Raw genomic sequence first — 115,343 nt, 5'->3', positions numbered from 1 at the left:
CTTCTTCGCGTTCATCGGCTGGCCGTGGTCGAACCAGCAAAGCAAGCTCATCAAGGCGCGTTTCCAGCAGCGCGACGAAGTGTCACTGCTCGCGCCCGGCCAGTTTCGCGAATCGCCGTCGAGCCACCGCGTGTTCTTCATCGAGAAGATGTCGCCGGATCAGGGGCACGTGGAAAACGTGTTCGTCACGAGCACGGAAGGCGGCAAGGTCAACGTGATCGTGTCGAAGAACGGCCACACGGAAACGCGCGCGGACGGCGACCGCTTCATCGTGCTGGAAGACGGGCGGCGCTACGACGGCACGCCCGGCCAGCCGAACTTCCGCATCATGGAATTCGCGCGATATGGCGTGAAGATCATGAGCCATCAGGTGGTCAATACGCCCACCACGACCGGCATCTCCACGCCCGATCTGCTCGCCAATCCGACCAGGGAAAACCTCGCGGAATTTGCCTGGCGCATGGGCCTGCCGCTCATCGCCATCAACCTGATGCTGCTTGCCATTCCGCTGTCTTATCAGAACCCGCGCCGCAGCCGGACCATCAATCTCGTAATGGCGGTGCTGATCTATCTCACGTATTCGAACCTGCTGAACGTGGTGCAGTCGTGGATCGAACAGGGCAAGCTCTCGTTCGGCGTCGGCATTGTCGGACTGCATGTGCTGGTGCTCGCCCTCGTCGCGTTCATCTTCTGGCTGCGCGTGCGCAACCGGCCGCTCTTCACGCGAGCGAGCTTCACGCGCTCGAAGGGAGCCTGAGCCCATGCGCATCTACGAACGATATTTCGCGCGCCAGATTTATCTCGCGTTCATCTTCATTCTGTTTGCGTTCTCGGGCCTGTTCTTCTTCTTCGACCTGATCAACGAACTGAACACGGTCGGGCACGGCAACTACAAGTTCACGCTCGCGGTGTTGCGCGTGGCCTTGCAGACGCCCTCGCGCTTCTACGAAATCATTCCGGTCGCCGCGCTCATTTCCGCCATTTATGTGTTCGCGCAGATGGCGGCGGCCTCCGAGTTCACCATCTTTCGCGTGTCGGGGCTTTCGACCGGCGCGGCGCTGCGCTCGCTCCTCAAGATCGGCGTGCCGCTCGTGCTCGTGACGTACATCATCGGCGAAGTGGTCGGGCCTTATGCCGATCAGTTGTCCGAGCGCGTGCGCCTGGAGGCGCTGGGCTCGTCGGTGTCGTCGAATTTCGAGTCGGGCGTGTGGGTGAAGGACACGCTCTCCGCGAAGGAAAACGGCGAACAGGTCACGCGCTTCGTCAATGTCGGCACGCTGAACCCGGATACGACAGTGGCGAACGTGCGCATCTACGAATTCGATTCGAAGTTCCGGCTTTCGAGCGTACGCATTGCGCAAAGCGGTGTTTACGAGCCGCCGGGTCACTGGAAGCTGACGGGCGTGACCGAAACGCAGCTGGTCGATGCGCAACCGCAGACGGCGAACTCCGGCGATGCGCTCGATCCCGTGTATCGCGCGAAAGAGACGACGCTGCCGCAGTTCTCGCTGCGCTCGGAGCTGACGCCGCAGATTCTTTCGGTGCTGCTGGTGTCGCCGGATCGCATGTCGATGTTCAATCTCTTCCGCTATATCCAGCACTTGACGGAGAATCATCAGGACACGCAGCGGTATCAGATCGCGTTCTGGCGCAAGATTCTGTATCCGTTCGCCGTATTCGTGATGCTGGTGCTGTCGCTGCCGTTCGCGTATCTGCATACGCGGGCGGGCGTGGTGGGCGTGAAGGTGTTCGGCGGCATCATGATCGGCATGAGCTTCCAGCTGTTCAATACGCTGTTCTCGCATATCGGCACGCTGAACACATGGCCCGCGCCGATCACGGCGGCGGCGCCCGCGCTGGCTTACCTGGCAATCGGCTTGCTGGGTCTCAAATGGGTCGAGCGGCACTGACGGCCGCTTAGCGGAGGACAACGCGATGAGCAGGCACAGCATCATCCTCTTCGGACACGGCGCACGCGATCCGCGCTGGGCCGAGCCGTTCGAACGCCTCGCGGCGAAGCTGCGCGTATTGCGGGGCGATCCGGTGTCTCTCGCGTTTCTCGAATTAATGACGCCGGATTTGCCCGCAGCGGTCGCCGCGCAAGCTGCGGACGGCTGTGACGCGATCACCGTCGTTCCGGTGTTCTTCGGGCAAGGCGGACATGTGCGGCGGGATCTGCCCGAAGTCGTCGCGAAATGCCGCGCGGCGCATCCGGATGTGGTCATACACTGCGCAACGGCGGTGGGCGAGGACGATGCGGTGCTGGATGCGGTGGCCGCGTACTGCGTGCGGCAAACGGACGCTTAGCGCGCACAAACAAAAAGCGCATCGTCTCCGATGCGCTTTTGTCTTTCACGAAGCTGAGAATCAAGCCGCCGCCTGCATCCCTTTAAGATGCACCTTCGGCTTTCCCGCCGACGCCCTCTCCTTGAACGCCTCGCCGATCATCAGAAGACTAGGCTGCGACGGATCAAGCCACGCCTGCGCCTCGCCGAGCGCCATGCGCGCGAGCGTCAGCGTGAGCGTGCGTTCGCGCGGCGTGCTGCACGCCTCCACGATCGCCACCGGCGTCGAACCCGGCCGCCCCGCGTCGATCAACTGCTGCGCGATATCCGCCGCGCTGTCGCGGCCCATGTAGAAGACGAGCGAATCAGCCTTCGCCTGCTCGCGGATGCCCTCGCTGCCCGCGGCGCGACTGTGCGTCGCGAGCGCGACACTGCGCGATACACCGCGCAACGTGAGCGACCGCCGCAGCGTCGCCGCGCTCGCGAGCGCCGCCGTAATGCCCGGCACGACTTCGTACTCGATACCCGCCGCTTCCAGCGCGCGCATCTCCTCGTCAGCGCGGCCGAACAGCATCGGATCGCCGCCCTTCAGCCGCACGACGACGCCATGCTCGCGCGCCGCATCGACGATCTGCTTGTTGATGAAATGCTGGGCGGTCGACCGCTGTCCGCAGCGCTTGCCGACTGCGATCCGCTTCGCATTCGGCGCGAAGTCGAGCATGGCCGGCTCGATCAGCGCGTCGTGCAGCACGACATCCGCCTGTTCGAGCAAACGCATGCCGCGCACGGTGATGAGATCCGCCGCGCCCGGTCCCGCTCCGATCAGATAGACCTTACCCATGTGCATTTCGTCCGTCATCAAGCATCAAGCCGCGATTTCGCGAATCATACCGGCCGCGACCGTGTGATGCGTCGCCTCGTCGATCAGCACGAACGCGCCGGTGCCCTGATGCGTATCGTACTCGTCCGCGACGATCGGCTTTTGCAGCGTGAGCGCCACGCGGCCGATGTCGTTCATCGCGAGCGTCGTGCGGTCCACCGAATGCGACAGCGTGTGCACGTCCAGCACCTCTTTCACCGCGCCGATGCGCGCGAAGACGGTGTTGGTCGTCTGCTTCAGCAGATACTTGCGCTGCGGCGAAAGCGGCTCTTCGTCGAACCAGCACAGGTCGGCTTCCAGCTTCTTGGCCGGAGTCACGGCAGCCGTCGCCGGGACGAACGTATCGCCGCGCGACACGTCCACGTCTTCGGTCAGGCGAATCGTGACCGTCTGGCCCGCGAACGCGCGATTCACCGACGCGACGCCGCCCGGCACCGGCGCGATGATTTCCGCGACCGTCGCCTGGCGATTCGCCGGCAGCACGTTGATCGCATCGCCCACGCGCACTTCGCCCGCTTCGACGCGGCCCATGTAGCCGCGGAAGTCGTCGGCCTGCGAGCCGTCCTGACGCGCGACCCACTGCACCGGGAAACGCAGCGCCTGCTCGTTCGGCTGCGCCACCGGCAGCGATTCGAGCAGATCGAGCAGCGGCTCGCCCGCGTACCACGGCATGCGTTCGCTCGCGCTCACGATGTTGTCGCCCTTTAGCGCCGAGACCGGCACGAAGCGCACATGCTCCAGACCGAGTTGACGCGCGAGCGCGACATACGCATCGCGAATCTCGTTGAAGCGCGTCTCGCTGTACTCGGCCAGATCCATCTTGTTGATCGCGACGATCACGTGCTGCAAGCCGAGCAGCTTCACGATGGCGCTGTGGCGCTTGGTCTGCGGCAGCAGTTGCGCTTCGCCGTTCTCGAACGTGACGCGCGTCGCGTCGACGAGAATGATCGCGGCGTGCGCCGTCGATGCGCCCGTCACCATGTTGCGCGTGTACTGCTCGTGGCCCGGCGTGTCAGCGATGATGAACTTGCGCTTGGCGGTCGCGAAGTAGCGATACGCGACGTCGATGGTGATGCCCTGCTCGCGCTCGGCTTCGAGACCGTCCGTGAGCAGTGACAGGTCGATTTCGTCGCCGACGGTGCGCTTGTTCTTCGCGCGCGAGATGGCCGACAACTGGTCGGACAGAACCGCCTTGCTGTCGTACAGCAGGCGGCCGATCAGCGTGCTCTTGCCGTCGTCGACGCTGCCCGCCGTGATGAAGCGCAACACGCCCAGGTCTTCCGCTTGATAAATGCTCATGATTCGTTGGTTCCTCGGAGCGTGATGCTTAGAAATAGCCTTGCTTCTTGCGCTGTTCCATCGCGGCTTCGGACGCTTGGTCGTCCATGCGCGTGGCGCCACGCTCGGTAATCTCGGTCACGGCCGTTTCCGCGATGATCTTCTCGACGTCGTCCGCGTCGCTCGCCACCGGGCAGGTGCAGCTGATATCGCCGACGGTACGGAAACGCACCTGCGCGATCTCCGGCGTCTCGCCTTCGCGCACGGGGGTCAGCGGCGTCACCGGCACGAGCAGGCCGTTGCGGCGCACGATCTCGCGGTCGTGCGCGTAGTAGATGGACGGCAGTTCCAGCTTCTCGCGCGCGATGTACTGCCACACGTCGAGCTCAGTCCAGTTCGAGATCGGGAACACGCGCAGATGCTCGCCTGCATGCAGGCGCGCGTTGTAGATGCTCCACAGTTCAGGGCGCTGCGCCTTCGGGTCCCACTGGCCGAATTCGTCGCGGAACGAGAAGATGCGCTCTTTCGCGCGCGCCTTCTCTTCGTCGCGGCGCGCGCCGCCGATCATCGCGGTGTAGCCGTATTGCTCGATGGTTTCGAGCAGCGTGACCGCTTGCGCGGCGTTGCGGGAATCCGTCTCGCGGCGCAGGCGCACGGTGCCCTTCTTGATCGAATCCTCGACGTGTCCGACGACCAGTTCCGCGCCGAATTCGGCCGCGCGACGGTCGCGGAAGTCGATCACTTCCTGGAAGTTGTGGCCCGTGTCGATATGCACGAGCGGGAACGGCAGCACCGTCTTGCGGTTGCCGCCGAGGCCGAACGCCTTCAGAGCAAGCGCCAGCACGACGACCGAATCCTTGCCGCCCGAGAACAGCAGCGCGGGCTTGCTGCACTCCGCGACGAGTTCGCGCAGGATGTGGATCGACTCGGCTTCGAGCCAGTCGAGGTGGTCCATCCGCGTCGCCTGATTGACGATCGGGGCCGTGACGTTGGGGTCGAGCGTGGTGCTCATGTTCGTCGATCCTTTTTTGTGCGGCGTGGTTCTCCAGGCCGCGTTCAGTAACAGGGTTCAGCCGGCGTCTGTGCGCCTTGTCAGATCGCGGAGCTTGGCGCTTCTTCGACGATCTTGATGCTGCTGATGTTGGTCATGTGCAGGCCGCATTCCTTCGTATCGCGCGATTCCCACCACCAGCGGCCCGCGCGGCTGTCCTCGCCGGGACGCACGGCGCGCGTGCACGGCTCGCAGCCGATGCTCGGATAGCCGCGCGCATGCAGCGGGTTCACCGGCACGTCGAACGCTTTCAGGTAGTCCCACACGTCCGCTTCGGTCCAGTCCGCGAGCGGATTGAACTTGGCGATGCCGCGCGGCGCGTCGTGCTCTTCTTCGTGCAGTTCGGCGCGCGTCACCGACTGCTCGCGCCGCTGACCCGTGACCCACGCGGAGACATCGGCGAGCGCGCGGTTGAGCGGCTCGACCTTGCGGATATGGCAGCAGTTCTTGCGCAGGTCGATGCTTTCGTAGAACGCATTCAGGCCGTGATCGCGCACGTATTCATCGACAGCGGCTTGCTGCGGATGAAGCTGCTCGATGTCGTACCCGTAGCGTTCCTTCACGCGGTCGATCATGCCGAGCGTTTCCGCGTGCAGGCGTCCCGTGTTCAGCGAGAAGATGCCGATGCCGACCTTGCGCGAAAGAATGGCGTGCGTGAGCACCATGTCTTCGGCGGCAAGGCTGCTGGCTAGCTTGACGCGCTCGTGGCGCGCTGCGATCGAATCGAGCAGCGCGTCGAGGCGTTCAACCTTGGCTTGCAGTTCTGGCGTCATGCCTCAGGCTCCGAGCGTGGCGAGCACCGCGGCGCGGCGGCGGAAGAGCGGTTCCGGGTTGTCGGTCGCGCCCTGATACAGCTCGCTGAATTCGTTGAACGCGTTGAGCGCGTCGTTGATGTCCTTGTCCGCGCGCACGGCGAAGGCGTCGAAGCCGCAGCGGTAGTGGAAGAACACCTGATCGCGCAGCACGTCGCCGATGGCGCGCAACTCGCCCGTCCAGTTGTAGCGCTCGCGCAACAGGCGGCCGATGGAAAAGCCGCGGCCATCGCGAAACACCGGGAAATCGACTGCGATCACCGCGATCTTGTCGAAATCCGGCGCGAGGTCGGCGGGTTCGTCGTCAGGCGCGAGCCACACGCCGAGCGATTCCTTCGCGCGGGATGCCAAGAGCGCGTCCTTCGCGTCCTTCCACAGCGCGAAGGGCACGATCACCTTGCCTGCGGGAAGCGCATCGACGGCCGGGAGCACGCCGTCTTCGCCCGCGCGCACGACGGTGAACTCGTCTTCGACGACCGCGCGGTTTTTGATAATCAACGTCATCTGCAGATCCTTAAGCGTGGGCTTGGCGCGATGCGTACACGCGCTCCTTGAACGGCGCGATGCCGATGCGGCCGAACGTCTCGATGAAGCGCTCGCCTTCCATACGGTTCTCGACGAAGGTGTCGATCACGCTCGAGACGACGTCCGGCATTTCATGCGCCGAGAACGACGGCCCGATGACCTTGCCGAGATGCGCGCCCGTCGCGCCCGAGCTCTGCTCGCCGCCGAGCGTCACCTGATACCACTCCGAGCCGTCCTTATCGACGCCCAGCACGCCGATGTTGCCGACGTGGTGATGGCCGCACGCGTTCATGCAGCCCGAAATGTTGATCGACAGGTCGCCCAGGTCGTAGACATAGTCGGCGTTGTCGAAGCGTTCCTGGATGGCTTGCGCGATCGGAATCGACTTCGCATTCGCGAGCGAGCAGAAATCGCCGCCCGGGCACGAGATGATGTCCGTCAGCAGGCCGATGTTCGCCGCCGCGAGACCGATCGCCCTCGCGCGCTCCCAGACGGCGTACAGATCGCGCTTCTTCACGTTCGCGAGAATCAGGTTCTGCTCGTGCGAGACGCGGACTTCGCCGAAGGAGAATTCGTCGGCCAGATTGGCGACTTCGTCCATCTGCTTGTCGGTCGCGTCGCCCGGCGCGACACCCGTCGGCTTCAGCGACAGCGTGACCGCCGCGTAGCCGGCAATCTTGTGCGGACGCACGTTGCGCTCGACCCAGCGCGCGAACGGCTTGCTTTCGATCAGATGCTTCTCGTACGAGGCGTCCGTGTCCGGCAGCTTTTCGTACACGGGCGGCGCGAAGAACTTCGACACGCGGTCCACTTCGCCCTGCGTGAGCGTCGAGGGACCATCTTTCAGATGCGCCCACTCTTCTTCGACCTGCTTCGCGAACTTCTCGGGCGACAGCGCCTTCACGAGGATCTTGATGCGTGCCTTGTACATGTTGTCGCGGCGGCCGTAGCGGTTATACACGCGCAGCACGGCTTCGCAGTACGTGAGCAGATGCTGCCACGGCAGGTCTTCCTTGATGACCGCGCCGATGATCGGCGTGCGGCCAAGCCCGCCGCCCGCGAGAATGCTCGCGACGACTTCACCCTCTGCGTTCTTCTTCAGATAGACGCCGAGATCGTGAATCTGCACGGCCGCGCGGTCTTCCGCGGAGCCGCACACCGCAATCTTGAACTTGCGCGGCAGCCACGCGAACTCCGGGTGGAACGTGGACCACTGGCGCATGATTTCGGCCCACGGACGCGGGTCGACGGTTTCGTCCGGCGCCACGCCCGCGAACTGGTCCGCCGTGATGTTGCGAATGCAGTTGCCCGACGTCTGGATCGCGTGCATTTGCACCGACGCGAGCTTGCGCAGGATTTCCGGCGTTTCTTCCAGCTCGATCCAGTTGAACTGGATGTTGGTGCGCGTGGAGAAGTGGCCGTAGCCGCGGTCGTGCTCCCGCGCGATGGTGGCGAGCATGCGCAACTGGTCGCTGCGAAGGTTGCCGTACGGAATCGCGATGCGGTGCATGTACGCGTGGCGCTGCATGTACAGGCCGTTTTGCAGCCGCAGCGGACGGAATTCTTCCTCGCTCAACTCGCCCGACAGACGCCGGCGAACCTGATCGGCGTACTGCGCGACTCGTTCGTCAACGATTCGCTGGTCGATCTGATCGTATTGGTACATTCGGGGGCCCCAAGTTTTTGTTTAGCCGCCGGCGCCCTAGGTTGCGCCGCGCGTCAGATATCCATTGATTCGCCGATGCGCGCGCCGTTCAGACGGAACACTCATTTGCTAATGACAAAAACAGCTATGGATATTGGAAAAATTGGACTGATAGTAATAAACCTGCTATATATTGCAAACGACTGAAAAATTACTTTGATATGCGCGTGGGTTATAAATGAATCTGCATCAGTTCCGCTTCGTGCGGGAGGCCGTGCGGCAGAACTTCAACCTGACCGAAGCCGCGAAGGCGCTGTATACCTCACAGCCGGGCGTGTCGAAGGCGATCATCGAGCTGGAAGACGAGCTGGGCGTCGAAATCTTCACGCGGCACGGCAAGCGCGTCCGGTCGCTGACCGAGCCGGGGCGCATCATTCTCGCGTCGGTCGAGAAAATCCTGCAGGAAGTGGAAAGCCTGAAGCGCGTCGGCAAAGACTACGCGGCGCAGGATCAGGGCAATCTCGTGATCGCGGCGACCCACACGCAGGCGCGCTACTCGCTGCCGGCCGCCATCGCGGAATTCAAGAAACGCTTTCCGAAAGTGCATCTGTCCATCCTGCAAGGCAGCCCGACGCAGGTTGCCGAGATGGTCATTCACGATCAGGCGGACATCGCCATCGCCACCGAAGCCGTCGCGAACTATAAGGAGCTGGTGTCGCTGCCCTGCTTCCAGTGGCAGCATCTGGCGGTCATGCTGCCCGAGCATCCACTCCTGGAACGCAAGCTTCTCACGCTCGACGATCTCGTGCAGTACCCGCTCATCACTTACGAAGCGGCGTTCGCCGGGCGCACGAAGATCAACCATGCGTTCCAGTTGCGCAATCTGACGCCGGATATCGTGCTGGAAGCCATCGACGCGGACGTCATCAAGACTTACGTCGAACTGGGGCTCGGCGTCGGGATCATGGCGGATATCGCGTTCAATCCGGAGCGCGACCGCCATCTGCGCGCGATGCCGGTCGGGCATTTATTCGGCACGAACGTCACGCGGCTCGCGCTCAAGCAAGGCGCCTATTTGCGCAGCTATGTGTATACGCTCGTCGAGCTGCTTTCGCCTTCGATGAACCGGAAGCTGATCGAGCAGGCGCTCTCCGGCGAGCACGAAAGCTACGAACTCTGACTCTGAAGGCGACGGCGCAATGCCGATCACAAAAACACGAACTTCCCTGGAGAGCTTTCCGATGACGTTGTCGAAATTCTTGCGCCGGCTCGCCGCCGGCGCCGCGCTGGCTGTGCTGTCCGTGTTGCCCGCCGCCGCTCACGCGCAGATCAAGGTGGGCGTGGACTTGTCGAGCACGGGGCCTGCCGCCGCCATCGGCATTACGAGCAAGAATGCGATGCTGATGTGGCCGAAGACCATCGCGGGACAGGACGCGCAGTACATCATTCTCGACGACGGCTCGGACCCCGGCGCGGCCGTGCGCAATATCCGCAAGCTGATCACCGAGGACAAGGTCGACGTGATCGTCGGCCCCAACATCACGCCGGCCGCACTCGCGGCGCTCGATCCGGTCGCCGAATACCAGACGCCGATGATTACGCTGATCGGCTCGGCGTCGGTGGTCGAACCGCAGGAAGGCAAGAAGGTCTGGGCGTTCAAGATGGCGCAGACCGACCGCGCGATGGCCGACGTGATGACGCGCTATATGGCCAATCACGGCGTGAAGACGGTCGGCTTCATCGGTTTCGCGGACAGCTACGGCGATAGCTGGCTGTCCGAGTTTACGAAGTTCGCGGATCTTCGCCATATCAGGATTGTCGGCACCGAACGCTTCAACCGCACGGACGCGAGCGTCACCGGTCAGATTCTGAAGCTGATGGCCGTCAAACCCGACGCCGTGCTGATCGCGGGCGCGGGCACGCCGACGGTGCTGCCGCAGCGCACGCTCGTCGAGCGCGGCTACAAGGGCGCGATCTACCAGACGCACGGCATCGCGACGCCGGAATTCATCAAGCTGGGCGGCAAGGACGTGGAAGGCACGCTCTTTCCGACGCAGCCGGTGGTCGTCGCGCGCACGCTGCCGGCCGATCATCCGTCGAAGAAGGCGGCGCTCGCGTTCGTCGATGCTTACGAGACCAAGTACGGCAAGGGCACGGTGACGCAGTTCGCCGGCGACGCGGCGGGCGTTTATCCGCGCTTGCAGGACGCGGCGACGCGCGCGCTGAAGGCTGGCAAGCCGGGAACGAAGGAATTCCGCGTGGCGCTGCGCTCGGAACTGGAGCACGCGCATGAACTGGTGGTGCCGAACGGCGTCGTCAATACGAGCGCCAGCGACCACGTCGGCCTCGATCAGCGCGCGAGCGTCATGGGCATCGTCCGCAACGGGGCGTTCACGTATCTGAGTCAGTAATTCGACAACCGGCGCTGCTTGCCGAGCGCGAGGTTTTGGGTCATAATCGCCGACTCAGCGTGCCCAGGTGGTGAAATTGGTAGACGCAGGGGACTCAAAATCCCCCGCCGCAAGGCGTGCCGGTTCGATTCCGGCCCTGGGCACCACGAATTTTCGAAGAAGCCGCTCATCGAGCGGCTTTTTTGCGTTTGGGCGGCGCGGTGTGAGTTTCTCGTGTTGCTTGCCGTTCGCTCGTGTGACGACGCGAGGACGGCGCGTCCGCTTTTGCCGCTTGTAACCGTCGTGGCATGGCGGACACTCGGCGCACGGCTGAGACCGTCGACCCTCACGTACTTCGCGTCACCAATCGCGTTGCGTTGCGCATTGCTTCGCGGTCCTGACGGACCTGAACGCACTCCATGCTCCGGCTCGCCGGTCCGGCACCCATCAACGGCGTTGCCGCGCCTATCGCCCCTATTAGCGGACGCTTTGCGCGCGAAGCCATCCGACAAAGCACAGGCGTACTCATCGTTCCGCCCGCTCCCGAACGAACGACAGAACGTGCGTTCGTCCTGAGATGCCGATCGCACGCACCCCGCGTTTTCCCTGACGCGATGATGACGCGAATGTGCGCAATCGCTTAGACGCGTTGCGGCCCGCGTCGCAAGAATGGGCTCTGCATCGGCGTACGCGGCATCCCGGCGCGGGGCGTGTCACGAGGACACGCGCCTGTGGGCAATCGGCTTTTTGTTGCCATGGATAGACCGCTGCCGTGATCTCGCTTCGCGCGTTGCGCGAGCCATAACTCGAACGAGCGCGCCATGACGCAATCCGAATCTTCGCTGACGCTGGACGCCGTCATCTGCGGCCGCTGCCACGCCATTTCGCCTACCGGCGAGGCGACCTGCCCGTACTGCGGCGCCGATCGCCACGGTGCCGTCTTTACGAGCGTCGCCGACGCGGCGGCCGTGGCGCCCATCGAGGAGCGATACGACTTCGTCGATCTGCGCAACACCGGCTGGCTCACGCGGCTCGCGCGTCGAAAGATGGTGACGTCTTATCCGAGCCTCGTCGAGCCGGGCGACGAGCCCGCCGCCCCGGCGCGACGGCCGGCGCGCAAGATGCTGGCGGTGCTGGTGAGCGGCGTCGTCGCGGGCGCGGCGGCGGGCGCATATTTCTATGCGCAGCAGGACGCAGGCGTCGCGCCGACGAAGTCCGCCAGCGCGGCAGGATCGGTCGGCGAACGCGCTTCGGACGCGCACAGTCATGCGGACGCGACGCGTCCGGCGCTGGAGCGTCGAGGGAGCGATGCATCGAGCGACGACGCGCGCGACGACACGCAGGCGCACGCGGGGGCCGCGACGGCGAACGCATCGCGGAGCGAATCGGCGGCGGATTCTCTCGAGCAAGGCCAGGCGTCGTTGAAGGGCGACACTGCGGCCGGACCCGTCGTTTCGCAGCGACGGTCGGCGGATGTGTCGTCCGCGGCAGCTTCCCATGCGCGCACGTTCGCGTCTGCAAGCGAGACGGCTCAATCTGCGGTCGCGCCATCGACGGATAAAACGGCCGTGACGTCGGGACCGTCGACTTCGGCGCAGGCACGCGCTTCCGCGACGGTCCCGTCCACAGTCGCGCGATCGACGGACAGCGCCGCGGCGACGTCAGCGTCGGCGACTTCGGCGACTTCGGCGCAAGCGCGCGCCTCCGCGTCTGCAAGCGCGGCCGCGACGGTCCCGCCCACAGTCGCACTATCGACGGACAACGCCGCCGCGACGTCAACGTCGGCAGCTTCGGCGCAAGGGCGCGCCTCCGCGTCAGCACGCGCGGCCGCGACGGTCCCGCCCACCATCGCGCGATCGACGGACAACGCCACGGCAACCCCAACGTCGGCGACTTCGACGCAAGCGCGCGCCTCCGCGCCTGCAAGCGCGGTCGGGTTAGCGGGCGCGGCGGTCCCGCCAGCAGCGTCGGCGACTGCTGCGCACGCCCGCACGTCTGCGCCTGCCAACGCGGTCGCGGCGGTCGGGCCTACGCTCACGCCGTCGACGGACAAGGCCGCGACGAAGAACGCTACTGCGCCGCGCTCGTCGACGCCAACGGCGGTAGCCGATGCCACGGCTGCGACCGGTGCTGGCGTCACCGCACCGTCAGCCGTGCCGCTCACTCGCGCCGCGCCGACGGCCTCGGCCAGATCCGTGTCGCCTGCGTCCGCTCTCGCAGCCAACGCTCCTATCGGTCCGGCTGCGGGCGAGCGCGCGCAGGCTAAGGCCGATGCGACGCCGGGCGGTTCCCATGCGCCGGTGGCTTCCTTGTCGATGACTCCGCCAGCGCCCCACGCCGACCCGCAGGCCCAAGCGACGGCGACGCATCCGGCACAAGCCCCGTCGATGGCTGCCTTGCCGGCGAACCGCCCGGCGCCCAACCTCGCTCCGCAGCCGCAAGCGACGACGACGCATCCGGCACAGGCCTCGTCGATGGCATCGCTGTCGGCGAGCCGTCCAGCGTCTGGCCTCGCGCCGCAATCGCTAGAGCCGGCCGCGCGCCCGGCGCAGGCCTCCCCGATGGCATCGCTGCCGGCGAACCGTCCGAGTCTCGCGCCGCAGCCGCAGCCGCAGCCGCAGCCGCAGACAGCAACGCCAACTGCCGCCAACGCAAGCACAACCGCTCGCCCGCAGGACAACGCGGCGCAAAAAGCATCGCCCGCGGTTGCGCGCAGCGTCGTCGCGGTGAAGCAGGCTCTGGCCGCTCACGACCTCTCCGCTGCGCGCCGCCACATGCGCGGCCTGTACGCGAATCAGGCGTTGAGCCCGGAGATTCAACAACTGGCCGCCGATGTTACGCGCGAGGAGCGCGCACGCGACAGCGCCATGGCCAACGCCCGCTCATGCACGGTGAAGCAGGAACCCGCCTGCGCCGTGCGCAACGCCCGCCGCGCGGTGGCGCTCGATCCGCGCAACCCGCAAGCGCAGACGCTGCTGCGCCAGGCGACCGCGGCCCAGGCCGAAGCCAACACCGCGTATTTCCGTCAGGCGAGCGCGCTGCCTGCGCCTGTGCCGGCAGCCATGACGTTCGACGGACGCTGGAGCGCCGCAGGCAGGCATGGCGCCACGAGCCAGCAGGACCGCTCGCCCTCGACCTTTACGATCTTCGGCTTGGGCGTGCCGACGGTGGCGAAGGGCCGCGGCGACGCCCATTGAGGGAGCCGCGATTCGCGACTGTTCGACACGGGTAACCGGCCGCCGCGCGGCTTAGCCGACAGCTTCCAACGCGCGTGCCATGCGGCGATCGGCCGTCCGCGCGCCTGTTGGACGCGGGCAACGCGCAGCCGCGCGCCTTCGCCGACAGCGCATGCCCGGACGGACCTCGCGCGTTCACGACTGCCCGCTTGCTAAAATGCGCCCTCCGTCCTCACTCGTCCGATGGACCTCGAATCACTCCTCTTCTCGCAAGGCTTCGGCTCGCGCCGTCAATGTCGCGGCATCATCGCGGAGGGCCGCGTGCGCATCGGCGGCGACGTTTGCAGCGATCCGAGCGCCGGTGTCGCGGTCGCTGAATCGCCGGACTTCGAAGTCGACGGCACCGTCTGGACGTATCGCGAGAAGGCGTATATCGCCATGAACAAGCCCGCGGGCTACGAATGCTCGCGCGATCCGCAACATCACCTGAGCGTGTTTCACCTGTTGCCGCCGCAGCTGATCGAGCGCGGCGTGCAGCCGGTCGGCCGGCTCGATCAGGATACGACGGGCCTCCTCCTCTTCTCCGACGACGGCGCGTTCGTCCACGCCTTCACCTCGCCCAAGCGCAAGGTGCCGAAGGTGTATCTCGCGACGCTGCGCCACCCGCTCGACGACGCTCAACTCGCGAGCCTGCGCGACGGCGTGCTGCTGCACGGCGAAACGAAGCCCAGCGCCGCCCTCGCCGCGCACCGCCGCGACGAACGGCTGCTCGAACTCACCGTGCTCGAAGGCAAATACCATCAAGTCAAGCGGATGGTCGCGGCAGCGGGAAATCGCGTGGAGAAGCTGCATCGGGAGCGCGTGGGCGGCTTTGCGCTGCCGGCGTCGCTCGCGGAAGGCGAATGGCAATGGCTTGGTGACGACGATCTCGCTGCATTGCGCGCCCAAGGCTGACGCGCCGCGCTCCGCCCGGCTGCAACAAAAGCTGCGTCCGGGAGCGCGTGGGCTGCTTTGCGCTGCCGGCGTCTCTCGGGGAAGGCGAATGGCGCTGGCTCGGGTGACGACGACCTCGCTGCACCGCGCGCAGGGCTAAGGCAATGCCCGCCGCCCACAGCAATAGAACCTGCATCGGGAGCGCGTGGGCGTTTATGCGCTGCCGGCGTCGCTCGCGCAAGGCAATGGCGCTGGCGCGATAGCGACGATCTCGCTGCACCGCGCCCAGGGCTGCCGCGCCCCGCCCCGCAGCGATCAATGTTCACGCCAATCGGTACAAGCCCCGATGCGTCGCCGCTGCGCCGCAGCATGCCTTCTGCGCCCGGCGCTCATATACTCGTCTTACGGAATCAAAATCACTAGAAGAAAGCAGGAGGGCATCATGGCTTCCCACATGAGCGTCGCGCTGATCGCGTTCGTGGCGTTGAGCGCGGTCGTGATCGGGGTATTGGGTGTCGTCATGCACGTGCGTCACCGGTATTCGCCGAACCTCATCGGCGCATTGATCGGCGCGCTGATGTGCTTCGTCCTGCTCGAAACGATTCCCGCGCTGATCTAGCGCCGCGTCGTGCCGGCGCGTGAGCGCAAGAAGTCCTCCACGGTCGGATGGCGCAGCGCGTAGCCTAGCTCGCGCTTCATCCGTGCGTTGCACAGACGGCGCGACTCGCGCATGAACGAAAGCGTAACCGGTTCCAGAAGCGCTTGCGCCTCCTCGCGCGTGATGCGTGGCACGCGCGGCAAACCGTACGCGTCGGCGACGCGATCGAAATAGTCGGCCATGCGCAAATCCGTGTCGTCCGATGCGTTCACGACGCGCTGCGGCCGCCCGCGCCCGAGCGCGCGCACGAGAATCGCGGCAAGATCGTCCGCGTGAATGTGATTCGTATAAACGTCGTCGCGTTCGATGAGCGCGGGCATCGCCCGTTCGATGCGCGCAAGCGGCAGGCGATTCTCCGCGTAAATGCCGGGAATCCGCACGATGGAAACGCGCCAGCCGCTTCCCGCGCCCACGCGGCGCAACTGCTGCTCCGCTGACACCCGCCGCCGTGCGCGCTCGTTGTCCGGCCGCGCGGGCCGCGTCTCGTCGATCAACGCGCCGCCACAGTCGCCGTACACGCCCGTCGTGCTCGCATAGACAAAGCGCAGAGGCGCGCCGCGCGACACGGCTCCGGATGTGGCTCTAAAAGGGGCGTCGGGTACAATGAAAGTCGATGCGCGCCACGCTCGATGCCGGGCAACGGCGGCCTGAGCGCCACGCGCGACTGAACGGCGCGGCGCACGCAATGCCGCGAGCAACGCACGCGTGCGGCGGTCGGTGTCGCCTTCGCGCTGAGGCGGCGCGAGATGCAACACATGCGGCGCGATGCCTGCGAGCCTGCGAAGGCTGCGCTTTGCATCGAGGTCGCCGGCGATCGGCACGGCGCCCGCTGCGCGAAGTTCGGCGGCGCGTTCCGGATGATGCGTGAGCGCGATCACGCGAGGCGACGCGGCGCGTGAACGCAGGAGCGGCAACACGCGCAGCCCGACATCGCCGCATCCGACGATCAGCACGCGCGGGCGGCGCAAGGTTCGAGTGGCGATCATGCCGAGCATTGTATCCGCCGCTTGCCTGGCGCGTTCCTGCGTCATCGTAAGACACATTCACACATCGCAAGAAATCGATCTATGGCATTCAACGTAACGCTCCGGCAAAGCGGCCGGCAGTTTCAGGTGGAACCCGACGAGCCGGTGCTGACCGCGGCGCTGCGCCAGGGCATCGGCTTGCCTTACGGCTGCAAGAACGGCGCGTGCGGTTCCTGCAAGGGCGCGGTCGTCGAAGGCGAAGTCGAGCAGGCGCCGCATTCGTCGTCGGCGCTCTCTAACGACGAAAAAACGCGCGGCATGGCGCTCTTCTGCTGCGCAACGGCGCAGAGCGATCTCACGATCGACGTGCGCGAAGTCGCGGGCGTCGGCGACGTGCAGGTCAAGAAGCTGCCGTGCCGCGTGAACGCGCTTCAGCGCAAGGCTGACGACGTCATCGAAATGAAGCTGCAACTGCCCGCCAACGAGCGCCTGCAATATCTCGCGGGGCAGTACATCGAATTCATTCTGAAGGACGGCAAGCGCCGCAGTTATTCGATGGCGAGCCCGCCGCACCACGAAGGCCCGCTCGAATTGCATATTCGTCACATGCCGGGCGGGACGTTCACGGACCACGTGTTCGGCGCGATGAAAGAGCGCGACATCCTGCGCTTCGAAGGCCCGCTCGGGACGTTCTTCCTGCGCGACGAATCGGACAAGCCCATCGTGCTGCTCGCATCGGGCACGGGCTTCGCGCCGATCAAGGCGATCATCGAACATGCGGTCTTCAAGAACCTGAACCGGCCGATGACACTTTACTGGGGCGGCCGCCGCAAGAAAGATCTGTACATGATGGACCTCGCCGAGCAATGGGCGAAGGAAGTGCCGAACTTCAAGTTCGTGCCGGTGCTGTCCGAACCCGAACCGCACGACGGCTGGACCGGCCGCACGGGCTTCGTTCATCGCGCTGTCATCGAAGATCTGCCAGACTTGAGCGCGTATCAGGTCTATGCGTGCGGCGCGCCCGTGATGGTGGAATCGGCGCAGCGCGACTTCACGCAGCACCACCGCTTGCCGGAGGACGAGTTCTACGCGGATTCGTTCACGAGCGCAGCGGACCTCGCGCATCCGGTCTGACGGCCCGCGCGGTCCACGCATGCCGCCGGCGCGCAACAAATCGACGCCGGCGGTTTACATGCACGAACGTCATCACGTATCCTTCGCGAATGAACCGAATCGCCTACATCGTCCGACGCCGCCGCTCGCCGCTTCCCTAGGGATGCCGCTGGCTCGTCATGCATTCGCGCTCGTCATGTTCGGTTAGTCTGAAGCGCAAAGAATGAAGCCACGGAAACACCGTGGCTTTTGTTTTTTGCGCGCCGTTTTTTACCTGAGTCAACGCCCGGAGCCCGCTGTCATGAATTTCAATGAGTACCCCGTCGATTCGCTGATGTACATCACGAACCGCCCCGAGATCGTGTTCACGCGCGGCAAGGGCTCCTGGCTTTACGACAACACCGGCAAACGCTATCTCGACTTCATTCAGGGCTGGGCCGTGAATTCGCTCGGCCACTGCAACGACGGCGTGATCGAGGCGCTCGAGAAGCAGGCGCGCACGCTGATCAATCCATCGCCCGCGTTCTACAACGAGCCGATGGCGAAGCTCGCCGCGCTGCTCACCGAGCACAGTTGCTTCGACAAGGTGTTCTTCGCCAATAGCGGCGCGGAAGCGAACGAAGGCGCCATCAAGCTCTCGCGCAAGTGGGGCCGCAAGTTCCGCAACGGCGCGTACGAGATCATCACGTTCGATCACAGCTTTCACGGCCGCACGCTCGCGACCATGTCGGCAAGCGGCAAGGCGGGCTGGGACACGATCTACGCGCCGCAGGTGCCGGGCTTTCCGAAGGCGGACCTGAACGACATCGCATCGGTCGAGAAGCTCATCAACGAAAAGACCGTGGCCGTGATGCTGGAGCCGATTCAGGGCGAAGGCGGCGTGATTCCCGCGACGCGCGAGTTCATGCGGGAGCTGCGCGCGCTGACGAAGCGGCACAACATCCTCTTGATCGTCGATGAAGTGCAAAGCGGCTGCGGTCGCGCGGGCACGTTGTTCGCGTACGAGCTGTCGGGCATCGAGCCGGACATCATGACGCTCGGCAAGGGCATCGGCGGCGGCGTGCCGCTCGCGGCGCTGCTTTCCACGGCGGATGTGGCGTGCTTCGAAGCGGGCGATCAGGGCGGCACGTACAACGGCAATCCGCTGATGACGGCGGCGGGCTTCTCAGTGATTTCGCAACTGACGGCACCGGGCTTTCTCGAAGGCGTGCGCGAGCGCGGCGAGTATTTGCGTTCGGAATTGCTGAAGCTATCGGACGAACGCGGCTTCAACGGCGAGCGCGGCGAAGGTCTGTTGCGCGCGTTGCTGCTGGATGGCGATCAGGGGCCGCAGATTGTCGAGAAGGCTCGGCTGATGCAGCCTGACGGACTCTTGCTGAACGCGGCGCGGCCCAATCTGCTGCGCTTCATGCCCGCGCTCAATGTGACCAAGGACGAGATCGATCAAATGATGTCGATGCTGCGCTCGGTCCTCGATTCGCTGTGATCATCCGCACGTTCGATGCGAGCGATCGCGATGCCGTGATCGCTCTGTGGCGCGATGTGTTCCCGGAGTACGCGGATGCATCGCGGCCGCAGCGCGATCCGGCTTTGTCGATCGCCAACAAGATGAGGACGCAGCCGGAGTTGTTCTTTGTCGGAGTGCTCGAGGGGGATGTCGTCGGGACTGTGATGTGCGGATACGACGGGCATCGCGGGTGGATTTATTCGCTCGCCGTTGCGGCTTCCCTGCGGGGGCGCGGGTATGGGCGCGCTTTAATGCTTCATGCGGAAGCGGCGCTTGTCCGTGCTGGATGCCCTAAGGTTAATTTGCAGATTCTTTCTGCTCGGCGGGATCTTTTGCCGTTTTATGAGCGGCTTGGGTATCGCGTTGATGAGGTCGTTAGTCTTGGGAAGCGGCTTTAGGTTTGTTGCTTCGTTCTTTTGTGTCGGTCTATTTGTGTTGCCCCTCTCCGGAGCGGGGGTGCCCGCTGCTTTGTTCGTGGAACTTGTTTTCGCGTCGGTTTATGGGGGTGCCCGCTGCTTTCTTCGTGGAACTTGTTTTCGCGTCGGTCTATTAGTGTTGCCCCTTCCCGGGGCGGGGGTCACTTTCTTTGCTGCTGCAAAGAAAGTAACCAAAGAAAGCAGCTTTTTTCGGAACCGCACGAAGCAAGTAGAGTGTAGTCACTCCGCAGAAGAGCGGTGGTACTCAGTTGGATTGCAGCCTTGAATCACCTTCCACGCCCACTGAGCACCACGTCCTCCGAGCCCCTTGGCTCGTTAACACCGATGTTTGCGTAGGTACGCGCGCTTGTCCGCGCAAATGCGCATTCGCATAACATTAGCATTCCGGACAATGTTGGGCGGTGTGCCAAGCCTCGACCGCAGGCGGAGCATAAAGCGAAGTGTGGTGTTAACGAGCCAAAGGGCTCGGAGGACGTGGCGCTCAGCGGGCGTGGAAGGTGATTCAGGGTTGCCGATTAGCTGAGTGCCACGGTTCTTCTGCGGAGTGACCACGCTGTTAGTGCTGCGGGCCAAGAAAGCTGCTTTCTTTGGTTACTTTCTTTGCAGCAGCAAAGAAAGTGACCCCCGCCCCGGGGAGGGGCAACGCCAATAGACCGACGCGAATACAAGTTCAACGAGTAAACCAAGAAACGAACCGAGCGGGAAGCAAACAACACCCCCGCCCCGCGAGGAAAGAAAAAAAACCTCACTCGCCCAAATAGGCAGCCCGAACCTTAGGATCATCGAGCATGACCTTAGCATCGCCGGACATGGTGACGGTACCCGAATCCATCACATACCCGCGATTAGCGGCCTGAAGAGCAAGCCGCGCATTCTGCTCGACGAGCAGCACCGTCAGCCCTTCCGACGAAATCTCGCGAACGACTTCGAAGATCTTCTCGACCATGATCGGCGAAAGTCCCATCGAAGGCTCGTCGAGCAACAGCAGTTTCGGACGCGACAACAAGGCGCGCGCCATTGCCAGCATTTGCTGCTCGCCGCCCGAAAGCGTGCCCGCATACTGCGACGCCCGCTCCTTCAGGCGCGGGAAGAAGCCGAACATCCGTTCGGTGTCCTTCTGAATGCCATCCGAATCGTTGCGCAGATACGCGCCCATCTGCATATTCTCGAGAATCGACATGCGCGCGAAGATGCCGCGCCCCTCCGGCACCATCGCGAGTCCGCGCTTCAAAAGCTCGTGCGTGGGCACGCCCTTGATCGACTGGCCCATGTACTCGATGTCGCCGCCCGAGAACGGCTTCAGGCCCGTGATGGCCTTCATCGTCGTGGTCTTGCCCGCGCCGTTCGCGCCGATCAGCGTAACGAGTTCGCCCTGCCCGACTTCCAGGTCGACACCCTTCACCGCCTGGATGCCGCCGTAGTTCACCTGCAGACCCTTGACCTTCAACATTGCGCTTGTGGTCGCCATTTAGTGCACCCCCGCACCCAGATATGCCTCGATCACCTTCGGGTCCTTCTGCACGTCCTGCGGCAGACCTTCGGCGATCACCTTGCCGTAATCGAGCACCGTCATGCGGTTGCACAATCCCATCACGAGTTTCACGTCGTGTTCGATCAACAGAATCGTCTTGCCGTCCGCGCGAATCTTGTCGAGCAGGCGCGTCAGTTCGACTTTCTCCGTCGCGTTCATGCCGGCTGCCGGCTCGTCGAGCGCGAGCAGCTTCGGATCGGTGGCGAGCGCACGCGCGATCTCCAGACGACGCTGATGGCCATACGACAGATTGCGCGACGTGTAGTCCGCGTATTGCAACACGCCGACATACTCCAGCAGTTCCAGCGCGCGCTCCTTGATTTCCTTCTCTTCACGACGTTCGGCGGGCGTCTGGAACACCGCGCCGATGAGGCCGTGCTTCGTGCGCACATGGCGGCCGACCATCACGTTCTCCAGCGCGGTCATGCCGCCGAAGAGGCGAATGTTCTGGAACGTGCGTGCGATGCCCGCCTTCGCCACCTGATACACGGCGGTCGGCGTGTAGGCTTCGCCGTCGAGCTTGAATTCGCCGGAATCCGGCGTGTAGAGGCCCGTGATGACGTTGAAGAACGTCGTCTTGCCCGCGCCGTTCGGGCCGATCAGGCCGTAGATTTCGCCTTCCTTGATTTCGAGGCCCACTTCCGACAGCGCCTGCAAGCCGCCGAACCGCTTGTTCACGCCCTTCACGGACAATCGAGTACGTTTGTCGCTCATTTTTTGATTCCCCCGCTTAGGCGCGCACCGGCTTCTTGCCGTTGCGCTTCGCGATCTTCGCGATCTTGTCTTCGTGTTTCGCGGCGGGCCACAGGCCTTCCGAGCGATACAGCATGATCAGCACCATCGCCAGACCGTACAGCAACTGGCGGATGACTTCGGTATCCACGATCTGATGGCCGAAGACGGCGTTTTGCAGCGGACCCATCGTCGAGCGCAGGAATTCGGGGAACACGGCAAGCAGCACCGCGCCGAGAATCACGCCCGGAATGTGTCCCATGCCGCCGAGCACCACGCACGCCAGCACGACGATCGATTCCCAGAACGTGAACGATTCCGGCGAGACGAAGCCCTGGAACGCGCCGAACATCGCGCCCGACAGGCCGCCGAACGACGCGCCCATCGCGAACGCGAGCAGCTTCACGTTACGCGTGTTGATGCCCATCGCCTTCGCGGCGATTTCGTCTTCGCGGATCGCGGCCCACGCACGGCCGATGCGCGAATGTTGCAGGCGCGTACAGACCCAGATCACGATGAGCGCGCCGAGCACGAACAGGTAGTAATACATGTACACCGACGGGAACTTCATGCCGAAAAGCTCGTGCGTCTGCGACAGGTTGAAGCCCGCCACCGTGACCGGATCGATGCCCGTGATGCCTTTCGGGCCGTTCGTGATGTTGATCGGACGGTCGAGGTTGTTCATGAAAATCCGCACGATTTCACCGAAGCCGAGCGTCACGATAGCGAGGTAGTCGCCGCGCAGACGCAGCGTCGGCGCGCCGAGCAGCACGCCGAACGTGGCGGCGAGCGCCATCGCGACCGGCACGATCAGAAGGAACGGCACGTGCAGCCCGCCCGGCGCGAGATGCGCGATCCATTCGAACTGCGAGGTCAGCTGCGGCGACGACAGGAGCGCCGCCACGTACGCGCCGACCGCATAGAACGCGATGTAGCCCAGGTCCAGCAGGCCGGCGAAGCCGACCACGACGTTGAGGCCGAGCGCGAGCATCACGTAAAGCATCGCGAAGTCGAGCACGCGGACCCAGTAGTTGCCGCCGGCTGCGCCGATGACCATCGGCGCGGCGATCACGAACGCGGCGACGATGATGCCGACGACGAGCGTCTTGCCCGTGTTCTTCTCGGGGATGAGCGTCGTGGACGGCTCAATCGGTTGAATCGAAGTCATTTTGTAGAGCTCCTCACACGGTCTTTAAGCGCGGTCCGCGACACGTTCGCCGAGCAGACCCGACGGACGGAACACGAGCACGATGATCAGCACGATGAAGGCGAACACGTCCTGGTAGTTGGAACCGAAGACGCCGCCCGTCAGATTGCCGATGTAACCGGCGCCCAACTGTTCGATCAAACCGAGGAGCACGCCGCCGACCATCGCGCCGCCCAGGTTGCCGATGCCGCCCAGCACCGCCGCGGTGAACGCCTTCAGGCCGGGAATGAAGCCCATGTAGAAGTGAGCGTTGCCGTATTCGGACGCGATCATCACGCCGGCGAGCGCAGCAAGCGCCGAGCCGATCATGAAGGTCGCCGAGATCACGAAGTTCGGGTTCACGCCCATCAGCGAAGCGACGCCGGGGTTCTCCGCGATCGCGCGCATCGCGCGGCCGAGCTTGGTCTTGTGCACGAGCAGCAGAAGGCCGCCCATCACGAGGAACGCCACCACGATGATCACGATTTCCGTCATCGAGATGACCGCGCCGGGACGGGTTTCAGTCGCGGTGATGACGTTGATCGGATCGGTCGGCAGAAGCTGCGGGAACGCGAGCGGGTTGCGGCCCCAGATCATCATGGCGACCGTTTGCAGCAGGATCGACACGCCGATTGCGGTGATGAGCGGCGCGAGACGCGGCGCCTTGCGCAGCGGCCGGTACGCGACGCGTTCGATGGTATAGCCGACGATCGCGCAGACGATCGCCGCGACGACGAGCGCGATGGTCAGCATGATCGGGCCGGGCATCGAGGGAAAGTGGTTCTGCATGACGCCGATGGCTGAAAGCGCCACCATCGCGCCCACCATCAGCACGTCGCCGTGCGCGAAGTTGATGATGCCGAGAATGCCGTACACCATCGTGTAACCCAACGCGATGATGGCGTAGACGCTGCCAAGCACCAGACCGTTGAGGATCTGCTGGATGAAAATATCCATATAAAGCTCCTTAGCCCCGTGCGACCGGATGACGCCTTTATCACCGGCCGATAAACCGGTGTGAAGCGAAATCTGGAGCAGCACTGCGCGTACTTTTAAAAAAACCGGTAAGGGTTAATCGCCTGCCGTTGCGCCCGCCGCCGGATAGGTGCGAGCGCCCGCCAGACGGATGCGAAACGGCGCTTGTCGGATAGGCGCCGCAAGACTGCAAACGCCTGCTGCTACTGCTTCACGACGTCGAGCACGTCCTTCTTGTTGTCCTTGAAGTCGTAAAGCGTGATGGTGCTCGTCTTCAGATCGCCTTTGTCGTCGAAAGCGATATGCCCCGTCAGACCGTTGAAATCCGTCGTGGCCATCGCCGCGAGCACCTTGCTCGCCTCGATGGAATTGGCGCGCTTCATTGCGTCGACGATCACGTACACCGCGTCGTACGTGAACGGCGCGTAAATCTGCACTGGCGTGTGAAACCGTGCCTCGTACTTCTGCGCGAAGTCCGCGCCCTTGTCCATCTTCGCGAGCGCGGGTCCCGCTTCGGAACACACGACGTTCTGCACCGCGTCGCCTGCCAGTTCCGGCAGTTGCTGCGTGCAAACGCCGTCGCCCGCCAGAATCTTCGCCTTCACGCCGAGCGCCGCCGCTTCTTTCGCGAACGGGCCGCCCGTTGCGTCCATGCCGCCGTACATCACGGCGTCCGGCTGCATGCGCTTGATTTTCAAGAGGATCGCCTTGAAGTTGCGCGCCTTCTCCGATGTCGTCTCGCGCGCGGCGACCTTCAGCCCGCCCGCCTGCGCCGTCTTCGCGAACTCGTCGGCGAGGCCGCGGCCGTAAGCGGTCGCGTCGTCCACGATCACCACTTTCTTCGCGTGCAGCGTCTTGATCGCGTAGCCGGCCAGCACGGGGCCTTGCAGCGCATCGGTTGCGACCACGCGGAAGGTCGTCTTGTAACCCTGCTTCGTGTATTGCGGGTTCGTCGTCGACGGGGAAATCTCCGCGATGCCCGCATCGCTATAAATCTTGGACGCCGGAATCGATACGCCCGAATTCAAATGGCCGATCACCGCGACCACATGGTCGTCCACCAGGCGCTGCGCGGCTTCTTCGCCGGTGCGCGGGTCGGCTGCGTCGTCCTGGCTGTCGAGCACGAGGCGAATGGAGCGGCCGTCGATGGTGAGACCTTGCGCGCTGATTTCCTCCAGCGCGAGCCGCGCGCCGTTTTCGTTGTCTTTCCCTAGATGCGCCTGCGTGCCGGACAACGGCGCGGCATGGCCGATCTTCACCACGGTTGCTTCGCTCGCCGGTGCCGGCGCAGCCGTTGCCGCCGTCGGGGCGCTTGCCGCCGGTGCTGCTCCGCTCGCTCCGCCTTCGTCCCTCTTGCCGCATGCAGTTGCCATTGCAACCGCAGCCGCGATGGACACGGCGTAAGCAAACTTGAATCGCATCAAATCAGATCTCCTGCGCCTTTCAGAACCGTTGCCAGAGGCCCTTCCGGACTCAGGACGCGCGAATTGTAACGCTAAATATGAGACGAGCAATATTCTTGCGTGGCGGGGTTTTCCAGCATTGCAACCCGCATTTTTCGACGATTTTCGCGCGAAAGCGCAACCGGGTTGCGATCCTCTTTTGTGCAGCAGTTGCACCATTCCGGGAACGGGGTTTAATCGCCTCGGCGGCGAGTACGTTTGCGCGATGCGATACTTAAGCTGACGCCCTCGAATGGTGCATGCGTTTTTCGCGTTGGCAATGCACGCAGGCGAAAAAAAAGCGCCCGCAGGCGCTTTTCGAAGCTTTCATCTAACTATTGCGGCAACGACAAGCCGCGCGGTAGCGGAAAGGAGATAGTCTCTTCGATCCCTTCGAGCGAGCGCACGCTGCGCACGCCGAGTTCGCGCAGTCGCGCGATCACGGCCTGTGCGAGCACTTCCGGTGCCGACGCGCCCGCCGTCACGCCGATGCGCTTTTTGCCTTCGACCCAGTTCGGATCGATCTGCGTCGGCGAATCCACCATATAGGCCGGAATGCCGCTGCGTTCGGCCACTTCGCGCAGCCGGCTCGAATTCGAGCTGTTCGGGCTGCCGACCACGATCACGACATCGCACTGCGGCGCGAGGAACTTCACCGCGTCCTGGCGATTCTGCGTCGCGTAGCAGATGTCCTGCTTCTTCGGCTCCTTGATCGCGGGATACTTGTTCTTGAGCGCGTCGATGATCGCGGAGGCGTCGTCGACCGAAAGCGTCGTCTGCGTCACGTACGCGATGCGGTCCGGGTCGGGCAAATCGAGCTTTAGCACGTCCTCGATATCTTCGACCAGATGCATGCCCTCGCCCGACTGGCCCATCGTGCCTTCGACTTCCGGGTGCCCCTTGTGACCGATCATCACGATATCGAAGCCTTCCTGCCGCATCTTCGCGACTTCCATGTGCACCTTGGTCACGAGCGGGCACGTGGCGTCGAACACGCGCAGCCCGCGTGTTTCCGCTTCGACGCGCACGGCTTTCGAGACGCCGTGCGCGCTGAAAATCAGCGTGCTGCCCTCGGGCACGTCCGACAGTTCCTCGATGAAGATCGCGCCCTTCTTGCGCAGATCGGCGACGACGTACGCGTTATGCACGATCTCGTGACGCACGTAGATCGGCGCGCCGAACAGCTTGATCGCGCGCTCGACGATCTCGATTGCGCGGTCCACGCCCGCGCAGAAGCCGCGCGGCTGCGCGAGCAGGATTTCGACGTCGGTTTCGATATCGGTGAGGCTTTCGGTCAGGCTCATGGCTACAGAATTCCGATGATTTTCACTTCGAACGCCAGCGTCTGGCCGGCAAGCGGGTGATTGAAGTCGAAAAGCGCCGACGTCTCGCCCACTTCCTTGAGCACGCCCGCGTAGCGCCCGCCGTTGGGCGCGTTGAATTCGACGAGATCCCCGGGCGAAAAATCCTCGCCGACCATGCTGTTTTCGCGCAGCGTCGCGAGCGACACGCGCTGCAGCAATTCGGGATTGCGCGGCCCGAACGCCTGCTCCGGCGTTAGCCGAAAGGTCGAATGGTGGCCGACCTTGAGCCCGAGGAGAATTTCTTCTAGCGGCGGGGCCAACTGGCCCGCGCCAAGCAGGAGCGTGGCGGGCTTGTCGGTGAAGGTGTTGACGATGTCGGCGCCGTCGGCCAGTGCCAGCCGGTAATGCAGCGTGACATGGGAGCCGGGCTTGACCTCGGAGATATCGATGATGCTCATGAGTATTGGTTGTGGCGGTTCAGTCGAAAGCGCGGCGTGGGCCGGGCGAGCGGCGGCTCGTCGGCGCGAAGCTGCGAACCGCGTGGCGCAGGGTCGAAACGGGCGCCGAAACCGCTATTGTAAGACAGAGTGGTCCGGCAACGCGTCAGGCGCGTGCGGCATTGGTGCGGCGGCGCGCGCAACGCGGCCCGTGGGGAGGGGGCAATGACGGGCGCTGCGGAGCCGGTGGCCTGCGCGAATGCCACGTCAGGTGCCGGGCCGGTTGGTGCGCCGGTTGGTGGGCCGGTTCCCGCGTTGGTTGACGAGCGGGTTGCGGCGTCAGGGGCCGCGTCAGGCGCCGATCCGGTTGACCGGCGAGTTGCTAGGCCGATCGCCGCGTCAGTTTCCCAACCGGTTGAGCGGCCGGTCGACGGGCCGGTCGACGGGCCGATCGCCGCGTCAGTTGACGAGCCGGTTGCTCCACCCTTTCCGACCTCGCCAGCGGAGGCCGCGACGACGGTCCGGCTCGGCACACTCGCCATCTCGCATTGGGACAAAGCAGACCGGCCGCGCGAGCGCCTGCTCAGATCCGGTGCCGAGACACTTTCCGACGCCGAACTTCTCGCATTGTTCCTGCGCACCGGCGTGCCCGGCCTCACGGCGGTCGATGTCGCGCGTGGACTGCTGCGGCGCTTCGGCTCGCTGCGGTCAATGCTAGGCGCTTCCGCTGCCGAACTCAGCGCCGAACGCGGCATCGGCGAGGCGCGCGCCGCGACGCTCATCGCGGTATCTGAATTGTGCCGACGCGCGTTGGCGGAGCGGGCGAGGGAACGCTTGCTTCTGAACTCGCCGGGAGCGGTCGAAGACTTTCTGCGCCTGAAAATCGGCACGCGGCCGAACGAAGTGTTCATTGGCATCTATCTCGACGCCCGGCATCAGCTGCTGGACATCTGCGAGGAAGCGCGGGGCTCGCTCACGCGCGTAGCCGTGTATCCGCGCGAAATCGTCAAGCGCGCGCTCTCGCTGAATGCGGCCGGGCTGATCGTCGCGCATAATCATCCTTCCGGCGGCATCCAGCCGAGCGCGGGCGACCGCAAGCTCACGCGCACGCTTCAGGACGCGCTCTCGCTCATCGACGTCAAGCTGCTGGATCACATGGTCATCGCGTCGAATGACATTTTTTCGTTCGCGCGGGAAGGCTGGCTGTGAAGTGGATTTCGCAGCCAGGAAAAAAGCCGAAACGTCTTGATAACGCACGGCTTTTCCTGCTAGAATCCGCGTTTGCTTTTCTCAACCCACCTGTTCTGAGCTTACGCGGTCCTCATTGGCATAACCGTGCTGCCAAGTTCCCGGTAAAGGCAACCAGGGAAAAAGAGGTCGGCCCGCAGCATCCGCTGCGCCGAGCGTATGAATCAGACTGTATTAGGAGTGCTCGCATGGCACGCGTATGCCAAGTAACTGGGAAAGGGCCGATGTCCGGCAACAACGTTTCCCACGCCAACAACAAGACCAAGCGTCGTTTCCTGCCGAACCTGCAGAACCGCCGTTTCTTCGTTGAAAGCGAAAATCGCTGGGTCCGTCTGCGCGTTTCGAACGCCGGTCTGCGCCTGATCGACAAGAACGGTATCGACGCCGTGCTCGCAGATCTGCGCGCACGCGGTGAAATCTAAGGAGCACGCACATGGCCAAGGGCGCACGCGACAAGATCAAGTTGGAATCGACTGCAGGCACGGGTCACTTCTACACGACGACCAAGAACAAGCGCAACATGCCGGAAAAGATGCTGATCAAGAAATTTGATCCCGTCGTCCGCAAGCACGTTGAGTACAAGGAAACCAAGATCAAGTAAAGCGGCGTTGCTCCGCTCACGCGGAAGACGGACCGCACTTGAGATTGAGTGCCTGACGAAGACAGCAAAAAGCCCCGCTCGCGCGGGGCTTTTTGTTTTTGCGACGCGCTTTTCATACGCGTTTCACATGGTCGCGCATGGGTTTTCGCGGTTTCTCTGCGCTTGCGCGTTATGCTTGCCGGCTATCGACAACGACAGCGACGGAGACACGGCGGCATGAACTTCGATGTAGCGATCGTGGGGAGCGGACTCGCGGGCCTGAGCGTCGCGCTGAATCTGGCCGAGACGCGGCGCGTGGCGATCATCGCGAAGCGCGCGGTGAGCGAAGGCGCGAGCGACTGGGCGCAAGGCGGCATCGCGGCGGTGCTGGATTCGGCGGACAGCGTGGACGACCACGTAGCCGACACGCTCATCGCGGGCGGCGGCCTGTGCGACGAGGCGGCGACGCGCTACATCGTCGAGAATGGGCGCGCCGCGATTCAATGGCTCATCGACGAAGGCGTGCCCTTCACGCGCGACGTCTCGGCCGAACTCGGCTTCCATCTGACGCGCGAAGGCGGGCATAGCCATCGCCGCATCATTCACGCCGCGGACGCCACCGGCCACGCGGTCGTCACGACGCTCGGCGAGCGCGTGCGCAATCATCCGAACATCACCGTTTTCGAAGACCACTACGCGATCGACCTGATCACGTCCGACCGGCTCGGACTGCCAGGCCATCGCTGCCACGGTCTGTACGCGCTCGACCTGAAAAGCGGCCGCACCGTCACGATCGAGGCGCCGCACACGGTGCTCGCGACGGGCGGCGCAGGCAAGGTCTATCTCTATACGACGAATCCCGACACCGCGACCGGCGACGGCATCGCGATGGCGTGGCGCGCGAGCTGCCGGGTCGCGAACATGGAGTTCATCCAGTTCCATCCGACGTGCCTTTTTCATCCGTACGCGAAGTCGTTCCTGATCTCGGAAGCCGTGCGCGGCGAAGGCGGCGTGCTGCGCCTGCCGGACGGCACGCGCTTCATGCCCGCGCACGACGAACGCGCCGAGCTCGCGCCGCGCGATATCGTCGCCCGGGCGATCGACTTCGAGATCAAGAAGCGCGGCATCGACTGCGTGTATCTCGATATCAGCCACCAGCCGCGCGCGTTCCTCGAAGAACACTTCCCGACGATCCTCGCCCGCTGCCGCGAGTTCGGCATCGATATCGCGAAGGAGCCGATTCCGGTGGTGCCGGCCGCGCACTATACGTGCGGCGGCGTCGTGACCGATCTCGCCGGGCGCACCGACCGTCCCGGGCTGTACGCGGTCGGGGAAACGTCGTGGACGGGGCTGCACGGGGCGAACCGGCTGGCGAGCAATTCGTTGCTGGAATGCATCGTGGTCGGCCGGGCGGCGGCGGCGGCCATCGAAGCGGACGGTTTCTCGGCCGGATGCCACGCGCCCCTGCCCGACTGGGACGAAAGCCGCGTCTCCGATCCGGACGAGGAAGTCGTCGTCGCGCATAACTGGGACGAGCTGCGGCTTCTGATGTGGAACTATGTCGGCATCGTGCGTACGGACAAGCGGCTCGCGCGCGCCCGGCATCGCATCGCGCTTTTGCGCGACGAAATCCACGAGTACTACGCGAATTTCAAGGTGAGCCGCGACTTGCTGGAACTGCGCAATCTGGTGGATGTGGCGTCGCTGATCGTCGAGAGCGCGTGTTCCCGGCGCGAAAGCCGCGGTCTGCACTATAGCCGCGACTGGCCCGAAACCTTGCCGAAGGCGCTGCCGACCGTGCTGACGCCGCCGGCGGCGCGACGGCGCGCGGTCTGACGGCTAGATGAGGCGCATTGAATAATCGGTCGCGCGCACGTCCTTCGTGAGCGCGCCGATCGAAATGCGGTCGACGCCGGTTTCCGCAATCGCTCGCACGGTTTCGAAATTCACGCCGCCCGACACTTCCAGCAATGCGCGGCCCGCCGTCACGCGCACGGCGTCGCGCATGGCGTCGAGCGTGAAGTTGTCGAGCAGAATGGACTCCGCGCGGTGCGCGAGCGCCGTCTCGAGCTGCGCGAGCGTCTCGACCTCGATCTGAACCGGCACGCCCGCGTTCAGCGCGAGGGCCGCGTCCATGGCCGCGCCGACGCCGCCCGCCGCCGCGATGTGGTTTTCCTTGATCAAAATGCCGTCGTAGAGCGCGAGCCGCTGGTTCGCCCCGCCGCCCACCCGCACTGCGTACTTCTGCGCGAGCCGCAGGCCAGGCAGCGTCTTGCGCGTATCGAGAATGCGCGAGCGCGTGCCTCCGATCGCGTCGACGTAACGGCGCGTCGCGCTTGCGACGCCCGAAAGCAGCTGCAGAAAGTTGAGGCCATTTCGCTCGGCCGTAAGCAGCGAGCGCGCGGGGCCGTGCAGCAGCACGACGGGCGTATCGGCGGCCATGCGCTGCCCTTCGCGATACTGCCATTCCACTTCGATGGAAGCATCGACGCGCCGCATCACTTCGTCGAACCACGGCGCGCCGCACAGCACGGCTTCTTCGCGCACGATGATCCGCGCTGTGCGCCGCGCGTCCGCGGGAACGAGGCGGCCGGTGACGTCGCCGGCGCCGATGTCTTCGGCGAGCGCATCGGCGACATTACGCGCGAGCGCGGCGTCGAATGCTTCGCCGTATTGCGAACGGACTTCTTCGAAAATCGGTGAGTAGCGCATCACGCGGCTCCCACGTTCGAAAACAGCGCAGTGTCCTTGGCCAGGTCGCCACTCGCCTGCACGCGCTTCTTGTGGCGCGCGGCGAAATCGAGCATGCGGTCGATCGGCACGCGCGCGCGCTGCCCGATAACGGCGTCGACGTGAATCTCGTTATGTCCGCGTTCGAGCACGTCGGCGAGATTGGCGAGACCGTTCATCGCCATCCACGGACAATGCGCGCAGCTCTTGCACGTGGCGCTGTTGCCGGCCGTCGGCGCTTCGATGAACGTCTTTCCCGGCGCGGCAAGCCGCATCTTGTGCAGAATGCCGAGATCGGTGGCGACGATGAAGCGACTCGCGTCGAGGCGCACCGCGGCGTCGATCAGCTGCGTGGTCGAGCCGACAACATCGGCCAGCTTTACCACGGCTTCCGGCGACTCGGGATGCACGAGAATCTTCGCGTCCGGATACTCGGCGCGCAGCAGGTCGAGTTCGATGCCCTTGAACTCGTCGTGAACGAGACAGGAGCCCTGCCACAAAAGCATGTCCGCGCCCGTCTTCTTCTGGATGTAGCCGCCGAGGTGACGATCGGGCGCCCAGAGAATCTTCTCGCCGCGCGCGTGCAAATCCGCGACGATCTCCAGCCCAATGGACGACGTGACCATCCAGTCGGCGCGCGCTTTCACGGCGGCGCTCGTGTTCGCGTACACGACGACCGTGCGGTCCGGATGCGCGTCGCAGAACGCGGCGAATTCGTCGGCGGGGCAGCCGAGATCGAGCGAGCACGTGGCGTCGAGGTCCGGCATCAACACGCGCTTGTCCGGGCTCAGAATCTTCGCGGTTTCGCCCATGAAGCGCACGCCCGCGACAACCAGTGTCTTTGCCGCATGATCGCGGCCGAAGCGCGCCATTTCGAGCGAATCGGCGACGCAGCCGCCAGTTTCGTCAGCGAGTTTCTGTAGCTCGGCATCGACGTAATAGTGCGCGACCAAGACGGCCTGTTCCTGCCGCAACAGCGCGCGAATGCGCTCCTTCAACGCGCGCCTTTCTTCCGGCGACGGCGCTTGCGGCACGCGCGCCCACGCCTCGCCTACTCCACACGTCAGCCCTTGCGGCCGGTCGTACTCGACGCTTCTGATCGCCTGCATGTCCCCTGTCTCCTGCCGAATCCAGCGAAAATCCGTCGCCCTAAAACAAAAACCCCGCCAGAGCGGGGTCTTGTGACGTCTTCGAATTTTAGCGGATAACGCTTACAGGGCGTAGCGGCGCAGACGCAACGCAAAGTCCTGCAACGCCTTGATGCCGCTTTGTTCGGCGCGATGACACCAGTCCTGCAGCTGCGCCAGCAGTTGCTCGCGCGATGCGTTCGAGCGGTCCCACATTGCCGCCAGATCCTTGCGCAGTTCGATGTACGTGCGCAGTTTCTGGTTGTCCGAGAACAGCTCGGGGAGTTGCTTGCGCTGCGGCTCGTTCAGGCCGTCCTCGTCCTTGTGGAACCACTTGCGCGCGCCGCGCATCAGCTGATACTTCTCGCGCGCGCCGGCTTCCTTCAGCTTCACGAGTTCCTGCTTGTACGCTCGCTTGAGCGCCTTGCCGTAACGCGCCATGACTTCGTAACGGTTCGCGAGCACGGCTTGCAGGGTGTCGTGATCCGGCACCGACTTCGATTCCGACAGGCGCGGCGTGGGCGCCAGCTTCTTCACCTTCGCGAGGCCAATTGCCGACAGAATGCGGATGTACAGCCAGCCGATATCGAACTCGTACCACTTGCTCGACAGCTTGGCCGACGTCGCGTACGTGTGGTGATTGTTGTGCAGCTCTTCGCCGCCGATCAGGATGCCGAGCGGGAAAATGTTGGTGCTCGCATCAGCCGAATTGAAGTTGCGATAACCCCAGAAGTGCGCGAGACCGTTGACGACGCCCGCCGCCCAGAACGGAATCCAGATCATCTGCACGGCCCACACCGACAGCCCGACGATGCCGAACAGCGCCACGTCGATGACCATCATGATGCTGATGCCTAAGATCGGATAACGCGTGTACAGGTTGCGCTCGATCCAGTCGTTCGGCGTGCCGTGGCTGAAGCGGCGCAGCGTTTCTTCGTTCTTCGCTTCCGCGCGATACAGTTCCGCGCCTTCCAGCAGCACCTTCCAGATGCCGCGCGTTTGCGGGCTGTGCGGATCTTCTTCGGTCTCGCACTTCGCGTGGTGCTTGCGGTGGATGGCCGCCCACTGGCCGGTCAGCATGCCGGTGGTCATCCACAGCCACAGGCGGAAGAAGTGGCTCGCGATGGGGTGCAGGTCCAGCGCGCGATGCGCCTGGCAGCGGTGCAAATAAATGGTGACGCCCGCGATGGTGACGTGCGTCATCGCCAGCGTGAACAACAGAATCTGCCACCAGGAAAAATCCAGCAATCCATTGGCGAGAAATTCGAGGGAGGAATTCAGCAAGGCAATTTACCTATCTAGCTGTGAAATTCGGAAAAAATGGCCGACGAAAACGGTCAAAAAACGACTTTATCGCCGCATGTCGGGCGCGTGAAAGGTCAGCGCCGAAGTTCGATCGCATTCTACTGCATGCGTTCCAAGTCGTTGTCGTAAAGGTGAATTTTTTTGAATCTTGGTCATAAGAGGAAAATCTCACGCCCCTACGACCAGCGTCATCCTTGCAAAAACAGAAGGAATGGCGCACTGCTGTTGCTTCAGGCGGTGCTTTAAGCCGTTGACGAAGGCGCATCGCCGTGAAAACCGGCATTTCCTACCGATTGGTTCGCCGCACCGCCGACAATCCGCACTTCGCGCTGCGCGTACGGGATCTCGATGCCATGCTCGCAGAATAACCGCCACACGCTGCGATTGACTTGCGACTTAACGCCGCCCGTGCCCTTCGCCGCGTCCTCGATCCAGAAGCTCAGTTCGAGATCGATGCCGTCCGCGCCGAAACTCGCGAGCAGCGCTGCGGGCGCCGGGTCCTGCAGCACGCGCTCGACGCCCTGTGTTGCTTCGATGAGGAGTCGCATCGCGCGTTCCACGTCCGAGCGATAACTCACCTGCACCGCGATTTTCGCGTTGCCGCGCGTCAGATACGACGAGTGATTCTGTACGACATCGGTAATGAGCTTTTCGTTCGGAATCAGCGTTTCGATGCCGTCCAGCCCGCGAACGACCGTGTATCGCGTGCGAATCTGCGTGACCGTGCCCTGAAAGCCGCTGACATTGATCATGTCACCGAGCCTGAGCGACCGGTCGAGCAGAATGATGAAGCCCGACACGTAATTGCTCGCGATCTTTTGCAAGCCGAAGCCGAGTCCGACGCCGAGCGCGCCGCCGAACACGCCGAGCACCGTAATGTCGATGCCGACGATCGACAGGCTCACGAGAATCGCCGCGAGAATCATCAGCGCCCGCGCGACGCGGCCGAGCACCACTTTCAGATTCGCGTCGAGCGAGCGCGAACGCATGAGGCGGTCGTCGAGCAGCGCGCCGGCCCACATCGCCACGATCAGCGTCACGCATACCCACAGCACGCCCGAGGCGAGCGAGAGCAGCGTCATGTGCGCGTTGGCGAAATTGAAGCGCACGCTCGCCATCCAGCGCACGACGTCGTCCTGAATGCCCATTACCGTGAGCAGCATCGCGACCCAGACGAGCACCGTGACGACCTTTTCGAAGAGAAACAGCAGCGCGCCGGCCTCGTCGTCCGCGCCGCCCGTGGCGCGCTTGCTGAAGACGCGCCGCACCACGTAAAACATCATGTAGATCACGGTGATGCCGCACAGCGGCACCAGCGCGAGCCGCAAGAGCGCCGTGTGCATGACGGGCGCGAGCGCGAGTTGCGCGACCGAGACGAAGACGGTCCCGAGCAGCGGAAACAGGGCCTTGTTGAGACTTTCCGCGCCGAACCGGACGGCTTCGAAGCGCGACTGCCGCCGCGCGTCGAGCTGTTTGCGCAAGAGACCCGCGCTCCACCACGCGATGGCGACGAGCGCGATCAGCGCGCCGACTTGCCACAGCACTTCCGGCTCGCCGAAGTCGCGTACGAGCCGTTCCGACAGGTGGCCGAGGAAGCGGTTCTGCATCGCGCGCTTATGCGCTCTCTTCCCCGGCGCTCTCGTCCGCCGCTTGCGCCTTCGTGCCGGGCACGCGCTCCAGCACCGCCGCGAAAAAGCCGTCCGTGCCGTGCTTGTGCGGCCACAGCGACAGATACTCGCCCGTGTCGAGTTCGATGCGCTGCTCGGCGAGCACGTCGCGCGCGGGCACCACGCGGAAGTTCGGATGCGTTTCCAGGAACTGCGCGACGACGCCTTCGTTCTCCGCTTCGAGCATGCTGCACGTCGCGTAGACGAGACGGCCGCCCGTCTTCACGAGCCGCGCGGCGCTCGTGAGAATGGAAAGCTGCTTCGGCGTCAGTTCCGCGACGGTCGCGGGCGACTGCCGCCACTTGAGGTCGGGATTGCGGCGCAGCGTGCCCAAGCCGGAGCACGGCGCATCGACGAGCACGCGGTCGATCTTGCCCGCGAGGCGCTTGATCTTCGCGTCGTGTTCGCTGTCGATCAGCACCGGATTCACGTTCGACAGACCGCTGCGCGCAAGACGCGGCTTCAGCTTCGCGAGCCGCCGGTCGGAGACGTCGAAGGCATACAAACGGCCGGTGGAGCGCATCATCGCGCCGAGCGCAAGCGTCTTGCCGCCCGCGCCCGCGCAGAAATCGACGATCATCTCGCCCCGGCGCGGGGCCACCAGCGAGCAGAGCAACTGGCTGCCCTCGTCCTGCACTTCGATCCAGCCTTCCTGAAACGGCTGCAAGCGCGTGAGCGCGGGCTTGCCTTCCACGCGGATGCCGAACGGCGCGAACGGCATGTCGAACGCGTCGATGCCCGCGTCGATGAGCGCCTTGCGCACGACGTCGCGGCTCGCCTTGATCGGATTCGCGCGCAAGTCGAGCGGCGCGGGATAGTTCAGCGCGGCGGCAAGCTGTGCGAGCTCGTCCGGCTCGAAGCGCTTGGCCATCGCGTCGTAGATCCACTGCGGCAGGTTCGTGCGCACGCGCACCGGCAGGCTCGCGGGATCGATCTTCGACACTTGCGCGAGCCACTGATGCTCGTCCGCCGAAACGAAGGGCTTGAGCGCGGTGAGGCCCGCGGTCTGCATCAGCCCGAGCAGCGCGAGACGCCGCGCCTGATTGCCGGTGCCGCTTTCGGCGAGATGCGAGAACTCCATCTTCCGCCGCAGCACGGCGAAGACCGCCTCCGCGATCACGCCGCGCTCGCCGTGACCGAGCTTCGGATGCGCGCGGAAGAAACGGCTCGTCGCCGCATCGGCGGGACCGGAAAAGCGGAGCACGTCCGCCAGCAACGTTTCGGTTTGACCAATCAGAAATCCATGCAGCCTCATGCGCCCTCCCCGGCAATGTCGGCAAAGAGCCACTGCGGCTCAGACGGCGTGAGGGCGACTCGTTCGCCCTCGATAGAAAGACGCCCTTCCACGAACCAGCGCACCGCGCGCGGGTAAATGATGTGTTCGACGGCGAGCACGCGCGCCGCGAGCGCGGCGGCGTCGTCGCCCGCGATGACCGGCACCGCGCCCTGCGCGACGATCGGCCCGTGATCCAGCTTCGACGTCACGAAATGCACGCTCGCGCCGTGCACGCGCACGCCGGCGTCGAGCGCCTGCTGGTGCGTGCGCAGGCCGGCAAAGCACGGCAAGAGCGACGGATGCACGTTCAGCATGCGCCCGGCGTAGCGTTCGACGAACGCGTCGGTGAGCACGCGCATGAAGCCGGCCAGCACGACGAGATCCGGCTCGAAGCGGTCGATTTCACGCGCCAGCGCCGCATCGAACGCTTCGCGGCCGTCGAATTCGCGGTGATCGACGACGACCGTTTCGATGCCGTTCGCGGCCGCGAAGCCGAGCCCGGCGGCATCCGGCCGGTTTGAAATGACCGCACAGACGCGCGCCGGCCAGCCCTCGCGCGCGCAAGCACGCACGACGGCCTCCATGTTGCTCCCGCGTCCGGAGATCAGAATGACGATTTTTTTCATCCGCGGATTTTATCATTTCGGGGACGGCGAAAATCGTGCCAGTAACACGACCGCGACGCGCCGGGCGCTCCGGCGGCGCCGCCCGGCACGCGCGCCCCTGCATCCGTGCGAGCGTTTATAATCGAACGCTTTGCAGCATCAGCCCCCCCACCGACCAACGCCTATCGTGAGAGTCTTTCGCGGCCTCCCCAATGCCGAAAGCCGGGCGCCCTGCGCACTGACCATCGGCAACTTCGACGGTGTCCATCGCGGGCACCAGGCGCTGCTTGCGCGCGTGCGGGCGGCTGCGGACGCGCGCGGGCTGCCGGTCTGCGTGATGACTTTCGAGCCGCATCCGCGCGAGTTCTTCAATCCGGCGGGCGCGCCGCCGCGTATCGCCATGCTGCGCGACAAGCTCGAAGCGCTGCGCACCAACGGCGTCGACCGCGTGGTGGTCGAGCATTTCAATCACACATTCGCGAGCCAGCCGCCGGACACGTTCGTCAAGAACGTCATCGTCGACGGCCTGCACGCGCGCTGGGTCATGGTCGGCGACGACTTCTGCTACGGCGCGAAACGCGCGGGCAATTTCGATTCCCTCAAGGCTGCGGGCGACACGTACGGCTTCGAAGTCGAGCAGATGGCCACCGTCGCGCATCCGAACGGCGCGCGCATTTCGTCGTCGTCGGTGCGGGCGTCGCTCGTCGCGGGCGACCTCGACGCCGCGAACGTCGCGCTCGGGCGTCCGTACATCATCAGCGGCCACGTCGTGCATGGCGCGAAGCTCGGCCGCGATCTCGGCTTTCCCACGCTCAACCTTCCGATTGCCCACAAGCGCCCGGCGCTCGCGGGCATTTTCGTCGTGCGCGTGCACGGCCTGGCGGACGAACCGCTGCCCGCCGTCGCGAGCCTCGGCCTGCGTCCGACCGTGGACGATTCCGGCCGCGTGCTGCTCGAAGTCTTCGTGCTCGACTGGCACGGCGATGCGTACGGCAAGCTCGTGCGCGTCGAGTTCCTGAAGAAGCTGCGCGACGAGGAAAGATACGTCGACCTCGAAACGCTGTCCGCCGCCATCGCGAGGGACGTCGACAACGCGCGCGCCTACTTCGGCCTGCCGCCCGCGAGCAACGCCGGCAGCCGCGCGACGGGCTTCGCCATTTCCGCCACCGACCGAATTAGGTGAGCGCGCGGTGGCGCTTTCAACAAGCGCATCGCCCGCTGCCTCGCCTTCGACACACCGCGCGCGCCAACGCGCCGTCTCACCGAATTCACTGAGTCACCCATGAGCGACAAGAAAGAGAAAGCCTCCTCGAAATATCCCGTCAACCTGCTCGACACGCCATTTCCGATGCGCGGCGATCTGCCCAAGCGCGAACCGGCGTGGGTCAAGGAATGGCAGGAGAACAAGGTCTACGAAAAAATTCGCGCGGCGAGCCGTGGCCGCAAGAAGTTCATCCTGCACGACGGCCCGCCGTATGCGAATGGCGACATTCACCTGGGCCACGCGGTCAACAAGATCCTGAAGGACATGATCGTCAAGGCGCGCAATCTCGCGGGCTTCGACGCCGTGTACGTGCCGGGCTGGGACTGCCACGGCATGCCGATCGAAATCCAGATCGAAAAGCAGTTCGGCAAGTCGCTGCCCGCCGCCGAAGTCATGCAGAAGGCGCGCGCTTACGCTAGCGAGCAGATCGAGAAGCAGAAGGTCGGCTTCCGGCGTCTGGGCGTGCTCGGCGACTGGGACAATCCGTACAAGACGATGAACTTCGTCAACGAAGCGGGCGAAATCCGCGCGCTGGCGAAGATCATGGAAAAGGGCTTCGTGTTCCGTGGCCTGAAGCCCGTGAACTGGTGTTTCGACTGCGGCTCGGCGCTGGCCGAAGCGGAAGTCGAGTACAAGGACAAGACCGATCCGACCATCGACGTGCTGTTCCCGTTCGCGGAAGCGGAAAAGACCGCGCAGGCGTTCGGACTGCCGTCGCTGCCGAAGACGGAAGGCGGCATCGTCATCTGGACGACGACGCCGTGGACCATCCCCGCGAACCAGGCGCTGAACGTGCATCCGGAGATCGTGTACGCGCTCGTCGATACGCCGCGCGGTTTGCTGATTCTCGCGCAGGAGCGCGTCGAAGCGTGCCTGCAGAACTACGGATTGCCCGGTGAAGTGATCGCCACGACGACCGGCGCGAAGCTCGCCAACGTGCGCTTCCATCATCCGCTCGCGGCGGCGCATCCGGGCTACAAGCGCACGTCGCCCGTCTATCTCGGCGAGTACGTCACGACCGAAAGCGGCACGGGCGTCGTGCATTCGTCGCCGGCCTATGGCGTGGAAGACTTCGTGTCGTGCAAGGCGCACGGCATGGCGGATTCGGACATCATCAACCCCGTAATGGGCGATGGCCGCTATATCGAATCGCTGCCGCTCTTCGGCGGCTTGTCGATCTGGAAAGCGAATCCGGAGATCGTGGAAGCGCTGAACAGCGCCGGTTCGCTGCTCAAGACCGAGAAGTACACGCACAGTTACATGCACTGCTGGCGTCACAAGACGCCGATCATCTATCGCGCGACTTCGCAATGGTTCGCGGGCATGGACGTGACGCCGAAAGACGGCGGCAAGACGCTGCGCGAAACGGCGCTCGAAGGCGTCGAGAACACGGCGTTCTATCCGTCGTGGGGCAAGCAGCGCCTCTTCAGCATGATCGCGAATCGCCCGGACTGGACGCTTTCGCGTCAGCGTCAATGGGGCGTGCCGATGGCGTTCTTCGTGCACAAGGAAACGGGCGAACTGCATCCGCGCACCATCGAATTGCTGGAGGAAGTGGCGAAGCGCGTGGAGCAAGGCGGCATCGAGACGTGGCAGACGCTCGACGCGCGCGAGCTGATCGGCGACGACGCGAACATGTACGAAAAGAACCGCGACACGCTCGATGTCTGGTTCGACTCCGGCACGACGCACTGGCACGTGCTGCGCGGCTCGCACAAGGAAGAGCTGCAATTCCCCGCTGATCTGTATCTCGAAGGCTCGGACCAGCATCGCGGCTGGTTCCATTCGTCGCTGCTCACGGCTTCCATGCTCGACGGCCGCCCGCCCTACGACGCGCTGCTCACGCACGGCTTCACCGTCGATGGCGAAGGCCGCAAGATGTCGAAGTCGCTCGGCAACGGCGTCGATCCGCACGAAGTGGCGAATCGCCTCGGCGCGGAAATCATCCGCTTGTGGATCGCGTCGACGGACTATTCCGGCGAGCTCGCCATCTCCGAAGAGATTCTCAAGCGCGTGACGGAGACGTATCGCCGCATCCGCAACACGCTGCGCTTCCTGCTCGCGAATCTCTCGGACTTCGACTTCGAGGAGAACGCGGTGCCGGTCGCGGAGTGGCTGGAAATCGACCGCTACGCCGTGGCGCTCACGCGCAACCTGCAGGACGACGCGCTCTCGCACTACGAGAAGTACGAGTTCCATCCGGTCGTCGCGAAGATCGCGACGTTCTGCTCGGAAGACCTCGGCGGCTTCTATCTCGACGTGCTGAAGGACCGTCTCTACACGACGAAGCCCGATTCGCGCGAGCGCCGCAGCGCGCAGACCGCGCTCTTTCACATCGCGCATGGCTTGCTGCGCCTCGTGGCGCCGTATCTCTCGTTCACGGCGGAAGAAGCGTACAAGGTGCTGAAGCCCGGTCAGGACACGATCTTCACCGAGGTCTACGCGACGTACCCGGATATTCCGAACGGCGGCGAGCTGCTGGACAAATGGTCGCTGATCCGCTCGGCGCGCGGCGACGTGACGAAGGCGCTGGAAGAAGCGCGTACCGCGAATCTGATCGGCTCGTCGTTGCAGGCGGAAGTCGTCGTTCGCGCGAGCGGCGCGCGTTACGACGCGCTCGCGAGCCTCGGCGATGCGCTGCACTTCGTGCTCATCACGTCGCAGGCGTCGGTCGAGCGCGTGGCGAGCGAAGCCGAAGAAGGCGTCGATGTGGCCGCCTCCCGCTACCTGAAGTGCGAACGCTGCTGGCACTACTGCGCCGACGTCGGCTCGCATCCTGAGCATCCGGGTCTGTGCGGCCGCTGCTTGTCCAACCTCTTCGGCGCTGGCGAAACGCGAGGCGCAGCATAATGGCAAGGACTATGGCGAAACAAAGTACTTCGAGCGGTTCGCTCGCGCCGTGGATCGGCGTCGCGCTCATCGTGATTCTGTTCGACCAGTTGACGAAGATCGCGGTCCAGAAGGTGTTCGCATACGGCGAGCCGCATGCGCTGGCGCCTTTCTTCAATCTGCTGCTCGTCTATAACCGCGGCGCGGCGTTCAGCTTTCTCGCGGCGGCGGGCGGCTGGCAGCGCTGGGCGTTCACCGCGCTCGGCGTCGTGGCGGCGGCCGTCATCTGCTATCTGCTCAAGAAGCATGCGGCGCAGCGGCTCTTCTGCACGGCACTCGCGCTCATCATGGGCGGCGCGATCGGCAACGTGATCGACCGTCTCGCCTACGGTCACGTGATCGACTTTCTGGACTTCCACGTGAAGACGTGGCATTGGCCGGCGTTCAATCTGGCCGATAGCGCGATCACGGTCGGCGCGGTGCTGCTGATTTTCGACGAACTGCGGCGCGTACGCGGCTCGAAGTGATGTGATGAGGCGCGGCTCCTTTCCGGAGCCGCGTTTTTTTGCGACGGAGGCAAGTTGGAACTCGCAGGCAAACATCTCGTGCTGGGACTGACCGGCGGCATCGCGTGTTACAAGATCGCGGAGTTGACGCGGCTCCTCGTGAAGGCAGGCGCGACCGTGCAGGTCGTAATGACGGAAGCGGCCACGCAGTTCATCACGCCCGTCACCATGCAGGCGCTCTCGGGGCGTCCCGTGTATGTGTCGCAATGGGATGCGCGCATGCCGAACAACATGCCGCATATCGACCTCTCACGCGAGGCGCATGCCATCGTCATCGCGCCCGCCTCGACCGACTTTATCGCGAAGCTCGCGCACGGCATGTGCGACGACCTGCTCTCTACGCTCTGCGTCGCACGGGATTGTCCGCTGCTCGTAGTGCCCGCGATGAACCGCCAGATGTGGCAGAACCCGGCGACCCAGCGCAACGTCGCGCAGATCCGCGCGGACGGCGTGGAAGTGCTCGGCCCGGATTCGGGTTCGCAGGCATGCGGCGAAGTCGGCGACGGCCGCATGATCGAGCCGGAAGCCGCGTTCGAAGCCATTTGCGCGTCGTTTCAGCCCAAGATTCTGCGCGGCCGCCGCGTGCTGATTACCGCCGGCCCGACGTTCGAGCCGCTCGATCCGGTGCGCGGCCTCACGAATCGCTCGTCGGGAAAGATGGGCTTCGCGCTCGCGCGCGCGGCGGCGCAGGCGGGCGCGGACGTGCATCTCGTCGCCGGGCCGGTTTCGCTGCCTACGCCCTGGGGCGTCTATCGCGAAGACGTGCAGACCGCGCAGCAAATGCACGACGCCGTCATGCAGGCCACGCCCGATGCCGAGATTTTCATCGCAGTGGCAGCGGTGGCGGACTGGCGCGTCGATCACGCGAGGGAGCACAAGATAAAGAAGTCCAGCGATGCCTTGCCGGCGTTCAACTTCATCGAGAATCCGGACATTCTCGCTTCGGTGGCGAATCTGCCGAATCCGCCGTATTGCGTCGGCTTCGCGGCCGAAAGCGGCGATCTCGACTTGCACGGCGAGGAAAAGCGCAGGCGCAAGAACGTTCCGCTCTTGATCGGCAATCTCGGGCCGCTCACCTTCGGCCGCGACGACAACGAAGTGGTGCTCTTCGAAGCATCGGGCCGCACGCCGTTGCCGCGCGCCGACAAGCAGTCGCTCGCGCGCACGCTGATCGCGGAAATCGCCAAGCGCGCGCCGAGCGGTGGCTCGCTTCTCTCGTAGGCTCGACATGACGAAGCTATCGGTTCTGGACCAGACGCCGGTCATCCACGGCCACACGACGGCGGACGCCATCGCCGCGACGCTGGATCTCGCCCAACTCGCCGACGATCTCGGCTACACGCGCTACTGGTGCGCGGAACATCACGGCCTGTACGGCGTGTCGAACCCGTGCCCGGAAGTGATGCTCGCGCATATCGGCAGTCTGACGAAGCGCATCCGCATCGGCTCGGGCGGCGTCATGCTGCCGTACTACAACCCGTTCAAGGTCGCCGAACAGTTCCTGATGCTGGAGGCGCTGTTCCCGAATCGCGTCGATCTGGGCGTCGGGCGCGCGCCCGGCGGCGACATGCGCACCGCGCAGGCAGTGGCCGCCGGTTCGTACAATCGCGGCGATATCTTCCCGCAGCAAGTGGCGGAACTCATCGCGCTCTTCGACGGCAAGGTTCCCGACGATTCGCTCGCCAAAGGCGTGCTGCTGCAACCGCAGATCGACACGCGCCCCGAACTGTGGATGCTCGGATCGAGCGATTTCGGCGGCTTGCTCGCCGCGCAGCTCGGCATTCGCTTCGCGTTCGCGCATTTCATCAACGCGCACATGGGGCATCACGTGGCCGAGGCGTATCGCGAGCGGTTCGTCGCGGGTCACGAAGAGAAGCCGTATCTCGCGGCGGCGGTCTTCGCCATCTGCGCCGATACCGAAGACGAAGCCGAAGCGCTGGAAAAGGCCGTCGATCTGCGTCGCGTGCAGATGGCGTATGGTCTCAACCAGCCGATTCCGTCGATCGCGCAGGGCGTCGCGCAGCAATACGGCGAGCGCGAGCGCGCGGTGATCGCGCATGAGAAGGCGCGCAGCATCATCGGCACGCCGGAGCGCGTTACCGAAAAGCTCCACGCGCTGCAAGAACAATTCGACGCCGACGAACTGATCGTTCTGACGGTCGCCGGCAGCTACGCCGCACGCTCGCGGTCCTATCAACTACTCGCCGACGCGTTCGCGCTCGGCCGTTCAGCCTGACCATGAAACTCGACGTCAAGATTCTCGACGCGCGCATGCGCGATGTCCTGCCCGCTTATGCTACGCCCGGCAGCGCCGGCCTCGACCTGCGCGCGTGTCTGGATGCGCCGCTCATCATCGAGCCGCAAAAGACGGTGCTCGTGCCCACCGGCCTCGCCATCCACCTCGCCGATCCCGGCTATGCGGCGCTCATTCTGCCGCGCTCCGGCCTCGGCCATAAGCACGGCATCGTGCTGGGCAATCTCGTCGGCCTGATCGATTCGGATTATCAAGGGCAACTGATGGTTTCAACCTGGAATCGCGGCAACACCGCGTTCACGCTCAATCCGATGGAACGGCTCGCGCAACTGGTCATCGTGCCGGTGGTGCAGGCGCAGTTCAACATCGTCGACGACTTCGAGGCGAGCGAACGCGGCGCGGGCGGGTTCGGCAGCACGGGCAAGCACTGAGCTTTCCGAAGCCAAAAAAAAACGGCGCGTTCTCGAAAGAACGCGCCGTTTCTACTTGAAGCTGACTGCGGGTCAATCCACTTCGATCGCTTCCGGATTCGGATTACGCGGCGGCGCCGAGTTCTCGTCGAACGTCAGCTGCACCTTGTCTTCCGCATCCACGTCCACGGTCACGCGGCCGCCGTTGAGCAGCTTGCCAAAGAGCAGCTCGTCGGCGAGCGCGCGGCGAATCGTGTCCTGAATCAGACGCTGCATCGGACGCGCGCCCATCAGCGGATCGAAACCGTGCTTCGCCAAGTGCTTGCGCAGCGCATCCGTGAACACTGCATCGACCTTCTTCTCGTGCAGCTGATCTTCCAGTTGCATGAGGAACTTGTCGACCACGCGCAGGATGATTTCCTCGTCCAGCGAGCGGAAGCTGATGATCGCGTCCAGACGGTTGCGGAACTCCGGCGTGAACATGCGCTTGATGTCGGCCATTTCGTCGCCCGACTCGCGGCGCGACGTGAAGCCGATCACCGCCTTGCCCATCGCCTCGGCGCCCGCGTTCGTCGTCATGATGATGATGACGTTGCGGAAATCTGCCTTGCGCCCGTTGTTGTCCGTCAGCGTGCCGTGGTCCATCACCTGCAAGAGCACGTTGTAGATGTCCGGGTGCGCCTTTTCGATTTCATCCAGCAGCAGCACGCAATGCGGCTTCTTCGTGACGGCTTCGGTCAGCAAACCGCCCTGATCGAACCCGACATAGCCCGGCGGCGCGCCGATCAGCCGGCTCACCGCATGGCGCTCCATGTACTCCGACATGTCGAAGCGCAGCAGTTCGATGCCGAGCGTGAACGCGAGCTGCTTCGCCACTTCCGTCTTGCCGACGCCCGTGGGGCCGGAGAAGAGGAAAGCGCCGATCGGCTTGTCCGTCTTGCCAAGACCCGCGCGCGCCATCTTGATCGACGCGGACAGCGCGTCGATGGCCGGATCCTGACCGAAAACAACCGCCTTCAAGTCGCGGTCCAGCGTCTGCAGCTTGCTGCGGTCATCTTGCGACACGCTTTGCGCCGGCACGCGCGCGATCTTCGAGATGATCTCTTCGATCTCGCTCTTGCCGATGGTCTTCTTCTGCTTCGACTTCGGCAGAATGCGTTGCGCCGCGCCCGCTTCGTCGATCACGTCGATCGCCTTGTCCGGCAGATGACGGTCCGTGATGAAGCGCGCCGACAACTCAGCCGCCGCCGACAGCGCGCCCGACGAATACTTCACGCCGTGATGCTCCTCGAAGCGCGACTTGAGACCGCGCAGAATGGCGACCGTCTGCTCGACGGAAGGCTCGGTGACATCCACCTTCTGGAAGCGCCGCGAGAGCGCCGCGTCCTTTTCGAAGATGCCGCGATATTCCGTGAACGTCGTGGCGCCGATGCACTTCAGCTGCCCCGACGACAACGCCGGCTTCAGCAGGTTCGAAGCGTCGAGCGTGCCGCCCGATGCCGCGCCCGCGCCGATCAGCGTGTGAATTTCATCGATGAACAGAATGGCGTGCGGACGCTCCTTCAGTTCCTTCAACACCGTCTTCAGACGCTGCTCGAAATCGCCGCGATACTTCGTGCCCGCGAGCAACGCGCCCATGTCGAGCGAGTAGACCTGCGCATCCGCTAGGATGTCCGGCACTTCGCCGCGCGTGATGCGCCAGGCGAGACCTTCGGCGATGGCCGTCTTGCCGACGCCCGCTTCGCCCACGAGCAGCGGATTGTTCTTGCGGCGGCGGCACAGCACCTGCACCACGCGCTCGACTTCCAGCTCGCGGCCGATCAAAGGATCGATCTTGCCGTCCTTCGCCTGCTGGTTCAGGTTCTGCGTGAACTGCGCGAGCGGCGTTTCCTTCTGGGCGGCGGCGTCTTCCGATTCCGGATTCGCTTCGCTGTTCGCCTTCGCGGCGTCGCCGCTGTTCGTCTTCGCGATGCCGTGCGAAATGAAATTCACGACATCGAGACGCGTCACGCCCTGCTGCTGCAGGTAGTAGACCGCGTGCGAGTCCTTCTCGCCGAAGATCGCGACGAGCACGTTCGCGCCCGTCACTTCCTTCTTGCCGTTCGAAGTCGATTGCACATGCATGATCGCGCGCTGAATCACGCGCTGGAAACCAAGCGTCGGCTGGGTATCGACGTCGTCCGTGCCGGGCACGGTCGGCGTGTTGTCATGAATGAAATTGCGCAGGTTCTGACGCAAATCCTCGATATTTGCTGCGCAGGCGCGCAGCACTTCAGCCGCGGTCGGATTGTCCAACAAGGCCAGTAAAAGATGCTCGACCGTTATGAACTCGTGCCGCGCCTGACGTGCTTCCATAAACGCCATGTGCAGACTGACTTCCAGTTCCTGGGCAATCATGCTTCCTCCATCACACACTGCAGCGGATGCCCCGCTTGCCGTGCATGGCTAACGACTTGCTCAACTTTGGTCGACGCAATGTCCCGCGTGTAGACCCCACAAACTCCCCTGCCCTCGCGATGAACCTTCAGCATGATCTGCGTCGCAGTCTCACGATCTTTATTGAAGTATTCCTGCACGACCATCACGACGAATTCCATCGGCGTGAAGTCGTCATTCAGCAGCACCACCTTGTACATCGCCGGCTTTTTGAGCTTCTGCTCCTGCCGCTCGAGTACCGTGCCATCCTGCTTGTTGGGATTTATCGCCATACACCCATTCTAAACAACACGGACGCCTTCGCAATTGCCGCTCCAGCACTGGCCGCACGGCCCTATGGTATGGCTGGAGAACGCGCGTCGCGCAGCGACCGTCCATCGAATCCTGCCGGCGCCCAACCTTCGGCGCGGCCCGCTTGCACCTCGTCGAATCCAGTATCGCACAGCTTCAAAAAAAACAAACCGCACGACGGTGGCGCGCTGCCGGGCGTATCACACAAGTGAGACGATTATGCGACTTTTCAAGATGCCTTGCTTGGACGGCGGCGCACACGGGAAAGCAGGAATTACCCTACGAATGTGGACTTTGCAACGAGCTTAACGGCCATCCCAAAAATTCCTTGACACTCGATTTAAGAGCTTTAACAATCAAACTGGCACTTTTTTCCGGGGGCATCGGGCAAAAAAGGCCGAGGGGAGCAGTGAGGAGGGGGCGGTTCGCTGTGGGGTGGGCCGTCGAGCTTTTCGAGCGTGCTCTGGTTGCGACGAGAGTTAGAGGGGAAGTACGAATGTCTACTGGTACGGTCAAGTGGTTCAACGACGCGAAAGGCTACGGATTCATCACGCCCGACGAAGGCGGCGAGGATCTGTTCGCACATTTCTCGGCGATTCAGATGAACGGTTTCAAGACGCTCAAGGAAGGCCAAAAGGTCACTTTCGAGATCGTCCAGGGACCGAAGGGCAAGCAGGCATCGAACATCCAGGACGCAGCCTGACCGTTCGGGTGCCATGAGCCCGTGAAACCCGGCCTCGCGCCGGGTTTTTTTATGCTTGCCCGACCGTCGAATGTGCGCCGCAAAGGCGGCGTCACATGTTCTCGATCATCACCTCGCCGAATCCCGAGCACGACACCTGGGTCGCGCCTTCCATCAGCCGCGCGAAGTCGTACGTGACGCGCTTCGAGAGAATCGACTGCTCCATCGACGCGATGATGCGATCCGCCGCCTCGGTCCAGCCGAGATGGCGCAGCATCATTTCGGCGGACAAAATTTCCGAGCCCGGATTCACGTAATCCTTACCGGCGTACTTGGGCGCGGTGCCGTGCGTGGCCTCGAACATTGCAACGGAGTCCGACATGTTCGCGCCCGGCGCAATGCCGATGCCGCCGACCTGCGCCGCGAGCGCATCGGAGATGTAATCGCCGTTCAGGTTGAGCGTGGCGATCACGTCGTATTCCGCCGGACGCAGCAGGATCTGCTGAAGGAACGCATCGGCGATCACGTCTTTCACGACGACATCCGCGCCCGTCTTCGGGTTCTTCACCTTCATCCACGGGCCGCCGTCGATCAGTTCGGCGTTGAACTCCTTCTGCGCGAGCGCGTAACCGTAGTCGCGGAACGCGCCTTCGGTGAACTTCATGATGTTGCCCTTGTGCACGAGCGTGACCGAGCGCCGGTTGTTGTCGATCGCATACTGAATCGCCTTGCGCACCAGCCGCTCCGTGCCCTCGCGCGACACCGGCTTGATGCCGAGCCCCGACGACTCCGGGAAGCGGATCTTCTTCACGCCCATTTCATCGCGCAGGAAGGCGATCACCTTCTTGGCTTCCGCCGATTCGGCCGGCCATTCGATGCCCGCGTAGATATCTTCCGAGTTCTCGCGGAAGATCACCATGTCGACCTTGTCCGGCTCGCGCAGCGGCGACGGCACGCCCTTGAAGTAGCGCACCGGGCGCAGGCAGACATACAGGTCGAGTTGCTGCCGAAGCGCAACATTCAGCGAACGGATGCCGCCGCCCACGGGCGTCGTGAGCGGCCCCTTGATCGAAACGACGTATTCCTTCACGACATCGAGCGTTTCGTCCGGCAGCCAGACGTCCGGACCGTAGACGCGCGTGGCTTTTTCGCCGGCGAATATCTCCATCCATTGAATCTTGCGCTTCCCGCCGTAGGTCTTCTCGACTGCCGCATCCACCACCTTGAGCATGACCGGCGTGACGTCGACGCCCGTGCCGTCGCCCTCGATATACGGAATGATCGGCTGATCCGGGACGTTGAGCGAGAAATCCGCGTTGACGGTGATTTTTTCACCGCCCGCCGGAACCTGGATGTGCTGATACGACATGGTCGACTCCAATGATGGCCGGACTTGATGACTGGTTGGCGCGGACAGTCGCTGCTGCTGCGCCAGCGCTTTCGTTCTATCCACGGCAGGCGGACGGCAGGCCCCTCGCCCGACGCGGCAATGAGAGAAACGGATCGCGATCCATTATGCATTAAGATGCCGCATTCACGCCCCGGCGCCCTGCCGCGCGGCGCGCACGCCTGCCACCTGTTCCGCTTGTCTGCCGATGCCGCTCATCGCCCTGAATAAACCGTTCGGCACGATCTGCCAGTTTTCCGCCCACGAAACGCGCGCGTCGCTCGGCGACTTCGTGACGGTGCCGGGCGTGTATCCGGCGGGCCGGCTGGATGCGGACAGCGAGGGCCTTCTTCTGCTCACCGACGACGGCGCGTTGCAGGCGCGCATCGCGGAGCCGCGCCACAAGCTCGTCAAGCGATATTGGGCGCAGGTCGAAGGCGCGCCCGGCGACGATACGCTCGCGCGTCTCGCGAAAGGCGTCGATCTCGGCGATTACGTGACGCGGCCATGCAAGGCGGCCTTCGTCGCGGAGCACGACGCCGAAAGGCTGTGGCCGCGCAATCCGCCGATCCGCTATCGCGCCGCCATCCCGACGACGTGGATCGAGCTCGCCATCACCGAAGGGAAAAACCGCCAGGTCCGGCGCATGACGGCGGCGGTCGGCTTTCCGACGCTGCGGCTCGTGCGGGTGTCTATCGGCGCGCTCGACGTGTTCTCGCTCCGACTCGCGCCCGGCGAAAGCGTCCAGGTGCCGGCGCAATCGCCGTGGAAAACCGGGCGCTGAATCGCGTGCGACTAGCGCGCCAGGCGTTTCTCTGAATACACGCGATTTGCCGCGCACCGTAGCTTCGAAGATTTTTTGCATCCGTCTAGCCAAACACTGCGAAATCGCGTCAACCGACTCTTTCGCCGAGGCGTTAAGGGCCACAGATGCCGCACAAAGCTATCCGGCATGAACGAAACACCCTTTCGATTAACCTGTGTGCTCCAGGCTTTTTGAAAGGAAACAAGCGTTCACAGCCGTATCGAGTTTTTGCCGATACGACTGTCAACCGAAAGGTGGATGGCTCGTTTACCGACATGACTCAATGACCGGGTCGTTTGGTTAATTAACTCAAGCTGAGGATTCACAAATGAACAAACTGATCGCTGCTCTCGTCGCTGGCCTGTTCGCAACGGCTGCATTCGCACAAGCTTCGGCTCCGGAAGCGGCTGCTCCGGCTGCTGCGTCGGCTGCTTCGGCACCGGCTCACAAGGCTGCCAAGAAGCACTCGCACAAGAAGTCGCACAAGAAGTCGCACAAGGCTGCCGCTTCGGCACCGGAAGCTGCTTCCGCAGCTCAGTAAGTTCGTTGTAAGACGCGGTATAGCGAAGCTAAAAACGAGCATTACCGCCGTCTTCACGGCGTTAAAGGGCAGATCGCCGAATGGCAGTCTGCCCTTTTGTTTTTGCATCGGGCGTTTTAGTCGTTCAGTTTTGCGCCGCGAGCTACAGTCGCCGCTTTCGCTCGCGCTTTTACATTCGCGTCGTGCTTCAAGTAACATGCGCGGGGCTGCTGTTTCTTTGTTAGCGCGGACGACCGATTTTCAAGGAGCATCGTGTGAATTCGCTGTTGCTTTCCCTGCGCGCGTTGCGCGTGCCGTTCCCTTTCGCTGAATCGATTCGCCGCGCGACTGTCATTCGACGACTTCGCGCGCTCGTCATCGCGATTCTGCTGCCGTTCGCCGCGCTTTCGCTCGCGCACGCCCAGACGATGCCGCCCGGCGCGAAGCAGCCGTCGGAGTTTCCGCGCGCGAAGCTCACCGCCGGCATGTTCGTGATCGACGCCGCCGTGGCCGCCAACGATGCCGATCGCGAGCAGGGCCTCATGTATCGCACGCAACTCGCCGCGAACGAAGGCATGCTTTTCGTCTTCGAAGAGAACGCCGTGCATTGCTTCTGGATGAAGAACACGCTGATCCCGCTGTCGATCGCGTTCATTCGCGCGGACGGCACGGTTACCGACATCGACGAAATGGATGCCGAAACCACGAATAACCACTGCCCGCGCAACAACGGCGTCTACGCGCTGGAAATGAGCAAGGGCTGGTTCACGGCGAAGGGCATCAAGCCGGGCATGAAAATCAAGGGATTGCCGGGCGCGCAGTAGGCCCAATTCGGGATGAACGATAAAAACGGCGTGTCGCCTGACGCGCCGTTTTTTTTCGCTCTGGCCGGGCACGGCAGGACAGTCCGAAACCGTTTGTCGCAACGTTCGGCAGGGCTGGCAAGATTCCTGCAAGAAGCTTGTCTACGCGCTATCCTAAAAAGATCGCATGGGACCGCAGTAACGGCTGAAGCCGTGAGGGCGGTCGCCAGCTTTGCATGAGACCGCAGTAAGGGCTGAAGCCCTAACTGCGGTCGCAATTTCCCACAGGAGGTTCACGTGCCCCGCAAGACTCCCATCGAGCGCTATCGCAATATCGGTATTAGCGCCCACATCGATGCCGGCAAAACAACCACTACCGAACGCATCCTTTTCTACACCGGCGTGACGCACAAGATCGGCGAAGTGCACGACGGCGCGGCGACGATGGACTGGATGGAGCAGGAGCAGGAACGCGGCATCACGATCACGTCCGCCGCGACGACCGCCTTCTGGAAAGGCATGGCCGGCAATTACCCGGAACATCGCATCAACATCATCGACACGCCGGGACACGTCGATTTCACCATCGAAGTCGAGCGTTCCATGCGCGTGCTCGACGGCGCCTGCATGGTCTACGACTCGGTCGGCGGCGTGCAGCCGCAGTCCGAAACCGTGTGGCGTCAGGCGAACAAGTACAAAGTGCCGCGCATCGCGTTCGTTAACAAGATGGATCGCGTCGGCGCGGACTTTTTTCGCGTGCAGCGGCAGATCGGCGAGCGTCTGAAGGGCGTCGCGGTGCCGATCCAGATTCCGATCGGCGCGGAAGAGCACTTTCAGGGCGTGGTCGACCTCGTCAAGATGAAGGCCATCGTCTGGGACGACGACAGCCAGGGCATCAAGTTCACCTACGAAGAGATCCCCGACAATCTCAAGGATGTCGCGCACGAATGGCGCGAGAAGATGGTCGAGGCTGCGGCCGAATCGAGCGAAGAACTGCTCGAAAAGTATCTCGAAGACCATGAAAGCCTGACCGAGGACGAGATCAAGACGGCATTGCGCAAGCGCACCATCGCGAACGAGATCGTGCCGATGCTCTGCGGCAGCGCGTTCAAGAACAAGGGCGTGCAGGCGATGCTCGACGCGGTGATCGACTATCTGCCCTCGCCGGTGGATGTGCCCGCGATTCTCGGCCACACCGAAGACGACGAGGAAGCGGAGCGTCATCCGAGCGACGACGAGCCGTTCTCCGCGCTCGCGTTCAAGATCATGACGGACCCGTTCGTGGGCCAGCTGATCTTCTTCCGCGTGTATTCGGGCGTCGTGAATTCCGGCGATACGGTCTACAACCCGGTGAAGGAAAAGAAAGAGCGGCTCGGGCGCATCCTTCAGATGCACGCGAACGAGCGCAAGGAAATCAAGGAAGTGCGCGCGGGCGACATCGCGGCGGCGGTCGGCCTGAAGGAAGCGACGACGGGCGACACGCTGTGCGATCCGGGCAACATCATCATCCTCGAACGGATGATCTTCCCGGAGCCGGTGATCTCGCAGGCCGTCGAGCCGAAGACGAAAGCCGACCAGGAGAAGATGGGCATCGCGCTGAATCGTCTCGCGCAGGAAGACCCCTCGTTCCGCGTCACGACCGACGAGGAATCCGGGCAGACGATCATCTCCGGCATGGGCGAACTGCACCTCGAAATTCTCGTGGACCGCATGAAGCGCGAGTTCGGCGTGGAGGCGACGGTCGGCAAGCCGCAGGTGGCGTATCGCGAGACCGTGCGCAACAAGGTGACGGATGTGGAAGGCAAGTTCGTCAAGCAGTCGGGCGGGCGCGGCCAGTACGGGCACGCGGTCATCACGCTGGAACCGGACCCGGGGAAAGGCTACGAATTCGTCGACGCCATCAAGGGCGGCGTGATTCCGCGCGAGTACATTCCGGCGGTCGACAAGGGCATTCAGGAGTCGCTCAAGTCGGGCGTGCTGGCGGGCTATCCGGTCGTCGACACGAAAGTGACGCTGACCTTCGGTTCCTATCACGATGTCGATTCGAACGAAAACGCGTTCCGCATGGCCGGCTCGATGGCCTTCAAGGAAGCGATGCGCCGCGCGAAGCCCGTGCTACTCGAACCGACGATGGCCGTCGAAGTGGAAACGCCCGAGGAGTTCATGGGCAACGTGATGGGCGACTTGTCGAGCCGGCGCGGCATCGTGCAGGGCATGGAGGACATCGCGGGCGGCGGCGGCAAGATTGTGCGCGCCGAGGTGCCGCTTGCCGAGATGTTCGGCTATTCCACTTCGCTGCGCTCGCTGACGCAAGGTCGCGCGACCTACACGATGGAGTTCAAGCACTACGCCGAGACGCCGAATAACGTGTCGGAAGCGATCATCAACTCAAAAGGGAAATGATCGCCGCCCGGTGAAGACGCTTCGCCGTGTAATATCGGAAGTCCGTTGCTCGCGCGGTGTCGGCGGCAACGGACTTTGTCTATCCGAGAGACCAGAGGCACCATGAGCGACGCACATCATACTGATTGGCGCGAGAACGGCGTCAAGGTCATCAAGGGCGATCAGCTCGACACCAACACGCCGCAGACGCCGGGCATGAACCGAGCGGCCGCCATCGACGCGGCGCGCGTCGGCGCGCAGAAAATCTGGGCGGGAACGGTCACCATTCATCCGAACGCGAAGACCGGCGCGCACCATCATGGCGCGCTGGAAAGCGTGATCTACATCGTGCGCGGCCAGGCGCGCATGCGCTGGGGCGAGCACCTCGAATTCACGGCCGAAGCCGGTCCGGGCGATTTCATCTTCGTGCCGCCGTACGTGCCGCATGAGGAAATCAACGCGAGCACGGATGAGCCGCTCGAATGCGTGCTCGTGCGCAGCGACAACGAAGCGGTCGTCGTGAATCTGAACATCGACGCGGTTGAAACGCCGGAAGAAGTCTTCTGGGTCGATCCCATTCACAAGCATCCGCACGAGCATTGAGGCGCCGCGCAACCAAGCGGCGCGTTCCTTGCTTCCACGCCGAGACGCGCTGAGTTCGCGTCACTTCGGCGACGTGCGCCGAACAACGACAACACGACAGGAAACGATCACCGATGAATAAAGCATCGACGGACGCGCATCACCTGGAGCTTGCGCGCGGCAACGCGGGCGAGCTGGGCAATCACGCGATCGACGAATTCATGGCCGGCCGCCTCACGCGGCGCGAACTGCTGCGGCACGCGAGCGTGCTGGGCTTCGCGCTGACCGCGGGCGGGCTCTTCGGCATGCCGGCCGCGCGCGCGCAGGGAGCGGGCAAGCCCGGCGGCACCATCCGCGTCGCGCACATGACGCCTGCGGGCGCGGTCGATCCGCTCACCGTCACCGATGCGGCCGGTCTCGTCCTCATCAACCAGACGGGCGAATTTCTGATCGACGACGACAGCGAGACGCTCACGCTTCGCCCTGCCCTCGCGCTCTCGTGGTCGTCGAACGCGACGGGCGATGTCTGGACGTTCAAGCTGCGCCCGAACGTCAAGTTCCACGACGGCCAGCCGATGACCGCGAAGGACGTCGCCGCGACCTTCAACCGTCTCGCCGATCCGGGCGCGGGCTCGGCGGCGCTCTCGGTGTTGAAGGGCGTGCTGTCGAAGAACTCGGCGAAAGCGGTCGACGACCACACCGTCGAGTTTCATCTCGACGCGCCGAACGGCAATTTCCCGTACTACGTTTCCTCCGACAACTACAACGCGGTGATTCTGCCCGCGAACTTCAACGGCCCGTACGAGAAGTCCTTCATGGGAACGGGCGCGCTGAAGCTCGAAAAGTACACGCCGAAGGTCGGCGCGTCGTTCGTGCGCAATCCGGACTACTGGGGCGAGAAGTCGCTGCCCGACCGCGTGCAGTTCTCGTTCTACGCCGACCAGCAGGCGCAACTCCTCGCGATGCAGGGCCGCCAGGCCGACGTGATGGGCGACTTCACCGTGCAGGGCGGCGTCTCGATGCTGACGAACCCGCAATTCAAGGTGCTCGGCGCGAAGTCGAGTTCGCATCGGCAGATCCACATGCGCTGCGACATGGGCGCGTTCAAGGACAAGCGCGTGCGTCAGGCGCTCGCGCTCGCGATCAATCGCGAAGTCATCGTGAAGGGCCTGTTTCGCGGGCGCGCGGTGGTCGGCAACGACAGCCCGTTCGCGCCGGTCTTTCCGTCGAGCGATCTCACCGTGCCGCAGCGGCATCTCGACATTGCGAAAGCGAAGCAGCTGATGAGCGAAGCGGGCGTCGGCAACGGCTTCGATATCACGCTCACGACCGAGAAGTACATGGAAATTCCCGACCTCGCCGTGGTCGTGCAAAACGCGGCGAAGGCCATCGGCATTCGCATCACGCTGAAGGTGGAAAGCCAGGACCTCTACTACGGCTCGGGCACGTTCGGCAAGTCGGACTGGCTCGATTCGCCGCTCGGCATCACCGATTACGGACATCGCGGCGTGCCGAACGTGTTTCTGAACGCGCCGCTCACGAGCAGCGGCACATGGAACGCGGCGCACTTCAAGAACGCGGAATACGACAAGCTCGTCGCGCAGTTCGTCGCCGCGCTCGACGTCGCGTCGCAAAAGAAACTGTCCGGCCAGATTCAGCGCCTCTTGCTCGATGAAACGCCCGTCGTCATTCCGTACTTCTACGACCAGCTGATCGTCACGCGCGCGAACGTGTCGGGCGTGCGCTTCAACGCCATTTCGCAGATGTGGTTCGACCGCGCGACGGTGGCCGCTTGAGCACGATCACGTCTCCGGCGGGCATCGGCGGCAAGCGCAACGGCACGGCGAAGGCGCGGCGCGTGCTGCGCTTCGTCGGCGTGCGCGTGCTGCTGGCGCTCGTCACGCTGTGGCTTCTGTCGATGATCGTGTTCGCAGGCGGCCAGCTCTTGCCCGGCGACGTGGGCCGCGCGATTCTCGGCCCGCTCGCCGATGCGCGCGCCGTCACGGCGCTCAATCATCAACTGGGCGTGGACCGGCCGCTTCTCACGCAATACACCGGCTGGATCACGCACTTCCTGCGCGGCGACATGGGCGAGTCGTATGCGTTTCGCGCGCCGGTCGCGCCGTTCATCGGCGGCGCGCTGTGGAATTCGGCGAAGCTCGGCGCGCTCGCGTTCGTGGTCGTCGTGCCGCTCGGCATCGCGGGCGGCGTGTACGCGGCGCTGCACGCGGGGCGCTGGATCGACCGGTTCATCAGCATCGGCGGACTCACGGCGACGGTCGTGCCGGAGTTCGTGTCGTCCATCGTGCTGATTCTGATTTTCGGCGTCTGGCTGCAATGGCTGCCGATCGAAGCGAGCGCGCCGGCCAACGCCAGCGCGTTCGTGCAACTGAAGCATCTGATTCTGCCGGTGCTGCCGCTCGTCTTCGTGTTCTTCGGCTATATCGCGCGGATGGCGCGCGCAGGCACCGTCGAGGCGCTCGACGCCGACTACACGCGCACCGCGATTCTCAAAGGCTTGCCGCGCCGCGTCGTGATCCTGCGGCATGTGCTGCGCAATGCGCTTCTGCCGACGGTCACGGTCGCCGCGACGCAGCTCGGCTACATGATCGGCGGGCTCGTGGTCGTGGAGACGCTGTTTCACTATCAGGGCATCGGCTCGCTCATCTACAACGCGGCGAAGGCCAAGGACTTCCCGATGCTCGAAGCGGGCGTGCTTACCATCGGCGTGATCTACACGGCGGCGAATCTCATCGCGGATGCGCTCTATGTCGTGCTCAATCCGCGCCTTCGCACCGGAGGCGCGCGATGAGCACGGTCGCTGTCGCCAAAGCGAAGCGGTTCGACGCCCTCGGCGCGCTCGCCCGTTCGGCCACGTTCGATGTCGGCGTGCTGATCCTGCTCTTCTGGGTCGCGTGCGCGTTGTTCGGACACTGGCTCACGCCGCAAGACCCGTACGCCTCCGATCCGTTGAACTCGCTCACCCCGCCTTCCGCGGAACACTGGTTCGGCACTGACCAGCTCGGCCGCGACGTCTTCGCCCGCGTGATCGTCGGCTCGCGCGACATCCTGACGATTGCGCCGCTAGCGACGCTGCTCGGCACGGCGGCGGGCACGGCGCTCGGGCTTGTCGTCGGCTATTTCGGCGGCTGGGTGGATGCCGTGGTCGGCCGCGCGATCGACGCGCTGCTCGCGCTGCCGCTCGTGATCGTGGCGCTGCTCGCGCTCGCCGCCGTCGGCGCGAGCAATACGACGGTGATCCTCGTGATCGGCCTCACCTTCGCGCCGATCACCGCGCGCACGGTCCGCGCGGCCGTGCTCGGCGAGCGGCATCTCGACTACGTGCTCGCGGCCCAGTTGCGCGGCGAAAACGCGCTTTACATCATGTTCGCGGAGATTCTGCCGAACGTGCTGCCGCCGATCATCGTCGAAGCCACCGTGCGCTTAGGCTACGCGATCTTCGCGGTCGCGACGCTGTCGTTTCTCGGCTTCGGCATTCAGCCGCCTTCCGCCGACTGGGGCCTGGCGCTCTCCGAAAGCTACACGCTGATGGCGGGCGGCGCGTGGTGGACGGTCGTCTTCGACGCGGCGGCGATTGCGTCGCTCGTCGTCGCGGTCAATCTCGTCGCGGATGCCGTGCAAGGAGTGCTCGACCGATGAACGGACCGCCGCCATCGGCCTTTCCCGCGTTCGGCGCAGCCAAGGGCAGCGAGACGGACGCGCTGACGGTAGTCGGCCTGACGGTCGCGTATCGCACGCGCTGGCACGAGCGCGATGTGCTGCAAGACGTGACGCTGCGCGTGCGGCGCGGCGAAGCGTACGGGCTCGTCGGCGAATCGGGCTGCGGCAAATCGACGGCCGCGCTCGCGATCCTGCGCTATCTGCCGCGCAACGGCCGCGTGAAGGCCGGCCGCATCACGGTCGGCGGACACGACGTCGCCGCGCTGCCCGCCGAAGCGCTTCGCGTGCTGCGCGCCAACGCCGTCTCGATGGTCTATCAGGACCCGGGCCGTGCGCTCAATCCATCGCTGACGATTGCGCGTCAGGTGTCCGAAGCATTCGAAGCGGCGGGCGCCCCCGCCGACGACGCGCTTGCCCGCACCGCCGACATGCTGCGCCGCGTGCGCATCGCGTCGCCGGAGCGGGTGATGGAAAGTTACCCGCATCAATTGTCGGGCGGCATGCAGCAGCGCGTCGTGATCGCGATGGCGCTCGCGTGCAATCCCGAACTGCTCATTCTCGACGAACCGACGACCGGACTGGACGCCACCGTCGAAGCCGAAGTGCTCGATCTGATCGCGCAGTTGCGCGCGGAGCTCGGCACGGCGGTGCTGTTCATCAGCCACAACCTCGCGGTCATCGGGCGCATGTGCGACCGCGTCGGCGTGCTGTACGCGGGCCGGCTCGTGGAAGAAGGCGCGACCGCCGACGTCTTCGCGAAGCCGCGCCACCCGTACACGGTCGGCCTCTTGCGCTGCCTGCCGACGAGCACGCGCACGAAGGAAACCGGCCGCCTCGATACGATTCCCGGCTCGCTGCCGCTGCCGGGATCGGTCGTGCAAGGCTGCATCTTCGCGCCGCGCTGCAAGATGGCCGACGAACGCTGCGTGAAGGAAGCGCCGCCGCCGTATCGCGTGGCATCGCTTCACGGCGACCAGATGGCGCGCTGTCATTACCACGAGCGCGCGCACCTGTTGCCCCGCTCGACCGACGAAACGCCGCCGCCCGCGCCGCCGCGCGACGACGCGCCGCTCGCGCTGTCGGCCCGTCATATTTCGAAAACCTTCCGTGTCGGCGATGAAGACGTGCGCGCCGTCCACGATGTCTCGCTCGATCTTGCACAAGGCGAAACGCTCGGGCTCGTCGGCGAGTCGGGCAGCGGAAAGACGACGCTCGCGAAACTGCTGCTCGGCCTCGTCGCGCCGGATGAAGGCGCGACGCTCGAACTCGACGGCCAGCGCCTCGCCGAGCGCGTCACGCGGCGCAGCGGCGAGCAGGTCAAGTCGCTGCAGATCGTGTTTCAAAATCCGGATTCGGCGCTGAACCGCGCGCATTCGGTGCGCAGGCTCATTGCGCGGTCGCTCGCGAAGCTCGGCGCGCTACACGGCGAAGCCAAAGAGCGGCGCCTGCACACGCTGACCGAGGCCGTGCGCCTGCCGGAGCGTTATCTCGGCTCCCGCACGCGCCAGTTGTCGGGCGGACTCAAGCAGCGCGTCGCGATTGCGCGGGCCTTTGCGGGCGATCCGCGCGTGGTCGTCTGCGACGAGCCGACTTCCGCGCTCGATGTCTCCGTGCAGGCCGCGATCCTGAATCTGCTCGCGGATTTGCAGCGCGAGCGGCGCGTGAGCTATGTGTTCATCTCGCACGATCTGCATGTCGTGCGCTACCTGTCGGATCGCATCGCGGTGCTGTATCTCGGGCGCATCATGGAAATCGGCCGCGCCGCCGATGTATTCGACGGCCCGCAGCATCCGTACACCGAAGCGTTGCTGTCGTCGGCGCCGTCGCTCGACGACGCGCACGCGGCGCATCAGCGCATCCGGCTGTCGGGCGAGTTGCCGAGCGCGGCCAATCCGCCGTCGGGGTGCGTGTTTCACACGCGCTGTCCGCGCAAGATCGGCGAGATTTGCGAGCGAGAGACGCCGCCCAGCCGCGATGCCGGAAACGGTCACGTCATCCATTGCCATATTCCCGTCGCCGAACTGCGGGCGCTGCGATCGCGCGAAAACGTGACCTGAAGCAAGCCGCTGGAACCAAACGCGCTCTCGTCGCCTCTCAACGGTTCAACGTTCATACAAGAGGATACCCACGATGAAACGCGCTCTCTCGCTCGCCGCTTCCCTCGCGCTCTGCGCAGTCACGGCCGCCCACGCGCAGTCCGCGCCGACGCCCGGCGCATCCGATCCGAGCTTTTCCGCTTGGTCGCTCGCGCAGCAGTGCGGCCAGAAAGGCGACAACGCCGCGCAGGGACAATGCGTCGGCGCGGTGCGGGGCATCGTGCGCGGGTATCAGTACGGCGTGCTGTTCTTGTCGCAACGCGCGTCGATGCCGGCGAACGAAACGCGGCGCGTGTCGCTGTGTTTGACGGATACGACGGTGTCGTCAATCGTCGATGATTTTCTCGCGGACGCGAAGCAGGTCAGCGAGGCGGATCTGAGCCGCACGCCGGCCGAAGTGGCGGTGCTGGGGTCGGTGCATGCGCATCATGCGTGTTCGTGAGTAGATGCACTCAGCGGGCGCTGTTGGACGGCCCGCTGAGTCGAACAAGGCTTTTCACGTCTCATCACAGCGAGCGAGCAGTAGTCGGGATAGCAGACTATTTTGCTCGCTACTGTTCTTCAGCAACGCCGATATCGCCACTAAAGCATCTCCAACCCACGTTTCCCCCTCGGCGGCCTGAACTCCCCATCGATCTGCGCCAACTCCTCCGCCGACAACCGCAACTCCACCGCCGCCCGATTTTCCCGCACATGCGCGACATCCGCGGCCTTCGGGATCGCGAACACCTCGGGCTGTTGCAGCACCCAGGCAAGCGCCACCTGAAACGCCGACACGCCGCGCGCCGCCGCGATCTTTGCGAGCACGCCGCCGCGCGGCAGCCGCGCATGATCGACCGGGCTGTACGCCATTGCGGGCAGCCGGCGTTCACGAAGCCACGGCAGCAAGTCGAACTCCGGCCCGCGTCGCGCGACGTTGTAGAGAATCTGATCCGTCGCGCAGGCATTGCCGCCATCGAGCGAGAAAAGCTCCGCCATGTCGTCGGTGTCGAAATTGCTCACGCCCCAATGACGAATCTTGCCGTCGCGCCTGAGTTTCTCGAAGCCCGCGACGACGCCCTGCAAGTCTTCGCCGCCGCGCCAGTGCAGCAAGTACAGATCGATGCGATCGGTTTTCAGCCGCTTCAGGCTCCGCTCGCACGCCGCTTGCACGCCGCGCTCGCTCCCGTTATGCGGATACACCTTGCTCACGATGAACACGTCGTCGCGCACATCCGAGAGCGCCTCGGCGATGAGCTTCTCGCTCTCGCCGTCGCCGTACATCTCGGCGGTGTCGATGAGCGTCATCCCCAGTTCGACGCCTTCACGCAGCGCTGCGATTTCCGCCTTGCGCGCATTCGGGCGCTCGCCCATTTCCCAGGTCCCCTGCCCGAGCTTTGGGATTGCTTCGCCGTCGGGAAGCGTGACGACGGGTAAGGTATTCGCCATGAAATGCCTCCTTGTTCGCCTGCCGATTATGGCGCAAGGAGCACGCCCGAGCCGCTACACGAGACCGACGACGAGCGGCCCGAGCAACGTCAACAGCACGTTCGCGAGCGCATACGTCACCGCGAAGGCGGCCGTCGGCACCGGGCTTTCCGCCTTGTCGAGCACGCCGCCGAACGCCGGGTTCGCGCTGCGCGAACCGGAAAGCGCGCCCGCGAACACCGCTGCGTTGTCGTAGCGCAGCACGTAGCGGCCGAAGAGCATCGTCAGCAGCAGCGGGAAGAGCGTGACGAACACGCCGAGCAAAAAGATCGTGAGGCCGCTCTGCTTCACGGTGACGACGGCCTGCAAGCCGGAGTTGAGTCCGACCACCGCGACGAACGCCGCGAGGCCGAAGTCCTTCAGCAGCTGCGACGCGGCAGGCGGCATCACGCCGTACATCGGATGCTTGCCGCGCATCCAGCCGAAGACGAGGCCCGCGAGCAGACAGCCGCCGCCCGAGCCGAGCGTGATCGGAATGCCGCCCACGCGCACGACGACGAGCCCGAGCAACAGCCCGATCACGATGCCCACGCCCATATAGATGAAATCCGTCTTGTTGCTGTACGGCAGTTCGTAGCCGGCTGCGTCGACGGCGCGCTTCGTGTCCTGCGGCGAGCCGTAGAACGTGAGCACGTCGCCATGTTCCAGCCGCGTTTCCGGCAGCACGGGCAACGGCATGCCGGCGCGCGAAATCGCCTGCAAATAGACGCCGTGCCGCATGTCGCGGTCCACCGTCGCGCGCACGGCGGCGATCGTCGTGTGATTCATGCCGCGCCGCGCGAACACGCCCTGCCGCTTTTGCATCACGATGCTGATCCCGTCGCTGTCCGCGACTTCCTCGCCCAGTTGCGACGCCGCGCCGGCCATCGCCTCGCGTCGCCCGACGACGAGCACGATATCGCCCGCTTCGAGCATCACGTCCGGGCGCGGTTCCAGCGCGTGACCCGCGCGCCGCACGCGCTCGACGGTGATCAGGTCTTGCTCCGCCATCTCGATCTGCGCGACCGTGCGTCCCGCCGCGCCTGCCGCCGTCACGCGATACGCGCGCCCGACAAGCGGCGAAAGCGCGGAGACTTGCCCCGGCGCGGGACCGGCATCGCCCGCAAGCGACTTCTCCGCCTCGATCGACGCGTCCTTCAGGCTCTGCCCCATGAATTTCGGCAGGACGTTCACGCACACGATGATCGCGCCGAGCGAGCCGAACACGTACGTCACCGCGTAGGCAATCGCCACGTCGCCCTGCAGCGCCTTCGTTTCGGCGGCGGGCAAGCCGAGCCGCGCGATGGCGTCGCCCGCCGTGCCGATGATCGCGGACTGCGTGAGCGCGCCGCCCGCCAGCCCCGCCGCGAGTCCTTTATTGAGGCCGAACGCCTTCGCGCAGACGAGCACGGTGGCGAGCGCCGTCACCGCGAGAAAAACGGCCATCGCGATCTCGCGCAGCGTTCGCCGGTTCAGCGAGTTGAAGAACTGCGGCCCCGAGTCGTAGCCGACCGCATAGATGAACACGGCGAACATGACGGACTTCACGCCGTTGTCGATCTGCACGCCGACCTGGCTCACGACGACCGCGGCGATGAGCGAGCCGCCGACGCCGCCCAGTTGAAACTTGCCGAAGTTGATCTGGCCGATCAGATAGCCCGCCGCGAGCGACAGAAACAGCGCCGTTTCGGGTGACTTCGCGAAAATCGCGTGGAGCCAGTCCATTGAACCCCCGATGTTCATCGTTCTAGCCGAGCTTGCTTACCAGTCCGACGACGAGCGGCCCGAGCAGCGGCAGCAGCACGTTCGAAATGGCGTAGGTAATGGTGTAGCCGATGACGGGCGTCGCGTTGCCCGTCACGCCGACGAGCGCGCTGATCGCCGGCGTGCTGCACTGCTGGCCCGCGATCGCGCCGAGCAGCATCGGCACGTCGAGCTTGAGCAGCACGCGCCCGACGACGAGCGACGCGAGCGCCGGCACGAGCGTGATGACGATGCCCGCCACCGGCAACGCGATGCCGAACTCGCTAATCAGCCGCAGCGCGTCCGCGCCCGCCGACAGGCCGACCGCCGCGATGAAGGTGCATAGCCCGAAGTCCTTGAGGATTTGCGCGGCCGCCGACGGCAGCGAGCCGATCAGCGGATAGCGCGAGCGAATCCAGCCGAACACGAGCCCCGCGAGCAGACAGCCGCCGCCCGTGCCAAGCGACAGGTCGATGCCGCCGACATGCGCCGACAGCCGCCCGATTCCGATGCCGACCAGCACGCCGAGCCCGAGGAACACGAAGTCCGTCTTCTGCGTCGCCCGAATGATGTAGCCGAGCTTCGCCGCGCCGCGCGTCACGTCCTCCTTGGCGCCGACGAGCGTGAGCACGTCGCCGCGCTGCACCTGCGTGCCGGGCAGCGCGGGCACCGTGCTGTCGAGCCGCGTCACGGCCGCGACGAACACGCCGCGCCCATCCGCCGGATTCGCGCGGGCGCGCGCCTGTGCGAGCGTGAGCCCATGCAGCGCGCGGTTCGTGAGCATCACGTCGACTTTTTCGACGAAGTAATCCGAGCCGCCGCCGTTGAAGACTTCCTCGCCGATCCACGGGATCGCTTCGACGAGCGCCTCGCGCCGCCCCGCGATCACGATGCGATCGCCCGCCTTCAACGTCACCGAGGGCTGCCCCTTGATGACGGAGCGGTCGCGCACCACGCGCTGCACGCTGATGTTGTGGCCGAAACGCTTTTCCAGCTCGCCGATGCTGCTGCCGGCCGCGGCCGTCACTTTCAGTTCGCGCGCGGCGAGCGGCATGATGGCGGGCGTCTGCCCTTCGGCAAGCGCGCCGTCGCCGCCGAGCTTGCGCCACACGCGCTCGGCTTCGTCCCGCAGATTCACGCGCAGAATGAGCGGCGCGAACTGGCTCGCGAAAAGCACGATCGTCACGAGCCCGAACAGATAGCTGACGCTGTACGCCGTGACGATATTCGCCTGAAGGCGCGCGATCTCGGCGGCGGGCAAGCCGAGCCGCGCAACCGCTTCGGACGCCGTGCCAATCACCGCCGATTCCGTCGCGCCGCCCGCGAGCAGCCCGGCCGCCGTGCCGGGGTCGAGCTTGAGCATCGCCGCGATGCCGAGCACGAGCGCGACCACGACGATGACCTCGACAAGCGAAAGCGCGCCGTACCGCCAGCCGCGCCCGATGTTGGCGAAAAACTGCGGGCCGCCCGTAAAACCGAGCGCGAAAATGAATAACGCGAAGGCAATGTTCTTCAGATCCGGCGATATACGCGCGCCGCTTTGTCCGAGAATGAGCGCGACGATCAACGTGCCGCAAACGCCGCCAAGCTGTATTGGGCCAAACCTGAACGAGCCGATAAAGAAGCCGATAGCCAGGCTGGCGAAAAGCGCAATTTCCGGTTGTGTCGCGAGCAGATGCCATAACATGACTCGGTTCATCCTTTCGGCTTTACGCAAATTGCGCCCGGCCGCACGAAAATTGAAATGCCGATATCCGTTAGCTGAAGAGCCGTTCCGATTCCCGTCACGCTTCGATTAACGACACCTTTGTTTCTGCCTCTTAGAATTAGTTCAGATTTAGCAAGGAACCGTGAAATGCGCGGTGTCCGGATTATTTAAGTACACCGGTATAATGGCCGAATCCTAAGCGTTTTCCCGGGTTGAGCAGCGAAATGACAACCACTGCGTAAGCATCAGATTTTCTTATGCTTCAAAGCGGCCAATCTTAGAATAAATTTATCGTCCACAAGCACTGACACAGATAAACGCCTGCGAATCGGAAACTATTTCCTTTCGCAGAGCGATTACTTATTCTGATATTGCAGTTTCTTCGTTCTGTCAATATTATGCAGTAGTGGCACCTCAATAGTGGGCACATCGCACGGGGTCAAGGTGAGCCCACATCACCGACGCACAACAGAGAGAGGGCATTCAGATGAACCAGATTCATGCAATGCGCGTTTTTGTGCGAGTCGCCGATACCGAAAGTTTTCGGCGCGCGGCTCAGCAACTCGACGTCTCGAATGCGCTGGTTACTCGCGCAATTGCGATGCTTGAAGCGCATCTCCGGACGCGCCTGATTAACCGCACTACTCGCAATCTTTCGTTGACTGAAGCCGGCACACGCTATTTGGAGGGATGCCGCGCATTACTCGAAGAATTGGATCATCTGGAATCGGCTGTCACGCATACCGAAGGCGAACCGAGCGGAACATTGCGAGTCGTTGCATCGAGCGCGCTTTCGCTGCTCACCTTGACGCCGCTTATCGACGGCTTCCGCCAGCTTTATCCGAAGGTGAATGTGCGCCTCACACTCGCCGAACGTCATGTCGATCTTGTCGAGGACGGATATGACGTGGGCATCGTCGCGGCGTTCATGGTGTCGAGCACGGCGCTCGTCGAGCGGCCCATCGGCGTGAGCGCGCTGATCCCGGTCGCTACGCCCGCGTTCCTGGCCGAGCACGGCATGCCCGGGACGCCGTCGGACCTGCAGAGCATGCCGTCGGTCGCGCTGCCGAACGACATTCGCAGTTCGTCGTGGCACTTCAGGCATCGGCTCGGCGCGTCGGAACAGGTCACGCTTTCGGCGGTCTACTCCGTCAACAGCGCGCTGATGGTCCGTCTCGCGACGCTGCGCGGCATGGGCTTTTCGATCTTGCCGGAAGGCATCGTCGCAGGCGACATCAACGACGGCACGCTCGTGCGCCTCTTGCCCGACTATTCGGTCGAGGACCCGGAAATGAAGTTGTCGATCGTCTATCCGGGGCGGCAGTATCTACCGGCGAAAACGCGCTTCTTCATCGACTACGCACTCGAAAGGCTGACGAAGGAGGTCAACGCCGCGAACACCAAGCCTGACGATCTCTATCGCAAGACGCCGGTCGCCTTTCAGGCCTCCGGCGCAAACGTTAGCGTGACCTCGGGCAGCCCTACGACGCACTGACGCGCACCGCCGGCTCCGGGCCGGCGCGCGTCCCTCAACCCGAACGCTGCCGGCCCACATGACAAACATGGACACTCGCTCAGACCCGCACCGTCTCATTCTTTTCAGCGCCCGTCAGTACGACGCCGATACCTTCCGGCAGGCCAACGAAGCCTTCGGCATCGAACTCGACTTTCAGGAAGCGCATCTCGATGCGCAAACGGCCGTCGTCGCGCAGGGCTACACGGCCGTGTGCCCGTTCGTGAACGACAGCGTGGACGAAGCCGTGCTCGAAAAGCTGCACGCGGGCGGCACGCGTTTGCTCGCGTTGCGCTCGGCGGGCTTCAATCACGTGGATCTCAACGCGACGAAGCGCCTCGGCATCGCGGTCACGCGCGTGCCCGCGTATTCGCCGCATGCGGTGGCGGAACACGCCGTGGGCATGATCCTCACGCTCAATCGCCGGCTGCATCGCGCGGTGGCGCGCACGCGCGAAGGCGACTTCTCGCTCTCCGGCCTGCTCGGCTTCGATCTGCACGGCAAGACTGTCGGCGTGATCGGCACGGGCATCATCGGGCGCGTGTTCGGCAACATCATGGCGGGCTTCGGCATGCGGGTGCTCGCGTACGATCCCGGCCCGCCCGCGCAAGACCTGCTCGCGCGCGGCGCGCGCTACGTGCCGCTCGACGAACTGCTCGCGAACTCGGACATCGTGTCGCTGCACTGCCCGCTTCTGCCTTCGACGTATCACCTGATCGACGAACGCGCGCTCGCCAGCATGAAGCGCGGCGCCATGCTCATCAACACCGGGCGCGGTGGGCTGGTCGAAAGCAACGCGCTCGTCGGCGCGCTCAAGAGCGGCCAGCTCGGGCATCTCGGGCTCGACGTGTACGAGGAAGAAGGCGGCCTTTTCTTCGAGGACCACTCGGACCGCCTGTTGCAGGACGACGTGCTCGCGCGGCTGCTCACGTTTCCGAACGTCGTCATCACGGCGCATCAGGCGTTCTTCACGCGCGAGGCGCTCGTCGAAATCGCGACGACGACGCTCGGCAACGTAAAGGCGTGGGCCGAAGGCGCGCCGCGCAACCTGGTCGACGCGCCGTCCGCCTGACGCGTCGCGGACAGATCAGACTTCGCCGTACTCCGCGACCGCATCGCCCGGCGCGGCGCACATGGCGCGCAGGAGATCGGCCTCGCGCTCGTGCACTTCCACCGGCATGCACAGCGCGCCGGCGTGCGCCATGTATCGCGCGCGGTGCTGTCCGTTGCGAAACGCGACGACGCCTTGCCGATGCACGCCGATCAGCCCGAGCAAGCCTTCCGCGCGCCGCACGCTGATGGTCACGTACGGCATTTCGGGCACGCGCGGGTTGTCCGGGTCGAGGAATTCGCGGATGCCGCGCACCTTGCCCGCGTGCCAGTCGTCGACGGCCTTGAGCACGTAGTCGGTGTCGTCGCGGTCGGCGCATTGCAGGAGCCGCCTGACATCCACCAGCACGACCTGATGGCGCGAGCCGGGCTCGGCGAACACCCGCTTCAGACGCACGAAGTCATACTGCGGATGGCTCCTGAGCCTGACAATCCAGACGGCCTCCGCGGCAGTCGGCGCAACCATCGTGTCCATATTCGGCTTCATTCCAAAACACCAGCGGAAGATCACGTGAGACAAGGCACTGCAACGAACCTCGCGGCTCGAACCGGCTCCTTCGTTCTCGGACGAAAATAAGACGATGCTGTACAAAGCTTTTACACCGTAGTCGCTCTTCATGAAAGCGCCATGACGGGCATGTCACGTGCTTTGTTGCCTGCACGACACTTCTCAGGAGCACGACCGAAAAGCCCGTGAACACATCCGCCGATCTCATCGTCGCGCGTCCCGAGGGCTTGTACTGTCCGCCGGGCAACTTCTATATCGATCCGTGGCGGCCCGTCGAGCGCGCGGTCATCACGCACGCTCACGCCGATCACGCGCGCTTCGGTCACGCGCGCTATCTCACGGCCGAAGCGGGCCGCGGCGTGCTGCTCTCGCGGCTGCCGGGCATCGACGTGCAAGGACTTGCTTACGGCGAGCGCATCGACGTGAACGGCGTGCGGGTGTCGCTGCATCCGGCGGGGCATGTGCTCGGCTCGGCGCAAGTGCGCGTGGAGCACGGCGGGCGCGTGTGGGTCGCGTCCGGCGATTACAAGGTGGAACCCGATCCGACCTGCGCGCCTTTTGAGCCGGTCCGCTGCGACACCTTCATCACAGAATCGACCTTCGGCCTGCCGATCTACCGATGGGAACCGCCGCGCGCCGTGTTCGAAGGCATCGACTCATGGTGGCGGCACAACGCGGCAGAAGGACGCGCGTCGGTGCTCTTCTGCTATTCGTTCGGCAAGGCGCAGCGGCTGCTGGCGGGCATCGACGCGGGCATCGGCCCGATCTTCTGTCACGGCGCGGTGGAGCCGCTCAACCGCGCGTACCGTGAATCGGGCGTCGCGCTGCCAGAGACGCGGCTCGTGAGCGAAATCGCCGCGCGCGACAAGGCGGCGTTCCAGGGCGCGCTGATCGTCGCGCCGCCGTCCGCGCAGGGCAGCACGTGGATGCGCCGCTTCGGCGATTACAGCGATGCCTTCGCCTCCGGCTGGATGCGTCTGCGCGGCACGCGGCGGCGCAAGGGCGTCGATCGCGGCTTCGTGCTGTCGGATCACGCGGACTGGCCCGGCCTGCAAACGGCCATCGGCGCGACGGGCGCGGAACGCGTGATCGTCACGCATGGCCAGATCGAGCCGATGGTGCGCTGGCTGTGCGAGCAAGGGCTCGACGCAGGCGCGTTCAAGACCGAATACGGCGACGACGCCATAGAAGCCGACACGGCCACCGACACCACGACGGAGACGCCGTCGCAATGAGACGCTTCGCGACGCTCTATGCCGCGCTCGACGCGACAACATCGACCAACGAAAAGCTCGAGGCGCTGATCGCGTACTTCTCCGGCGCGGAACCGGAAGACGCCGCGTGGGCCTCGTACTTTCTCGCGGGCGGCAAGCCGCGCCAGTCGGTGCCGACGCGTCTTCTGATCGAATTCGCACGGGAGCGCGCGGGCTTGCCGGAATGGCTCTTCGAGGAGTCGTATCAGGCGGTCGGCGATCTCGCGGAAACGATCGCGCACGTGCTGCCGCCACCGCAGCGCGAATCGGAGCTGGGCCTCGCGCAATGGATCGAAGATCGCGTGCTGACGCTGCGCGGCGCGAATCCCGTGGAACTGCGCGAGCGCATGCTCGGCTATTGGGACGAGTTGAACTGGAGCGAGCGGTTTCTGCTGACGAAGCTGATCGGCGGCGGCTTTCGCGTGGGCGTGGCGCGGCAACTCGTCGTGCGCGCGCTCGCGCAGGTGGCGGGCGTGGATCACAAGCGCATCGCGCAACGCATGGTCGGCTGGACCGATTCGCGGCAGGCGCCGAGCGCCGCGCGCTATCTTCGGCTGGTCGCGCCGGCGGCCGAGGGCGACGACGTCGACACGCCGCATGAGAGCGACGTCGGCCTGCCGTATCCGTTTTTTCTCGCGCATCCGTTGCAGGCCGATCCCGCGACGCTCGGCGCGCCCGCCGACTGGATCGCCGAATGGAAGTGGGACGGCATTCGCGCGCAACTCGTGAAGCGCAGCGGCCGCGTGTGGATCTGGTCGCGCGGCGAGGATCTGCTGACCGAGCGCTTTCCCGAACTCGCGTCGCTCGGCGCGGCGCTGCCCGACGGCACGGTGATCGACGGCGAAATTCTCGCGTGGGAGCCGGGCGCGGCCATGCCGCTGCCGTTCGCGCGCCTTCAGCCGCGCATCACGCGCAAGTCGCTGACGAAGAAAGTGCTCGCCGATTCCCCCGCCGCGCTGCTCGCCTACGATCTGCTCGAAGCCGATGGACGCGACCTGCGCACGGAGCCGCTGCACGCACGCCGCGCGAAGCTCGATGCGCTCGCGCAGACGCTTTCGTCGACGCTCGCGGTCGATCTGCTGCGCGTGTCGCCCGTTGTCGAAGCTGCGGACTGGGACGCGCTCGCCGCGTTGCGCGACGAGAGCCGGGCGCGCGGTGTCGAAGGGCTCATGTTGAAGGAGCGCGCGTCGATGTACGGCGTCGGCCGCACGAAGGCGTCCGGAACGTGGTGGAAGTGGAAGATCGACCCGTATTCCGTCGATGCCGTGCTCCTCTACGCGCAGCCGGGCCACGGCCGGCGCGCGAGCCTCTACACGGATTTCACGTTCGCGGTCTGGGACGAAGCGGACGGCGTGCGTACGCTGGTGCCGTTCGCGAAGGCGTACTCGGGCCTGACCGACGAGGAGATGCGACAGGTCGATGCCATCGTGCGCAAGACGACCGTCGAGAAGTTCGGGCCGGTGCGCAGCCTGACGCCGACGCTCGTCTTCGAGATCGGCTTCGAGGGCATTCAGGCGAGCCCGCGTCACAAGTCGGGCATCGCGGTGCGTTTCCCGCGCATGTTGCGCTGGCGGACGGACAAGAGCATCGACGACGCGGATACGCTCGACATGCTCAAGGGGTTTTTGAACGAGGCGATGGCATGAGCGGGCTTTGTTCACGCGACGAGGCGGGAAGGCGTGGAAGGTCGTCGCGTGCGACGGCATCGGGCGGCGGGTTGCGCGTTTGGCGTGGGTTTGGCGTTGGGGAGTGCGTGCGCGTTCTTGGCGGCTTTCGTGTTCGTGGTGGCTTGCGAATTGGCGGGGGCTCTCGCGTTCCCGGCGGTCTTCGCATTCGCGATTGCTCTCGCGTTCGCGGCGGTCTTCGCGTTCGCGGCGGCTCTCGCTTTCGCGGCGGCCTTCGCATTCGCGACGGCTCTCGCGTCGCCGGCGGCCTTCGCGTTCGCGGCAGCTCTCGCGTTCCCGGTGGTCTTCCCATTCGCGACTGCTCTCGCATTCGCGGTGACTCTCGCATCGGCAACGGCTTTGGCATCCCCGAACGCTTCGCATACGCGAGCGAGGCGGCCACATGAACCGCGAAGACGGAATCGAGGAAGACCGCGAGCCCGATTACGACGACGCGCTTCAGCCCGACGCACCGAGCCGCGCGAAACGCCGCGCCCCGCGCCCGCGCCGCGTGCCGCGCACGCAGGCCGCGCAAGCCAAGCTGGACGCCGCCGCCGAGCTTTTCCGGCCCGCGCCCTTCGTGTACGACGCGATAGAAGCCGCCAAGCCGATGGACGAACGCATCGCGCGCTGGTTCGATGCGCGCGGCTGGCAGCCGTTTCCGTTCCAGCGCGAAGTGTGGCGCGAGGTCGAACGCGGCGCGAGCGGCCTGCTGCATGCGACGACCGGCGCGGGCAAGACCTGGGCGATCTGGCTCGGCGCATTGACCGCCTTCGCCGGTCCGCCGAAAGCGAAGAAGGCGAGCCGCAAGCGCCGCTCGATCACGCAGGCCGCAGACTCCACCGCCGACATCGACAAGACGCCGCTGCCCGCCCCGCTCACCGTGCTGTGGATCACGCCGATGCGCGCGCTCGCCGCCGACACCGCCCGCGCCCTGCAAACCGCCGTGAGCGCGCTCTCGGTGCCGTGGACCGTCGGGCTGCGCACGGGCGACACGTCGTCGACGGAACGCGCGCGGCAGAACCGCCGCATGCCGTCCGCGCTCGTCACGACGCCCGAAAGCCTCACGCTCATGCTCACCCGCGCGAACGCTCGCGAAGAACTCGCGCACGTGCGGCTCGTCGTGATCGACGAATGGCACGAACTGCTCGGCAACAAGCGCGGCACGCAGACGCAACTGGCCCTCGCGCGCCTCGCACACTGGCGCGCCGATCTGCAAATCTGGGGCCTGTCCGCGACGCTCGGCAATCTCGCGCTCGCCCACGACGCGCTGCTGCATCCGGTGAGAACGCCGCGCGTGGTCGTGCAAGGCGCGCAGCCGAAAACGCTCGTCGTGGATACGCTGATTCCCGAGACCATCGAACGCTTTCCGTGGGGCGGGCATCTCGGCGTGCGCCAGGTCGGGCCGGTCGCCGATGAAATCGAGCATGCGCAAAGCTCGCTCGTCTTCACCAACACGCGGTCGCAGTCGGAAATCTGGTATCGGGCGCTGCTGGATTTACGGCCGGACTGGGCGGGACTGATCGCGCTGCATCACGGCTCGCTCGATAAGGAAGTGCGCGACTGGGTCGAACTCGGGCTCAAGAACGGACAACTGAAGGCGGTCGTCTGCACGTCGAGCCTCGATCTCGGCGTCGATTTTCTGCCGGTGGATCGCGTGTTCCAGATCGGCTCGCCGAAAGGCGTCGCGCGTCTGATGCAGCGCGCCGGGCGTTCCGGCCACGCGCCGGGCCGCGTGTCGCGCGTGACCATCGTGCCGACGCATGCGCTCGAACTGGTCGAAGCGGCGGCGGCGCGCTGGGCGATCGGCGAGCATCGCATCGAAGGGCGCGACATGCCGCTGAAGCCGCTCGACGTGCTCGTGCAGCATCTGGTCACGGTGGCGATTGGCGGCGGATTCAAGGCTGCCGACATGTTCGACGAAGTGCGCACCGCCTACGCGTACCGCGATCTGGGCCAAGCCGAATTCGACTGGGCGCTCGCGTTCGTCGAGCGCGGCGGCGCGTCGCTCGCGGCCTATCCGGACTATCACCGCGTCGTGCGGGGCGATGACGGCGTGTATCGCGTGCCGCGCGAAGACCTCGTGCGGCGGCATCGGAACAATGTCGGCACGATCGTCGCGAACGCCACGATCAACGTCGCGTACATGACGGGCGGACGCATCGGCGCGATGGAAGAATCGTTCATCTCGCGCCTGAAGCCCGGCGACGTCTTCACTTTCGGCGGACGCGCGCTGGAACTGGTGCGCGTGCGCGACATGACCGCTTACGTGAAGCGCGCGAGCTCCTCGCGCGGCGCCATGCCCCAGTGGGCGGGCAGCAAGATGCCGCTGTCGTCCGAACTGGCCGAAGCCGCGCTCGTGATGCTCGCCCGCGCCAACGACGGCATCTACGACGAGCCGGAGATGCAGGCCGTCAAGCCGCTCCTCGACTTGCAGGCGAAGTGGTCCGCGCTGCCGGGACCGGGCGTGCTGGTCGTGGAGACGGTGCGATCGCGCGAGGGGCATCACTTCTTCTGCTATCCGTTCGCGGGGCGCATGGCGCATATCGGGCTGGGATCGCTGATCGGCTGGCGCGTGGCGCGCGATCAGCCGAGCACGTTCTCCATCTCGATGAACGATTACGGCTTCGAGTTGCTGTCGGCGCGTCCGTTCGACTGGGAAACGCTGATCGCGGAAGGCCTCTTCTCGCCGGACAATCTGGAGCACGACATTCTCGCGAGCCTGAACGCATCGGAACTCTCGGCGCGGCGCTTTCGCGAAATCGCGCGGGTGTCGGGGCTGATCTATCAGGGCCATCCGGGGCAGCAGAAAAGCGCGCGGCAATTGCAGGCGTCGAGCGGCCTCTTCTACGAAGTCTTCCGCAAGCACGACAGCGGCAATCTGCTGCTCACGCAAGCCGATCAGGAAGTGATGCTGCAGGAACTCGAACTGGGCCGCTTGCGCAGCGCGCTCGTGCGGATGAGCGAAAGCCGCCTCGCGCTCACGCATCCGAAAAAGCCGACGCCGTTTGCGTTTCCGCTGATCGTCGGGCGGCTGCGGGAGAAGGTGAGCACGGAGAAGCTCGCGGATCGCGTTGAGCGGATGCTGGCGGAGTTGGAGAAGGCGGCGCAAGCTTGAGCACACGCATGGCGACCGAAGCCCTGACCATCGACGTGAACGGCCACGCGCTCGTGCTATCAGCCGAGCGAGCCGCCTTCGATCCGCTCGAAAAGAGCCTCTTCATCGCCGACGCGCATTTCGGCAAGGACGCCGTCTTTCGCGCGCGCGGCATTCCGGTGCCGGCGGGCGCCACGGCCGACAATCTGACGCGGCTCAATACGCTGATCGCGACGCATCGCCCCGAGTCGATCGTCTTTCTCGGCGACTTGCTGCACGCACGCGAATCTCACGCCGAAGAAACTCTCGCCGCGCTCGATGCGTGGCGAGCGACGCATCGCGCGTTGCGGCTGGTGCTCGTCGAGGGCAATCACGACCGGCATGCGGGCGAGTTGCCGGCGCGCTTCGGCGTGGAACTGGTGCAGGAGCCGTATCGGCTCGGACCGTGGGCGGTGTGCCATCACCCGCAGAACGTGGACGACGGCTACGCGCTCGCCGGTCACGAGCATCCGGTGTATCGGCTAGCGACGCGGGTCGACAGCGTGCGGCTGCCGTGCTTTCGTTTCGGCCGGCGCGCGGGCGTGCTGCCGGCGTTCGGCGCATTCACCGGCGGCTTCGAAGTCAACGACGCCGTGCGCCGCGCGAACGAAGCCGTCTACGTAGTGGCGGGCGAGCGCGTGTTCGGCGTGCGGACCTGACCGCGTGCGCTCAGTGATACGTCTTCGTCGATGACTGCAACTTCGTGAGCGCCCCGCGTTCCAGCTTGTACCAGCCCGCCGTGGTCTGCATCACCACTTCGTCGCCTTGCCAGAACACGCGCTGCACCGTCATGCGCTTGCCCGCGCGCTGAACCAGCGGCGGATTGCGGCGGAAGTCGTAGAGCACCGGGCCGGTGTCCGTCTGCATCAAGGCGCGCGTGATGGAACCGTTGCTGCCCGCTTCATCGAAATGCGCGAGACGGCGGGCGTCGAAGCGGTCGAACGCCTGCGTGCCGAGCATCGCGGCGAAGCCGGACTCGTCACGCAGGAAATAGACGGTGCCCGCTTGCGTCGCGACGGGGCCGGCGGCGTCGCTCTGGGCGTGCGCGTGCGTGACAAGCAGGACCGCGCTGGCGATGGCCGCGCGCAGGCAGGTTTTCAAAGGCGACATATCTCTTTAGTCAGTGCTGTGTTTTTCCAACACCGGCGCCGCGCAACGATTCGCGCGTGTCGGGCAAGAATGCAGAACGTGGGTCGGCCGGCTAACCCGAATCATGCAGAATCCTGCGCCGCCGGGGCTGATCACAAAAGGAACCGCTCATGATCCGGCATTGTCGGGTCACGCCATTCTCAGGGTTTCTACCAGCACCAAAAATCACCTTTCGGTAGAATTCGAGCCTTCCCTGCGCCGCCATTCAGGCCGGCGCGCCCATTTTCCCCGCCTTTTGCCATGCCCTTGCCTCTCCTCGCTCTTGCAATTGCCGCGTTCGGCATCGGCACGACCGAATTCGTCATCATGGGCTTGTTGCCCAACGTCGCGCGCGATCTCGCCGTGTCGATTCCCGCCGCCGGCATGCTCGTCTCGGGCTATGCGCTCGGCGTGACCATCGGCGCGCCGATCCTCGCCATCGTCACCGCGAAGATGCCGCGCAAGAAAGCGCTGATGGGCCTGATCGGCGTCTTCATCGTCGGCAATCTGCTGTGCGCGCTCGCGCCCAACTACTGGGTGCTGATGGGCGCGCGCATCGTCACGGCGTTCTGCCACGGCGCGTTCTTCGGCATCGGATCGGTGGTCGCCGCCGATCTCGTCGCGCCGAACCGCCGCGCGCAAGCGATCGCGCTGATGTTCACCGGCCTGACGCTCGCCAACGTGCTCGGCGTGCCGCTCGGCACCGCGCTCGGCCAGGCGGCCGGCTGGCGCGCGACGTTCTGGGTCGTCACGCTCATCGGCATCGCGGCGGCGGGCGCGCTGGCGGTGTGCCTGCCCAGGCACATCGAGATGCGCGAGACCAGCATCCTGCGCGAATTCAACGTGCTCAAGAACCCGCAAGTGCTGATGGTGCTCGGCATCAGCGTGCTGGCTTCGGCTAGCCTCTTTTCGGTGTTCACGTATATCACGCCGATCCTCGAAGACGTGACGGGCGTTTCGCCGCACGCGGTCACGTACGTGCTGCTGCTCTTCGGCCTCGGGCTGACGGTGGGCAGCACGCTCGGCGGCAAGCTCGCGGACTGGAAGCTCCTGCGCTCGCTGCTGTCGTTCCTGCTGTCGATCGTGATGATTCTCACGGTCTTCGCCGCGACGATGCACGAGTCGATCTCCGCGATGATCACCATCTTCCTGTGGGGCGTGCTCGCGTTCGCCATCGTGCCGCCGCTGCAAATCCTGATCGTGAACCGCGCGAGCGACGCGCCGAATCTCGCCTCGACGCTCAATCAGGGCGCCTTCAACCTCGGCAACGCGACGGGCGCGTGGCTGGGCGGCTGCGCCATCAGCGCCGGCGCGCCGCTGACGTCGCTGCCGTGGGTCGGCGTCGCGATGGCGTGCGGCGCGTTCGGGCTGACACTGCTCTCCGCGACACTCGACAAGCGGGCGCGCCGTCTCGCCATCGGGCAGGCTGCCTGAGTCTCGCTGCGCGGTCGATGAGAGGCGTCCTCTCGCGCGACTTCTTCGCGCTGATTTCGAGCGTCGCGGTGGTGGGCCTGGGCCTCGGCGCGACGCTGCCGCTCACCGCGCTCGCGCTGACGCAGGCGGGCTACGGCTCGGACGTCGTCGGCATCATGACGGCGATGCAGGCCGGCGGCGGACTCGTCGTCGCGCCGTTCGCGAGCCGCATCGCGTCGCGATACGGCGCGCGCGGCACGATCATGGGCGCGGTCGTCGTCGCGGCGCTCGCGACCATCGCGATGCAGTTTTCCATCGACCTGTGGCTTTGGGCCGCGCTGCGTTTCGCGTGCGGCGCGGCGCTGATGCTGCTCTTCACCATCGGCGAGGCGTGGGTCGCCGCGCTCGCGGACGATTCCACGCGCGGCCGCGTCGTCGCGCTTTACGCGACCCACTTCACGCTGTTTCAGATGGCCGGGCCGGTGCTCGTGAGCGTGACGGGCGGCTGGCAATCGACGCGCTTCGCCCTTTGCGGTGCGATCTTTCTGCTCGCGTTGCCCGCGCTCGCGACCATTCGCGTGTCGCCGCACGCGCTCGGCGCGGGAAGTGCCGGGCACGGCGAGCACGCCGAGAGCGGCGACTGGCGGCGCGTGCTGCCCCGCATGCCGGCGCTCGTGATCGGCACGGGCTTCTTCGCCCTCTTCGACACGCTCGCGCTTTCGCTGTTGCCGCTTTTCGCGATATCGCATGGCGTTACCGCGAACACCGGCGTGCTGTTCGCCTCCGCGATCCTGCTCGGCGACACCGCGATGCAATTCCCGATCGGCTGGCTTGCCGACCGCATCGGGCGCGCAAAGGTGCATATGGGCGCGGGCGTCGTGGTCGTCGCGCTGCTGCCGGCGCTGCCGTGGGCTGTCGCGTATCCGTGGCTCTGCTGGCCGCTGCTGTTCGTGATCGGCGCGGCGGCGGGCAGCGTCTACACGCTCTCGATCGTTGCGTGCGGCGAACGCTTTCGCGGCCCGGCGCTCATATCGGCGACAGCGATCGTCGGCGCTTCGTGGAGCGTGGCGAGTTTCGGCGGGCCGATCGTCGCGGGCATGCTGATGCGGCGCGCGGGCGCGGACGCGCTGATTGCTGTGCTGTTCGCCGCCGCGCTCGCGTTCGTCGCGGCGGCCGCGTGGGAAAAACGGGAGACGCCGCGCGTCCGTTGAGGCTCAGACCCTGGCCGCTCGCCCGGCCAGCGTACCGTCCCGGCGCACCACCGCGAGCAGCACCACGAGCAGCGCCGAACAGAACACCGGCACCGCCGCCGAATGATTCAGCGCGGCGCTCGCGTTCGTCGTCCCGGCGGCGTGGGAACAACGCGAGACGGCTCCCGTCGGTTGATGCTTGTAACGCGGGTTTAGACCGCCGTCACCACGCTACCCCGTTCCCTGCGCACCACCGCAAGCAGCACGACCAGCAGCGCCGAACAGAACACCGGCACGGCCGCCGCGTGAAACAGTTCGACGTTGCTCCATCCGAGCGCGATCATCTGCCCGCCGACGAGCGGCCCGATCACCGATCCCACGCGCCCGATGCCCAGACTCCAGCCGATGCCGGTGGAACGCAGCGTCGTCGGATAGTAATGGCCGGCAAGCGCGTTGACGGCAGGCTGGCCGCCGACGATGCAAAAGCCCGCGGCGAACACGGCCACGAAGAGCCACATCTGAACGTGCGCGACGCCGCCGATCACCCCGACGCAAACCGCGCCGACGAGAAAGCAGCCGAGCAGCACGCGCACGAAGCCGAAGCGCTCGATGAACCAGCCGAGCAGCAAGGTCCCGAGCACGCCGCCCGTCTGCAGCAGCGTGCCGACGAGCACGGCTATGCCGGGCGAATAGCCCGCATCGCGCATGACGGTCGGCAGCCAGTTCGAGAGGAAGTACAGGTCGATCAGATTCATGAAGCTGATCGCCCACAGGATCAACGTGACAGGCGTGCGTCCTGCGCGGAAAAGCTCCGCCACCGGCGCGCCTTCGCCGCCTTTTTCCCGCACGATGAGGCGCGTCGTCGAGTCGATCGTGAGCGTCGGATCGAACTTCGCCAGCCACGCGCGCGCCCGGGCTTCATGCCCCTTCAGCACGAGAAATTGCAGCGATTCGGGCAGCGCGGCGAGCATCGCCAGCGCGAGCAGGAGCGGCACCGCGCCGCCGACCCAGAAGACCGAGCGCCAGCCGAGCGACGGAATCAGCGCCGCGCTCAAAAAACCGCCGAGCGCCGCGCCCAGCGTGAAGCCGCAGGAGACCAGCATCATGCGCTTGACGCGGTGCTGCGTGCTGGAGAATTCGCCGACCAGCGCCATCGCGTTCGGCATGATGCAGCCGAGACCGAGCCCGGTGACGAAGCGCAACGCGGTCAGCACCGGCAGGCTGTGCGTGAAGGCGGTCGCGATCATCGTGAGTCCGAAGAACAGCGTCGCGCCGATCAACACCGGCCTGCGCCCGATGCGGTCGGCCAGCACGGACAAGCCGAGCGCGCCGAGCAGCATGCCGAACAGGCTCGCGCTGAACACCGGCCCGAGCGCGGACTTCGGCACGCCCCATTCGGCGATGACCGCCGGCGCGACGTAACCCATCGCCTGCGCGTCGAAGCCGTCGATCACGAGGCACAGCCCGCACAGCGCGAGCAGCAGGAAATGAAACGCGGGCCGGTGGGCATCGCCGAGCGCGCGCTCGACGTCGATCGTCGTCTTCGTCATGTTCTATTCCTCACGTTAAGGAACGCGCCGGCAGGATGCGCCCCGCGCATTCCCCGAAGCCCACGCGATAACCGTCGCCCTGACACCAGCCGCGCAACGTGATCTCGTCGCCGTCCTGAAGGAACGCGCGCTCGCCGCCTTCTTCGAGCCGCACGGGCCGCTGGCCATTCCATGTCGCTTCGAGCAGGCTGCCGCACGAGTCGGGCGTCGGTCCGCTGATCGTGCCCGAGCCCACCAGGTCGCCCACGCGCGTGTTGCAGCCCGATACCGTGTGATGCGCAAGCTGCTGCGCCATCGACCAGTACATCAGCCTGAAGTTGGTGCGAGAAATGGTCGTCGCGGTGGCCGCGCCTTCGGGCCGCAAGTCCACGGACAGATCGATGTCGAAAGCGTGATCGCCCGCATGGCGCAGATACGCAAGCGGCTGTGGCTCCTGCGCGGGCGTCGCGGTGCGGAACGGTTCGAGCGCATCGAGCGTGACAATCCACGGGGAGATGGTCGTCGCGAACGTCTTCGAGTTGAACGGGCCGAGCGGCACGTATTCCCATTGCTGAATATCGCGCGCGCTCCAGTCGTTGAGCAGCACCATGCCGAAGATGTGCGCTTCGGCTTCTTCGCAGGCAATCGGTTCGCCGAGCGCATTGCCTTGCCCGACGATGAAGCCCGTTTCCAGTTCGATATCCAGCTTGCGGCACGCGCCGAAAATCGGGCGCGGCTCGTCCGGCAGCTTCAACTGGCCGTTGGGCCGGTGCACCGGCGTGCCGCTCACCACGACCGACGACGCGCGCCCGTTATAGGCGATCGGCATCTCGGACCAGTTCGGCAAGAGCGCGTTCTTCGGATCGCGAAACATGGAACCGACGTTCGTCGCGTGCTCCTTCGACGAATAGAAGTCCGCATAGCCGGGAATCTCGACCGGCAGATGCATCGTCGCGGTTTCGCGCGGCACGAGCGCGCGGCGGCGCAGCGCCGCATCGTCGCGCAACGTCGGCGTATCGCGTGCGAGCAAGGCCGAGAGCGCGACACGCACCGCGCGCCACGACTCGCGTCCTAGCGCGATGAAGGCGTTCAGGCGCGGCTCGCTGAATGTGCCGCCAGCGTCGATCAGCCGCGCTTCTTCCAGCGCCGCCAGATCCACGATCCAGTCGCCGATCGCCACGCCCGCGCGCGGACGCTCGTTCACCGCGTCGCTGAAGACGCCGAACGGCAGGTTCTGAATCGGAAAGTCGCTCTTGGGATCGTTCGCGGATTCGATCCAGCTTTTCAGCGTCGGGGCGAGCGTCGCCTTCAGCGCATCGTTCATCGTTGCTCCGGGTTGAAGTGTTTCGTGAGGCCCTGCCAGCACTCGTAGTAATGCGCCTGCAACTGCGCGGTTTCGAGCGCGAACTGCGTGGGCTTGATGAGCGTGCGCGTTTCGAACATGAAGGCCATCGTGTCGCCGACTTTCGCGGGCTTCGACGTATCGCTCGCGGATGCCTTCTCGAACGTGTCCGCGTCCGGTCCGTGTCCGGACATGCAGTTGTGCAGGCTCGCGCCGCCGGGCACGAAGCCTTCCGCCTTCGCGTCATACACGCCGTGCACGAGGCCCATGAACTCGCTCGCGACATTGCGGTGAAACCACGGCGGCCGGAACGTGTCCTCGGCGGCGAGCCAGCGCGGCGGAAAGATCACGAAGTCGAGGGAATCGACGCCCGGCGTGTCGCTCGGCGATTGCAGCACGAGAAAGATGGACGGATCGGGATGATCGAAGCTGACCGAGCCGATGGTGTTGAAGTGCCGCAGATCGTACTTGTACGGCGCGTAGTTGCCGTGCCACGCGACCACATCCAGCGGCGAATGGCCGATGTCCGCGCGCCACAGCACGCCGTTCAGCTTCGCGACGAGTTCGAAGTCGCCTTCGCGGTCCTCGTAAGCCGCGTGCGGCGTGAGAAAGTCGCGCGGATTCGCAAGGCCGTTGGAGCCGATCGGCCCGAGATCCGGCAGTTGCAGCAACGCGCCGAAGTTCTCGCAGATGTAGCCGCGCGCCTCGCCGTCGGGCAGCGTCACGGCAAAGCGCACGCCGCGCGGGATCACCGCGATCTCGAACGGCGCGATATCGAGGCGGCCGAGTTCCGTCGCAATCGAAAGCCGCCCTTGCTGCGGAAGGATCAGCAGTTCGCCGTCCGCGTTGTAGAAGAAGCGGTCATGCATCGGGCGGTTGGCCGCGTACAGATGGATCGCGCAGCCGGTCATCGACTCCGCCGCGCCGTTGCCGGCCATCGTCACCCAGCCGTCGATGAAGTCCGTCGGCGCGTCGGGCATCGGCAGCGGGTCCCAGCGCAACTGGTTGGGCGGCGTGGCGGGAACATCGGCGAAATTGGCGACGAGCCGTGCGTTGCCCGTCACCCGCGCGAACGGCTTGTGAACCGCCGCCGGCCGGATGCGATATAGCCACGAGCGCCGGTTTTGCGCGCGCGGCGCGGTGAACGCGGTGCCCGACAGCTGCTCGGCGTAGAGACCGTACGCCGCGCGCTGCGGCGAATTGCGGCCGAGCGGCAGCGCGCCGGGCAGCGCTTCGGTGGCGAAGTCGTTCGCGAAGCCGGACTGATAGTGCCGGCTCGCGTCGGTGTGCGTGTCGAACGGGGGCATCGTCGGATCTCCTCGACAAGATTTTACGAATGTTAAACGGATTACGTTTAGTGAAATAGCTCGTATACCCTGATTCGATGCGTCCTGCCGGCATATCAATATGTCAGTTCGGTGCAAGCGGCCGCCGCGCGCGCTGATACCATCCGAATAATCACAAGCGTCCGGTCGGCCCGCACCCGAACCCACATCCATGATCTCCCCGTCCCTGCCGGAACTCGTCGCCCGCGCCGCCGACCATCCGTTTCTCGGCGCGCATATCGTGCTGGCCGGCGACGAGCATGCGCGGCAGGCCATCGCCCGCTATGGCGAACTGACGCTTGCGAGCGCCTATGAACCGATCTTCGATGTCGGCACGCACAGCTTTCCGCAAACGCTGTCCGCGTCGGCCGAAAGCGCGCAACGCTTCGGCGACGAACTCGGCTTGCAGGCGCTGACGTTGATCCAGGGCGACATGCCGCGCGATCCGTTCGCGCACCTCGAAGACGACAACGAGCTCGTCACGCTGGACCGGCTATCCCGCGCGCTGCATGCGTTCAATTTCTTCGGCCCGCAGCGGCCGGGCTTGCTGTTCCTGCGCGTGCACGAGCGGCTGTTGAAGAGCGTGAAGTACGACCACGGGCTGGTCTTCTCGTCGGTGCTGCGCAAGTTCGGCATGAATCCGGCGCGCGTGGTGATCGAGCTGCCGGCGGCGGCGGTCGCGCACAAGACGTTTCTCGGCTATCTGACCAAGAGCTATCAGCGCTACGGATTCAAGGTGGCGGGCAATCTGCCCAATGCCGGGCAGATCATGGCGGTATCGGAGATGGCGCGGCTCGATTTCATCAAGATGGATGCGGGGGCCGCGCTGCGCGATTCGGTCGTGAAGCATCTCGTCGCGTACGCGCACCGGCTGAAGATTCCGCTTATCTTCTCGAACGTGTCCGATGAAGCGCAGTTCGACGCGCTTCAACAGTTCGATGTCCACTTCGTGCAGGGACCGGTGTTCGACGCGCATCCGACGCAGATGCGCGAGCCGTGAACGTGAAGGCCGGCGTCAGGCGTCGCGCAGCCGATGCATCGCGTCCTTGAGCGCGGGATAAAGGTCGAGGTAGACGCCGAACCGCGCGTCGTACACGCGTTGGCGCGCGGCATCCGGCTTCGCGCGCTCGACGAGCGTGACCCAGCCGCCTTCGGCCGTTTCGCGCGAAATCAGCCCCGCGCCGAGCGCCGCGAGCAGCGCCGCGCCCATCGCGGCTTCCACTTCCTGTTCGATCGACAAGACCGGAAAGCCCGTCACGTCCGCGATGATCTGCATCCACAGGTCCGAATGCGCCGCGCCGCCGACCACGATCAGCCGGTCATCCAGCGATTGCGCGCCGCGCCGCCCCGCTTCCATGTTGTGCCTGAGCGCGAACGCGACGCCTTCCAGCACCGCGCGATACAGCGTGGCGCGCGTATGAAAGAGATTCAGGCCGACGAACGTACCGCTCGCGTGCGCGTCCCACACGGGGCTGCGCTCGCCCATCAGATACGGCAGGAACACGACGCCGTCCGCCCCCGCCGCCACGTTCGACGCCGCCTCCTCCAGCAGCCGATGCGGGTCGCCATGCGGCGTCGCTTTGGCGGCTTCGATTTCTGCCTGACAGAACTGGTCGCGATACCACGCGACGCACGCGCCCGCCGTGCTCGCGCCGCCGAACACGTAGAGATCGCGCTTGCCGTTGTAGACGTGCGGCATCGAAACGAGGCCGTGCCGCGCATCGACGCTCTGGTTGACGTAGCCCCAGCACATGCTCGTGCCGATCATCGCGACATGGTGGCCCGCCTGCGTGACGCCCGCGGCGAAGGTGGCGACGGCCGCATCGACGCCGCCCGCGACGACCGGCGTGTTCGCGGCGAGCCCGAGCTTGTCGGCCCATTGCGGCAAGAGCCCGCCGACCACCTCCGACGATTCGACGAGACGCTCGGGCATCATCGAAACGGGAATGCCGAGCATCTCGAGTGCTTCATGCGACCATGCGCGCGCGCCGACGTCGTACACGCCGCCAAGATTGCCCGCCGAACTGTGGTCGACGGCGAGCTCGCCCGTGAGCCGCTGGATCACGAAGGCGTTGGGCGGCAGCAGATAGCGCGTCTTCTCCCAGACATCCGGGCGGTGTTCGCGCAGCCACAGCATCTTCGTGAAGCCGTAGTAGCTGTCCACGCCGTTGCCGGTAATCGCTTCGAGGCGCGGCACGTCGACCTGCTCGCTCACCCAGTCCACTTCGGCGGTGGCGCGGCGATCCATCCAGATCAGGCACGGATGAAGCGCCTCCATCTGCTCATCCACCGGAATGCCCGAGCCGCCGTAGAGGCTGCTCACGCACAGCGCCTTGATCTGCGGCGCGTCGATGCCCTGCGCCTTCGTCTTCTCGACGCATCCGGCGATGCACGCGGTCACCGCATCGAACCAGACGGACGGCCATTGCTCGGCCCAGAGCGGCTTGGGCGTATCCGGATGGTAGGCGCTCGAATGCTGCGCGACGATTGCGCCTTCCGTATCCACGACGAGCGCCTTCGTGCTCTGCGTGCCGATGTCGATGCCGATCACATAGTCCATGTCCGTGTCTCGCGTTATGGTTGTGCTTGCTGCTGCCGCTGCCGTTGATTTGGTCGAAGCCGCATGCACCTTCCGTCAATGCGAGCCGCGTTGACTATCCGGGTATGTCCCGATCCGGCTGCCCGCGTTCGATGGTGCATCGCAACGCGCCCGGCGAAGCTCGCGTGCACGGCATGGCACGGCGATTCACGCCGCACCGCAGCGACGACGCGCCCGCCGCGCGCCTTGACTTTCAACCGGGCGAATACGATCATTCGACCACCCATCGAGCAAATGCTCGCAAACCGTCCGCGCAGAACGGGCGCATCAGCCAATCAGAGGAAGACAAGACATGAGCAGCGTATCCAGCGAAGGCACGAGCGCGAACGTGATCCTGCATATCGGCGCGGGGTCCTTTCATCGCGCGCATCAGGCGTGGTATCTGCACAAGCTGATCGAATCGGGCGATGCGCAATGGTCGCTCGCCGTCGGCAACATACGCGGCGACATGAACGCCGTTCTCGACGCGCTCGCCGCGCAAAACGGCGAATACACGCTGGAGACGGTCACGCCGCAAGGCGAGCGCGAGTATGAAACCGTGCGCTCGATCAAGAAGGTCGTGCCGTGGTCGGCGGACCTCGGCGAGCTGATCGCGACCGGCGCCGCGCCCGCCTGCAAGATCGTCTCGTTCACCGTGACCGAAGGCGGCTATTACCTCGACGAGCACGACAAGCTCGACACCGCCAACCCCGATCTCGCCGCCGACCTCAACGGCGCGAAAACGACGATCTATGGCGCGCTGGCAGCGATCCTCGAAGCGCGCATGCAAAGCAACGCCGGCATGGTCTCGCTGCAAAACTGCGATAACCTGCGCAGCAATGGCGACCGCTTCAAGGCCGGCATGCTCGAATTCCTGCAACGGCGCGGACAGACGGCGCTGCGCGACTGGATGATCGCGAACACGTCGTGTCCGAACGCGATGGTCGATCGCATCACGCCGCGCCCCACGCCCGATGTCGCCGAGCGCGTGAAGGCAGCCACCGGCATTGACGATCGCGCGCCCGTGATGGGCGAGAAATTTATCCAGTGGGTCATCGAAGACAACTTCTGCGCGGGGCGTCCCGCGTGGGAGAAGGTCGGCGCGGAGATGGTGCAGTCGGTGCACCCGTACGAGGAGGCCAAGATCCGCATTCTCAACGCGAGCCATAGCTGCATCGCGTGGGCGGGCACGCTCGTCGGCCTGCAATACATTCACGAAGGCACGCAGGACATGGAGATTCGCGCGCTCGCCGAAGCCTACGTCACCGAAGACGTGATCCCGTGCCTCACGCCGAGCCCGATCGACCTCGCAAAGTATCGCGACGTGGTGCTCGACCGCTTCAGCAATCCGTATATCAAGGACACGAACCAGCGCGTCGCGGCCGACGGCTTCTCGAAGCTGCCGGGCTTCATCGCGCCGACGCTCTCGGAATGCTTCGCGCGCGGCATCGATCCGAACGCCACGGCCATGCTGCCCGCGCTGTTCTTCCGCTTCCTCGAACGCTGGCACGAAGGCAAGCTGCCGTACACGTATCAGGACGGCGTGATGGACCCGGCCGTCGCGCACGGCTTCTTCACGGCGGCCGATCCGATCAAGGCATTCACCGGCGACAAGCTGCTTTGGGGGAGCATGGCGCAGAGCGAAAGCCTCGAACGCGTGATGCGCGCGGCCATCGCGCGCGTCGATGCGTGGCTCGCCAATCGACCGTAAGCGCATCGCGAGATATCTTTCGCTCCGGTATTGTGCTCATGGCGCGCCGTCGCGCCGGGCGGTAAATTCCACGTTTTCGCCGGACATGCGCTCCGGCAACGACCAAGGGCTCGTTCATGTACTTAGGCATCGACCTCGGCACCTCCGAAGTGAAAGTGCTGCTGCTCGCGAGCGACGGCAGCGTCATCGGCACGGCGGGCACGCCGTTCACCGTCTCGCGTCCGAAGCCGCGCTGGTCGGAACAGAATCCGCTCGACTGGTGGGAAGGCACGCGCGCCGCACTGTTCCAGTTGCGCGAGAAGTTTCCGTCGGAGTTCGCGCAGGTTCGCGGCATCGGCCTGTCCGGTCAGATGCACGGCGCGGTGCTGCTCGATTCGAGCGATCGCGTGCTGCGTCCCGCGATTCTCTGGAACGACATGCGCAGCGACAAGGAATGCGCCGAGTTGTACGAGCGCGCGCCGAACCTGCATGAAATCGCCGGCAATCTCGCGATGCCCGGCTTCACCGCGCCCAAACTGCTGTGGGTCGCGCACAACGAACCCGCTATCTTCAATCAGACCGCGTGCGTGTTGTTGCCGAAGGACTATCTGCGCATGCATCTGACGGGCACGAAGGTGTCCGATCCGTCCGACGCCGCCGGCACGCTCTGGCTCGATGTCGCGCGCCGCGACTGGTCCGACGAGCTGCTCGCCGCGTGCGGCATGTCGCGCCAGCAGATGCCGGCGCTCGCGGAAGGCAGCGAGCCGTCGGGCACGCTGCGGCCCGAACTCGCGGCCGAACTCGGCTTGCGCGATGACGTTGTCGTCGCGGCGGGCGGCGGCGACAACGCCGCGAGCGCGGTCGGCATCGGCGCGACGGAACCGGGCGATGGCTTTCTCTCCCTCGGCACGTCCGGCGTGCTGTGCGTGGTCGGCGACCGCTTCCGGCCGAATCCGGCGTCCGCCGTGCACGCGTTCTGCCACGCGATTCCCGACCGCTGGCATCAGATGAGCGTGGTGTTGTCGGCGGCGAGCTGCCTGCGCTGGGTCTGCAAGCTGACATCTACCGACGAGCCCACGCTGCTCGCCGAAGTCGAGGCGTTGCCCTCCGACGCGCTCGCGACCGCCCCGCTTTTCCTGCCGTATCTGAGCGGCGAGCGCACGCCGCACAACGACCCGTACGCGCAAGGCGTGTTCTTCGGCATGACGCACGCAACGGACCGCGCGCTGCTCGGCTATTCGGTGCTCGAAGGCGTGACGCTCGCGCTCACGGACGGGCTGGATGCGCTGCAATCGGCGGGCACAGAGACGCGCGCGTTGTCGATGCTCGGCGGCGGCGCGAGAAGCGCATACTGGGGCCAAATGTTCGCCGATGCCTTCGATACCCCGACGCGCACCCACGGCGGCGGCGAAACCGGCGCGGCGCTGGGCGCGGCGCGCCTCGGCTGGCTCGCTGCAGGCGGCGATCCGTCGGTCGTGCTCGCGAAACCGGCGGTAAAGCAGGAGTTCACGCCGAATCGCGAACGGCATCAGGCCTTGCGTCAGCGGCTGAAGAGCTTCCGGGAGCTGTATCAGCACGTGCGGCCGCTGTTCGATCCGGCGCGCCCACGCCTGGCGTAGCTGACAAGGGCGCCCGCCACGCCGCGCACTGACGAACCAGCGAAATTCGCGAAGGAAAAGAAAAGACCTCAGTGCCTAAATCAACCGAAAAACTCGACCTGGCGACCCGCGCGGCGTGGCTCTACTACGTCGCCGGCAACACGCAGAACGAGATCGCAGAAAAGCTCCAGATCTCGCGTCCCGTGGCGCAGCGGCTCGTCGCGTTCGCGGTGGAAAAGAACCTCATCCGCGTGCGGGTGGATCACCGCATCGCGGACTGCCTGTCCCTCGCGAAGCAACTGTGCGACCGCTACGGCCTCGCGATGTGCGAAGTGGTGCCCATCGACGGCGACTCGAAAGAGCAAGTCGACCGCAAGCTCGCCGTCGCGGGCGCGCAGGTGATGGAGCGCTATCTGGTCGACGAGAAGCCGATCGTCGTGTCTATCGGCAGCGGGCGCACGCTGAAGGCGGTCGTCGAGCAGATCGGACAGATCGACCGCCCGCAGCATCGTTTCGTGTCGATGGTCGGCGCGATCGCGCAGGACGGATCATCGAATCGCTATGACGTTGCGCAGCAGCTATCGGAGAAGACCGGCGGCAAGCACTTCATGCTGCCCGCGCCGCTCATGGCCGACAACGAAGCCGAGCGCGCGCAATGGGTCAATCACCGGCTGTACCGTATCGTCGATGAACTCGCGCAGAAAGCGGACGTGGCGTTCGTCGGCATCGGCAATGTGGGCGTCAATTGCCCGCTGCATCAGGACGGCTTCATCACGCGCGCCGAAGTCGACGAGATGATGAAGGCCGGCGCGGTCGCGGAATGGCTCGGCTTGCCGATCGACGTGAACGGCGAGCGCGTGCAGTCGAAGACCGGCGCGCGCGTCACGAGCCTGAAGCTCGACGCCCCGCCGAAGCGGCCGACCATCGGCTTCGCGGGCGGCGAGCGCAAGCGCGAAGCGTTGATCGCGGCGCTCAAAGGCCAGTGGCTGTCGGGACTCGTGACCGACGAGCTTTGCGCGAAAGCCGCGCTCGACGCCTGAGCGTCAGAACGCGATCTGCGCATCCACAGCCTGCCCGGTTTCGAGCATCACGCCTTCGCCTTCGACCACCATCGCGTTCTTGCCGAAGGTGAGCTTGCCGTCGTGCTGCGCGCTTGCGCGATACGTGCTCATGGTGTCCAGCGGTTCGTGCGGCCACTCGGGATGCGGCGCGCCGGTGAGTTGGTCGATGGTCGGCACCGGGCAGCGCGTGCAGAGCTTGACGAGGCGCAGTTGTACGTCGCGGCCGTCCCCGCGAATCAGCATGTCTTCGACGAAATCTTCCTCGTAGGCATCGAGCCCGCCGATCACGAGATTCGGGCGAAAACGGTTCGCGGCAATGGCGGGCGCGCCCTTTTGCGCGAGCCGTGCGTTGAGATCATCGAGCGATGCCTGACCGAGCACGAGCAGCGGAAAGCCATCGGCGAAGCGCGTGTGCGTAGTGAGCGGCGCAGTCCACTTCTGATCGACGTTGCGCCGCGCCTGCGGCGCGAAGCGCGCGAGGCGCGCCGGCATGCCGAGCAATTCGCTGAACCAGTGCGCGGTCTGCGGGCCGGTGTCGAGCGCATCGACGGTATCGCGCCAGACGGTCGCGCGCACCGGTTCGGCATTCGACAGCGCGGCCGGGTCCAGCGGCGTGCGCAGCGTCGGCATGCCGGGCGCGTCGAGGACGAGATCGCCGCCATCGAACGCTGTGCGGATCAGCGCCATGCGCGGATAAGTGCGCTGCGTCAGCATGCCGCCCGACGCGTCGGTGACCATCCAGTGGCGATCGTATTCGAGACCGGTTTCCAGCAGCATCGCGCGTGGCAGCGCGATGCCGGCGCAGGACTTGACCGGATAAACGTACAGCTCGTTCAGAACGTGCATGGCGCGTGTCGGTGCGGTGGCGGGAGGAGCCGCATTATCGCCTGCCGACACGCGAAGAAACACGCGCCGCGTCAGGCCGACGCGCTTTGCACGCGCGGCATCTTCACTTCCGGATGCTCCGCGAGATACGCCTGCACCGCGTTGCGCGCGAAAGCCTGCCCTGCCGCGTCGAACATATGGCAGTGGTCAGGCTCCGCGCCGAGCTTCAGCTTTTGGCCGCGCGCGTGCTTCTCCAGCGGCGGAATCCGCGAAATGAGGCCATCGGGCGCCACGGACGTTTCCGCATAGAGATAAGCGGCATCGCCGAGCGTTTCGACGGTCATCGTGCTCGCGGACACGCCGTAGTCACTCGTGGCGGGCATCGGCTGCAAGTGCTCCGGACGAATGCCGACGGTCACCGCATCGCCCGGCTTCGCGTTGCCCGGCAGCACGCCGACAAGCTGCGTCTCGCCGGTCTCGTACTTCACGAGCACGCCGTCGCTCTGAACCTGCGCGATGGTGCCGGACAGAAAGTTCATCTTCGGCGAGCCGATGAAACCCGCGACGAACTTGTTCGCCGGAGCGTGATACAGCGTGTTCGGCGTGCCGACCTGCTCGACGTTGCCCGCCGACAGCACGACGATCTTGTCCGCGAGCGTCATCGCTTCGACCTGATCGTGCGTCACGTAGATCATCGTCGTCTTCAGGTCGTCGTGAAGGCGCGCGAATTCCAGGCGCATCTTCACGCGCAGCGCGGCGTCGAGATTCGAAAGCGGCTCGTCGAAGAGAAAGACTTTCGGCTTGCGCGTGATCGCGCGGCCGATCGCCACGCGCTGGCGCTGACCGCCCGACAGTTGCTTCGGCTTGCGGTCGAGCAGATGGTCGATATGCAGAATCTTCGCGGCCTGCTTCACGGCCGCGTCGATGGCGGGCTTCTTCTCGCCCGCGAGCTTCAGGCCGAAGGCCATGTTGTCGTACAGCGTCATGTGCGGATAGAGCGCGTACGACTGGAACACCATCGCGATGCCGCGCTTGGCGGGCGGCAGGTCGTTCACGCGCGCGCCGTCGATCATCAGGTCGCCGCCGCTGATGTCTTCGAGACCCGCGATCATGCGCATCAGCGTGGACTTGCCGCAGCCCGACGGCCCCACGAACACGACGAACTCGCCGTCTTCGATATCGAGGTTGACGCTGCGCATCACCTCCGTGTCTTCATAACGCTTGTTGATGTTGCGTAACGTCAGGCTAGCCATGATGTGTCTCCTGTCGGCCTTGCTTTCGCCGAGTCATGTGCGGCGCACGTGTGCGTGTGCGCGCTAATTCGTTTCGAACGACGCGTGTTGCAGCCAGCGATCGACGAGCGCGGGCAGGCGCGCCATGTCGTCGAACACGATCGCCGCGCCCGCGCGCCGGAGCGTGTCCACCTGGCCTTCGCTCGCGTGTCCGCCGCCGATGAAACCGAGCACCGGCATGCCCGCCGCCCGCGCCGCCGTGACGCCCGTCACGCTGTCCTCGACGACGAGGCACATCGACGGCTCGACGTTCATCGCGCGCGCCGCCGCCAGATACACGTCCGGCGCGGGCTTCGGATTGGGGACCATGTCCGCGCAGAAGCGCCGCTCGCCGAAAAAGCGCACGAGCCCGGTGCGTTGCAGCGCGGTATCCACGTACGAAGAGAAGCTGTTGCTCGCGCAGGCTTTCGTGAGCGGCACGGCGGCCAGCGCCTCGGCGATGCCCGCGACGGGCGGCGCCTGCACCGCCGCCGCCTCGACCGAACGCCGGATCGCGACGACCTGCTCCGGCGTCAGCGTGCGGTTGACGCTGTCGGCGGCGCTCGCGAGCACGGCCTCGATGCGCAGCCCGAGCAGCGGCAGCACGACCGGCTCGACATCGACGCCCGGCCACAGCGCCTGCAATTCGGTAACGAGCATGCGCGCCGCCACGGCTTCGCTGTCGATCAAGACGCCGTCGCAATCGCAGATCATCAGGCGGTCGTGTGGGAGAGTCAGGTTCACGAGCCCGCCCTCACTTGACCGCGCCGAAGGTGAGACCGCGCACGAGCTGCTTCTGCGACAGCCAGCCGACGATCAGGATCGGCGCGACCGCGAGCAGCGAAGCCGCCGAGAGCTTCGCCCAGAAGAGCCCTTCCGGACTCGAATACGACGCGATGAACACGGTCAGCGGCGCGGCATTCGAGCTCGACAGGTTGATGCTCCAGAACGCCTCGTTCCACGAGAGGATCACGAGCAGGAGCGCGGTCGATGCGAGGCCCGGCAGCGCCATCGGCATAAGCAGATAGACGATCTCCTGCCAGGTCGTCGCGCCGTCGATGCGGCCGGCTTCCAGAATGTCCTTCGGCACTTCGTTGAAATACGTGTAGGCCATCCACACGGCAATCGGCAGATTGATGAGCGTGTACACGATGATGAGACCGCTCACCGTATCCAGCAGCCCCGAGTTCTTCCACAAGAGGTAGATGGGCACGAGCACGCCGACCGACGGCATCATCTTCGTGGAGAGCATCCACAAGAGCAGCTTCTGCGTCTTGCGCGTGGGGAAAAAGGCCATCGCGTAGGCGCACGGCACCGCGAGCAACAGGCAGACCACCGTCACGCCGAGCGAGATCAGCACCGAATTCCACGCAAAGCCGAAGTAGTTGCTGCGCGCGAAGACTTCGCGAAAGCTGTCGAGCGTCGGCGAAAAGATGAGCGACGACGAATACGCCTGCTGCTCGGTCTTGAACGCGGTGATCGTCATCCAGAAGATCGGGAAGAACAGCAGGATGGAGACGAGCCACGCGAGGACGCCGGGCACGATGCGCTTCACATGATCCAGCACGGGCACCGAAGTCGTGGAGGTAACGGGATGCGTGCTCATGACTCGTACTCCCCTTTGAGGTTCTTCGCGAGCATTCTCACGAGGAAGAACGCGACGATATTGGCGAGAATCACCGCGAGAATGCCACCCGCCGAGGCGAGGCCGACATCGAACTGTTGCAGGCCGAGCGCATAGATCAGGTACGACAGGTTGGTCGTCGCCGTGCCGGGGCCGCCGCCCGTCGTCGTGTAGATTTCCGCGAAGATCGAGAGCAGGAAGATGGTTTCCATCATCACGACGACCGCAATCGCGCGCTTCAGGTGCGGCAGCGTGATGAAGAAGAACATGGCGAACGGGCCCGCGCCGTCGATGCGCGCGGCTTCCTTCTGCTCCTGATCGAGCGACTGGATCGCGGTGAAAAGAATGAGGAACGCGAACGGCAGCCACTGCCACGCGACGATCACGATGACCGCAAAGAGCGGATACTCGGCGAACCAGTCGATAGGCTGCATGCCCAGAGATCGCATCAGCGAGGCGACGAGGCCGTACACCGGATGCAGGATCATGTTCTTCCAGATCAGCGCGGAGACCGTCGGCATCACGAAGAACGGCGCGATGACAAGCAGCCGCGCGATGCCCTGTCCGATGAACTTGCGGTCGAAGAGCACCGCGAGCAGCACGCCGCCGATCACCGTGATGGCCAGCACGGACGCAATCAGCGTCAGCGTATGCGCGATGGACGGCCCGAAGGCGGGATCGGTAACGAGGAACTGAAAGTTGTCGAGCCCCGCGAAGCCTTTGACATCGGGATTCAGCAGGTTGTAGCGCGAAAACGAATACCAGATGGTCATCGCAAGCGGAATCGCCATCCACAGGAACAGCAACCCGGACGACGGCGTGATCAGCCAGCGGACCGACTTCGCGCGCTTCTTGTCGCGCTCGGCGGCGGACACGTCGAAGTGATCGGCAATGGGGGGATTCAGTTGGCGCATGATCGTGTCACCTCTCGATGATGCCGGCGGGCCGCGCGCTGACGTTACCTGGCGCGGCCCGCCTATTCGCCGCTTACTTTTGGTAGCCGGCCTGTTTCACCGCGCGGTCAGCCGTCGCGTTGGCCGCCTTCAGCGCGTTGTCGACGCTCGTCTGTCCGGCGACGACACCCGCGATGGACTGCCCGACCACCGTGCCGAACGACTGGAACTCCGGAATGCCGACGAACTGAATGCCGCTATAGGGCACTTTCTTCTGCGTCGCGTCGTTCGGATTCGCGGATTCGATCGCCTGCAACACGAAGTCGCCGAACGGCGCGGCCTGCTTGTACTCGGGGCGAGCGTAAGTCGACTTGCGCGTGCCCGGCGGCACCGAGGCCCAGCCTTCGTCCTTGCCGACCATCTCGATGTATTCCTTCGACGTCGCCCACGCGGCGAACTTCTTCGCGGCGTCCTGCTGCTTCGACGTCTTCGGAATCGCGAGCGACCACGACCAGAGCCAGTGCGAGCCCTTCGGCGTGACCTGCGTCGGCGCGGCGGCGAAGCCGATCTTGTCGGCCACTTGCGATTGCGCCTTGTTGTAGAGCATGCCGGCGGCAACCGTCGCGTCGATCCACATCGCGCACTTGCCCGAGGACATCAGCGTGAGGTTTTCGTTGAAGCCGTTCGAGCTCGCTCCCGGCGGGCCGTCGCTCTTCAGCAAGTCCGCATAGAAGGACACGGCCTTGTGCCATTCGGGCGTGTCGAGCTGCGCCTTCCACTGCTCGTCGAACCAGCGCCCGCCGAACGTGTTCACGACCGTTGAAACGAACGCCATGTTTTCGCCCCAGCCCGCCTTGCCGCGCAGACAGATGCCGTACTGGCCCTTCGACTTGTCGGTGAGCTTGTCGGCGAACTGCTTGATCTGGTCGTAGGTCGGCTGATCGGGCATCTTCAGGCCCGCAGCCTGAAAAAGATCCTTGCGGTAATACGTCATCGAGCTTTCGACGTAGAACGGCAGCGCGTAAAGCTGGCCGTTGTACGAGAGACCGTCGCGGGCCGTCTTCACCACGTCGTCGAGATCGTAGTTCGAAGGCAGATTCGACATCGGCGACAGCCAGCCGCGCTTGCCCCACTGCGGCGCTTCGTACGTGCCGATGGTCAGCACGTCGAACTGGCCGCTGTTCGTCGTGATGTCGGTGGTCGCGCGCTGGCGCAGCACGTTCTCCTCCAGGATCACCCACTTGAGCTGAATGTCGGGATTGGCTTTCTCGAACGCCGGCGAGAGCTTTTTCAGCTCGATCATGTCCGGATTGTTGAGCGTGGCGATGGTGATGGTCGTCGCGGCATGCGCGGCGAGCGGCGCGAGCGCGGCGGCGGCAAGCGCGGCCGAAACCGCCGCGATGGAACGCCGCGTGCGCGGCTTGGGCTGAACGGTGCGTTGAGTGCGTTTCATTGGTTCGTCTCCTTTTTCGTTTGCACGGTGCAGCGGACCGTGCATGCATGGCGCACGTGCCGTCTGTGCCGCTGCCTGATTCTGCTGCGCTGGGAACCGCGTGGTTGCTCGTTTTCGTAGGCTGGCCCGCGTATGCATCACCGCGACGCCGTTTCACTATAGACGGTGCGCCTCATGCTGCAAGGCGCACGCGCCGGGTCAACTCATCCAGTTGCCGCCGTCGACGTTGATCGTCTGCGCGGTGATGTAATCCGAATCCGCCGATGCGAGAAAAAGCGCCGCGCCGGTCAGGTCGTCCGGCACGCCCATGCGTCCGAGCGGCACTTCCTCGCCGACGACGCGTTTCTTTTCGCCGAGCGGCCGGTTTTCGTAACGGGCGAAGAGCGCATCGACCTGTTCCCACATCGGCGTATCGACGACGCCCGGCGCGATGCCGTTCACGTTGATGCGTGATTTCGCGAGCGCGAGCGCCGCCGATTGCGTATAACTGATGACGGCCGCCTTGGTCGCGCAGTAGTGCGAGACGAGCGCCTCGCCGCGCCGCCCGGCCTGCGACGACATGTTGATGATCTTGCCGCCGCGTCCCTGCTCGACCATGCGCCGGGCGACCGCCTGCATCAGGAAGAACATGCCCTTGACGTTGACCGCGAAGAGGCGGTCATAGACGTCCCAGGATTCGTCGAGGATCGGGCGCATGTCGAAGAGCGCCGCGTTGTTGAAGAGAATGTCGATGCCGCCGAAGCGCTCCACGGCGCTCGCCACGATGCGCTCGATGTCTTCGCGGCGCGTAACGTCGGCTTCGAGCGCGAGCACGCGGCCGGCGGCGTTCTCATAACGCTGCGCCATGCCTTGCGCGTCTTTCACGTCGACCACGACGAGCTTTGCGCCTTCGTCGAGATAGCGCCGCGCGACCGCCTCGCCGATTCCGCTCGCGGCGCCTGTGATGACCGCGACCTTGTCTTTCAGTCTCACCGATGTCTCCGATTCTCTGCCCGACCGGCGCGCGGAAGTGAGCGAACGCTCGACGGCCGATCAATTGCTCTATGTTTGATCGAATGATCGGTGTTGCGGAGGCGCGTGTCAAGGCGTGGTTTCGCGGTTTCGATGCTGCAATGCGCAACGCGTTGGTGGCGCGTCAACGATGCAAACCGCCGTGATACGTTATATCATCGCCACTCGCTCATAGCGCCGCCTTGGGCGGCCACGATGACATGACTGCATCCGTTGAAACCATGCTCGCCCGCGCCGAAGCGTTAGCCAACGAGCGCGGCCTCGCGCTCACGCCGCTGCGCCGCCACGTGTACGAACTCGTGCTGAAGGCGCACAAGCCCATCGGCGCGTACGACCTCATCGACGCGCTGGAACCGCAGCGCGGCGCGCGCGTGCCGCCGACCACCGTTTATCGCGCGCTCGACTTTCTGGTCGAGAACGGGCTCGTGCATCGCATCGAGTCGAAGAACGCGTTCGTCGCGTGCTGCGACGCCGGCCGCCCGCACGAGAGCCAGTTTCTGATCTGCGATGAATGCGGCGCGACGCTCGAAATTCAGGGACGCGAACTGGCATCGTCGCTGTCGGCGAGCCCGCCCGCGCACGGCTTCCAGTTGCGGCATCAGGTTGTGGAACTGAGCGGCCTGTGCAGCGACTGCCAGCGCAAGCATCACGCGAACGAGCACGCTCACACCGAAGGAAGCCGATGAAACGCGCGCACATCCTGAATTGCGTGGTGGCCGCGCTTTGCATCGGCCAGAGCGCGTTGGCGCATGCCGCCGGCGTGCCGGTGGTCGCGGCGGAAAACTTCTATGGCGACGTCGTGCGCCAGCTCGGCGGCGACTACGTAGAGGTCACGAGCATTCTCAACAATCCCGACGAAGATCCGCATCTCTTCGAAGCCAGCCCGAAGACCGCGCGCGCGCTTCAGCATGCGGCGCTCGTCGTCTATAACGGCGCGGACTACGACCCGTGGATGGACAAGCTGCTCGCGGCGTCGAAGAGCAGCGCCAAGCGCACCGTGATCGTCGCGGCGCAGCTGACGGGCAAGAAGTCCGGCGACAATCCGCATCTCTGGTACGACCCGCCGACGATGCCCGCCGTCGCGAAAGCGGTGAGCGCGTATCTGGCGAGCGCGGACCCGGCGCACAAGAGCGATTACGACGCGCGTCTCGCCGCGTTTCTGGCATCGCTCAAGCCCATCGACGCGCGCATCGCGCAGCTGAAGTCGCGTTATCGCGGCGTGCCCGTGACCGCGACGGAGCCGGTGTTCGGCTATACCGCCGATGCCATCGGCTTCGAGATGCGCAACCAGCGGTTCCAGACCGCCGCGATGAACGAGACGGAGCCGAGCCCGGCCGAGATCGCCGCGTTCGAGAAAGACTTGCGCGAACGGCGCGTGCACGTGCTCATCTACAACAGCCAGGCGACCGGCGCGCTCACGCGGCGTCTGCTCGGCATCGCGAAAGACGGGCATGTGCCGAGCATCAGCGTGACGGAGACGCTGCCCGCCGGCAAAACCTATCAGCAATGGATGCAAACGCAGCTCGACGCGCTCGCGGGCGCGCTGCAAGGATGGCAGCAATGATCCACGAGTCGAAGACCGCGCTCGAAGTCGATCGCGTGACGCTCGAACTCGGCGGACGCGCGATTCTGAACGATGCGAGCTTTGCCGTTCACACCGGCGAATTCATCGGCGTGCTCGGGCCCAACGGCGCGGGCAAAACCACGCTGATGCGCGCGCTGCTCGGCCTCGTGCCCGTCGCGTCCGGCGCGATCCGCGTGAACGGCGAGGCCGTCGTGCGCGGCAATCCGTCCATCGGCTACATGCCGCAGATTCGCGCGGGGCTCGCCAATCGCCGCGTGCTCGGGCGCGATTTCGTCGCGATGGCCGCGGACGGGCATCGCTGGGGCCTGCCGCATCGCGACGCGCGCACGCGAGCCGACGTCGAGCGCGTGCTCGATCTCGTCGGCGCGCGGCAACTCGCGGCGCGGCCGTTGTCGGAGCTATCGGGCGGCGAGCGTCAGCGGCTCCTGCTCGCGCAGTGTCTGCTCGGCAATCCGCGTCTCTTGCTGCTCGACGAGCCACTCATCAGCCTCGATCCGCGCCATCAGACGAGCGTCGTGGAACTCGTGCGACGCGTGCAGCGGGAACTCAACATCACGGTGTTGTTCTCCGCGCACGAACTGAATCCGCTCTTGAACTCGCTCGATCGCGTGCTGTATCTGGGCAACGGGCGCGCGGCGCTCGGCACCGTCGACGAAGTCATCACGAAGCCCGTGCTTTCGCGTCTCTACGGCTCGACGATCGACGTCATGCGCGTGAACGGCCGCATCTTCGTAATGTCGGGCGACGTGGAAATCGACAAGCTCGATCACGCGCACGAAAACGGCAACGGGCATCAGCACGAGCACGAGCACGAGCACGACCACGGCCACGCTCATGCGCACAGCCACGGCAAGAAGGGAACGCACACGCACGATGTTTGAATACGACTTCATGGTGAACGCATTCGCGGCGTCGGGCATCGTCGCGGTGCTGGCGGGAATCGTCGGCTATTTCCTGGTGATGCGCGGGCAGACCTTCGCGGGCCACGCGCTGTCGCACGTGGGCTTTACCGGCGCGACGGGCGCGGTGCTGCTCGGCGTGTCGCCCATCTGGGGCATGGTCGGCTTCACGCTCGCGGCGGGCGTCGGCATGGGCGCGCTCGGCGAGCGGCTGTCGGGCCGCGACGTGGCCATCGGCATGATTCTTTCGCTGTCGCTCGGCTTCGGGCTGCTGTTCCTGCACTTCTTCACCGCCTACGCGACGCAGGCCACCGCGCTGCTGTTCGGCAACGTGCTCGGCGTGAGTCACGAAACGCTCGTGGTGCTCGCCGGACTCGCGGCGGTGAGTCTCTTCGCGCTAGGCGTCATCATGCGGCCGCTGCTCTTCGCTTCGTTGCAGCCGGAGCTGGCCGAAGCAAAAGGCGTCTCGCTGCGCCTCGTCTCCGTGCTGTTTCTCGCGATCACCGCGCTCGCGGTGGCGGCGTGCACGCAGATCGTCGGCGTGCTGCTGGTGTTCGCGCTGATGGTCGGGCCGGCAGCGGCCGCGCAGAACGTGACCACGCGCCTGTCGACGGGCCTGCTGCTCGCCGCGCTCTTTGCATTGGGACAGGCGTGGGCGGGCCTGACGCTCGCCTATTACACCGACTGGCCGACGAGCTTCTGGATCACGATGCTCGCCGCAGTGGTCTATGCGGCGAGCCTGCTGGCGCGGCGCGGAAACTGACCGACCGCTGCCGCTACCGCGCCGCGCTCAACGGCAGAGCACCCGCGCATGATGCGCGATGTGCTCGCCGATGAACGTCGAAATGAAGAAGTACCCGTGGTCATACCCTTCGTGACGACGCACCGTGACGCTATGCCCCGCCTCGCGCGCGTTGCGCTCGAAGACATCGGGATGCAACTGCTCGGCGAGAAACTGATCGGCCAGTCCCTGATCGATGAGAATGCCGCCTTCGAAGCGTGACGCTGCATCGCCCTTCACGAGTTCGCTCGCGTCGTACTGCTTCCACGCGTCGCGGTCGTCGCCGAGATAGCCGGTGAACGCCTTCACGCCCCACGGACATTGCGAAGGCGCGGCGATCGGCGCGAATGCCGACACGCTGCGGTACACATCCGGATTGCGCAGCGCGAGCACGAGCGCGCCGTGCCCGCCCATGGAATGCCCGAAGATGCCGAGCCGGTCCTCGCGCACTGGCAATCCGGCGAGCACCGCTTCGCGCAAATCCTGCGTCACGTACGAATACATGCGATACCGCTCGCGCCACGGCTCGCGCGTCGCATCGACATAGAAGCCCGCGCCGACGCCGAAATCCCACGCGTCCTTCTCGCCGGGAATGTCCGCGCCGCGCGGCGACGTATCCGGCGCGATCAGCGCGATGCCATGCTCGGCCGCGTACCGCTGCGCGCCGGCCTTGATCGGAAACGTCTCTTCGGTGCACGTGAGACCGGCGAGATAGAAGAGCGCCGGCACTTTCGACGCCGACGCAGCGGCGGGCAAGAACACCGAAAAGCGCATCGGCAGGCCGATCGACCGCGACTCATGCCGATAGATGCGCTGCACGCCATCGAAACAACGGTGTTCCTCGACGAGTTCGAGCATGGCGTCCTCCGCGCTCAATAGATGACGACGGAGCGGATCGACTCGCCCTTCTTCATCAGGTCGAAGCCGTCGTTGATCTGATCGAGCTTCAGATGATGCGTGATGAGATCGTCGATATTGATCTTGCCTTCCATGTACCAGTCGACGATCTTCGGCACGTCGGTGCGGCCGCGCGCGCCGCCGAAGGCGGAGCCCTTCCACTCGCGGCCCGTGACAAGCTGGAACGGCCGCGTGCTGATTTCCTCGCCCGCCGCCGCCACGCCGATGATGAACGATTGTCCCCAGCCCTTGTGCGTGCATTCGAGCGCCTGACGCATCAGCTTCACGTTGCCGACGCATTCGAACGAATAGTCCGCGCCGCCATCGGTCAATTGCACGATGCGATCGACCACGTTCTCCACTTCGTTCGGGTTGATGAAGTGCGTCATGCCGAACTTCTTCGCCAACTCGACGCGGCCCGGATTGATATCGACGCCGATGATCTTGTCCGCGCCGACCATCTTCGCGCCCTGAATCACGTTCAGGCCGATGCCGCCAAGCCCGAACACGACCACGTTCGCGCCGGCTTCGACCTTAGCCGAATACACGACCGCGCCGACGCCTGTGGTCACGCCGCAGCCGATATAGCAGATCTTGTCGAACGGCGCGTCCTCGCGCACTTTCGCCACTGCAATCTCCGGCACCACGATGTAGTTCGAAAACGTGGACGTGCCCATGTAGTGAAAGAGCGGCTTGCCGTCGAGCGAGAAGCGCGAAGTCGCATCGGGCATCAGGCCCTTGCCTTGCGTCGCGCGGATCGCCTGACAGAGGTTCGTTTTGCGCGAGAGGCAGAACTTGCACTGGCGGCATTCCGGCGTGTAGAGCGGAATGACGTGATCGCCCTTCTTCACGGTGCCGACGCCCGGTCCCACGTCCACGATCACGCCTGCGCCCTCGTGGCCGAGAATCGCCGGGAAGATGCCTTCCGGGTCCGCGCCCGAAAGCGTGTAGTAGTCGGTATGGCAAATGCCCGTCGCCTTCACTTCGATCAGCACTTCGCCGGCGCGCGGCCCTTCGAGATCGACTTCCTCGATGGTGAGCGGCTGCCCTGCTTTCCATGCGATTGCGGCTTTTGTCTTCATCGTTCGGTTCCTCGTTTCAATGGCAATGTTTCGTTCAGCGGACGACGTTCAGGACTTCGTAACATGCGCCCATCGTGTGATAGTCGGTCTTGCCGGCGGGGCTTTTTTCGTCGCTGTACTGGCGGTTGTCGCGCGTCAGAATGCGATACCACGCGCCGTAGTGATGATCGACGAAATGCGCCCAGCTATAGGCCCACAAGCGGTCGTAATCGCTCCAGTAGCGCGCGGCGGCCGACTGGTCGCCATCGCGATCCGCGCGTTCGGCGAGCAGCGCCGCCGCCGCGAGCGATTCCGCCTGCACCCAGAAGTACTTGTCTTCGTCGTAGAACTTGCCGTCCGGATCGAAGCCGTAGACCATGCCGCCGTGCTCGTGATCCCACGACAGTTCGAGCGCGTGGTCGAAGAGTTCGCGCGCGCGTCGCGCATGCCACGCTTCTGGCCGATGCCGGTCGAGAATCAGCAGCAGCTTCGCCCATTCGGTCTGATGCCCCGGCTGAAAGCCCCACGGACGAAAGATGTTGCTGCGATCGCCCTTGTTGTAATCCCAGTCGATCGACCAGTCCGGCTTGTAGTGCTCCCACACGAGCCCGCCCGCGAGCGCGGCCTGCCGGTTCACCATGTTGTCGGCCAGAAGCGCCGCGCGGTCCAGATAGCGCGTCTCGCCGGTCGCCTCGAACGCGGCGAGAAACGCCTCGCATGCGTGCATGTTCGCGTTCTGCCCGCGATAATCCGACACCTTCCAGTCCGCGCTCGCTTCGTCTTTATACAGGCCGTGCGGCGCGTCCCAGAAGTGCGTTTCCATCAGGTTCCACGTTTCGTCGAGATAGGCGCGCGCCTCGTCGAAGCCCGCTTCCACCGCCTTCGCATACGCGAGCACGACAAACGCGAGACCGTAGCAATGGTTGGTCGCATCGGTCACTTCGCGGCCGTTGAGCGTCCACGCATAGCCGCCCGTTTCCGGATTGCGATGAACCTCGCGCAAATAGTCGATGCCGTGCCGCACGCCGCCGCGATATTCGTCGAGGCCGTAGTGCTTGTATGCCATCGCATAGTTGAAGACGAAGCGCGTGCTCGACACGAGATGACGAGACTTGCGGTCGTAGATCGTGCCGTCGTTCTTGTAGAAGTGATAGAAGCCGCCTGCGGGGTCCATGCAGTGCGGGTGATAGAAGATCATCGTGCGCAGAGCGTGATCCAGCAGGAACTGGCGCGAGCGGAAGTCGGGTTGCGGCGTGACGGATGCGGACATAGCGGATGTCGTTGATGTTGTGATGGGCCGACGGCGCGGCCCTTGCCTGAAGCCGATGTGAATCGCACGTCAGTTTAAGGGCTCGCGCGCAAGACGTCAGAACCAGTCTTCGACGCGCTCGTAGAGAGCGATGAAACGCGCGTGCCTTTCGTCGAGCGCGTCATGGCCTTGCGGGCTCGCGACGCGCGTGCTCGCGGGCACCAGCGATGCCAGTTCATCGGCGCGCCAATGCCCCGCCGCCATGCCGCCGATGATTGCCGCGCCGCGCGCCGCCGCGTTCGGGCAATCGCAGGCGTGCAGTTCGACATCGAGCGCATCGGCGAGCAGTTGACGCCAGCGCGCGTCGATGGAGCCGCCTCCCGCAAGACGCATCGACGACAACGGCGTGCCGCTCGCTCGGATCGCGTCGAGTCCCGCCCGCAATGCGAATGCCACGCCTTCGAACGCCGCGCGCATCATCGTCCCACGCGTGTCGTTAAGGCCGAGGCCGAGCCAGCCGCCGCGCGCCGCAGGATTCATCCACGGAGAACGCTCGCCGCTCAGGTACGGCAGGAAACTCACGGACGCGCTCGCATCCGATGCGAATGCGTCCTCGTAAGCAGCGGGCCACGCTGCATAGCCGAGCCACCCGCGCACCGTCTCCAGCGCGACGCCCACGTTCTGCATCGCCGCCATGCGGTACCAGCGCGCGCCGGTGCTGGCCGCGCCGCGATACGTGTGGAGTCCGCGCACCGGCGACGGCGCTTCATCGCTCATCACGACGATCTGCCCGCCGCTGCCCGTGGTGAGCAGCGCGTCGCCATCCCCGATCAGGCCGCTGCCGAGCGCGGCGCAGGGCGTATCGCCTGCGCCGACGGCCATCGGAATGCCCGCGCGCAGGCCGAGCGCCGACGCCGCCTCTGCGGACAACGCACCAGCCTGTGAATCCGATGCCGCGAGCGGCGCGAACCACGCGCGCGACAAGCCGAGCCTCTCGATGAGCGCCGCGTCCCATTCGCCCGACGGCGCGGCGAGGGCGGTCGCGCACGCGTCCGACGGATCGGTCACGAACGCGCCGCCGAGCCTCGCGCGCAGCCAGTCCTTCGGCTGCAAGGCCCAGCGCATGTCGGCGGCGAGCGCGGGTTCGTGCGTCACGAGCCAGCGCAGGAGCGGCCCGGCCATGCCCGGCGCGACCGGGTTCGGCTGCGGCTCCGGCCACGCGTCGAGCAGCCCGCGGGCGCGCGTGTCCGGCCAGAGCATCGCGAGGCGCAACGCGCGGCCATCGGCGGCGGTCGGCACCACGCCGTGCATCTGCCCGGAGAAGCCGATCGCGCTCACGGCTTCGCGTTCGTGCGCGGGCAGGCGAGAGGCGGCGTCGACGACAGCTGCAGACCACGCATCGGCGGATGTCTCGGCCCAGCCCGGCTGCGCGCTCGTCACCGCATACGCCGCGCTCGACGCCGCGACTTCGCGCGCATGTTCGTCGACGATAGCCAGTTTCACGGAACCCGTGCCGAGATCGATGCCGAGAAAACGCATAGATGAGCCGCTCGAAAAGACGTTAGGGAAAACGCGGAAAGCGCGGAATGACGCGGGTTAACCCCGCCGCCGCACACGATGAACGAAAAACGGACTATACGCGCGCCGTGATGAACATCATAACGACGCGCCCCTTCAGGCGGCCTTGCATCAGCCGACAGAAATCCGTCGCGATGCGTCAAGTCCCTTGCAGCAAGGGCCTGCGCGCGGTTCGGCTCCGCTCGTCGCGCCGTTTCCATATCGCCCCGCGAACGCGACGTATAGCGCCGCGTGGTCTTGTTCGCGCTTTTTGTCGCACTTACCTTGGAGGCCATTCAAATGGAAAGGCAATCAAGGAGACACATATGGCATCGAGCACGAGCCACCCGAAGGTTCATCCGTGCGACGAACGGCTGCCGACCGGCCAGTTGCTCACGCTCGGCATACAGCACGTCCTCGTGATGTACGCGGGCGCCGTCGCGGTGCCGCTGATCCTCGGCGCGGCCATGCATCTGTCGAAGGATCAGGTCGCGTTCCTCATCAGCGCGGACCTGTTCTCATGCGGCGTCGCCACGCTCATTCAAACGCTCGGCCTGTGGATCTTCGGCATCCGCCTGCCGGTCATCATGGGCTGCACGTTCGCGGCGGTCGGACCGATGGTCGCCATCGGCACGAATCCGTCGCTCGGCATTCTCGATGTCTTCGGCGCGACCATCGCGGCCGGCGTCATCGGCATCTTTCTCGCGCCGATGATCGGCAAGCTGTTGCGGTTCTTTCCGCCGGTAGTGGTCGGCACGATGATCGCGGTGATCGGCTTGTCGCTGATGGGCGTCGGCATCAACTGGGCGGCGGGCGGCGTCGGCAATCCCGATTACGGCAATCCGGTGTATCTGCTGCTGTCGCTCGTCGTGCTCTCGCTCATTCTGCTCATCAACAAGTTCGCGCGCGGCTTCGTCGCGAATATCTCGGTGCTGCTCGGCATCGTGGCGGGCTTCGTGATCGCCGCGATGCTCGGACGCGTCAACATGGATGGCGTCGCGCATGCGCCGTGGGTCGGCATCGTGCTGCCCTTCCACTTCGGCATGCCGCACTTCGATGCGCTCTCCGTCGCGACGATGGTCATCGTCATGTTCGTGACGTTCATCGAATCGACAGGCATGTTCCTCGCGGTCGGCGATCTCGTCGAGCGCCCGGTCGATCAGAAGGCGCTCGTGCGCGGCTTGCGCGTCGATGGACTCGGCACGCTGATCGGCGGCGTGTTCAACTCGTTTCCGCATACGTCGTTTTCGCAGAACGTCGGGCTGATCGGCGTGACGGGCGTGAAGAGCCGCTTCGTCTGCGCGACGGGCGGCGTGATTCTGGTCGTGCTCGGCCTCTTTCCGAAGATGGCGCAAGTGGTCGCCTCGGTGCCGCCATTCGTGCTCGGCGGCGCGGGCATCGTGATGTTCGGCATGGTCGCGGCGAACGGCATCAAGGTGCTGTCGAAAGTGGACTTCGTGAAGAATCACCACAACTTGTTTATCGTCGCGGTGAGCGTCGGTCTCGGGCTCGTGCCGGTGGTCGCGCCGAAGTTCTTCTCGCAACTGCCGCACGCGCTGGAGCCGATTCTTCATAGCGGCATTCTGCTCGCGTCGGTGTCGGCGGTCGTGCTCAATATCGTGTTCAACGGCGTGCGCAAGGAACGCGAAGCGCGCTGCGAGATTCGTCAGGCAGGGCATGATTTCGACGGCGCGGCGCGCGCATCGGAAGCACAGTGATGGCTTGAAGAAGTGCTTGCGGGTTGTGACGGGTTGGCGCCGCGGTGGGAATCGCGGCGCTTTTTTGTTTTCGCCCTTTGGGGCGATGGACGAGAAAAAGCGGTCTGTTGTCTAGCGAAGGCAGGCGTCGACGTTCCCATTGAAGACTGACTTCGGTGCAGCAACGAGGTTATCGTGGCGGGTCTTGTCTGCTCCGGGGAGCACGCGACGACGACGCATGCTCGGGCGCGAAGCTGCGTGCGCGAGCGAGGTTCAGCGCGGCAGCCGGAACGGGCCTGCCGATGAAATATCCTTGCGCGGCATCGCACCCGAGCTTCCGTACAAGAGCGAGTTGCCTCTCGCTTTCGACGCCTTCAGCGACCGTTTGCATACCGAGCGCGCGGGCGAGCGCCACCATCGCCTCGATCATCGCCCGGCCCTGGAGACGAGTTTCCTCAACGGTGAGCTGCTGCACGAACGACTTATCGATCTTGATGCGGTCAACCGGCAGTCGGGCAAGATACGAGAGGCTCGAATAGCCTGTGCCGAAGTCGTCGAGAGAGACGGTCGCGCCGAGATCTCGGACCGCCGCAAGCGATCGCGATGCGGCCACGAAATCGCTCACGACGACCGCCTCCGTCACTTCGATGTCGAGCGCTGAAGCGCACACGCCGGCAGCCTCGGCGGCCTTCGAAACCAGCGCAGCGAGATCGGAGTCCTGTATCGTGGCGGCCGAGAGGTTGACGGCGACCTTGAACGGCATGCGGTCCGACGCCTGCCATTGCGCCGCCTGGCGTAACGCCAAGTAGAGCAGCCACTCCCCGGTGGCCTCGTGCGCTCGCGACCCGAGCAGTACATCGAGGAAATCGGCGGGCGTCAAAAGTCCCAGCTCGGGATGGTTCCATCGCAGAAGCGCTTCTGCTCCGACCATGCAGCCCGTGGCCAGGTCCAGCTGGGGCTGGTAGTGCAGTTCGAACTGGCCTGTCGCGCTGGCGTTCTCCAGGTCCGCGCGCAGCCGAAGGCGATTCGAGAGACGCTGTGCGTCTTCCTGACCGAAGGACCATACACGCGAGCCGCCCAGGCGCTTCGCGTGATACATGGCAGTGTCGGCATTGCGCAGCAACTCGTCCGCGTTCCCGGCCGAGACCGGATAGCGAGCGAGGCCGATGCTCGCACTGACCGAAGCGTGCACCGACAGCGTGTCAATGCGCTCTCGCATGCGCGCGATGATGTCTCTCGCGACGCGTTCGGCTTCGCCATCGGGCGCATCAACGAGAAAGACCACGAACTCGTCGCCGCCGATGCGCGACGCATGAGCGCGCCCGCCAATCGACGCCGACACGCGCTGGCCGATCACGCGCAAGACTTCATCGCCAGCCGCATGGCCGACCGAATCATTGATTTCCTTGAAGCGGTCCAGGTCGATGAAGAGCAGATCGACGGAATCGGCGATGCGTCCATCGACGAGATCGCTCAGTCGGTTCAACAGTTCCCGCCGGTTGATGAGGCCGGTGAGCGCGTCGTGCGCGGCTTGGTTCGACAAGCGCTCCGACATCCTGCGGGCCTCGCTGACATCGCGGACCAGCACGGTGATGCCGTCCTCGCAGGGGAACGCCCGCGCTTCGAACCAGGCGTCGAGGGGCGCATAGAACTCGGTCACTGTCGTAGGCAGCCCGGTGTCGGCCGCCTGCCGATACGCCTTTTCGTAGCCTGTCCCGACGAGGTCGGGATAGGCCGCCCAGATGCCACGACCGATCAGTTCCGCCGATGGAAGCTGCAGTAGCCGCGCAGCAGTGCCGTTGACGCTGCGAAATCTCCACTGTCGATCCAGCAACATCACGCCGTCCGTGATGTGATCCAGCAGGTGGAAGCCGTCCGCGTCTTTGCTCCCGTGGACATGTTCGCCAGTGAAACGAAACACGTCCCGCCGTCGCGAGTCTTGTTTGTCGTTATGCTTCGTCATGACATCGTGATGTGGTTCAACCGGAGGTCTAGCGTCGTGAAGGCGCGTTCGCACCGTCCCGCTCAGTGCGCCTCGACATTGCGAGACTCTGTTAGAAGACGGACCAGTCGCCCGCCCGCGAAGGCTCGACCTGTCGGGAAGGTTCCACCGTGGCTTCTGCATGATGCGGCGTCGCAAGCGCTGCTACCTTGGCGCGCTGGCGCCCCGTCGACCGGCCGCGCTCTTCGATACTGGCCGCGGGCATGAGTTGCGGCGCCGGCTCATCCGTTTCCGACGTCTTGAAGACGGCCATTGCGCTTCGCAGATGCGCCGCCTGTTCCTCCATCGAGGCAGCGGCTGCGGCGGCCTGTTCGACGAGCGCAGCGTTTTGCTGTGTGACCTCGTCCATCTCGCTGATGGCTTGATTGACCTGTTCGATCCCGCGGCTCTGCTCGTTCGAAGCGGACGCGATTTCGTCCATAATGTCGGTCACGCGCTGCACCGCGGACGTCATCTTCTGCATCGTCTCGCCCGCCTTCGCGACGAGTTCAGTGCCCACGTGCACGCGGCTCGTCGAGCTTTCGATCAGAGCGCGTATGTCCTTTGCCGCACTGGACGAACGTTGCGCTAGGCTGCGAACCTCGCTCGCCACCACCGCGAAACCACGGCCCTGCTCGCCCGCGCGCGCTGCTTCCACCGCCGCGTTCAGCGCAAGGATGTTCGTCTGAAAGGCGATGCCTTCGATCATCGCGATGATCTCCGCAATCTTGCTGGAGCTTTCCTCGATCGAAGCCATCATGCTGACGACGTCGCCAACGATCTCGGCACCTTCCTCCGCCACGCTGCGCGCGTTTTCTGCCAAGCCGCTTGCCTGTCGGGCGTTCTCGGAGTTTTGCCGCACGGTCGCGGTCAATTCCTCCATGCTTGCGGCCGTTTCCTCGAGTGACGCGGCCTGCTGTTCCGTGCGCGACGAGAGATCAGTGTTTCCCGAGGCGATCTCCCTGCTTGCGTTGGCGATCGCGTTCGCCGACTGCTTCACAGTGCTGACGGCGAAGAGCAATTGCTTCTGCATCCTCGACATCGCCGCCATCAGACTTGCTTCGTCACCAACGGCGGTCTGCACGGCAACGGACAGGTTGTTGTCTGCGATCTGATTGGCGAGCGCCGCGGCAACGCCCGGCTCGCCGCCAAGCGAGCGCAGGATGCTCCGGTTGAGCAGCGCGACAACGACACACAGGCTGAGCGCCACGATAAGCACTGCCGCAAGGCTCCAGGCGACCGTTGCGTGAAACGCGGCGTCGATATCATCCATGTACACGCCGGTCATGTAGACCCAGCCCCACGGTTGGTAACCCAGCACGAACGATAACTTGGGCACCAGTTCGCCTGTGCCGGGTTTCGAGAAGGCATAACGGACATAGCCGCTGCCGTCGCGCTTGGCTGTTTCGATAGCATCGCGGTAGAAGTACACGCCGTCGGGATCGCGGAAATCCAGCATCGGCTTACCGATAATCTCTGGTTTCGCGCCGTGCGTGAGTATCTTCCCGCTGTAGTCCAAGACGGTGAAATAGCCGCTCGCGCCGTAGCGAACCTGGCGAATGCCCTCGAGTGCCTCGGCTTGCGCCGACTGCGCAGTCATAGTGCCTGCCGACACGCGCCTTGCGTACGCCTTCACGATGCTGTCGACCACCTGTGACGCATGCTGCAGGTCTAGCTGGCGCTCCTCGATCCGAAGGTTACGCGTGTGATAGGCGTCTGCAAGGGAAAGGCCGACGAGGCAGAGGAGGCTAAGGATGAGAGGAAGCCAGAGTTTCTTCGCGAATGACATTTTCAAGTTACAAGTCGTTTAGGTTTTGTTCATATAGCCGTTTCATTGATGGGATAACGGCGCGCGTCCCGTTTTGTTGAATCGCGCCCTAAACAAAGCGTCCGGTCGATGCGTTGTCCTACTCGGCTCTGATGGCTGATCGTAAGCTTCCGGTGTGAATTCGCGGTGGCACGAATAGTGGTACGGAGCCTTGCTGCACAAGTGCCAACGAGCGTAGTACAGCTTGCTTGCAGCGAAGCAATACGCATTCACCGGCCGTTTCGAAGGCGGAACGTAAGGAATCGTGGCGTCCCTATAAGAAAGATTGATCGACTGTATCAGCAGTCGGTATTACAGACCTGCTCGCGACTCTCGGGAGTCCGTCAGTCTCATGACTAGCTTCAGCGCTGCTCCAAACGGGGCGGCAGTAGCGCGACCGCTCGCACTCCGCTTTCGAATACGGATTAGTCATCGATATACCGATACGAGCGAACGCATCGGGACGAGGCAATCGAGCGCATTCCTGATGATGCTGGCAGGCGCGGCAAAGATTCGAAGGACCTTCGCCTCAGGAATGGAACAGTTGATCCATCAGGAACCCAGCCGCCCTACCGCCGTAGACTGTTCTGACGACGCACCGAGATCATCAAGATTGACCGCCGAATACTGCGCGATGCTCATAACCAGTCCATTCCAGACGGCACGCTGTCTAACGTACTCGTCGGCCCCGCCATCGTCGATCAACTGCTTCAGTCCCGCAGCGCGCAGCGCTTGTGCCGCGCGCCCGAAATGGTCGGCCCATGCTGCACGCGTGTCATCGTTCAACTCTGCACCGCAGCGCCGAAGGCGGCGGCCCGAGTGCACGTACGCACCATCCAGTGTGTCCAGCGTGGCCAACGCGGCCCGCCAAAGCACTTCGACGGCACCGCCATGCTTCAGCAAGTCTGAGGCTTCGTCGCTCAGGCAGGCTCTGAGCAGTGACACCGTCTCGAGCGCCATGAACGAGATCGCAGCCAGTGAAAAGTGCGGCTCGGGATAGCGGAAGAAGAAAGTGATCGGGTAAATTCTCAGCGACTCGTGCACCGATGACAGCGACTGCGCAGCGTCCGCGAGCATCGAATAGGCCGTCTCCGGATGCTGCCCGACCGCCAGCCCTTGAATAAGCTCGACTGCGTCGCCTGTTTCTCGCGTGAGGAAAAAGAGCTGCTGCCCCAATGTATTCTGCCGCTGCAATGCCCCGTAAAGTTGCAGCAAGTACGACAGCGTCAAGGTCACGACTGCCGTGCCGATGAACGAGTCGGTGAGGTAGATCATCCTGTACGCGTTTGTGTGCGGGATGAAGTCGCTAGAGCCCGTGATCGACAGACTGGTCGCCGCCGCGTAGACGGCTGCCATGAACCCCGTCGGTGTCGGCCCCGAACTGGAGCGCACGCTGTCTCCGAGCGCGGGCCACAACAACAGCGCATCGCCGAGCGTCAGGCAAAGCGTCCAGGTGACGAGCAACAGAACGAGAATCAGAGGGCCCGCGAAGGACAGCGCCTCGCGTTTAGGGCCGTCCTTCATGGGTAGGCGGCGGAACGCGGCCCAGACTCCCTGTGCGATGGCAAGGCTGATGAGTCCGGCGCCGAGCCGCCTGGCTCGTCCCCGACCGACACGCGCGTACAGGATCGTGAGAAAAATATCGGCGAGCGTGCAGATCATGATCGCGGCGCCGGCGATCTGGCCGAATACTCCCATATGCGCACCACCGTAACGTAGAGCCCGCTACGAGCGCGTGGCGGGACAAAAGTGGCAGCAACCGGTGTGCCGCCGGTGCTCATCGGTCAACCCGCTCTGCGCCTTGACGATGGCACGCGACATGCTGCCGAGCCGTTTCATCACCCGCTTCCCGGATTCTTCAAAGAGTGGATGCCAGCACCTAAAACACTGCCGAAGACGCGGTCGTCGAAAGGCGACAGGAGCGACGCTCTCGCGGGCTTCGTGCGCGTCCGTGGCGCGCGCGAGCACAATCTGAAGAACGTCGATGTCGACGTTCCCCGCGATGCGCTCGTCGTCTTCACGGGCGTATCGGGCTCCGGCAAGTCGTCGCTTGCGTTCGGCACGTTGTACGCCGAAGCGCAACGGCGTTACTTCGAATCGGTCGCGCCTTATGCACGGCGTCTGATCGAGCAGGTCGGCGTGCCGCAAGTCGGGTCGATCGAAGGTTTGCCGCCCGCCGTCGCGCTTCAGCAGCAGCGCGGTGCGCCGAATGCGCGTTCGTCGGTGGGGAGCATCACGACGCTGTCCAGTCTCGTGCGCATGCTCTACTCCCGCACGGGCAGCTATCCGGCCGGCCAGCCGATGCTCTACGCCGAGGACTTTTCGCCGAATACCGTACAGGGCGCGTGCCCGGTCTGTCACGGCCTGGGACGCGTCTACGAGGTCACGGAAGCGTCGATGGTCCCCGACGATACGCTGACCATCCGCGAGCGCGCCGTGGCCGCGTGGCCGCCCGCGTGGCACGGGCAAAATCTGCGCGACATCCTGGTGACGCTGGGTTATGACGTGGACAAGCCGTGGCGTGACTTGCCGAAGAAGGATCGCGACTGGATTCTTTTCACCGAAGAACAACCGACCGTACCGGTCTATGCGGGCCTCACGCCGAAGGAGACGCAAGCGGCGCTCAAACGCGGCGCAGAGCCGAGTTACCAGGGAACCTTCACCAGCGCGCGCCGTTACGTCCTGCACACCTTCGCCCATACGCAAAGCGCGCTGATGAAAAAGCGGGTGTTGCGTTTCATGGTCGGCAAGGATTGCGCGGCGTGTCACGGCAAACGGCTGAAGCAAGAGGCGCTGTCGGTGACGTTCGCCGGACTCGATATCGCCGAATTCTCGCGGCTGTCGCTCAACCGGCTAGCTGAACTGCTCGAACCGATTGCACGCGGCGCGTGGCCCGAGACCGATAACGACGGCCATGTGCTCAACGAGGAGGCGCGGCGCGCGGCGACGGCGAAACGCGTGGCCGCCGGCGGTTCGGCGCACAAGGCGGCGCCGGACGTGCGACGGACGCCCAACCTCTCGGACGAGAAACGCGCGGCCGCCGAGCGCATCGCCGCCGACCTGCTGGAGCGCCTCGTCACGCTGACGGATCTGGGGCTCGGCTATCTTTCGCTCGATCGCGCGACGCCCACGCTCTCATCCGGCGAGTTGCAGCGGTTGCGGCTTGCCACTCAGCTTGCGTCCCAGCTTTTCGGTGTGGTCTATGTGCTGGACGAGCCTTCCGCCGGCCTGCATCCGGCCGACAGCGAAGCGCTCTTCGTCGCGTTGCAGCGCCTGAAGTCGGCGGGCAATTCGCTTTTCGTGATCGAACACGATCTGCACATGATGCGGCGCGCAGACTGGCTCGTGGATGTCGGCCCCGCAGCCGGCGAAGCGGGCGGCGAAGTGCTGTATAGCGGGCCACCTGAAGGACTGGCCGCGATAGAGGCATCGCAGACGCGACGGCATCTGTTCGCCGAGGGTTCGCCCTCGATGCGCCGGCCCCGTGCCGCGCGGGACTGGTTGCGGCTTTCGGGCATCACGCGCAATAACCTGCATGGAATCGATGTCGCGTTTCCTCTTGGCTGCTTCACGACAGTGACAGGAATATCCGGATCCGGAAAGTCGAGCCTCGTGAGTCAGGCGCTGCCCGAGCTCGTCGCCGCGCGGCTCGGCCGGCTGCTCGACGACGAAGGCGACGAAGAGCAGGACCCGCTGCTCGCGCGCGTGGACGCGCCCGCGGACGGACATATCGCGGGAGGCATGGAGACCGTGAAGCGACTGGTGCGCGTCGACCAGAAGCCGATTGGCCGGACGCCGCGCTCCAATCTTGCGACCTACACCGGCCTCTTCGATCACGTGCGCAAGCTCTTCGCCGATACGCCTGCCGCGCGCAAGCGCCGCTACGGCGCGGGCCGCTTCTCGTTCAACGTGGCACAGGGGCGTTGCCCGACGTGCGAGGGCGAAGGGTTCGTGAGCGTCGAACTACTTTTCCTGCCGAGCGTCTTTACCTCGTGCTCCACGTGTCACGGATCGCGTTACAACCCGCAGACGCTGGAAATCGAATGGCAAGGCAAGAATATCGCGGACGTCCTTGCGATGAGCGTGGATAGCGCATGCGCGTTCTTCGCCGCCGAGCCTGCGGTGATGCGCGCGCTCACCGTGTTGCGCGACATCGGGCTCGGTTATCTGCGTCTCGGCCAGCCTGCGACGGAACTGTCGGGCGGCGAGGCCCAGCGCATCAAGCTCGCGACCGAACTGCAGCGGGCGCATCGCGCGGATACGCTTTATATTCTCGACGAACCGACCACCGGCCTTCACCCCGCGGATGTCGACCGCCTGATGGCGCAACTGCAAGGGCTCGTCGATGCGGGCAATACCGTGGTCGTTGTCGAGCACGACATGCGGGTTGCAGCCGACAGCGACTGGGTCATCGACATGGGTCCGGGCGCGGGAGAGGATGGCGGCAGGATACTCGTCGCGGGCGAGCCGCACGTGGTTGCGCGTCACGAGGAAAGCCGCACGGCGCAGTATCTGCGGGAAGCGGTGGGAGCGGTGCGCCGGAGTCGTTGATGCGGGACGGTTGACGTCGAAGCGCACGTCCTAAGACACGAAAGCCCGGCACATCGGCCGGGCTCCCAAACAATCGACTAAACCAATCACCCAGCCACCGCAGCCGACGCCGCCTGCGGCGTACTCGCCGCGCCGACATCGGCGGGCGCTGCGGGGGTAGCGGGCGCGTCGGCCGGGCGCGGCTCATCGCCGGTATGCTCGACCCACCCGCCGCCCAACGCCTGATACAGATTGACGAGGTTCGCGAGCCGCTCGGTGCGCACGGTGATGAGCGTCTGCTGCACGGAGTACAGATCCTGCTGCGCGGTCAGCACGTTCAGATAGCTATCGACGCCCTGCCGATACCGCATCGTCGACAAGTCGAGCCGGCGCTGCTCCGCCGCCGTGTCGCGTTCGAGCGCCTGGATCTGCTGATCGTAGGTGCCGCGCGCGGCGAGGCCATCGGCGACATCGCGGAAAGCGGACTGAATCGCCTTCT

The 115,343-nt window shown here is 64.8% G+C and carries 98 protein-coding genes and 1 tRNA gene (2 of these 99 cut by a window edge); 52 read left to right on the top strand and 47 right to left on the bottom strand.

Annotation, left to right across the window (positions count from 1 at the left end; translation table 11 throughout):
* The 3 genes in view from lptF to NCR37_RS03095 are tightly spaced (at most 25 nt apart) and all read left to right on the top strand, a layout consistent with a single transcriptional unit that may run on beyond the window.
* Positions 1-757, top strand: the 3' portion of a protein-coding gene (gene lptF / locus NCR37_RS03105) for an LPS export ABC transporter permease LptF (RefSeq protein WP_250471504.1). It extends 341 nt beyond the left edge of the window; the window shows 757 of its 1,098 coding nt (coding positions 342-1,098); its start codon lies off the left edge, out of view; the stop codon is at positions 755-757.
* Between the two features lie 4 nt (positions 758-761).
* Positions 762-1,910, top strand: coding sequence for an LPS export ABC transporter permease LptG (lptG, locus tag NCR37_RS03100; protein WP_250471502.1), 1,149 nt, complete (start codon positions 762-764; stop codon positions 1,908-1,910).
* 25 nt (positions 1,911-1,935) lie between these two features.
* Positions 1,936-2,307, top strand: a complete 372-nt coding sequence (locus NCR37_RS03095; RefSeq protein WP_250471499.1) for a sirohydrochlorin chelatase — start codon at positions 1,936-1,938, stop codon at positions 2,305-2,307.
* Positions 2,308-2,367: 60 nt separating this feature from the next.
* Here NCR37_RS03095 and cobA read toward each other — a convergent pair whose 3' ends face one another.
* The 6 genes from cobA to NCR37_RS03065 form a co-directional block, all read right to left on the bottom strand.
* Positions 2,368-3,126, bottom strand: coding sequence for a uroporphyrinogen-III C-methyltransferase (gene cobA, locus NCR37_RS03090; protein ID WP_250471498.1), 759 nt, complete (start codon positions 3,124-3,126; stop codon positions 2,368-2,370).
* Between the two features lie 24 nt (positions 3,127-3,150).
* Entirely contained in the window at positions 3,151-4,464 is a 1,314-nt protein-coding gene (locus NCR37_RS03085; RefSeq protein ID WP_284506766.1) for a sulfate adenylyltransferase subunit 1, read from the bottom strand.
* A 28-nt stretch (positions 4,465-4,492) separates the two neighbouring features.
* A complete protein-coding gene (cysD, locus tag NCR37_RS03080) occupies positions 4,493-5,455 on the bottom strand; it encodes a sulfate adenylyltransferase subunit CysD (protein WP_250471496.1) in 963 nt (320 codons plus the stop codon).
* Between the two features lie 80 nt (positions 5,456-5,535).
* Positions 5,536-6,267 carry a phosphoadenylyl-sulfate reductase gene (locus NCR37_RS03075; RefSeq protein WP_250471495.1) on the bottom strand — a complete coding sequence of 244 codons (732 nt, stop codon included), beginning with the start codon at positions 6,265-6,267 and terminating at the stop codon, positions 5,536-5,538.
* Positions 6,268-6,270: 3 nt separating this feature from the next.
* Positions 6,271-6,810: a DUF934 domain-containing protein gene (locus NCR37_RS03070; RefSeq protein ID WP_250471493.1), complete on the bottom strand. Its 540-nt coding sequence runs from the start codon at positions 6,808-6,810 to the stop codon at positions 6,271-6,273.
* Positions 6,811-6,820: 10 nt separating this feature from the next.
* A complete protein-coding gene (locus NCR37_RS03065; protein WP_250471491.1) occupies positions 6,821-8,497 on the bottom strand; it encodes a nitrite/sulfite reductase in 1,677 nt (558 codons plus the stop codon).
* 217 nt (positions 8,498-8,714) lie between these two features.
* Between NCR37_RS03065 and NCR37_RS03060 the strand changes: the two genes are divergently transcribed.
* The 6 genes from NCR37_RS03060 to NCR37_RS03035 all read left to right on the top strand — a co-directional run bounded on the left by NCR37_RS03060 (position 8,715) and on the right by NCR37_RS03035 (position 15,594).
* Complete coding sequence (locus NCR37_RS03060; protein ID WP_250471489.1) at positions 8,715-9,656, top strand: CysB family HTH-type transcriptional regulator; 942 nt, start codon at positions 8,715-8,717, stop codon at positions 9,654-9,656.
* Positions 9,657-9,717: 61 nt separating this feature from the next.
* Entirely contained in the window at positions 9,718-10,887 is a 1,170-nt protein-coding gene (locus tag NCR37_RS03055) for an ABC transporter substrate-binding protein (RefSeq protein WP_250471488.1), read from the top strand.
* 61 nt (positions 10,888-10,948) lie between these two features.
* Positions 10,949-11,033: transfer RNA gene (locus NCR37_RS03050), tRNA-Leu, on the top strand.
* Positions 11,034-11,687: 654 nt separating this feature from the next.
* Positions 11,688-14,063: a hypothetical protein gene (locus NCR37_RS03045; protein WP_250471486.1), complete on the top strand. Its 2,376-nt coding sequence runs from the start codon at positions 11,688-11,690 to the stop codon at positions 14,061-14,063.
* Between the two features lie 222 nt (positions 14,064-14,285).
* Positions 14,286-14,996, top strand: a complete 711-nt coding sequence (locus NCR37_RS03040) for a pseudouridine synthase (protein ID WP_250471484.1) — start codon at positions 14,286-14,288, stop codon at positions 14,994-14,996.
* A gap of 421 nt (positions 14,997-15,417) precedes the next feature.
* The gene (locus NCR37_RS03035; RefSeq protein WP_206467705.1) at positions 15,418-15,594 is read left to right on the top strand and encodes a hypothetical protein; all 177 of its coding nucleotides are present in this window, start codon (positions 15,418-15,420) and stop codon (positions 15,592-15,594) included.
* Here NCR37_RS03035 and NCR37_RS03030 read toward each other — a convergent pair.
* The gene (locus tag NCR37_RS03030) at positions 15,591-16,619 is read right to left on the bottom strand and encodes an NAD-dependent epimerase/dehydratase family protein (protein WP_250471483.1); all 1,029 of its coding nucleotides are present in this window, start codon (positions 16,617-16,619) and stop codon (positions 15,591-15,593) included. The genes NCR37_RS03035 and NCR37_RS03030 overlap by 4 nt on opposite strands.
* Positions 16,620-16,700: 81 nt before the next feature.
* On the opposite strand from NCR37_RS03030, the gene NCR37_RS03025 reads away from it, so the two are divergent.
* The 3 genes from NCR37_RS03025 to NCR37_RS03015 all read left to right on the top strand — a co-directional run bounded on the left by NCR37_RS03025 (position 16,701) and on the right by NCR37_RS03015 (position 19,616).
* The gene (locus NCR37_RS03025; protein WP_250471482.1) at positions 16,701-17,732 is read left to right on the top strand and encodes a CDP-6-deoxy-delta-3,4-glucoseen reductase; all 1,032 of its coding nucleotides are present in this window, start codon (positions 16,701-16,703) and stop codon (positions 17,730-17,732) included.
* 280 nt (positions 17,733-18,012) lie between these two features.
* Positions 18,013-19,197, top strand: coding sequence for an acetylornithine transaminase (locus tag NCR37_RS03020; RefSeq protein WP_250471481.1), 1,185 nt, complete (start codon positions 18,013-18,015; stop codon positions 19,195-19,197).
* A complete protein-coding gene (locus NCR37_RS03015; RefSeq protein ID WP_250471480.1) occupies positions 19,194-19,616 on the top strand; it encodes a GNAT family acetyltransferase in 423 nt (140 codons plus the stop codon). Before NCR37_RS03020 ends, NCR37_RS03015 begins: the two co-directional genes overlap by 4 nt.
* A 784-nt stretch (positions 19,617-20,400) precedes the next feature.
* On the opposite strand, the gene NCR37_RS03010 is transcribed toward NCR37_RS03015, so the two are convergent.
* From NCR37_RS03010 to NCR37_RS02980, 7 genes are all read right to left on the bottom strand, one after another.
* Positions 20,401-21,105: an ABC transporter ATP-binding protein gene (locus tag NCR37_RS03010; RefSeq protein ID WP_159837870.1), complete on the bottom strand. Its 705-nt coding sequence runs from the start codon at positions 21,103-21,105 to the stop codon at positions 20,401-20,403.
* Between the two features lie 18 nt (positions 21,106-21,123).
* Positions 21,124-21,900, bottom strand: coding sequence for an ABC transporter ATP-binding protein (locus NCR37_RS03005; RefSeq protein WP_175939658.1), 777 nt, complete (start codon positions 21,898-21,900; stop codon positions 21,124-21,126).
* A gap of 16 nt (positions 21,901-21,916) precedes the next feature.
* Complete coding sequence (locus tag NCR37_RS03000) at positions 21,917-23,086, bottom strand: ABC transporter permease subunit (protein WP_250471478.1); 1,170 nt, start codon at positions 23,084-23,086, stop codon at positions 21,917-21,919.
* 24 nt (positions 23,087-23,110) lie between these two features.
* Positions 23,111-24,061, bottom strand: a complete 951-nt coding sequence (locus tag NCR37_RS02995; RefSeq protein ID WP_250471477.1) for a branched-chain amino acid ABC transporter permease — start codon at positions 24,059-24,061, stop codon at positions 23,111-23,113.
* 221 nt (positions 24,062-24,282) lie between these two features.
* Entirely contained in the window at positions 24,283-25,500 is a 1,218-nt protein-coding gene (locus NCR37_RS02990) for a branched-chain amino acid ABC transporter substrate-binding protein (RefSeq protein WP_250471475.1), read from the bottom strand.
* A gap of 356 nt (positions 25,501-25,856) precedes the next feature.
* Positions 25,857-26,825 carry a 4-hydroxy-3-methylbut-2-enyl diphosphate reductase gene (ispH, locus tag NCR37_RS02985; protein WP_250471473.1) on the bottom strand — a complete coding sequence of 323 codons (969 nt, stop codon included), beginning with the start codon at positions 26,823-26,825 and terminating at the stop codon, positions 25,857-25,859.
* 2 nt (positions 26,826-26,827) lie between these two features.
* Positions 26,828-27,283 (bottom strand): FKBP-type peptidyl-prolyl cis-trans isomerase, encoded by a 456-nt coding sequence (locus NCR37_RS02980; RefSeq protein WP_206467698.1) that lies wholly within the window; start codon positions 27,281-27,283, stop codon positions 26,828-26,830.
* 294 nt (positions 27,284-27,577) lie between these two features.
* On the opposite strand from NCR37_RS02980, the gene radC reads away from it, so the two are divergent.
* From radC to nadB, 4 genes are all read left to right on the top strand, one after another.
* Positions 27,578-28,471, top strand: coding sequence for a RadC family protein (gene radC, locus NCR37_RS02975; RefSeq protein WP_284506774.1), 894 nt, complete (start codon positions 27,578-27,580; stop codon positions 28,469-28,471).
* A 227-nt stretch (positions 28,472-28,698) separates the two neighbouring features.
* On the top strand, positions 28,699-28,932 hold the full coding sequence (rpmB, locus tag NCR37_RS02970) for a 50S ribosomal protein L28 (protein ID WP_008351171.1): 234 nt from the start codon (positions 28,699-28,701) through the stop codon (positions 28,930-28,932).
* A gap of 11 nt (positions 28,933-28,943) precedes the next feature.
* Complete coding sequence (gene rpmG / locus NCR37_RS02965; RefSeq protein ID WP_007180630.1) at positions 28,944-29,111, top strand: 50S ribosomal protein L33; 168 nt, start codon at positions 28,944-28,946, stop codon at positions 29,109-29,111.
* A gap of 216 nt (positions 29,112-29,327) precedes the next feature.
* A complete protein-coding gene (nadB, locus tag NCR37_RS02960; RefSeq protein ID WP_250471470.1) occupies positions 29,328-30,926 on the top strand; it encodes an L-aspartate oxidase in 1,599 nt (532 codons plus the stop codon).
* Positions 30,927-30,929: 3 nt separating this feature from the next.
* Here nadB and nadC read toward each other — a convergent pair whose 3' ends face one another.
* The 6 genes from nadC to purN form a co-directional block, all read right to left on the bottom strand.
* Entirely contained in the window at positions 30,930-31,802 is an 873-nt protein-coding gene (gene nadC / locus NCR37_RS02955) for a carboxylating nicotinate-nucleotide diphosphorylase (protein ID WP_250471468.1), read from the bottom strand.
* Complete coding sequence (gene nadA, locus NCR37_RS02950; protein WP_250471467.1) at positions 31,802-32,929, bottom strand: quinolinate synthase NadA; 1,128 nt, start codon at positions 32,927-32,929, stop codon at positions 31,802-31,804. The genes nadC and nadA overlap by 1 nt, the downstream gene beginning before the upstream one ends.
* Positions 32,930-33,031: 102 nt before the next feature.
* On the bottom strand, positions 33,032-34,231 hold the full coding sequence (locus tag NCR37_RS02945) for a DesA family fatty acid desaturase (RefSeq protein ID WP_250471466.1): 1,200 nt from the start codon (positions 34,229-34,231) through the stop codon (positions 33,032-33,034).
* Between the two features lie 263 nt (positions 34,232-34,494).
* Positions 34,495-35,859: a mechanosensitive ion channel family protein gene (locus tag NCR37_RS02940; protein WP_250471464.1), complete on the bottom strand. Its 1,365-nt coding sequence runs from the start codon at positions 35,857-35,859 to the stop codon at positions 34,495-34,497.
* 7 nt (positions 35,860-35,866) lie between these two features.
* Positions 35,867-37,174, bottom strand: coding sequence for an RsmB/NOP family class I SAM-dependent RNA methyltransferase (locus tag NCR37_RS02935; protein WP_250471457.1), 1,308 nt, complete (start codon positions 37,172-37,174; stop codon positions 35,867-35,869).
* Positions 37,171-37,821, bottom strand: a complete 651-nt coding sequence (gene purN, locus NCR37_RS02930; RefSeq protein ID WP_250471456.1) for a phosphoribosylglycinamide formyltransferase — start codon at positions 37,819-37,821, stop codon at positions 37,171-37,173. Before purN ends, NCR37_RS02935 begins: the two co-directional genes overlap by 4 nt.
* A 166-nt stretch (positions 37,822-37,987) precedes the next feature.
* Here purN and NCR37_RS02925 point away from each other — a divergent pair, with 166 nt between their 5' ends.
* The 6 genes from NCR37_RS02925 to dut all read left to right on the top strand — a co-directional run bounded on the left by NCR37_RS02925 (position 37,988) and on the right by dut (position 45,144).
* Entirely contained in the window at positions 37,988-38,983 is a 996-nt protein-coding gene (locus NCR37_RS02925) for a bifunctional riboflavin kinase/FAD synthetase (RefSeq protein WP_250471454.1), read from the top strand.
* 99 nt (positions 38,984-39,082) lie between these two features.
* A complete protein-coding gene (ileS, locus tag NCR37_RS02920) occupies positions 39,083-41,914 on the top strand; it encodes an isoleucine--tRNA ligase (protein ID WP_250471453.1) in 2,832 nt (943 codons plus the stop codon).
* Positions 41,914-42,420, top strand: a complete 507-nt coding sequence (gene lspA / locus NCR37_RS02915; RefSeq protein ID WP_250471447.1) for a signal peptidase II — start codon at positions 41,914-41,916, stop codon at positions 42,418-42,420. Before ileS ends, lspA begins: the two co-directional genes overlap by 1 nt.
* 54 nt (positions 42,421-42,474) lie before the next feature.
* Positions 42,475-43,680, top strand: a complete 1,206-nt coding sequence (gene coaBC, locus NCR37_RS02910) for a bifunctional phosphopantothenoylcysteine decarboxylase/phosphopantothenate--cysteine ligase CoaBC (RefSeq protein ID WP_250471446.1) — start codon at positions 42,475-42,477, stop codon at positions 43,678-43,680.
* Positions 43,681-43,687: 7 nt separating this feature from the next.
* Entirely contained in the window at positions 43,688-44,695 is a 1,008-nt protein-coding gene (locus NCR37_RS02905) for an LLM class flavin-dependent oxidoreductase (RefSeq protein WP_250471440.1), read from the top strand.
* A 2-nt stretch (positions 44,696-44,697) separates the two neighbouring features.
* Entirely contained in the window at positions 44,698-45,144 is a 447-nt protein-coding gene (gene dut, locus NCR37_RS02900; protein ID WP_250471438.1) for a dUTP diphosphatase, read from the top strand.
* Between the two features lie 72 nt (positions 45,145-45,216).
* On the opposite strand, the gene clpA is transcribed toward dut, so the two are convergent.
* A complete protein-coding gene (gene clpA, locus NCR37_RS02895; protein ID WP_175939639.1) occupies positions 45,217-47,520 on the bottom strand; it encodes an ATP-dependent Clp protease ATP-binding subunit ClpA in 2,304 nt (767 codons plus the stop codon).
* A complete protein-coding gene (clpS, locus tag NCR37_RS02890; protein ID WP_014190611.1) occupies positions 47,517-47,831 on the bottom strand; it encodes an ATP-dependent Clp protease adapter ClpS in 315 nt (104 codons plus the stop codon). The genes clpA and clpS overlap by 4 nt, the downstream gene beginning before the upstream one ends.
* A gap of 515 nt (positions 47,832-48,346) precedes the next feature.
* Here clpS and NCR37_RS02885 point away from each other — a divergent pair.
* On the top strand, positions 48,347-48,553 hold the full coding sequence (locus NCR37_RS02885; RefSeq protein WP_175939638.1) for a cold-shock protein: 207 nt from the start codon (positions 48,347-48,349) through the stop codon (positions 48,551-48,553).
* Positions 48,554-48,644: 91 nt separating this feature from the next.
* Here the strand turns inward: NCR37_RS02885 and icd are convergent, their stop codons facing one another.
* Positions 48,645-49,901, bottom strand: coding sequence for an NADP-dependent isocitrate dehydrogenase (gene icd, locus NCR37_RS02880; RefSeq protein WP_250471436.1), 1,257 nt, complete (start codon positions 49,899-49,901; stop codon positions 48,645-48,647).
* A gap of 226 nt (positions 49,902-50,127) precedes the next feature.
* Between icd and NCR37_RS02875 the strand changes: the two genes are divergently transcribed.
* From NCR37_RS02875 to NCR37_RS02830, 10 genes are all read left to right on the top strand, one after another.
* The gene (locus NCR37_RS02875; protein WP_250471435.1) at positions 50,128-50,703 is read left to right on the top strand and encodes a pseudouridine synthase; all 576 of its coding nucleotides are present in this window, start codon (positions 50,128-50,130) and stop codon (positions 50,701-50,703) included.
* Between the two features lie 349 nt (positions 50,704-51,052).
* Positions 51,053-51,265, top strand: a complete 213-nt coding sequence (locus NCR37_RS02870) for a hypothetical protein (protein WP_175939635.1) — start codon at positions 51,053-51,055, stop codon at positions 51,263-51,265.
* A 332-nt stretch (positions 51,266-51,597) separates the two neighbouring features.
* On the top strand, positions 51,598-52,068 hold the full coding sequence (locus tag NCR37_RS02865) for a DUF192 domain-containing protein (RefSeq protein WP_250471843.1): 471 nt from the start codon (positions 51,598-51,600) through the stop codon (positions 52,066-52,068).
* A gap of 276 nt (positions 52,069-52,344) precedes the next feature.
* On the top strand, positions 52,345-54,450 hold the full coding sequence (gene fusA / locus NCR37_RS02860) for an elongation factor G (protein ID WP_250471433.1): 2,106 nt from the start codon (positions 52,345-52,347) through the stop codon (positions 54,448-54,450).
* Between the two features lie 102 nt (positions 54,451-54,552).
* The gene (locus NCR37_RS02855) at positions 54,553-55,032 is read left to right on the top strand and encodes a cupin domain-containing protein (RefSeq protein WP_250471430.1); all 480 of its coding nucleotides are present in this window, start codon (positions 54,553-54,555) and stop codon (positions 55,030-55,032) included.
* Between the two features lie 113 nt (positions 55,033-55,145).
* Positions 55,146-56,807 (top strand): ABC transporter substrate-binding protein, encoded by a 1,662-nt coding sequence (locus NCR37_RS02850; protein WP_250471429.1) that lies wholly within the window; start codon positions 55,146-55,148, stop codon positions 56,805-56,807.
* The gene (locus NCR37_RS02845; RefSeq protein WP_502800477.1) at positions 56,804-57,823 is read left to right on the top strand and encodes an ABC transporter permease; all 1,020 of its coding nucleotides are present in this window, start codon (positions 56,804-56,806) and stop codon (positions 57,821-57,823) included. Before NCR37_RS02850 ends, NCR37_RS02845 begins: the two co-directional genes overlap by 4 nt.
* On the top strand, positions 57,820-58,671 hold the full coding sequence (locus NCR37_RS02840) for an ABC transporter permease (RefSeq protein WP_250471428.1): 852 nt from the start codon (positions 57,820-57,822) through the stop codon (positions 58,669-58,671). The genes NCR37_RS02845 and NCR37_RS02840 overlap by 4 nt, the downstream gene beginning before the upstream one ends.
* The gene (locus tag NCR37_RS02835; RefSeq protein ID WP_250471427.1) at positions 58,668-60,749 is read left to right on the top strand and encodes an ABC transporter ATP-binding protein; all 2,082 of its coding nucleotides are present in this window, start codon (positions 58,668-58,670) and stop codon (positions 60,747-60,749) included. The genes NCR37_RS02840 and NCR37_RS02835 overlap by 4 nt, the downstream gene beginning before the upstream one ends.
* A gap of 73 nt (positions 60,750-60,822) precedes the next feature.
* A complete protein-coding gene (locus NCR37_RS02830) occupies positions 60,823-61,230 on the top strand; it encodes a Rap1a/Tai family immunity protein (protein ID WP_250471426.1) in 408 nt (135 codons plus the stop codon).
* A gap of 140 nt (positions 61,231-61,370) precedes the next feature.
* On the opposite strand, the gene NCR37_RS02825 is transcribed toward NCR37_RS02830, so the two are convergent.
* Genes NCR37_RS02825 through aspT (NCR37_RS02815) form a run of 3 tightly spaced genes read right to left on the bottom strand, consistent with a single transcriptional unit; the run spans position 61,371 to position 65,664 of the window.
* The gene (locus NCR37_RS02825) at positions 61,371-62,216 is read right to left on the bottom strand and encodes an aldo/keto reductase (protein WP_250471425.1); all 846 of its coding nucleotides are present in this window, start codon (positions 62,214-62,216) and stop codon (positions 61,371-61,373) included.
* Between the two features lie 54 nt (positions 62,217-62,270).
* The gene (aspT, locus tag NCR37_RS02820) at positions 62,271-63,959 is read right to left on the bottom strand and encodes an aspartate-alanine antiporter (RefSeq protein ID WP_250471424.1); all 1,689 of its coding nucleotides are present in this window, start codon (positions 63,957-63,959) and stop codon (positions 62,271-62,273) included.
* A gap of 22 nt (positions 63,960-63,981) precedes the next feature.
* Positions 63,982-65,664, bottom strand: a complete 1,683-nt coding sequence (gene aspT / locus NCR37_RS02815; RefSeq protein WP_250471423.1) for an aspartate-alanine antiporter — start codon at positions 65,662-65,664, stop codon at positions 63,982-63,984.
* 508 nt (positions 65,665-66,172) lie between these two features.
* Here aspT (NCR37_RS02815) and NCR37_RS02805 point away from each other — a divergent pair.
* Positions 66,173-67,180 (top strand): LysR family transcriptional regulator, encoded by a 1,008-nt coding sequence (locus tag NCR37_RS02805; RefSeq protein WP_350029043.1) that lies wholly within the window; start codon positions 66,173-66,175, stop codon positions 67,178-67,180.
* Between the two features lie 67 nt (positions 67,181-67,247).
* Positions 67,248-68,270 (top strand): 2-hydroxyacid dehydrogenase, encoded by a 1,023-nt coding sequence (locus NCR37_RS02800; RefSeq protein ID WP_250471422.1) that lies wholly within the window; start codon positions 67,248-67,250, stop codon positions 68,268-68,270.
* A gap of 15 nt (positions 68,271-68,285) precedes the next feature.
* Here NCR37_RS02800 and NCR37_RS02795 read toward each other — a convergent pair whose 3' ends face one another.
* The gene (locus NCR37_RS02795) at positions 68,286-68,783 is read right to left on the bottom strand and encodes a plasmid fertility inhibition factor family protein (RefSeq protein WP_175939623.1); all 498 of its coding nucleotides are present in this window, start codon (positions 68,781-68,783) and stop codon (positions 68,286-68,288) included.
* A 218-nt stretch (positions 68,784-69,001) separates the two neighbouring features.
* On the opposite strand from NCR37_RS02795, the gene NCR37_RS02790 reads away from it, so the two are divergent.
* The 4 genes from NCR37_RS02790 (at position 69,002) to pdeM (ending at position 75,528) form a co-directional block, all read left to right on the top strand.
* A complete protein-coding gene (locus NCR37_RS02790) occupies positions 69,002-70,051 on the top strand; it encodes a ligase-associated DNA damage response exonuclease (protein WP_250471421.1) in 1,050 nt (349 codons plus the stop codon).
* The gene (locus tag NCR37_RS02785) at positions 70,048-71,715 is read left to right on the top strand and encodes an ATP-dependent DNA ligase (protein WP_250471420.1); all 1,668 of its coding nucleotides are present in this window, start codon (positions 70,048-70,050) and stop codon (positions 71,713-71,715) included. The genes NCR37_RS02790 and NCR37_RS02785 overlap by 4 nt, the downstream gene beginning before the upstream one ends.
* A 421-nt stretch (positions 71,716-72,136) precedes the next feature.
* Entirely contained in the window at positions 72,137-74,851 is a 2,715-nt protein-coding gene (locus tag NCR37_RS02780; protein WP_250471419.1) for a ligase-associated DNA damage response DEXH box helicase, read from the top strand.
* Positions 74,852-74,859: 8 nt separating this feature from the next.
* Positions 74,860-75,528, top strand: coding sequence for a ligase-associated DNA damage response endonuclease PdeM (gene pdeM, locus NCR37_RS02775; RefSeq protein ID WP_250471418.1), 669 nt, complete (start codon positions 74,860-74,862; stop codon positions 75,526-75,528).
* Positions 75,529-75,538: 10 nt separating this feature from the next.
* Here pdeM and NCR37_RS02770 read toward each other — a convergent pair whose 3' ends face one another.
* Positions 75,539-75,979: a hypothetical protein gene (locus tag NCR37_RS02770; RefSeq protein WP_250471417.1), complete on the bottom strand. Its 441-nt coding sequence runs from the start codon at positions 75,977-75,979 to the stop codon at positions 75,539-75,541.
* A gap of 279 nt (positions 75,980-76,258) precedes the next feature.
* Between NCR37_RS02770 and NCR37_RS02765 the strand changes: the two genes are divergently transcribed.
* Together NCR37_RS02765 and NCR37_RS02760 are read left to right on the top strand one after the other, a co-directional pair.
* A complete protein-coding gene (locus NCR37_RS02765) occupies positions 76,259-77,431 on the top strand; it encodes an MFS transporter (RefSeq protein WP_250471416.1) in 1,173 nt (390 codons plus the stop codon).
* A gap of 17 nt (positions 77,432-77,448) precedes the next feature.
* The gene (locus NCR37_RS02760) at positions 77,449-78,621 is read left to right on the top strand and encodes an MFS transporter (RefSeq protein ID WP_250471415.1); all 1,173 of its coding nucleotides are present in this window, start codon (positions 77,449-77,451) and stop codon (positions 78,619-78,621) included.
* Between the two features lie 191 nt (positions 78,622-78,812).
* Here NCR37_RS02760 and NCR37_RS02755 read toward each other — a convergent pair whose 3' ends face one another.
* The 3 genes from NCR37_RS02755 to hmgA are packed head-to-tail and all read right to left on the bottom strand — an operon-like array spanning position 78,813 to position 82,778.
* Entirely contained in the window at positions 78,813-80,150 is a 1,338-nt protein-coding gene (locus tag NCR37_RS02755) for an MFS transporter (RefSeq protein ID WP_250471414.1), read from the bottom strand.
* Positions 80,151-80,160: 10 nt separating this feature from the next.
* A complete protein-coding gene (fahA, locus tag NCR37_RS02750; protein ID WP_250471413.1) occupies positions 80,161-81,453 on the bottom strand; it encodes a fumarylacetoacetase in 1,293 nt (430 codons plus the stop codon).
* Positions 81,450-82,778 (bottom strand): homogentisate 1,2-dioxygenase, encoded by a 1,329-nt coding sequence (gene hmgA, locus NCR37_RS02745; protein WP_250471412.1) that lies wholly within the window; start codon positions 82,776-82,778, stop codon positions 81,450-81,452. The genes fahA and hmgA overlap by 4 nt, the downstream gene beginning before the upstream one ends.
* Positions 82,779-82,968: 190 nt before the next feature.
* On the opposite strand from hmgA, the gene NCR37_RS02740 reads away from it, so the two are divergent.
* The gene (locus NCR37_RS02740; RefSeq protein ID WP_250471411.1) at positions 82,969-83,796 is read left to right on the top strand and encodes an EAL domain-containing protein; all 828 of its coding nucleotides are present in this window, start codon (positions 82,969-82,971) and stop codon (positions 83,794-83,796) included.
* Between the two features lie 15 nt (positions 83,797-83,811).
* Here the strand turns inward: NCR37_RS02740 and NCR37_RS02735 are convergent, their stop codons facing one another.
* Positions 83,812-85,356, bottom strand: coding sequence for an FGGY-family carbohydrate kinase (locus NCR37_RS02735; RefSeq protein WP_250471410.1), 1,545 nt, complete (start codon positions 85,354-85,356; stop codon positions 83,812-83,814).
* Positions 85,357-85,382: 26 nt separating this feature from the next.
* Here NCR37_RS02735 and NCR37_RS02730 point away from each other — a divergent pair, with 26 nt between their 5' ends.
* The 4 genes from NCR37_RS02730 to NCR37_RS02715 all read left to right on the top strand — a co-directional run bounded on the left by NCR37_RS02730 (position 85,383) and on the right by NCR37_RS02715 (position 89,702).
* Positions 85,383-85,691, top strand: a complete 309-nt coding sequence (locus NCR37_RS02730) for a hypothetical protein (RefSeq protein ID WP_250471409.1) — start codon at positions 85,383-85,385, stop codon at positions 85,689-85,691.
* On the top strand, positions 85,688-87,085 hold the full coding sequence (gene dalD / locus NCR37_RS02725) for a D-arabinitol 4-dehydrogenase (RefSeq protein WP_250471408.1): 1,398 nt from the start codon (positions 85,688-85,690) through the stop codon (positions 87,083-87,085). Before NCR37_RS02730 ends, dalD begins: the two co-directional genes overlap by 4 nt.
* A 116-nt stretch (positions 87,086-87,201) precedes the next feature.
* A complete protein-coding gene (gene xylB / locus NCR37_RS02720; RefSeq protein ID WP_250471407.1) occupies positions 87,202-88,683 on the top strand; it encodes a xylulokinase in 1,482 nt (493 codons plus the stop codon).
* Between the two features lie 71 nt (positions 88,684-88,754).
* Positions 88,755-89,702, top strand: a complete 948-nt coding sequence (locus tag NCR37_RS02715) for a sugar-binding transcriptional regulator (protein WP_250471406.1) — start codon at positions 88,755-88,757, stop codon at positions 89,700-89,702.
* A 3-nt stretch (positions 89,703-89,705) separates the two neighbouring features.
* Here the strand turns inward: NCR37_RS02715 and NCR37_RS02710 are convergent, their stop codons facing one another.
* From NCR37_RS02710 to NCR37_RS02680, 7 genes are all read right to left on the bottom strand, one after another.
* A complete protein-coding gene (locus tag NCR37_RS02710; protein ID WP_250471405.1) occupies positions 89,706-90,569 on the bottom strand; it encodes an MOSC domain-containing protein in 864 nt (287 codons plus the stop codon).
* 71 nt (positions 90,570-90,640) lie between these two features.
* Positions 90,641-91,801, bottom strand: coding sequence for an ABC transporter ATP-binding protein (locus NCR37_RS02705; protein ID WP_250471404.1), 1,161 nt, complete (start codon positions 91,799-91,801; stop codon positions 90,641-90,643).
* A 63-nt stretch (positions 91,802-91,864) separates the two neighbouring features.
* Complete coding sequence (locus tag NCR37_RS02700) at positions 91,865-92,533, bottom strand: HAD family hydrolase (protein ID WP_250471840.1); 669 nt, start codon at positions 92,531-92,533, stop codon at positions 91,865-91,867.
* 40 nt (positions 92,534-92,573) lie between these two features.
* Positions 92,574-93,425 carry a carbohydrate ABC transporter permease gene (locus NCR37_RS02695; protein WP_175939603.1) on the bottom strand — a complete coding sequence of 284 codons (852 nt, stop codon included), beginning with the start codon at positions 93,423-93,425 and terminating at the stop codon, positions 92,574-92,576.
* Positions 93,422-94,357, bottom strand: a complete 936-nt coding sequence (locus NCR37_RS02690; RefSeq protein ID WP_206467656.1) for a carbohydrate ABC transporter permease — start codon at positions 94,355-94,357, stop codon at positions 93,422-93,424. Before NCR37_RS02690 ends, NCR37_RS02695 begins: the two co-directional genes overlap by 4 nt.
* Before the next feature lie 73 nt (positions 94,358-94,430).
* Entirely contained in the window at positions 94,431-95,789 is a 1,359-nt protein-coding gene (locus NCR37_RS02685; RefSeq protein ID WP_250471403.1) for an ABC transporter substrate-binding protein, read from the bottom strand.
* Between the two features lie 198 nt (positions 95,790-95,987).
* Entirely contained in the window at positions 95,988-96,761 is a 774-nt protein-coding gene (locus tag NCR37_RS02680; protein ID WP_250471402.1) for an L-iditol 2-dehydrogenase, read from the bottom strand.
* Positions 96,762-97,000: 239 nt separating this feature from the next.
* Between NCR37_RS02680 and NCR37_RS02675 the strand changes: the two genes are divergently transcribed.
* From NCR37_RS02675 to NCR37_RS02660, 4 genes are read left to right on the top strand one after another with little or no spacing between them, the layout of a single operon-like run.
* Entirely contained in the window at positions 97,001-97,486 is a 486-nt protein-coding gene (locus NCR37_RS02675; RefSeq protein WP_250471401.1) for a Fur family transcriptional regulator, read from the top strand.
* Positions 97,483-98,364, top strand: a complete 882-nt coding sequence (locus NCR37_RS02670; RefSeq protein WP_250471400.1) for a metal ABC transporter solute-binding protein — start codon at positions 97,483-97,485, stop codon at positions 98,362-98,364. Before NCR37_RS02675 ends, NCR37_RS02670 begins: the two co-directional genes overlap by 4 nt.
* Positions 98,361-99,266 (top strand): metal ABC transporter ATP-binding protein, encoded by a 906-nt coding sequence (locus NCR37_RS02665; RefSeq protein WP_502800476.1) that lies wholly within the window; start codon positions 98,361-98,363, stop codon positions 99,264-99,266. Before NCR37_RS02670 ends, NCR37_RS02665 begins: the two co-directional genes overlap by 4 nt.
* Positions 99,259-100,047 (top strand): metal ABC transporter permease, encoded by a 789-nt coding sequence (locus NCR37_RS02660; RefSeq protein WP_250471398.1) that lies wholly within the window; start codon positions 99,259-99,261, stop codon positions 100,045-100,047. The genes NCR37_RS02665 and NCR37_RS02660 overlap by 8 nt, the downstream gene beginning before the upstream one ends.
* 27 nt (positions 100,048-100,074) lie before the next feature.
* Here NCR37_RS02660 and fghA read toward each other — a convergent pair whose 3' ends face one another.
* From fghA to NCR37_RS02640, 4 genes are all read right to left on the bottom strand, one after another.
* Entirely contained in the window at positions 100,075-100,923 is an 849-nt protein-coding gene (gene fghA, locus NCR37_RS02655) for an S-formylglutathione hydrolase (RefSeq protein WP_250471397.1), read from the bottom strand.
* 14 nt (positions 100,924-100,937) lie between these two features.
* Positions 100,938-102,044 (bottom strand): S-(hydroxymethyl)glutathione dehydrogenase/class III alcohol dehydrogenase, encoded by a 1,107-nt coding sequence (locus NCR37_RS02650; RefSeq protein WP_250471396.1) that lies wholly within the window; start codon positions 102,042-102,044, stop codon positions 100,938-100,940.
* A 34-nt stretch (positions 102,045-102,078) separates the two neighbouring features.
* Positions 102,079-103,293: an AGE family epimerase/isomerase gene (locus NCR37_RS02645; RefSeq protein ID WP_250471395.1), complete on the bottom strand. Its 1,215-nt coding sequence runs from the start codon at positions 103,291-103,293 to the stop codon at positions 102,079-102,081.
* A gap of 96 nt (positions 103,294-103,389) precedes the next feature.
* Positions 103,390-104,811, bottom strand: a complete 1,422-nt coding sequence (locus NCR37_RS02640) for an FGGY family carbohydrate kinase (RefSeq protein WP_250471394.1) — start codon at positions 104,809-104,811, stop codon at positions 103,390-103,392.
* Positions 104,812-105,155: 344 nt separating this feature from the next.
* Here NCR37_RS02640 and NCR37_RS02635 point away from each other — a divergent pair, with 344 nt between their 5' ends.
* Positions 105,156-106,547, top strand: coding sequence for a nucleobase:cation symporter-2 family protein (locus NCR37_RS02635; RefSeq protein WP_250471393.1), 1,392 nt, complete (start codon positions 105,156-105,158; stop codon positions 106,545-106,547).
* Between the two features lie 169 nt (positions 106,548-106,716).
* Here the strand turns inward: NCR37_RS02635 and NCR37_RS02630 are convergent, their stop codons facing one another.
* The 3 genes from NCR37_RS02630 to NCR37_RS02620 all read right to left on the bottom strand — a co-directional run bounded on the left by NCR37_RS02630 (position 106,717) and on the right by NCR37_RS02620 (position 112,012).
* Positions 106,717-108,447, bottom strand: a complete 1,731-nt coding sequence (locus NCR37_RS02630) for a putative bifunctional diguanylate cyclase/phosphodiesterase (protein ID WP_250471392.1) — start codon at positions 108,445-108,447, stop codon at positions 106,717-106,719.
* A 133-nt stretch (positions 108,448-108,580) separates the two neighbouring features.
* Positions 108,581-110,296 (bottom strand): methyl-accepting chemotaxis protein, encoded by a 1,716-nt coding sequence (locus NCR37_RS02625; protein WP_250471839.1) that lies wholly within the window; start codon positions 110,294-110,296, stop codon positions 108,581-108,583.
* A 570-nt stretch (positions 110,297-110,866) separates the two neighbouring features.
* Positions 110,867-112,012, bottom strand: a complete 1,146-nt coding sequence (locus tag NCR37_RS02620) for a hypothetical protein (protein ID WP_250471391.1) — start codon at positions 112,010-112,012, stop codon at positions 110,867-110,869.
* Positions 112,013-112,183: 171 nt separating this feature from the next.
* Between NCR37_RS02620 and NCR37_RS02615 the strand changes: the two genes are divergently transcribed.
* Complete coding sequence (locus NCR37_RS02615; protein WP_250471390.1) at positions 112,184-114,865, top strand: excinuclease ABC subunit UvrA; 2,682 nt, start codon at positions 112,184-112,186, stop codon at positions 114,863-114,865.
* 86 nt (positions 114,866-114,951) lie between these two features.
* On the opposite strand, the gene NCR37_RS02610 is transcribed toward NCR37_RS02615, so the two are convergent.
* Positions 114,952-115,343, bottom strand: the end of a protein-coding gene (locus NCR37_RS02610) for an efflux transporter outer membrane subunit (RefSeq protein ID WP_250471389.1). Its footprint extends 1,144 nt past the window's final position; only the last 392 of its 1,536 coding nucleotides appear in the window; its start codon lies beyond the right edge, outside the window; it ends in the stop codon at positions 114,952-114,954.

The organism is Caballeronia sp. GAFFF1 (assembly GCF_023630705.1).
Taxonomy (GTDB): Bacteria; Pseudomonadota; Gammaproteobacteria; order Burkholderiales; family Burkholderiaceae; genus Caballeronia.
This window is presented reverse-complemented; position numbering and strand designations above follow the sequence as displayed.

What these genes read in the sequence shown, in the direction of transcription:
- lptG (WP_250471502.1), top strand. Translation starts at nt 762, where the DNA reads ATGCGCATCTACGAACGATATTTCGCGCGCCAGATTTATCTCGCGTTC.
- NCR37_RS03095 (WP_250471499.1), top strand. Translation starts at nt 1,936, where the DNA reads ATGAGCAGGCACAGCATCATCCTCTTCGGACACGGCGCACGCGATCCG.
- cobA (WP_250471498.1), bottom strand. Translation starts at nt 3,126, where the DNA reads ATGGGTAAGGTCTATCTGATCGGAGCGGGACCGGGCGCGGCGGATCTC.
- NCR37_RS03085 (WP_284506766.1), bottom strand. Translation starts at nt 4,464, where the DNA reads ATGAGCATTTATCAAGCGGAAGACCTGGGCGTGTTGCGCTTCATCACG.
- cysD (WP_250471496.1), bottom strand. Translation starts at nt 5,455, where the DNA reads ATGAGCACCACGCTCGACCCCAACGTCACGGCCCCGATCGTCAATCAG.
- NCR37_RS03075 (WP_250471495.1), bottom strand. Translation starts at nt 6,267, where the DNA reads ATGACGCCAGAACTGCAAGCCAAGGTTGAACGCCTCGACGCGCTGCTC.
- NCR37_RS03070 (WP_250471493.1), bottom strand. Translation starts at nt 6,810, where the DNA reads ATGACGTTGATTATCAAAAACCGCGCGGTCGTCGAAGACGAGTTCACC.
- NCR37_RS03065 (WP_250471491.1), bottom strand. Translation starts at nt 8,497, where the DNA reads ATGTACCAATACGATCAGATCGACCAGCGAATCGTTGACGAACGAGTC.
- NCR37_RS03060 (WP_250471489.1), top strand. Translation starts at nt 8,715, where the DNA reads ATGAATCTGCATCAGTTCCGCTTCGTGCGGGAGGCCGTGCGGCAGAAC.
- NCR37_RS03055 (WP_250471488.1), top strand. Translation starts at nt 9,718, where the DNA reads ATGACGTTGTCGAAATTCTTGCGCCGGCTCGCCGCCGGCGCCGCGCTG.
- NCR37_RS03045 (WP_250471486.1), top strand. Translation starts at nt 11,688, where the DNA reads ATGACGCAATCCGAATCTTCGCTGACGCTGGACGCCGTCATCTGCGGC.
- NCR37_RS03040 (WP_250471484.1), top strand. Translation starts at nt 14,286, where the DNA reads ATGGACCTCGAATCACTCCTCTTCTCGCAAGGCTTCGGCTCGCGCCGT.
- NCR37_RS03035 (WP_206467705.1), top strand. Translation starts at nt 15,418, where the DNA reads ATGGCTTCCCACATGAGCGTCGCGCTGATCGCGTTCGTGGCGTTGAGC.
- NCR37_RS03030 (WP_250471483.1), bottom strand. Translation starts at nt 16,619, where the DNA reads ATGATCGCCACTCGAACCTTGCGCCGCCCGCGCGTGCTGATCGTCGGA.
- NCR37_RS03025 (WP_250471482.1), top strand. Translation starts at nt 16,701, where the DNA reads ATGGCATTCAACGTAACGCTCCGGCAAAGCGGCCGGCAGTTTCAGGTG.
- NCR37_RS03020 (WP_250471481.1), top strand. Translation starts at nt 18,013, where the DNA reads ATGAATTTCAATGAGTACCCCGTCGATTCGCTGATGTACATCACGAAC.
- NCR37_RS03010 (WP_159837870.1), bottom strand. Translation starts at nt 21,105, where the DNA reads ATGTTGAAGGTCAAGGGTCTGCAGGTGAACTACGGCGGCATCCAGGCG.
- NCR37_RS03005 (WP_175939658.1), bottom strand. Translation starts at nt 21,900, where the DNA reads ATGAGCGACAAACGTACTCGATTGTCCGTGAAGGGCGTGAACAAGCGG.
- NCR37_RS03000 (WP_250471478.1), bottom strand. Translation starts at nt 23,086, where the DNA reads ATGACTTCGATTCAACCGATTGAGCCGTCCACGACGCTCATCCCCGAG.
- NCR37_RS02995 (WP_250471477.1), bottom strand. Translation starts at nt 24,061, where the DNA reads ATGGATATTTTCATCCAGCAGATCCTCAACGGTCTGGTGCTTGGCAGC.
- NCR37_RS02990 (WP_250471475.1), bottom strand. Translation starts at nt 25,500, where the DNA reads ATGCGATTCAAGTTTGCTTACGCCGTGTCCATCGCGGCTGCGGTTGCA.
- ispH (WP_250471473.1), bottom strand. Translation starts at nt 26,825, where the DNA reads ATGAGCCTGACCGAAAGCCTCACCGATATCGAAACCGACGTCGAAATC.
- NCR37_RS02980 (WP_206467698.1), bottom strand. Translation starts at nt 27,283, where the DNA reads ATGAGCATCATCGATATCTCCGAGGTCAAGCCCGGCTCCCATGTCACG.
- rpmB (WP_008351171.1), top strand. Translation starts at nt 28,699, where the DNA reads ATGGCACGCGTATGCCAAGTAACTGGGAAAGGGCCGATGTCCGGCAAC.
- rpmG (WP_007180630.1), top strand. Translation starts at nt 28,944, where the DNA reads ATGGCCAAGGGCGCACGCGACAAGATCAAGTTGGAATCGACTGCAGGC.
- nadB (WP_250471470.1), top strand. Translation starts at nt 29,328, where the DNA reads ATGAACTTCGATGTAGCGATCGTGGGGAGCGGACTCGCGGGCCTGAGC.
- nadC (WP_250471468.1), bottom strand. Translation starts at nt 31,802, where the DNA reads ATGCGCTACTCACCGATTTTCGAAGAAGTCCGTTCGCAATACGGCGAA.
- nadA (WP_250471467.1), bottom strand. Translation starts at nt 32,929, where the DNA reads ATGCAGGCGATCAGAAGCGTCGAGTACGACCGGCCGCAAGGGCTGACG.
- NCR37_RS02940 (WP_250471464.1), bottom strand. Translation starts at nt 35,859, where the DNA reads ATGCAGAACCGCTTCCTCGGCCACCTGTCGGAACGGCTCGTACGCGAC.
- NCR37_RS02935 (WP_250471457.1), bottom strand. Translation starts at nt 37,174, where the DNA reads ATGAGGCTGCATGGATTTCTGATTGGTCAAACCGAAACGTTGCTGGCG.
- purN (WP_250471456.1), bottom strand. Translation starts at nt 37,821, where the DNA reads ATGAAAAAAATCGTCATTCTGATCTCCGGACGCGGGAGCAACATGGAG.
- ileS (WP_250471453.1), top strand. Translation starts at nt 39,083, where the DNA reads ATGAGCGACAAGAAAGAGAAAGCCTCCTCGAAATATCCCGTCAACCTG.
- lspA (WP_250471447.1), top strand. Translation starts at nt 41,914, where the DNA reads ATGGCAAGGACTATGGCGAAACAAAGTACTTCGAGCGGTTCGCTCGCG.
- NCR37_RS02905 (WP_250471440.1), top strand. Translation starts at nt 43,688, where the DNA reads ATGACGAAGCTATCGGTTCTGGACCAGACGCCGGTCATCCACGGCCAC.
- dut (WP_250471438.1), top strand. Translation starts at nt 44,698, where the DNA reads ATGAAACTCGACGTCAAGATTCTCGACGCGCGCATGCGCGATGTCCTG.
- clpA (WP_175939639.1), bottom strand. Translation starts at nt 47,520, where the DNA reads ATGATTGCCCAGGAACTGGAAGTCAGTCTGCACATGGCGTTTATGGAA.
- clpS (WP_014190611.1), bottom strand. Translation starts at nt 47,831, where the DNA reads ATGGCGATAAATCCCAACAAGCAGGATGGCACGGTACTCGAGCGGCAG.
- NCR37_RS02885 (WP_175939638.1), top strand. Translation starts at nt 48,347, where the DNA reads ATGTCTACTGGTACGGTCAAGTGGTTCAACGACGCGAAAGGCTACGGA.
- icd (WP_250471436.1), bottom strand. Translation starts at nt 49,901, where the DNA reads ATGTCGTATCAGCACATCCAGGTTCCGGCGGGCGGTGAAAAAATCACC.
- NCR37_RS02875 (WP_250471435.1), top strand. Translation starts at nt 50,128, where the DNA reads ATGCCGCTCATCGCCCTGAATAAACCGTTCGGCACGATCTGCCAGTTT.
- NCR37_RS02870 (WP_175939635.1), top strand. Translation starts at nt 51,053, where the DNA reads ATGAACAAACTGATCGCTGCTCTCGTCGCTGGCCTGTTCGCAACGGCT.
- NCR37_RS02855 (WP_250471430.1), top strand. Translation starts at nt 54,553, where the DNA reads ATGAGCGACGCACATCATACTGATTGGCGCGAGAACGGCGTCAAGGTC.
- NCR37_RS02850 (WP_250471429.1), top strand. Translation starts at nt 55,146, where the DNA reads ATGAATAAAGCATCGACGGACGCGCATCACCTGGAGCTTGCGCGCGGC.
- NCR37_RS02840 (WP_250471428.1), top strand. Translation starts at nt 57,820, where the DNA reads ATGAGCACGGTCGCTGTCGCCAAAGCGAAGCGGTTCGACGCCCTCGGC.
- NCR37_RS02835 (WP_250471427.1), top strand. Translation starts at nt 58,668, where the DNA reads ATGAACGGACCGCCGCCATCGGCCTTTCCCGCGTTCGGCGCAGCCAAG.
- NCR37_RS02830 (WP_250471426.1), top strand. Translation starts at nt 60,823, where the DNA reads ATGAAACGCGCTCTCTCGCTCGCCGCTTCCCTCGCGCTCTGCGCAGTC.
- NCR37_RS02825 (WP_250471425.1), bottom strand. Translation starts at nt 62,216, where the DNA reads ATGGCGAATACCTTACCCGTCGTCACGCTTCCCGACGGCGAAGCAATC.
- aspT (WP_250471424.1), bottom strand. Translation starts at nt 63,959, where the DNA reads ATGGACTGGCTCCACGCGATTTTCGCGAAGTCACCCGAAACGGCGCTG.
- aspT (WP_250471423.1), bottom strand. Translation starts at nt 65,664, where the DNA reads ATGTTATGGCATCTGCTCGCGACACAACCGGAAATTGCGCTTTTCGCC.
- NCR37_RS02805 (WP_350029043.1), top strand. Translation starts at nt 66,173, where the DNA reads ATGAACCAGATTCATGCAATGCGCGTTTTTGTGCGAGTCGCCGATACC.
- NCR37_RS02800 (WP_250471422.1), top strand. Translation starts at nt 67,248, where the DNA reads ATGGACACTCGCTCAGACCCGCACCGTCTCATTCTTTTCAGCGCCCGT.
- NCR37_RS02795 (WP_175939623.1), bottom strand. Translation starts at nt 68,783, where the DNA reads ATGGACACGATGGTTGCGCCGACTGCCGCGGAGGCCGTCTGGATTGTC.
- NCR37_RS02785 (WP_250471420.1), top strand. Translation starts at nt 70,048, where the DNA reads ATGAGACGCTTCGCGACGCTCTATGCCGCGCTCGACGCGACAACATCG.
- NCR37_RS02780 (WP_250471419.1), top strand. Translation starts at nt 72,137, where the DNA reads ATGAACCGCGAAGACGGAATCGAGGAAGACCGCGAGCCCGATTACGAC.
- pdeM (WP_250471418.1), top strand. Translation starts at nt 74,860, where the DNA reads ATGGCGACCGAAGCCCTGACCATCGACGTGAACGGCCACGCGCTCGTG.
- NCR37_RS02770 (WP_250471417.1), bottom strand. Translation starts at nt 75,979, where the DNA reads ATGTCGCCTTTGAAAACCTGCCTGCGCGCGGCCATCGCCAGCGCGGTC.
- NCR37_RS02765 (WP_250471416.1), top strand. Translation starts at nt 76,259, where the DNA reads ATGCCCTTGCCTCTCCTCGCTCTTGCAATTGCCGCGTTCGGCATCGGC.
- NCR37_RS02760 (WP_250471415.1), top strand. Translation starts at nt 77,449, where the DNA reads ATGAGAGGCGTCCTCTCGCGCGACTTCTTCGCGCTGATTTCGAGCGTC.
- NCR37_RS02755 (WP_250471414.1), bottom strand. Translation starts at nt 80,150, where the DNA reads ATGACGAAGACGACGATCGACGTCGAGCGCGCGCTCGGCGATGCCCAC.
- fahA (WP_250471413.1), bottom strand. Translation starts at nt 81,453, where the DNA reads ATGAACGATGCGCTGAAGGCGACGCTCGCCCCGACGCTGAAAAGCTGG.
- hmgA (WP_250471412.1), bottom strand. Translation starts at nt 82,778, where the DNA reads ATGCCCCCGTTCGACACGCACACCGACGCGAGCCGGCACTATCAGTCC.
- NCR37_RS02740 (WP_250471411.1), top strand. Translation starts at nt 82,969, where the DNA reads ATGATCTCCCCGTCCCTGCCGGAACTCGTCGCCCGCGCCGCCGACCAT.
- NCR37_RS02735 (WP_250471410.1), bottom strand. Translation starts at nt 85,356, where the DNA reads ATGGACTATGTGATCGGCATCGACATCGGCACGCAGAGCACGAAGGCG.
- dalD (WP_250471408.1), top strand. Translation starts at nt 85,688, where the DNA reads ATGAGCAGCGTATCCAGCGAAGGCACGAGCGCGAACGTGATCCTGCAT.
- xylB (WP_250471407.1), top strand. Translation starts at nt 87,202, where the DNA reads ATGTACTTAGGCATCGACCTCGGCACCTCCGAAGTGAAAGTGCTGCTG.
- NCR37_RS02710 (WP_250471405.1), bottom strand. Translation starts at nt 90,569, where the DNA reads ATGCACGTTCTGAACGAGCTGTACGTTTATCCGGTCAAGTCCTGCGCC.
- NCR37_RS02705 (WP_250471404.1), bottom strand. Translation starts at nt 91,801, where the DNA reads ATGGCTAGCCTGACGTTACGCAACATCAACAAGCGTTATGAAGACACG.
- NCR37_RS02700 (WP_250471840.1), bottom strand. Translation starts at nt 92,533, where the DNA reads ATGATCTGCGATTGCGACGGCGTCTTGATCGACAGCGAAGCCGTGGCG.
- NCR37_RS02695 (WP_175939603.1), bottom strand. Translation starts at nt 93,425, where the DNA reads ATGAGCACGCATCCCGTTACCTCCACGACTTCGGTGCCCGTGCTGGAT.
- NCR37_RS02690 (WP_206467656.1), bottom strand. Translation starts at nt 94,357, where the DNA reads ATGCGCCAACTGAATCCCCCCATTGCCGATCACTTCGACGTGTCCGCC.
- NCR37_RS02685 (WP_250471403.1), bottom strand. Translation starts at nt 95,789, where the DNA reads ATGAAACGCACTCAACGCACCGTTCAGCCCAAGCCGCGCACGCGGCGT.
- NCR37_RS02675 (WP_250471401.1), top strand. Translation starts at nt 97,001, where the DNA reads ATGACTGCATCCGTTGAAACCATGCTCGCCCGCGCCGAAGCGTTAGCC.
- NCR37_RS02670 (WP_250471400.1), top strand. Translation starts at nt 97,483, where the DNA reads ATGAAACGCGCGCACATCCTGAATTGCGTGGTGGCCGCGCTTTGCATC.
- NCR37_RS02665 (WP_502800476.1), top strand. Translation starts at nt 98,361, where the DNA reads ATGATCCACGAGTCGAAGACCGCGCTCGAAGTCGATCGCGTGACGCTC.
- NCR37_RS02660 (WP_250471398.1), top strand. Translation starts at nt 99,259, where the DNA reads ATGTTTGAATACGACTTCATGGTGAACGCATTCGCGGCGTCGGGCATC.
- fghA (WP_250471397.1), bottom strand. Translation starts at nt 100,923, where the DNA reads ATGCTCGAACTCGTCGAGGAACACCGTTGTTTCGATGGCGTGCAGCGC.
- NCR37_RS02650 (WP_250471396.1), bottom strand. Translation starts at nt 102,044, where the DNA reads ATGAAGACAAAAGCCGCAATCGCATGGAAAGCAGGGCAGCCGCTCACC.
- NCR37_RS02645 (WP_250471395.1), bottom strand. Translation starts at nt 103,293, where the DNA reads ATGTCCGCATCCGTCACGCCGCAACCCGACTTCCGCTCGCGCCAGTTC.
- NCR37_RS02640 (WP_250471394.1), bottom strand. Translation starts at nt 104,811, where the DNA reads ATGCGTTTTCTCGGCATCGATCTCGGCACGGGTTCCGTGAAACTGGCT.
- NCR37_RS02635 (WP_250471393.1), top strand. Translation starts at nt 105,156, where the DNA reads ATGGCATCGAGCACGAGCCACCCGAAGGTTCATCCGTGCGACGAACGG.
- NCR37_RS02625 (WP_250471839.1), bottom strand. Translation starts at nt 110,296, where the DNA reads ATGTCATTCGCGAAGAAACTCTGGCTTCCTCTCATCCTTAGCCTCCTC.
- NCR37_RS02620 (WP_250471391.1), bottom strand. Translation starts at nt 112,012, where the DNA reads ATGGGAGTATTCGGCCAGATCGCCGGCGCCGCGATCATGATCTGCACG.
- NCR37_RS02615 (WP_250471390.1), top strand. Translation starts at nt 112,184, where the DNA reads ATGCCAGCACCTAAAACACTGCCGAAGACGCGGTCGTCGAAAGGCGAC.